The sequence below is a fragment of the Bradyrhizobium sp. SPXBL-02 genome (genome assembly GCF_051853065.1).
Taxonomy (GTDB): Bacteria; Pseudomonadota; Alphaproteobacteria; order Rhizobiales; family Xanthobacteraceae; genus Bradyrhizobium.
The window spans coordinates 7,820,278-7,932,172 of the sequence record NZ_CP182474.1 but is presented as its reverse complement, the minus strand read 5'-3'; the positions used below and the strand labels follow the sequence as shown (position 1 = coordinate 7,932,172).

Below are 111,895 nucleotides of genomic sequence, written 5' to 3'. Positions count from 1 at the left end.
GCACGCTGGCGACGCTGGCTGCGACGGGATCTGCGAAATATCTCGAGGGCTTCGGTCCGCCGATGGACGGCTTCGATCAGGTGCCGCACGGTGACCTCGACGCCGTGAAGAAGGCGATCGGCCCGCACACCGCCGGCATTCTCATCGAGCCGATCCAGGGCGAGGGTGGCGTTCGTGCTGCGCCTCCCGCCTTCCTGAAGGCGCTGCGCGAGCTCTGCAACGAGCGCGGCCTGTTGCTCGCCTTCGACGAGGTGCAGACCGGCATGGGCCGCACCGGCGAGCTCTTTGCCTACAAGCGCACCGGCGTCACACCGGACGTGATGTCGCTCGCCAAGGCGCTCGGCGGCGGCTTCCCGATCGGCGCGGTGCTGGCGACCGCGGATGCGGCCGCCGGCATGGGGCCCGGCTCGCACGGCTCCACCTTCGGCGGCAATCCGCTCGCGATCTCGGCTGCCAACGCCGTGCTCGACGTCATGCTCAAGCCCGGCTTCTTCGACCACGTGCAGAAGATGTCGCTGCTGCTCAAGCAGAAGCTCGCCTCCGTGATCGATCGTCATCCCGATGTCGTCAGCGAGGTGCGCGGCGAGGGCCTCCTGATCGGCATCAAGGCCGTGGTGCCCTCGGGCGATCTCGTCGCGGCGCTGCGCGCCGAAAAGCTGCTCACCGTCGGGGCCGGCGACAATGTCGTGCGCTTCCTGCCGCCCTTGATCGTCACCGAAGCGGAAATCGAGGACAGCGTCGGCCGGCTCGAACGCGCCTGCACGGCGATCTCCTCCAGTCAGACCAAGCGGGCGGCAAGCTGATGAGCACGACGCCCAACAAAGCTCCAAAGCACTTCCTGGACATCAACGAGCTGCCGCTGTCGGAGCTCAAGAGCATGCTCGCCGCCTCTTCCGCCATGAAGGCGAAGCAGAAGGCGCAGCAGCCGGTCAGGCCGCTCGAAGGCAAGACGCTGGCGATGATCTTCGAGCGTCCCTCCACCCGCACCCGCGTCTCGTTCGACGTCGGCATGCGCCAGCTCGGCGGCGAGGCGATCATGCTCACCGGCGCCGAGATGCAGCTCGGCCGCGGCGAGACCATCGCCGACACCGCGCGGGTGCTGTCGCGCTATGTCGACGCCATCATGATCCGCATCCTCAATCACGATGCGCTGCTGGAGCTTGCGGCCAACGCCACCGTGCCCGTCATCAACGGCCTGACCCGGCGTTCGCATCCCTGCCAGGTGATGGCCGACCTCATGACCTATGAGGAGCATCGCGGCCCGATCGAGGGCAAGACGGTGGCCTGGACCGGCGACGACAACAACGTGCTGGCGTCCTGGGCCCATGCCGCCGAGCGCTTCAAATTCCAGCTCAACGTCGCAACGCCGCCGGAGCTCGCACCGAAAAAGGTCATGCGGGACTGGATCAAGGCGACGGGCGCGCCGATCGTGCTCGGTACCGATCCCGAGGCCGCGGTGCGCGGCGCCGATTGCGTCGTCACCGACACCTGGGTGTCGATGGGCGACAAGGAGGGCGAGCACCGTCACAACGTGCTCAAGCCCTACCAGGTCAATGCCAAGCTGATGTCGCTGGCCAAGGCGGATGCATTGTTCATGCACTGCCTGCCGGCCCATCGCGGCGAGGAGGTCACGGATGAAGTGATCGACGGCCCGCAATCGGTCGTGTTCGATGAGGCCGAAAACCGCCTGCACGCGCAGAAGGGCATCTTGGCCTGGTGCTTCGACGCGGTGAAGTGACCTTTCTGTAGCCCCGGGTGGAGCGCAGCGAAATCCCGGGTTCTCAGCGTGCGGAACGATCTCCCCGGATTACGCTGCGCTCCATCCGGGCTGCGCGGCCCGTCGTTCTGAGGACGACGGAATGCGGGCGTTCCCCTTCCATTTCCGCCCACCGACCCCAGATAATGCGCCATGGTTTTCCAATCTCCTGACATGAATACCGGGCCTGAAGGCCCGGTTCGCGCGCCATCATCGGTTCCGGTCGATGACGCCGTGCTGCCTTACGAGGTCGACGCGCTCGACGTGCGCGGGCGTCTGGTGCGGCTTGGCCCTGCGCTCGACGACATCCTCACCAAGCACGATTATCCCGCGCCGGTCGGCAAGCTGCTCGGCGAGGCCATCGTGCTGACCACGCTGCTCGGCTCGGCGCTCAAATTCGAAGGCCGCTTCATTCTTCAGGCCCAGACCGATGGCCCGGTGTCGTTCCTGGTGGTCGACTACAAGGCCCCGGACCGTCTGCGCGCCTATGCGCGGTTTGATGCCTCGCGCCTGGGCACGGCAAAAGATTCCGGCACGCTGCTCGGTCGCGGCCATCTCGCCATGACCATCGACCAGGGCCCCGACATGAGCCGCTACCAGGGCCTGGTTGCGCTCGATGGCGGCAGCCTGGAAGATGCTGCTCATGAATATTTCCTGCGCTCCGAGCAGATCCCGACGCGTGTGCGACTCGCGGTCGGCGAGGAGTGGCGCTCGAGCGACGGCGGCAAGCATCGCTGGCGCGCCGGCGGCATGCTGATGCAGTTTCTGCCGAAGGCGCCGGAGCGCGCGCGGCAGGCGGACTTGCATCCCGGCGATGCCCCCGACGGCACCGAGGTGCACAGCGTCACCGAGGACGATGCCTGGGTCGAGGCGCGCTCGCTGATCGAAACCGTCGAAGACGTCGAGCTGATCGATCCCGAGCTCTCCGGCGAGCGGCTGCTCTACCGCCTCTTCCACGAGCGCGGCGTGCGCGTGTTCAATCCGCAGGTGCTCGAGGCGCGGTGCTCCTGCTCGCGCGATGCGGTCGCCGCGATGCTCAAGAGCTTCTCGCCCGACGACCGCGCCGCCATGGTCAAAAACGACAAGGTCGTCGTCACCTGCGAGTTCTGCTCGTCGGTGTACCAGTTCACGCCGCACGAGGCAGGCGCGGAGGACGCGTAGCGTCGCCTTCGTCATTGCGAGCGCAGCGAAGCAATCCAGAGTCTTTCCGCGGTGGCAGTCTGGATTGCTTCGCTGCGCTCGCAATGACGAGGCTGGAGAGGCTATTCGCCAAGCGCTCGGACATCGTAGGGTGGGTTAGCGTAGCGTAATCCACCTCTTCTGGTTCTGCGGATACAAACAATGGTGGGTTACGCCTTCGGCTAACCCACCCTACCGGCACCGAAGTCCGCCCCCTAGTTCAACACCCGCTTGTTGTCCGGGCTGTCGAGCGAAAACGTGGGCACGTCGATCTCGAAGCGCTCGCCGGTTTCGCTGACCATCTGGTAGCGGCCGGTCATGAAGCCGGAGGCGGTCGAGAGCGGCACGCCGGAGGTGTATTCGAAGCGCTCGCCGGGGGCGAGGATCGGCTGCTCGCCGACCACGCCCTCGCCCTTCACCTCCTGCTGGCGGCCGGAGGCATCGGTGATGATCCAGTGCCGCGTCTTGAGCTGCACGGTCTCCTCGCCCGAATTGGTGATGACGATGGTGTAGGACCAGAAGTAGCGCGAGCGGTCGGCCGACGATTGCTCCGGAACAAAGTTCGGCTCGACGGTCACTTCGATCTGGCGGGTCACGGCGCGGTACATGGCTGCCATCATACCGAAATCCGCCCCGGGAACCAAACCCCTACGGGCGGCCTTGGCGACATCGTCCCGCCAGAATTGGAGGAAAAGCACACGACCGAGGGAGACACCCTTATGTGATCCGGGCGCTTTGCGAGACGACAGCCGGACCATTACACTGCTTCAACGTCGCGATTTGCGGAACGGTTTCCAGGCCCCGATGACCATTGCCGACCGAGTGACGGGATCGACCATCGCAGGAACCGCGGGCGCCAAGCCGCGCGCCGCTGCGCCGGCCATCACGCTGCCTGCCATCGGCGAGCGCGAGCTCCGGCTCGATCTGTTCCGCGGACTCGCGCTATGGCTGATCTTCATCGACCATCTGCCGCCCAGTCTGCTGACCTGGTTCACGATCCGCAATTACGGCCTCAGCGACGCCACCGAGATCTTCATCTTCATCTCCGGCTACACCGCTGCCTTCGTCTATGGCCGGGCCATGCTCGAGAGCGGCGTTCTCATCGCCACCGCGCGCATCCTGCGCCGGGTCTGGCAAATCTACGTCGCCCACGTCTTCCTGTTCACGATCTTTCTCGCCGAGATCTCCTATGTGGCGACCAGGTTCGAGAACCCGCTCTACACCGAAGAGATGGGCATCATGGACTTCCTCAAGCAGCCCGACGTCACCATCGTGCAGGCGCTGCTGCTACGCTTCCGTCCCGTCAACATGGACGTGCTGCCGCTCTACATCGTGCTGATGCTGGCGCTGCCTCTGATCCTGTGGTCGATGAAATGGCGGCCGGACGTCACGCTCGGGCTTTCGGTCGTGCTCTACGCGGTGACCTGGGAGTACGACCTTTATCTCTCGGCTTATCCGAACGGCTTCTGGGCCTTCAATCCTTTCGCCTGGCAATTGCTGTTCGTGTTCGGTGCATGGTGCGCGCTCGGAGGTGCGCGTCGCATGTCGCGCATCCTGGCCTCGCCCGTGACGATGTGGATCTCGATCGCCTATCTCGTCGCGGCGTTCTACGTGACGCTGACCTGGTACGTGCCGCAGCTGTCCCAGTTCATGCCGAAGCGGATCGAGCAGTGGATGTATCCGATCGACAAGACCGACCTCGACGTGCTGCGCTTCACGCATTTCCTGGCGCTGGCTGCGCTCACCGTGCGCTTCCTGCCCCGGGATTGGCCGGGCTTGAAATCGCGCTGGCTGCGACCATTGATTCTATGTGGCCAGCATTCGCTCGAGATCTTCTGCCTCGGCGTCTTCCTGGCCTTTGCCGGCCATTTCGTCCTCGCCGAAGTCTCCGGCGGGCCGGCCATGCATGCGTTGATTAGCCTCTCCGGAATCCTGATCATGTGGGGGGTTGCCTGGGTCATTTCGTGGTACAAGCGTGTGGCTGACAAGAGCGGTGCGAAAACCAAAAACGCCGTCGGCAACGCCGATCTGGCGGGAGGGGGCTGATGAAGGCGAAGGTTCTCCTGAGCCTGATCCTGCTATGCGGTAGCCTCGCCGCGCCCACGGCGCGCGCGGGCGATGCCGCGTCTGCCGCGTCCCCTGTGCCTGCGGCCTGCGAATTGCCGTCCTATCTGCTGACCAGCGAAAGCCAGCTGCCCAAGGTCGCCGAGGCGGTCAAGGCCGGCAAGCCGCTCGATATCCTGGTCATCGGCAGCCGCTCGACCACGATTCCTTCGTCGGAGGGCAGCTCCTATCCGGCGCGCATGGAGGCGATCCTCAAGGAGAAGCTGCCGCCGTCCGAGGTCGTGCACGTCTCCGTAGAAATACAGAGCAAGAAAACGGCAGAGGAGACCGCGTCCAGCTTCGTTAAGCTGATGGAAGCAAAAACGCCTACTTTGGTCATCTGGCAGACCGGGACCGTGGATGCTATCCGATCCATCGATCCCGACGAATTTCGTGGCGCGGTGACCGACGGGGTTGTTGCGCTGCAAAAGGCAGGGGCTGACGTCGTCTTGATGAATTTGCAATACAGCCCGCGCACCGAGACCATGATCTCGGCGCAGCCTTTTCTCGACAATATGCGCGTCGTTGCGCAGGAGCACGACATTCCGCTGTTCGATCGTTTCGCGATCATGCGGCAGTGGAATGAGCAGGGCCAGTTCGACCTGTTCAGCCCGTCCCGCGGGCCTGAGCTGGCGAAGCAGGTCCATGATTGCCTGGGCCGGGCGTTGGCACAGTTCGTGATTGACGCTGCTCACCTGGAGCCGGCCCAGCAGCAAAATTGAGGTCTAGCGTTAATGAGTTCTCTCCGCCCTTTTTGCCTGACGTCATGGCTGGCCGTGCCCGCAGCAGCGGCGCTGTTATGGCTGACGCCCGCCTCGCATGCGCAGACGCCCGCGCAACCTGCCCCCGCACCCGCCCAGTCACCTGATCCCGCGCCCGCTGCGCCGTCCCAGACCACCGTCGCCGCGAGGTCGTCCGAGCCGCGCGGCGTCACCTCGCGCGCCATCGACAAGGTGAAGGAGGTCGCGAAGTCCGCCGCCGACATCTTCAGCCGCGTGCCTTGCCTGCCGCCGAAGGGCGGCTCCAAGGCGATGGGCTCGCTGCCGCATGTCGCGAGCAAGCTCGTCGCCGGACAGCCCGTCGTCATCGTCGCGTTCGGTTCGTCGTCGACCGCGGGCTTCGGCGCGAGCTCGCCGGAGTTCAACTACCCCAATCGCCTCGCCGCGCAGCTGCGGCGTCACTATCCGAGCGCCGACATCACGGTCGTCAATGCCGGCGTCGGCGGCGAGGATGCGCCCGAGATGATGAAGCGCCTGCAGACGCAGGTGATCGACGTGCATCCGGATCTCGTGATCTGGCAGGTCGGCACCAACGCCGTGCTGCGCAACCTCGATCCCGCCGATACGGCCAAGCTGGTCGAGGACGGCATCAGCCGCATTCAGGCCGCCGGCGGCACCGACATCGTGCTGGTCGACCCGCAATATTCGCCGGCCGTCAACCAGCGCAAGGAGAGCGCCGGCAAGATGATCAAGCTGCTCGGCAACGTCGCCGAGCTGCGCAAGGTCGGCATCTTCCCGCGCTTCGAGGTGATGCGCGACTGGCACGAGAACCAGTCGATCCCGGTCGAGAGCTTCGTCATCGCCGATGGCCTGCACATGAACGATTGGGGCTATGCCTGCTTCGCCCAGCTGCTCGGCGACGACATCATCCGCTCCGTCGGCCAGATCAAGCTCGGGGTGAACGTGCCGGCGGATGTGAGAACATATCGGCCGATGTGAGAGGTTATCGCCGTAGGGTGGGCAAAGGCGCGCAGCGCCGTGCCCACCATCTCGTCATTGTAGTCGAGAATGGTGGGCACGCTTCGCTTTGCCCACCCTACGAAGCTTTCCTCACGCCTTCTCCAGCGCCGCGGTGAGATCCTCGATCAGGTCATCGGCGTGCTCGAGCCCCGCCGAGAAGCGAATGAAACCCTCGCTGATGCCGAGCGCGGCGCGGTCTTCCGGCTTCAGGCGCTGATGCGTCGTGGTCGCCGGATGCGTGACGAGGCTCTTGGCGTCGCCGAGATTGTTCGAGATCTTGGCAAGCTTCAATTCGTTGAGCACGCGGAACGCCGCCGCCTTGCCGCCCTTCACCTCGAAGCCGACCAGCGTCGAGCCGCCGCGCATCTGCTTCTTCACCAGCGCCGCCTGCGGATGATCGGCGCGGCCGGGATAGACCAGCCGCGAGATCTTGGGATGGCTCGCCAGCACCTCGGCGATGCGCGCGGCCGTGTCGGTCTGCGCGCGCACGCGCACGCCGAGCGTCTCCAGGCCCTTGAGCAGGACCCAGGCATTGAACGGCGAGATCGACGGGCCGGTCTGGCGCATGAAATTGTGGATGTGCTCGGCGATGAAGGCTTCCGAGGACAGGATGATGCCGCCGAGACAGCGGCCCTGGCCGTCGATGTGCTTGGTCGCGGAGTAGACGACGACGTCGGCGCCGAGCGCGAGCGGGCTCTGCCAGATCGGCGTCGCAAACACGTTGTCGACGACGAGCCGCGCGCCACCCTTGTGCGCGATCTCGGCAATCGAGGGAATGTCGAGTACGTCCAGCGTCGGGTTGGTCGGGCTCTCCAGGAAGAACGTCTTGGTGTTGGGCCGGAGCGCGCGCTGCCATTCATCGAGATTGGCACCGTCGACCAGCGTGGTCTCGATGCCGTAGCGCGGCAACAGGTCCTGGACGACGTAGAGGCACGAGCCGAACAGCGCGCGGGAGGCGACGACGTGATCGCCGGCCTTGAGCGGTGCCAGGATCGCGGTCGTCACCGCCGCCATGCCGGTTGCCGCCGAGCGCGCGGCCTCGGCGCCTTCGAGCTCGATCATGCGGCGCTCGAACATCGCAATGGTCGGGTTGGAATAGCGCGAATAGATGAAGCCGGGATCCTCGCCCTTGAACCGCGCCTCGCACTCCTCCGCGCTGGCGTAGACATAGCCTTGCGTCAGGAACAGCGCCTCCGACGTCTCGCCATATTGCGAGCGAAGGGTGCCGGAATGGACCAGGCGGGTTTCGGGGCGGTAAGTGGCAGATGACTTCGACATAGGACCCTCTCCGACATGACCGTCGAGGCGAAAACGGTCACAAAAAAACCGGCCTGGATATCTCCACGGGCCGGGATCACAGAGGTCCCCGGCCTGTTTAGCGACTTATTTAACGTGGCTGCAAGCCGGCCGGCTCAAATCACCACGGGATAAGTGATGCTCATATTCCGCAATGCCCTTTCCGTCAAGGCGTCCATCGGATAGCCGTAAAAGACTTGTATTTCCGGCATGTCCGGATGCGTTTGACCCCTGATGAGGACCCCCGGTTGACGTTCACGGTCGCCGCCGACGCCAATGGTATCCTGCCCGACCGCATGATCGCGGCGATGGCGGAAGAAGGTCTCATCCTGCCCGCCTACGACTTCGTCGAGAGCCAGATCCAGCCGGCGAGCCTCGATCTGCGTCTTGGCGACATCGCCTATCGCGTCCGTGCCAGCTTCCTCCCCGGGCCCGGCGCCACGGTGGCCGAGCGCATCGACGAGTTGAAGCTGCACGAGTTCAGCCTCGCCGACGGCGCGGTGCTCGAGACCAATTGCGTCTACATCGTGCCGCTGCTCGAAAGCCTCGCGCTGCCGCCGGAGATCGTCGCTGCCGCCAATCCGAAGAGCTCGACCGGCCGGCTCGACGTCTTCACCCGCGTGATCGCCGACGGCACCCGCCGCTTCGACATGATCGGCGCCGGTTATCACGGCCCGCTCTATGCCGAGATCAGTCCGAAGACGTTTCCGGTCTTGGTGCGCGAGGGCTCGCGCCTCAGCCAGGTGCGCTTTCGCACCGGCGATGCCATCCTCAATCCCGACGAGCTCGATGCGCTGCATGCTAGCGAGCGCCTCGTCGACATCGACGATGCGGACCTGTCCGGCGGCGTTGCCGTCTCGGTCGATCTGTCGGGCGAGAAGGCGAGCGGCTTCGTCGGCTACCGCGCCAAGCGCCACACCGGCGTCGTCGACGTCGACCGCCGCGCCGGCTACGCGGTGGAGGATTTCTGGGAGCCGATCTCGGCGCGCCCCGACGGCAGCCTGATCCTCGACCCCGGCGAGTTCTACATCCTCGCCTCCAAGGAAGCGGTGCAGGTGCCGCCCGACTACGCCGCGGAGATGGTGCCGTTCGATCCCTTGGTCGGCGAATTCCGCGTGCACTATGCCGGCTTCTTCGATCCCGGCTTCGGCTATGCCGGCGCGGGCGGGCAGGGCGCCCGCGCGGTGCTCGAAGTGCGCTCGCGCGAGGTGCCGTTCATCCTCGAGCACGGCCAGATCGTCGGCCGCCTCGTCTACGAGAAGATGCTGGCCCGCCCCGACGCCATGTACGGCCAGCGCATCGGTTCCAATTACCAGGCGCAAGGCCTCAAACTATCGAAGCATTTTCGGGTGTAGCTGCACATTCTACTGTCATGCCCCGGCTTGCCGACTTCGCTGAAGCTTCGCCGGCCGAGCACCCTCTGGCCCGGCGTAGCCTAGCGGAGCCGGGACCGGGGCATCCAGTACGCCGCGGCCTATCGCTCTATGACGGACGCCTCTGGGATACTGGATCGCCCGATCAAGTCGGGCGATGACACCGAATGTGTGTCACGATGCGCAAGACCAGCTACATGCGAGGTGGCGACATGACCGATCAGTTCCAACTCGATGCAAGCATCATCAACGACGCCGCGGACGCGCTGATCTATTCCGATCGCTCCGGCACGATCACGCGCTGGAATCGCGCATCGACCGCGCTGTTCGGCTTCTCCGCCGACGAAGCGCTCGGCCAGAATCTCGATCTGATCATTCCCGAACATCTGCGCGCCGCGCACTGGAAAGCCTTCGACGCCGCGCTCGCCAGCGGCACCATGAAGCTTGCGGGCAGGCCGACGCTGACCCGCGCGCTGCACAAGAGCGGGCGCAAGCTCTACATCGAGATGACCTTCGCGCTGGTGCGGGACAGAGATGGTGCCGTGCAGGGATCGGTGGCGATGGCGCGCGACGTCACGGAGCGCGTCGAGCGCGAACGGGCGGCCAAGGCGGCGCAAAATTCGTGATGCGGAATTGACGGAACGCCGTGCAGGGAGGCCTGCACGCGCGTCATGTTGCCTGTCACTGGCCGCGGTGACACACTCGATCAAAACCATGATCGGGGAGCGAACATGACCGCCGCACCAGACCTCGCGCAGGAAGCGCAATGGAAGCGCTGGCGCGCAGTCGCAGATCTCTACCACGCCTATTTCACCGGCCTCATCCTCACCGTCGTCACGCGCCGCGGCACGGCGGATGCCGCCGAGTTCGTCTTCCGCGTGTTCCGTCGCCAGCAGCAGGAGCGCTTCCTGCCGGGGCTCAAAAAGCTCGGGATCGACCATCTGCCGCCGGCGGTCGCGGCTGCGCAATATCACTATCTCTCCAACTGGATCGGCGGCGTGCATGTCGAATACATGTATGAGAGCGACAGCAAGGCCTGGATCCGCTATCCGCCGCCGCGCTGGATCTGGAAGGGCACCGCGATCTGCGGCGTGCCGGGCGAAGTCTCCCGCGCAATGCTGCGCGGCTGGCACGCCAACAACGGCGTTGCGCTCGGCGATCTCAGGCTCGGCTTCGTCTGCACCAAGCAGAGCGTCGACGGCCAGGATGGGCTCGAAGGCTATTATCATCTCTACGACCATCCGCTCGAGCTCGACCAGCGCCTGGTGTTCGCGCGGCACCTGGAAGCGCCGCTGTTCGATGCGAAGACGGCGCCGGCATTGCCGATCGCGAGCTGGCCAAGACCGCGGTTGGAAAAGGCCTATCGCAATTACGCGATGGAATATGTCCGCACCGCCGCGCCCGTGATGGTGCAACTGTTCGGCCCCGAGGATGCCGGCTATCTGCTGCACCTCACCGGCAAGCTGATCGGCATGCAATATTTCGACGAGGTTGCCGCGGCGCTGGCGATGACCCGCGGCGGCGCGCGAGAGTTCGCATCCTTCCTGAGCGCGCTGCTCGCCACGCAGGATGATGCAGCCGAGATGACACGATCGGAAGGCACCTTTGAGATCCGGCAGCAAAGCTGGAAGCTGATGGACGACGTCGCCGACACTCACCGCGCCTGCGCCAAGGTGCTGGAAGGATTGTTCGAGGGTCTCGCTGCAGGCTGCGGCCGGCATATCGGCGTGCAGATGCGCGCCGCTGCAGGCGGCCGTCCGCCATTGGTCTGGACGATTGAGTGAGCGACAGTGTCGCCGCGCTTCGCCTCTCCCCGCGTGCGGGGAGAGGCCGGAGTTTGCGACAGCAAATTCCGGGTGAGGGGGAGTCTCCGCGAGTCCGGCTGTCACCGTTGTTGCGGAAGCGGCCCCTCACCCCAACCCTCTCAGCGCGAGCGAAGCTCGTCGCGGCCCCGTAAGAACGGGGAGAGGGAGAAGAGGAGAAGTGCCGTAATTCCACCGCTTGAAATGCGCTGCCGCAGGGCACGCCTGCATCAGGCGCAGGCGGAATCGGGGCTCGCCGTGCTAACAAGCCTCAGCCGCGCCTTTCGCGCGAACGAAGTCATTTGGCACACCAAGTAATTTGCCGCGCCGCAAACGGCGGCTGCGCCCGGGAGAGGACATGTCCGACATCGCCGAAATCCCGGTCGATGAGCAAGAGCGCCCGCTGCCGCCGCCTCCGCCGCCGATCAGAAGCGCGCTGACCGACGGGCCGATCCTGCGCACGCTGCTCTCGCTCGCCTGGCCGAACGTGATCGGCCTGTCGGCCGGCATCTGTGTCGTGATCGCCGAGACCTCCTATGTCGGCCGGCTCGGCGTCGAGGCGCTGGCGGCGATGGCGCTGGTGTTTCCGACGATCATTCTGACCATGACGATGTCCGGCGGCGCCATGGGCGGCGCGGTGGCGTCGGCCATCGCGCGTGCGCTCGGTGCCGGCAACCGCGAGCGCGCCGGTATCCTCGCCGTGCACGCGATGCTGATCGGCATCGGCTTCGGCCTCGTCTTCATGCTGGGCATGCTGGTCTTCGGGCCAAAACTGCTCGAGATGCTCGGCGGCCGCGGCGATGTGCTGACGCATGCGATCGCCTACACGCAGGTGTTCTTCGGCGGCGCCGTGCTGCCCTGGCTGCTCAACACCATGGCGGGGATCCTGCGCGGCACCGGCAACATGAAGCTGCCGTCGTTCCTGATCCTCAACTCCGCGGCCTGGCAGATCGTGCTCGGCGGCACGCTCGGCCTCGGGCTCGGGCCGGTGCCGCAGCTCGGCATGCGCGGCGTCGCCGCCGGCGCGCTGATCGCCTACACCATGAATATCGGCATCATGAGTTGGTACCTGTTCTCCGGCCGCGCGCGGATCACGTTGAAGCTGCGCGGCCTGCGCATCCAATGGGCGATGTTCTTCGACATCCTGAAGGTCGGCGCCATCGCCTGCTTCTCGCCGCTGCAATCAGTGCTGACGATCTCGATCTTCACCCACATGCTGGCGCAGTTCGGCACCGCGATCCTCGCCGGCTACGGCGTCGGCGCGCGGCTCGAATTCCTGCTGACCTCGATCGCGTTCTCGTTCGGCATTGCCTGCGTGCCGATGGTCGGGATGGCGATCGGCGCAGGCCGCATCGCGCGGGCCCGGCGCATCGCCTGGACCGCCAGTGTTGCCGCTTTCGTGGCGGTCGGCGCGCCGGCGTGCCTCGTTGCGATCTTTCCCGATCTCTGGGTCAACATGTTCACCGACAGCGCGGCCGTGCGCGCGGCGAGCCACCAATATCTCTCGACGGTCGGGCCGTTCTACGCTTTCTTCGGCCTTGCAACGACGATGTATTTCTCCTCGCAAGGCGCGGCCAAGGTGATCGGGCCGGTGCTGGCGCAGACGGCGCGGCTGATCTACATCGCAGGAATCGGCTGGTGGCTGTCGACGCACGGCGCCAGCGCGCAGAGCTTCTTCTGGCTCGCCGCAAGCTCGATGGTCGTGCTCGGCCTGCTGTCGTGCTCCAGCGTCGTGCTGACACGCTGGGGACCGCGCGAGACGAAGCCCGCGATCACGCCGGCGCTTTCGATTGGTGACTAGCGGCGTTTGTGGCGGCGATGGCCGCCGCCGCCGGTATTGGCGAGCCGCATCAATTGCGGGATCATCGCCATCATCTCGCCGCCGCCCATGCCGCCGATCCCGACCGGCATCGCGCCGCCGCCCATCGGCGTGTAGCCATAGTTCGGTGCACCGAATCCGCCGCCGAAACTGCCGCCGCCTATCATGCCGCCGAGCCCGCCGCCGCCGTTCTCCATCATGCGGCTCATCATCGGGCCCATGGTCTGCATCAGCATGGCGAAGCGGCGCTTGCCCATCTTCGCCTTCATCATCTCCAGCATCGGCGCCATCTGCGTCATCATGTCTTCGCCGCCGGCACCTCCGCCGCCGAGGAACTGCGCCCTTGCCGGCACGCTCGAGATCGAAAACAGCAGCAGCACCGCGGCTGCCTGACAGATCACCTTGTCCGCACCTCTCATGGCATGCTCCTCGCGTGCGTGGCGCCGCCGGGAGAGCAGAGCCGACCGGACGCACGCGGGCATGGTTACGGCCGGCGAGGATGCGCTTCTGTGAGAAAACTCACAGTGAAGGATCAGGCCGCCGCGGACGGAAACGCTTTGTGCATGGCGGTCACCGCCTCCTTGGTCTGCCCCTGAACGTAAGGCGCGAGCTCGTTCGGCAGCATGTCGATGATCCAGACGAGGCGACAGCTCGTCTCGCCCTCGGCAATGACCTGCACCGAGGCGCTGTAATGCTTCAGCCGCTCGTTGTTGATGCCATAGACGAGGCGCCGCCGCGCATCGTCGCAATCGACCAGCACTTCGCGCGCCACCGAGCCGTTGGCGAAGGTGACGATGCGCGTATCGCCGTCGAGCGTGCACGCCGTGACGAAGCCCGGCACCAGCCGCCGATGCAGCGCGCCGAAATCGCGCACCGCGTCCCAGACGTCGCGCGCGGAGGCGGGGAGGGAGATGTCGTTGTGGATGGAGGCCATGAACTCTCCTATCAGGTTGAATTCGTAGGGTGGGCAAAGGCGCGCTCTTCGCGCGCCGTGCCCACCATTCATCGGCGTTGTCGCGAGGAGTTGGTGGGCACGCTACGCTTTGCCCACCCTACGAGATCTCGTTTGTAGCTAACGCTCACCCGCAAACCGCCTCGACATTGTTGCCGTCGGGGTCGATCAGGAACGCCGCGTAATAGGTCGGGCTGTAATCCCGGCGCGGCCCCGCGCCGCCATTGTCGCGGCCGCCGCTTCGGAGGCCCTCGCTGTGAAACGCCTTGACCGCATCATGATCCCCGGCGCGGAAGGCGATGTGGACGCCGTCGGCCTTGCGGCCCCTGTTCAGGTGCAGCCACAGCGCCGGCTCGTCCTTCGGCCCGAAGCCGGCATAACCGTCGCCGCTCGAGCACAGGACGAAGCCGAGTGGCGCCAGCACCGCGGTGTAGAAGCGCGTGGCGGCGTCGAGGTCGGCAACGCGCAATCCGATGTGGTCGTACATGTTCGTCTCCATTGCGAAAAAGCGTGCCGCGAAGGGCACGCGCCGGAGACGACCCTAGTCAGTTGAGGGCAAGCTGCTCTTGGAGAATCTTGCGCTCCCCCTTCGAGGCCTGGCGGAACTTGGTCGGCGACATTCCGGCGGCGCGATGGAAGGTGCGGACGAAATTGGAGAGATCGCCGAAGCCGACGTCGTAGGCGATGTCGGTGACGGCGATGTCGTCCTCAGTAAGCCTGCGCGCGGCGTGGCGCAGCCGCGAGCGTACCAGATATTGATGCGGGGTGACGCCGAGCACGGCCGAGAACAGCCGCAGGAAATGGAACGGGCTGAGGCCCGCCTGCTTAGCTGCCTGCTCGAGGTCGAGCTCGGCATGCGAGTTGTCGTCGATCCACAGCGCGGCCTCCACCGCGCGGCGCCGATCGCGTGCGGTGGGGGTGGCCGGCTTGCGCGCCTTGCCCGAGACGGCGTCGACAAAACGGCCGGCCAGGATCTGGCCGATCTCGTCGAGGCCGAGATCGCTGTTGCCATCTGCTGCCGTCTGAGCCAGCTCGCCCAGCACCATCAGCTCGGGCAGCGGCGGCGTTGCGCCGATCTGCCAGATCTCGCGCCGCCCACCGAGGGCGTCGACGAGATCCGCGCTGAAGAAGAAGCCGAGGCAGACGTCGCCGAAGACGTGCTCATGCGTGCAGGTATATTCTTCTCCGGGGGCGCCGATCAGCATCGAGCCCGCCACCAGCTCGAAGAAGCCGGCGCGGCAATGACAGCCGAAGCTGCCGGAGCGCACATAGGCGATGGAATGGCCGGTGCGGCATTCCGCAAACGGCGTATCGTCCGGTCCCGCATCGCAGCGAAACTCGGAAACCGTGATCGAGGGCGTCGTCAGCAGCGTAGTGGCGTGCATGCCGCCTTATCTAGGTGGAGGGTCTCGGCGGGGCAACGGGCAGCAGCACTTCGAACAAGGTCTTGCTGGCGATGGGATGAGCGCCCTCCAGCGCCAGCAGCCGCCGCTTGGAGATCACGCCGCCATAGGGCGAGAGCCGGTCGGTGTAATTGCCGGCCTCCAGCACCCGGTGGCAGGGCACGATCAGCATGAAGGGATTCTTCGCAATCGCCTGCGCCACCGAATAGGCTGCGCCGGAGGCACCGAGCGCCCGGGCCACCTCGTGATAGGTGCGCGTCTCCCCCCGCGGGATGCTGCAGGCGTACTCGTAGACGCGCCGGTTGAAGCCGGGCACGTCGCCGGCGTCCAGGCTGACCTCGGAAAAATCGGGATCGTGACCTTGCAGCAGGCCCTTGATGCCCTCGATCGCAAGCTCGGCGTTCTCGGACGGGCGCTGCTCCCGCGCCTCGGGATGGACCTGAAAAATCCGGCGGCGGGTGTCGATCTCCCGCGCCTCCGGCAATTGCACGGCGATCACGCCGGTGCCGCTCCAGATGATGCCGCAACGGCCGATGGCCGTGTCGAATATCGCGTAAGCCTGCCCCACCATGCACACGCCCCACTCAGTGCACGTTTCTCCCCGGAGCAGCGATCATAACACCGCCACAATCCGGCGCACCTGGAATCTTATCAGGACGTTAACAAGCGCCCCGCCGGTCGCGCCAAACCGCTTGGCGGCAGGCGCCGTCTCGGCTAATCAGGAGGGGCGCGGAGCGCACTCTCGCGGGCGTAGTTCAATGGTAGAACGGCAGCTTCCCAAGCTGCATACGAGGGTTCGATTCCCTTCGCCCGCTCCAAGCTTCCATTCCCTATCCAATAAGCGACCGTAGGCCGCTCACCCGCCGCGCAAAGATTCCAATATATTGGTCTGTCGTTGCCGGCAGGTGCGCCTCGCCCGGCTTAAGGTTCGCTTCGCCGTGACGGGTCGGTCCTCATGTCGGGCAATGTTCGGATCAGGGATCATGGACCAACAAAAACTCGACCGCGCCATCGGTCGGCGCCTGAAGACGCTGCGGACACAGGCGGGCATGACGTTGAACGAGCTTGCGGCCCGCTCCGGCGTCAGCCGGGCCATGATTGGGCGGGTGGAGCGGGCGCAGAGCAGTGCGACGGCGGCGCTGCTGAACAAGCTCTGCGCGGCGCTCGATGTTACGCTCAGCGATGTCGTCGCGCTCACGGAGAAGCCGCCGGAGCGCCTGGTGCGGCTTGCGGACCAGCCGCTCTGGCGCGATCCCGACAGCGGCTATCGCCGGCGTCACGCCTCGCCGCCGGATGCGGCCAGCGGCATCGAGATCATCGTCGTCGACCTGCCGGCCGGCGCGCGCGTCTCCTACAGCCCGTGGGGCCGCAACGCCTTCACGCAGCAACTCCTGATGCTGGAGGGCGCGATCGCCGTGCATATCGATGCCAAGGCGGTGCGGCTGCGCGAGGGCGATTGTCTCGATTTCGACGTGATGCGCGCCGTGATCTTCGAGAACGAAACCAGGCAGGACGCGCGCTACGTCATCATCGTCAGGCGCGGCGCTTCCTACGGCAAGATGTGAGGACAAAGCGTGGAGACGAGCACGATGCAGATACGCACCGGCGACACCTATGATCCGCGCGTCGTCGCGCTGCTCGATCACCACGTCACGACAGCGCGGGCGCAGACGGCGCGGGGCAGCGACCATGCGCTTGATCTTGCGGGCCTGCGTGCGCCCGAGGTTGCGTTCTGGACCGGCTGGGACGGCGAGACGCTGGTCGTCACCGGCGCGCTGAAGGTGCTCTCCGCCGGCCATGGCGAGGTCAAGTCGATGCACACGCTGCAGACCACGCGGCGGCGCGGCTATGGCGGCCAGATGCTGCGCCACATCATTGCCGAGGCCCGCGCACGCGGCATGACGCGGCTCAGCCTCGAGACCGGCTCGTGGGACTATTTCAAGCCGGCGCACGCGCTCTACCTGGCGCACGGTTTCGTCGCCTGCCGCCCGTTCGAGGGTTATGTCGAGGATCCCAACAGCCTGTTCCTGACGCTCGAGCTGTCGGCGCCGGCGCACCGGTAGCTCACGAGCGATCTTGTCGAGCACGCGCTCGGGGGCGGGACGTCGTTCCTGGACCGGGACGCAAAAAGACCGATCCCCTCATCAAATGAGTTGCGTACCTCAAAACACCTCTGCTAGCCTTCAGCCATGGCCGAGACCCTCACCCCGACTGCGCTGACGCTGAAGGACATCGCCCGCGAGGCCGGTGTCAGCCTCGCCACGGTCGACCGCGTCCTGCACAACAGGCCGGGGGTCCGCCCGGACACGGTCCGGCGGGTCAAGGACGCCATCGCGCGCAATTCGTTCCAGCCGCATGTGGCCGCCGCCGAGCTCGCGCGCGGCCGCGCCCGCCGCTTCGCCTTCGTGATGCCGTCGGGGCCGAACCCGTTCATGCAGCAGATCGAGGCATATCTCGGCGAGATGGCGGCGTGGCTGTCGGCCCGCCGGCTCAATGTCGAGATGATCGCAGCCGACGTGTTCGAGCCCGCTGCGCTCGCAGCCTCGCTCGAGGCGCTGGCGGGCGACTATGACGGAGTCGCCGTGGTGGCGCTGGACCATCCGAGCGTCCGCGCCGCCATCAACGATCTCGTCGATGCCGGCGCCAAGGTCGTGACGCTGGTCTCGGACGTGCCGTCCTCGCGCCGCCACCATTATGTCGGCATCGACAACATCGCTGCGGGCCGCACCGCCGGCGCACTGGTCGGGCGGCTGGTCGGCCAGAGGTCCGGCAAGGTCGCGATCGTCGCGGGCTCGCAGGGCCTGCGCGACCATGCTGAGCGCATCTTCGGCTTCAACCAGGTGATGGCGAGCGAATTCCCCGATCTCAGCGTGCTGCCGGTGCTGGAAGGGCGCGACGAGGACGACCGTTCGGAGCAGCTGCTGGCGCGGCTGCTCGGCAAGCACGCCGACATCGTCGGCCTCTACAACGTAGGCGCCGGCACGCAGGGCGTCGCCAAAGCGCTGAACGACAAGGCGCAGAACGAGAAGGCCTCTGGCGCGGCCGGGCGCGACAAGCAGGTGGTGTTCGTCGGGCACGACGTCACGGCGCTGACGCGCCGGTTGCTGCTGCAGGGCGTGATGGATGCCGCGATCTCGCAGAACCCAGGACATGAAGCGCGCGCGGCCGTCCGCGTGCTGCTCGCGCTCGCCCGCGGCGAGCCGATCTTGAGCGAACAGGAGAAGATCCGGATCGACATCGTGATGCGGGACAATCTGCCCTAGCGGCAGGTGGATTTGGCAATAGGCGGCCAGGGGGAAAAGCGACGCAAGATCGCTCTCCCGCGGCAGGCGAAAGGGAGGACGATTTGTATCTCGGGATCGACATCGGCACGTCCGGTGTGAAAGCGGTGCTCGTGAGCGAAGCCGGCGCGGTGACCGCGACGGCGGCGCGCGAGCTTGCGCTGTCGCACCCCGCGCCGCTGTGGTCCGAGCAGGATCCCGATGCCTGGGTCGATGCGGCCGTCGGTGCCGTCGACGATCTCGCCGCGCGCCATCCGCGCGAGGTCGCGCAGGTCCGCGGCATCGGGCTGTCGGGTCAGATGCACGGCGCGACGCTGCTTGGCGAGGACGGCCGCCCGCTGCGTCCGGCCATCCTCTGGAACGACGGCCGCTCGCAGGCCGAATGCGCAGCGCTGGAGCGGCGCTGTCCCTCGTTGCACGCCATCGCCGGCAATCTCGCGATGCCCGGCTTCACCGCGCCGAAGCTGCTCTGGGTGGCAAGGCACGAGCCGAAGATCTTCGACCGCGTGGCAAAGGTGCTGCTGCCGAAGGCCTATGTCCGCTATCGCCTCACCGGCGAGATGGTCGAGGACATGTCGGACGCGGCCGGCACGCTGTGGCTCGACGTCGGTCTGCGCCGCTGGTCCGCGCTGCTGCTGCACGCCACCGGGCTCGATCTGCACCACATGCCGCGTCTCGTCGAGGGCAGTGCCGTGAGTGCGGTGCTCGCGCCGGAATACGCGCAGCGCTGGGGCATGGCGAAAAATGTCGTGGTCGCGGGCGGCGCCGGCGACAATGCGGCCAGCGCGATCGGGCTCGGCGCCATCGCACCTGGCGATGCCTTCCTGTCGCTGGGAACGTCGGGCGTGCTGTTCCGCGTCACCGATCGCTTCGCCCCCGCGCCGGCTTCGGCCGTGCATGCCTTCTGCCACGCGCTGCCCGGCCTCTGGCACCAGATGGGCGTGATGCTGTCGGCCGCGGCTTCGCTTGCCTGGCTTGCCGGCGTGATGGAGACGCCGGCCGCAGCGCTCCTCGCGCCGCTCGGCGAGCGCGTCGATGCACCAGGCCCGGTCCAGTTCCTGCCTTATCTCGACGGCGAGCGCACGCCGCACAACGATGCCGCCGCCAGCGGCGCCTTCGTCGGCCTGCGCGGCGCGACCGGGCGCTCGGAGATCGTGCAGGCCGTGCTCGAAGGCGTCGCCTTTGCCGCGCGCGACAATCTGGCGGCGCTGAGCGCAGCCAGCGGGCCGATCGCCGAGGTCGATCTCGTCGGCGGCGGCTCGCGCTCGCCGCTGTGGGCGCAGATCTGCGCCGACGTGCTCGGTCTGCCCGTCCATCGCGTCGAGGAAGGCGAGGTCGGCGCCGCACTCGGCGCTGCGCGGCTCGGCCGGCTTGCCGCGACAGGCGAGAACCCCGCGGACGTCTGCACGCGTCCGCGGCGGCTCGCGAGCTTCACACCCCGCCCGTCCGTCGCTGCGGCCTATGACGAGGCCTATCGGCGATGGCGCGCGCTTTATCCCGCATTGAAGGAGTCTTCTTAAGTGAACGCGCCAGCCAAATTCTTCGATGCAAGTGCACCCGTCGCCTTCGCCGGCAAGGAGGCCGAAGGCGCGCCCGCCTTCCGCTGGTACGACAAGGGCCGCCTCGTGCATGGCCGCCGGCTCGAGGATCACTTGCGCTTTGCGGTCTGCTATTGGCATTCGTTCTGCTGGCCCGGCGGCGATCCCTTCGGCGGCGAGACCTTCCTGCGGCCGTGGCACCACGGCACCGACGCGATGGCGATGGCGCGCGCCAAGGCCGATGTCGCCTTCGAGCTGTTCCGCCTGCTGGACGTGCCCTTCTTCACCTTCCACGACGTCGATGCGGCGCCGGAAGGGGCTTCGCTCGCCGAGTCCGTCGCCAACCTCAACGCCATCGCCGATCTGTTCGAGCAGAAGATGGCAACGAGCAAGGTTCGCCTGCTCTGGGGCACTGCGAACCTGTTCACGCACCGCCGCTACATGGCGGGCGCGGCGACCAATCCGGACCCCGAGATATTCACCTATGCCGCCGGCCAGGTCCGCGCCGCGCTGGAGGTGACGCACCGGCTCGGCGGCCAGAACTACGTGCTGTGGGGCGGACGCGAGGGCTACGAGACGCTGCTCAACACCGATCTCAAGCGCGAGCTCGACCAGCTCGGCCGCTTCGTCTCGCTCGTCGTCGAGCACAAGCACAAAATAGGCTTCAAGGGCCCGCTCCTGATCGAGCCGAAGCCCAAGGAGCCGACCAAGCATCAATATGATTTCGACGTCGCCACCTGCTACGGCTTCCTGGAGCGCTACGACCTGCTCAAGGACGTCAAGCTCAACATCGAGCAGAACCACGCCATCCTCGCCGGTCACTCCTTCCATCACGAGGTCGCGCTGGCCGAGGCGCTCGGCGTGTTCGGCTCGCTCGACATCAACCGCGGCGATGATCTGCTCGGCTGGGACACCGACCAGTTCGCGATGAACGTGCCGGAGCTGGCGCTGGTGTTCCACGAGATCCTGAACCGCGGCGGCTTCACCACGGGCGGGCTCAATTTCGATGCCAAGATCCGCCGCCAGTCGATCGACCCCGATGATCTCATCCATGCCCATGTCGGCTCGATGGATGCCTGCGCGCGCGCCTTCCTCGCCGCCGCCGACATGCTCGACGCCGGCGCGCTCAGCGCGCCGCTCGCACAACGCTACAATGGATGGGCCGGCCCAGAGGGCCGCGCCATTCTCGCCGGCCAGCGCTCGCTCGCCGATCTCGCCGACCGTGCGATGAGCCCCGGCTTCGATCCGCAGCCGCGCTCCGGCCGGCAGGAATATCTGGAATCCCTGGTGAACCGCTATGTCTGAGGAAACGCCGCTGATGACGAAGGCTGACGCGACACCGGTGCTCGAGCTCACCGGCATCGGCAAGGAGTTCGGCGCGATCCGCGCGCTGCATGACGTCGACATGCAGGTCTGGCCTGGCGAGGTGGTCGGCCTGATGGGCGACAACGGCGCCGGCAAGTCGACGCTGGTGAAGATCATCGCCGGCAATTTCCGCCCCACCCATGGCGAGATGCGCTTTGCCGGCAGCGCGGTGCATTTCAACCGTCCGGTCGATGCCCGCGCGGTCGGCATCGAGGTCGTCTACCAGGACCTCGCGCTCGCCGACAATCTGAGCGCCGCCGCCAACGTTTTTCTCGGCCGCGAGCTGAAGCGCAGGTTCGGACCGATTGCCTTGCTCGACCACAAGGCGATGGCATCGCGCGCGCTGGAGCTGTTCGGCGAGCTGCGCTCGGAGACACGCCCCGACGATCTCGTCAGGCAGATGTCGGGCGGTCAGCGCCAGGCGGTCGCGATCGCGCGGACCCGGCTTTCCAATGCGCGGCTGGTGATGATGGACGAGCCGACCGCCGCGATCTCGGTGCGCCAGGTCGAGCAGGTGCTCGGCCTGATCCACCGGCTGAAGGAGCAGGGCGTCGCCGTGATGCTGATCTCGCACCGCATGCCCGACGTGTTCGCCGTATGCGACCGCGTCGTCGTCATGCGGCGCGGCGAGAAGCGCGCCGACAAGTCGATTCACCAGACCTCCCCCGAGGAGGTCACCGCCCTCATCACCGGTGCGAAGGAGGCGGCGTGATGGCCATGCCCATGGAATCCCCGATCAGCTTCACCAATGTCGGCAAGATCAGATGGTGGCAGCGCGGCATCTTCGCCTCGCAGACCGGCTACGTTCTGCTCGCGCTGGCGGTGCTGCTGGTGATCATGCATTTCGCCAGCCCCTACTTCTTCACCCAGGGCAACATGCAGAACGTGGCGAAGAACTTTTCCTTCATCGCCATTGCGACGCTCGGGGTCACCTTCGTGATCATCACCGGCGGCATCGACCTGTCGGTGGGATCGATGATGTGCTTTTCCGCCATGATCACCTCGATGGTGATGACCGAGCTGTCGGCGCCCGGCTCGCCGCTGGTGCACATGGCGGCTGACGGCAAGACCGTGCTCGCCAATGTGCCCGGCCTGATCCTGCTTATCTCGATCCTCGCCGGTCTCGGCGTCGCGCTGATTGCCGGCCTATTCAACGGCTTCTGCATCGCCGTGCTCGGCCTGTCGCCCTTCGTCACCACGCTCGGCATGCTCTCGATCGTGCGCGGGCTCGGCTATGTCGTCTCCAACGGACGCGGCAGTTTCCCGGGCGGGCCGGACGCCGATTATTTCTATGCGCTCACGTCCGGTGACGTGCTCGGCGTGCCCGCGCCGTTCATCTATCTCGTGATCCTGGCGCTCACCATGGCCGTGGTGCTGCACCACACCTCGTTCGGCCGCCACGTCTTCGCGCTCGGCGGCAATGAGAAGGCGGCCGAGCTCACCGGCATTCCGGTGGTGCGGGTGAAGATCGAGGTCTACGTGATCTGCGCGCTCGCCGCGGGCCTGCAGGGCATCATCATCTCCGGCTGGCTCGGATCGGCGCCGGCCAACATGGCGACCTCCTACGAGCTCAACGTGATCGCGGCGGCCGTGATCGGCGGCGCCAATCTCGCCGGCGGCATCGGCGGCCCGCTCGGGGCCATCGTCGGCTGCGTGCTGCTGGAGGTGATCCGCAACGGGCTCGTGCTGGCCCAGGTCAGCTCGTACTGGCAGCAGACGCTGGTCGGCGTGATCATCATTCTGGCTGTGCTGGTCGACCGCATTCGCTCGCGGATGACCTGAAATGACGACATCTCGGGAAGGCAAGGAAAACGCCGCCTATCCGCTTCCCGGGGGCTTTCGAGGGGATAGGCACCAACAAGAGTGGAGGAGACCATGAGGAAACTGCTTCTTGCCGGTATCGCGGTCGCGATGATGGCGACGCCGGCATTTGCTGCGAATTACCGTTTCGTCATCGTGCCGAAGGCGATGAACAATCCGTTCTTCGACTTTTCGCGCGATGGCTGCCTGAAGCGCGCCAAGGAGCTCGGCAACATCGAGTGCATCTACAAGGGACCGGTCGAGCATGAACCTGCGACCCAGGCCCAGATCATCCAGGACTTCATCACGCAGAAGGTCGATGGTCTTGCCATCTCCGTCGCGGACGTCGCGGCCATGACCAAGTCGATCGAGGCGGCGACCGCTGCCGGCATTCCCGTCATCACCTTCGATGCGGACGCGCCGGGCTCCAAGCGCATCGCCTATATCGGCACCAACAACAAGGAGTTCGGTGTCGCGCTCGGCAAGGAGCTCCTGAAAATGCGTCCGGACGGCGGCAAATACGCGATGGTCTCCGGCGGCCCCGGCGCCAAGAACCTCGCCGAGCGCGTCGACGGCGTGCGCGAGGCGCTGAAGGGCTCGAAGTGGACCGAGGTCGCGGGCTCGCCGACCTTCTGCAACGACGATCCCGCGCTCGCGGTCCAGCAGATGACGGACATGCGCACCGCAACGCCGGACCTCGCCGCCATCGTTCCGATCGGCGGCTGGCCGATGTTTGCGCCCGAAGGCTTCAAGGCCTTCGCCAGCCGGAACAAGAAGGACATCGATTCCGGCAAGTTCACGCTGGTCGTTGCCGATACGCTGAAGATGCAGCTCGAGCTGCTGCGTGACGGCTACGCCAATGCGCTGGTCGGCCAGCGTCCGTTCGAGATGGGTGAGAAGGCGATGGACACGCTGCTCGCCATCAAGAAGGGCGAGAAGGTGCCGGAGATCGTCTACACCGGCCTCGATCTCGTCACCAAGGACAACGTCGCGCAGATGTTGAAGTAGGAGCGCTGCCAGCCCCGCGCTCCTGCATGCCTCTCCCGCTTGCGGTTTCCGCAAGCGGGAGAGATGATTTGGAATGGAAGACGACTGCTGGAAGGCGATGGAATGAAAAGGTCGCGGCTCGGCGCTCTCGATGTCACCTCGATCGGCCTCGGTTCCGCCCCGCTCGGCGGATTGTTCTCACCCGTCAGCGATGCCGATGCGCAAGCGACGCTTGAACGCGCCTGGTCGCTCGGCGTTCGATACTTCGATACCGCCCCGCTCTACGGTTTCGGCCTCGCGGAGCGGCGGTTGGGGGCCTTCCTGCGGCAACAGCAGCGCGATTCCTACGTCATCTCGACCAAGGTCGGCCGCCTGCTGCGCGCACCGGACGGTGCTGCCCCCGAGGACGAGCACTACAAGGGCACGCCGCGCGAGCGGCCGGTGTTCGATTTCAGCTATGACGGCGTGATGCGGTCGGTCGAGGAGAGCCTGCAGCGCCTCGGCCTCGACCGCGTCGACGTCCTGCTCGTGCATGATCCCGACGATCATTATGACGATGCCGTCAACGGCGCCTTCCGCGCGCTCCAGCACCTGCGCGAGGACGGCACGGTCAAGGCGATCGGCGCCGGCATGAACCAGTCGGAGATGCTGGCTCGCTTCGCCGAGGCCGTGCCGGTCGACTGTTTCCTGCTCGCCGGCCGCTACACGCTGCTCGACCAGGGCGCGCTGGATGCGCTGTTTCCGCTCTGCCAGGCGAGGGGCATCGGCATCCTGCTCGGCGGCATCTACAACAGCGGCATCCTGGCCAATCCGCGGACGAGCGCGAAATTCAACTATCAGGATGCCGATGCGGCGCTCGTGGCACGTGCGCTGGAGCTCGACGAGCTCTGCCGCAGGCACGGCACCGAGCTGAAGGCCGCCGCGCTGCAATTCTGCATGGCCCATCCGGCGGTGACGGTCGCCGTGATGGGTGCGCGCAATGCCGCCGAGGTCGCTGACAACATCGCCATGTCGGAAGCGGCGGTCCCGTTGGCGTTCTGGCAGGACTTGCGGGCGCGAAAGCTCGTGGATGTGCGCGCGCCACTTCCCGGCGGAGCGTAGGGCATGATCGTCGATTCCCATCAGCATTTCTGGGATCCGGCGCGCGCCGACTATCCCTGGATGGAAGCGCCCGAGCTGGCACCGATCCGCCGTGCCTTCGGGCCGGCCGATCTCGCGCCGCTATTGAAGGCGAACGGCATCGACGCCAGCATCGTGGTGCAATGCCGCTCCGCGCTGGAGGAGACCGAGGAGTTCCTGCGCATTGCGGCTGTGACGCCCTCTGTCGTCGGCGTGGTCGGCTGGGCCGATCTGACCGACGCTGCGCTTGACGAAACGCTCGACCGGCTGCGCGCTCTGCCTGGTGGAGCAAAGCTGGTCGGCATCCGTCACCAGGTCCACGACGAGCTTGATGCGGATTGGCTGCTGCGCGACGACGTCCAGCGCGGACTTACCGCGGTGTTCGCCCACGATCTCGCTTACGATTTCCTCGTCCGCAGCCGCGAGCTGCCTGCCGCGATCGCAACCGCGCAGGCCTTTCCGCACGCGCGTTTCGTGCTCGATCACGCCGCCAAGCCGCCGATTGCGGCCGGCGGGAGCGCGGAATGGGCCGACCGCATCGCAGCGCTGGCTGCCTGCGGCAACGTCTGGTGCAAGATCTCGGGATTGGCGACGGAAGCGGTCTGGAATGACTGGGATGCGGAACGGCTGTTTCCGTCCGTTGCGCACGCCGCAAGATGTTTTGGCGAGGACCGGTTGATCTTCGGATCGGACTGGCCCGTGTGCCTTCTTGCGGGAAGCTACAGCGAGATCAAGACCGCGCTGGAGGCCTGCCTGGCGAGGCTCGGCCCGCGTGTGCGGGACAAGGCGTTCGGCGTGAATGCCAAGGCTGTGTATCGCTTGGGTTAATTGTAGTGGATGCGCGCTCTTACCCTCTCCCCTTGCGGGAGAGGGTGGCTCGCCGCGGAGCGGCGAGACGGGTGAGGGGTCTTTCTCCGCGAGTCACCCTTCACATGTGAGCTTGCTGAAGCAACCCCTCATCCGGCGCTTCGCGCCACCTTCTCCCACAAGGGGAGAAGGGAAGAGGCCGTGGCGCCCGCCTCGCAGCAACCCTACTCCGACATCGGCTTGTCGGAGATGTCCCAGTCTTTTCCGGTGAAGGTGGAGATGAACAGCGTCTTCATCGGCGTGTAGTCCTCGGGCGTGTAGCTGTAGGTGACGCCGTCGAGGAAATACGGCGAGTGGAAGCCATTGAGGTTCGATGCCTGCTTCAGCACGTTGGCGCGGGTGAGCTCGTCGCCGCAGCGGCGCAGGATCTCGCCCATGGTCGCGGCCTGGCCGTAGCCGGCGAAGGCGATGGTGTTGTCGGGGTCGATCGCCGGCGTGTACTTCTTGCGCAGCTCCTCGAACGCCATGACGTCCGGGTCCTTCTCCCATTTGGGCAGGCCGACCTCCTTGTTGTAGCGGATCGCGACGATGCCGGTGGCGTTCTCGAGGCCCGCGGCATTGAGGATCGAGCGGCCGGTGGAGCCGGCAGACAGCAGCTGCAGCGGCTTCCAGCCGAGCTCGGCCACTTTCCGGATCGACTGTGACGAGGCCTTGCCGGTCGAGATGTTGTAGAAGACGTCGGCCCCCGACTTCGAGAGATTGACGAGCTGGGAATCGACGGTCGGCTCGGTCAAATCATAGGTCTGCTCCATGATCACCTGCGCAGTGCCGCCGGCATCCGCCAGCACTTTCTTGAAGGGTGCAAGGAAGTCGCGGCCGAAATCGTCGTTCTGGTAGAGGATGCCGATCTTGGCGTTCGGCTTCACGCTGACGACGTGTCGCGCCAGGATGCGCGCTTCGGTCGGATAGAGCGGCAGGCCCGCCATCGTCCATTTGAACTCTTTCGGATTATTCCATTTCGAGGCGCCGGTGTTGAGCAGCAGCTGCGGCACGCCCTTGGAGTTCAGGTATTTGTGCACGGCGGTCTGCGGCGCGGTGCCGAGCGAGCCGTACAGCGCGAGCACTTCCTCCTGCTCGACCAGGCGCCGCGTCGCCTCGACGCATTTCGGCGCGCTGTAGGCGTCGTCCATGGTGAGGAATTTGACCTTGCGTCCGTTGATGCCGCCCTTCTCGTTCAGCATCTGGAAATAGGCTTCGCCGATGCGGCCGAGCACGCCGTAGAGCGAGCCGGGGCCGGAATGCGGCACGGTCTGACCGATCTTGATCTCGGTGTCGCTGGCGCCCGCATCATATTTCTTCTCCGCAGCCCAGACGCAGGGCGCGGGCAAGGTGGATGCGGCGATGGTGGCGAGTGCGCCGGCGCTGAAATCGCGCCGCGATGGATTCTTGGTCATTGTTGTTTTCTCCCTGATGCGCGCATTGTGCTGACATCGCAGCTCGGCTCGCAAGTGGGAAGTCGCAGCTTTGCGACGCAATGACGCTCAAATCGTCAGGCGTTAGCGCCTAGACTCAAGTTTTCTCGGCGACGATGACAAGGCCGCGCACGGGCTCGTTGTTCTCGTTGCGCGGCGAGGCCGGCTCCAGGGTCAGCAGCTTCAACCCCGCCTTGGCGATGGCGCCGCGCACATATTCCGCCGAATGGGCATAACGCAGGCCGTCGCCGAGCACGATGCCGCTGCCGTCGTGCGTCTCCAGCGTGAAGGCAAGCACGCCGCCTGAGACGAGCACGCGCTTTGCCTCGGTGAGAACAGGGGCGAGATCGGAGAGATAGACGAACGCATCCGCGGCCACGATGAGGTTCGCGCTGGCATCCAGCTTGCCGCGCAGGCCCTCGAGCATGTCGGCGACTTCGAGCGCGGCATAGAGGTTCGTCGCCCGCGCCTCCTTGATCATGCCGGGCGACAGATCAATGCCGGTGAAATGGTCGACCTGCTTGGCGAACGCGGCTGCCGCAAGGCCGGTGCCGCAGCCGAGGTCGATGGCGTGCTTGAAGTAGGCCGGCTTCTTGGCGGCGACGCGCGCGGCCAGCACCGCCTTGAAGATCAGCGTGGGGGCGCGATAGCCGAGATCGTTGATCAGCGCGTGCTCGAACCGCGGAGCGTATTGATCGAACAGTGCCTGCACATAGGCCTTGGGCATCTCCGCCATCTCGGTATCGCCGAGCCGCATCAGGTGCAGGCCGGCGCCGTGCTGATCCTCGGGGTCGCATCGCCGCGCTTCACGAAAGGCCGCGATGGCCTTGTCGCGCTCGCCGAGCTGCTGACGGATCTCGCCGAGCGTGAACCAGGCCGAGGTGAAATCAGGTGCGAGCTCGATCGCCTGCTCCAGGAGGTCGGCGGCGGCCGGCAGGTCGCCCTTGAGCTGGAGGTCGCGCGCGAACTCGAAACGGCGGTCGGCCATGAGATCGCCGGAGGTCAGGAACAGGCGGAGCGGCATTGAGGAACCAGGAAACGAAACGGGTAATTGACTCGAAGATGTGATGGCTCGACTTATATAACAGGCATGCGCCCGCAAGACATCCTGCTGCCAAATGCTGCCGGCCTGTGCTGCAAGCCCGGCGGCTTCCATATCGACCCTGTCCGGCCCGTCGAGCGGGCCGTGATCACCCACGGCCATTCCGACCATGCCCGTGCCGGCCATGGCGCCGTGCTGGCGACGCAGGAAACGCTGGACATGATGCGGCTGCGCTATGGCGAGAACTTTGCCGGCTCGACGCAAGCCATCCGCTATGGCGAGGAGATCCGGCTCGGCGACGTCAAGGTCAAGTTTCACCCGGCCGGCCACGTGCTGGGCTCCGCACAGATCGCCGTCTCGTGCAAGGATACCTGCATCGTCGCCTCCGGCGACTACAAGGACGCGCCCGACCCGACCTGCACGCCGTTCGAGCTGGTGTCGTGCGACGTCTTCATCACCGAGGCGACGTTCGGGCTGCCGGTCTTCCGGCATGGCGATGCGAGCGACGAGGTCAAGAAGCTGCTGGCTTCGGTCGCGTTGTTTCCGGAGCGCGCGCATCTCGTCGGGGCCTACTCGCTCGGCAAGGCGCAGCGCGTGATCAAGCTGCTGCGGCAGGCCGGCTACGACGCGCTGATCTACCTGCATGGCGCGATGGAGACGATCACGCATTACTACCAGAGCCGCGGGATCGATCTTGGCGAGCTCAAGCCCGTGAAGGGCATGAAGAAGGCGGCGCTGGCCGGCACCATCACCTTGGCGCCGCCATCGGCCACATCCGATCTCTGGACGCGGCGCTTTCCCGATCCCGTCACCGCCTTCGCCTCGGGCTGGATGCGCGTGCGCGCCCGGGCGCGGCAGCGCGGCGTCGAGCTGCCGCTGGTGATCTCCGACCACGCCGACTGGGACGGCCTCACCGCGACCATCGCAGCGACCGGCGCCGGCGAGATCTGGGTCACCCACGGTCAGGAAGATGCGCTGGTGCATTGGTGCCGGAGCAAGGGCCTGAAGGCGCAGCCGCTCGATCTCGTCGGCTATGGCGACGAGGAGGAGAGCGAGACTCCCATTCAAGGCGAGGCCGAAGCATGAACCGCTTCGCCGAGCTGCTCGACCGCCTCGCCTATGAGCCCGGCCGCAACAACAAGCTGCGGCTGCTCACCGGCTATTTTCGCGAAGTCGGCGACCCCGACCGCGGCTATGCGCTGGCGGCGCTGACCGGCGCACTCAGCTTCAAGCACGCCAAGCCCGCGCTGATCCGCGATCTCATCGCGGCACGCACGGATGAGGTGCTGTTCGGGCTGAGCTACGACTATGTCGGCGATCTCTCGGAGACGGTGGCGCTGATGTGGCCGAAGGCCGCGCTCGCCGCCCACAACAACCCACCCCCGCCGAGCCTCACCGAAGTCGTCACCACGCTGCGCACGCTCGGCAAGACCGAGCTGCCGAAGCAGCTCGAACGTTGGCTCGACGAGCTCGACGAGACCGGCCGCTGGGCGCTGCTCAAGCTCGTCACCGGCGCGCTTCGCATCGGCATCTCGGCGCGGCTCGCCAAGACCGCCGCCGCTGCGCTCGGCGACAAGGATCCGCACGAGGTCGAGCTGATCTGGCCGGGCCTCGTCCCGCCCTATCTCGACCTGTTCGCCTGGCTGGAGGGCCGCGGCGACAAGCCCGTCAACCGCGATCCCGCGCCGTTCCGCCCGGTGATGCTGGCGCATGCGATCGAAGACGGCGATTTCGCCGCGCTCGATCCCGCCGACTACATCGCCGAATGGAAATGGGACGGCATCCGCGTGCAGGCGGTCGCCGGGCGCGACGAGCGCGGCCATATCACCGCGCGGCTCTATTCGCGCACCGGCGAGGACATCACGGGCAGCTTCCCGGATCTCGTGCCGTCGCTGCGCCTGCCGGGCGCGATCGACGGCGAGCTCTTGATCCTGCGCGAAGGCCGCGTGCAGAGCTTCAACGTTCTGCAGCAGCGGCTCAACCGCAAGGTGGTCTCGCCGAAGCTGATCAAGGAGTTTCCGATTCATCTGCGCGCCTACGATCTGCTCGGCGACGACGAGAACGATCTGCGCGAGCTGCCTTTTGCCGAGCGGCGCGAGCGGCTGGAGAGATTCATCGCGAAACTCGACGATCCCCGCATCGATCTCTCGCCTACCGTGCCCTTCGACAGCTGGGAGGCACTCACCGCCGCGCGCGCCGATCCCGCCAGCGCCGGCGCCGGCGAGGACGCGGACGCCGTCGAGGGCGTGATGCTGAAGCGGTGCGATGCGCCTTATCTGCCGGGGCGGCCGAAGGGCCAGTGGTGGAAGTGGAAGCGCGACCCGCACATCATCGACGCCGTCCTGATGTATGCGCAGCGCGGCCACGGCAAGCGCTCGTCCTATTATTCCGACTACACCTTTGGTGTCTGGACCGAGACCGAGAATGGTGAGGAGCTGGTGCCGGTCGGCAAAGCCTATTTCGGCTTCACCGACGAGGAGCTCCTGCAGATCGACCGCTTCGTTCGTCGCAACACCACGGAAAAATTCGGCCCCGTCCGCCATGTCGTGCACGAGGGCGACAAGGGGCTGGTGCTGGAGGTCGCTTTCGAGGGTTTGCAGCGCTCGCCCCGGCACAAATCCGGCGTCGCCATGCGTTTCCCCCGCATCAGCCGCCTGCGCTGGGACAAGCCGCCCCGGGAGGCCGACCGGCTGGAGACGCTGGAGAAGATGCTGAAGGCCGAGCCGGCGGAGATTGAGGTGTGATGCATCGATCGCGCCGCAAATGCGGTGCGCTCCCTCTCCCGCTTGCGGGAGAGGGCTGGGGAGAGGGCTGTCTCCGCAATGGGACACTCCCCCAGAGGAGAGAACCCTCACCCGCGCCTACGGCGCGGCCTCTCCCGCAAGCGGGAGAGGCTAGGGAGCCCGCGGCTTGCAGCGTGCCACAATCGAAGTTCTGGCTCTGCCCGAATTAAACTCCCGTAACCCGATTGACGCCCCCTTGCGGGTTCCCCATGTCCCCCGCCGTGCCCTATAATGGGGTCGAATCCGCTTCAGGAGTTTGCGATGGTCCAAGACGTCAGAGATTTGCCGGCCGGCCGCAGCGACGGCCTGCACCGCTTTCTCGGCGGCTCGCCGCTGACCGTCGCGTTCCGCCTGGTGCTGCTCTCGATCCTGGTCGGCGTCGTGCTGGCGACGATCGGCTTCGACCCCTGGAACATCATCCACAGCATTCGCCTCTTGTTCCAGCGTCTGTGGGATCTCGGCTTCGATGCGGTGAACTGGCTGTGGCGCTATTTCCTGCTCGGCGCGGTCATCGTGATCCCGATCTGGCTGCTGTCGCGCGTGTTCGGCGCGCCGCGCGGCCGGTAAGGATGTGATCGAGGGAGTGCGCAGCCGATGCAACTGCGTTTCGTCGGCTGCGGTGACGCCTTCGGCTCCGGCGGCAGGCTCAACACCTGCTTCCATGTCTCCGGGCGCGAAGCGAACTTCCTGATCGACTGCGGCGCGTCGGCGCTGCCGGCGCTGAAGCGGCTCGAGATCGATCGCCACGACATCGACCTGATCCTGATCACGCATTTCCACGGCGACCATTTTGCCGGCCTGCCGTTCTTTCTGCTCGACGCGCAATTCTCGCGGCGGATGCGGCCGCTGACGATCGCCGGCCCGCAAGGCATCGAGCGGCGGCTGCGTGAGGTGATGGAAGCGCTGTTCGAGCATTCCTCGAAGACCCTGCAGCGCTTCGAGCTGAACGTGGTCGAGCTCGCACCGGGGCAAAGCCGAAACTTCGGCACGGTGAATGTGACGCCTTATCCGGTCGTGCACGGCGAATCCGGCGGGCCGTTCCTCGCCTATCGCGTCGCGGCCGAGGGCCGCACGCTCGCCTACAGCGCCGATACCGAATGGACGGAGACGCTCATTCCGCTGGCGCATGGCGCGGACCTTTTCATCGCTGAAGCCTATATGTACGAGAAGGTGGTCAAGAATCATCTCAGCCTGAAGACCTTGGAACAGCATCTGCCCGACATCGGCGCCAAGCGGCTCGTCCTCACCCATATGAGCGACGACATGCTGTCGCGCCTGGGTGACGTCGAGCACCTCGCCGCCGAAGACGGCATGGTGCTCGTGTTCTGAAAGATGCACGCACCCGTTCATCACCGCGTCGGTAGCCGGCAGGTCTTCGCCATCGCAGGTCCCGCGATGGTCGCGAACCTCACGACGCCGCTGATCGGCGTGGTCTCGACCACCGCGATCGGCCGGCTCGACGATGCCGCGCTGCTCGGCGGTGTCGCGATGGCCTCCGTCATCTTCGACTGCCTGTTCTGGCTGTTCGGCTTCCTGCGCATGAGCACGCTGGCTTTCACCGCGCAGGCGCTCGGCGCGGGCGAGACGCGCGAGCAGACCGTGATCCTGGTGCGCGGCTTCATCGTCGCCGGCCTGATCGGCGCGGCGCTGATCGCACTGCAATTGCCGTTGGCTGGCGCGCTGTTCGACCTGATGGGCGGCAGCGAGGGCGTGACGCGCGCGGCAAAGACCTATTTCATGATCAGGATCTGGTCCTCGCCCTTCGCCTTCGCCAATTACGTCATCCTCGGCTGGCTGGTGGGGCAGGCCCGCGCCAATCCGGCCCTTGCGCTCCAGGTCGTCATCAACCTTGTCAACATGGTGGCGACGATCCTATTGGTGCTGGTCTACGACACCGGCATCGCCGGCGCGGCGATCGCCGCGCTGGCGTCCGAGGCGATCGGCTTCATGCTCGGCGTGATCGTGTGCAGGCGCTATGCACTCGGCGGTTTTGCCGTGCCGCGAGCGCATCGCTGTTCGATCGCGAAAAGCTGATGCGGCTCCTGGCGGTGAACACCGACATCCTGATCCGCACCGCCGCGCTGATCGCCGTGTTCCTGTTCTTCACCGCCAAGGGCGCGCGTGCCGGCGACGTCACGCTGGCCGCGAACTCCGTGCTCAACAATTTCCTCCTGATCAGCGCTTTCTTCCTCGACGGCCTTGCGAATGCGGCGCAGCAGCTCTGCGGCCGCAGCTTTGGCGCGCGCGACGCCAATGGATTTGCGGATTCGACCAGGCTGGTGCTGCGCTGGGGGCTCGGCTTCGCCATCGTCGTCGCCGTGCTGTTCGCAGGCTTCGGCCCTGATATCATCAATGTCATGACGGCGAGCGAGGACGTCCGCCGCGCCGCGCGCGAGTTTCTGCCCTTCATCGTGCTCGCGCCGATCCCCGGCGTGTTCGCCTTCGGCTTCGACGGCATCTATGTCGGCGCGACCTGGGCGCGGGAGATGCGCAATCTGATGCTGTTGTCGCTCGCGATCTTCTTCGCCGTCTGGCTGGCGCTGCAATCGTTCGGCAATGCCGGCCTGTGGAGCGCGCTGATCGCGTTCTACGTCGCGCGCGGCGGCTTGCAGGGCGCGAGGTATCCCGTGCTGTATCGGGCGACGTTCGCGAAGCCGTAGCTCTCGCGTCCCGGACGTGCGAAGCGCGAGCCGGGACCCAGCATGCGGCCACATGGGCCCCGGCTCTGCAGCGCACCACGCCGAAGCCGGCGCGCTGCCATAGCGCGTCGAAGACGCGCGTAAACGCGCTTATGGCGTCCGGGGCAGGACACCGAGCTACATCCCCGGCCAGTCTTCCGCCGTCAGCGTCGCCGCATCGGCGCCGACGATCTCGGCCAGCGAATCCCGCCCGGTTCGCAGCAGCGTCGAGGTCAAATCGCGCTTGATCTCGTCGACGAGGCCGAGACCCTTGTAGACCAGCGACGAATAAAGCTGGATCAGGCTGGCCCCGGCGCGGATCTTGGTCAGCGCGGCGCCGCCCGAATCCACGCCGCCGACGCCGATCAGCGGGAACGTGCCTTCGACGCGCACATAGGTTTCCGCGACCATGCGCGTCGACAGACGGAACAGCGGCCGGCCGGACAGGCCGCCTTGCTCCTTCGCCCGCATCTCCTCGCGCAACGTGCTCGGCCGCGCGATCGTGGTGTTCGACACGATCATGCCGTCGACCCGGCGCGAGCGCGCGACCTGCACGACGTCGTCGAGCTGGGCAAGGCTCAAATCCGGCGCGATCTTGAGCAGCACCGGCGTGTCGCCGGCCTTCTGCCTGACACGCTCGCGGGCGTCGATCACGCGCGCGAGGAGGTCGTCGAGCAGCGCGCCTTCCTGAAGGTTGCGCAGGCCCGGCGTGTTCGGCGAGGAGACGTTGACGGTGAAATAGCTCGCCACCGGCGCGAAGGTCTCGATCAGCTTGACGTAGTCGCCGACGCGGTCCGGCGAATCCTTGTTGGCGCCGACATTGACGCCGACGATGCCGCCGTGCTGCGCGCGCGCGGCAAGCCGGCGCAGCGCGACTTCGGCGCCGTCATTGTTGAAGCCCATGCGGTTGATGATTGCTTCGTCGCGCTCGAGCCGGAACAGCCGCGGCCGTGGATTGCCGGCTTGCGGCTTCGGCGTCACCGAGCCGATCTCGACGAAGCCGAAGCCGAGCCGCAGCAGCGCATCCGGCACTTCGGCGCTCTTGTCGAAGCCCGCGGCCATGCCGATCGGATTGGGAAAGTTCAGCCCGAAGGCGCGCACCGCGAGCTTGGGATCATCGGCACGCGGCTTGACCGGTGGCAGGAAGCGCAGGCCCTGGATCGCGAGACGATGGGCGTCCTCGGGATCGAGCCAGCGCAGCACCGGCAGCGAAAAGGCGTCGAACGCGCGGATCACGGCAACAGCTCCGGAACATCGTGACCGCCGTCGGAGCGCGTGTTGAGGTTCATCACCGCGATCACCGCGCCGAAATCGAGCTCGCCATAGAGATGGGGGAAGAGCTCGTCATTGCGCGAGCGTTCCCAGCGCAATTCGCTCCCCAGCGCATCGCCGTCGACCTCGACCAGGAACAGCGCGCGCTGCCCGAAATAGTGCTTGCGCAGGGTCTCGGGAACCTGGGCCGCGGTCGAGAAATGGATGAACCCGTCGCGCGCGTCGTCTGCGCTGCCCCGGTAGACACCCTGCCGTTCCGCCTCGCGCCAGGCCGAGGCCGGACAGATTTTGTAGATCTTGACCACCGCTACCGCAGCCTTGTTTGTTCTTTGAGTCTTTTGGGTTTTTTCGTCTTTTGCGGGTCCTCGCAACCCGGGCGCGACCGTAAAGGCCACCCCTTCCGAACTCAAGGCTTAGAGCCTTTTCCGCGCCGATGAAATCGGAACGGGGGCTCCAGATTCCCGTTTTGCGCGTTTTCCTGACGCGAACGGGTACCCGCTCCGTTACGAACGCCGTTCTCCCTCGCCTCTTGCGCGAAAAACGGAAAACCTGTTGATTTGAGGACAGTTTTCCTGAGTTGCGACGGGCTGGACCTTCCATGGTCAGACAGGCCAAAGCGCAGAGGATGCTGACTCACGACCAGATCTGGGCCGCACTGGACCGGCTGGCGGCGCGTGCCGGGCTGTCGCCGTCCGGCCTCGCCAAGCGTGCCGGACTCGACCCCACCACCTTCAACAGGTCCAAGCGCGTCACCGCCGACGGACGCGAGCGCTGGCCTTCGACCGAATCGATCGCAAAAGCGCTGGCCGCGGCCGACGCCTCGATCGACAGCTTTGCCAAATTGATCGACGACGACGGCGCGAGCGATGGCCGCTCGGTGCCGCTGCTCGGTTTCGCACAGGCGGGCACGAGCGGCGCTTTCGACGAGGCCGGTCTTCCATCCGGCAAGGGCTGGACCGACATCGCGCTGCCCGCCACCGAGGACAGCCACGCCTTTGCGCTGGAGATTTCCGGCGATGCGCTTGCGCCTGTTTATCGCGACGGCGACATCGTCCTGGTCTCGCCCGGCGCGCCGATCCGCAAAGGCGATCGCGTGGTGGTGCGGAGCAAGGCGGGCGAGATGACGGTCGCGACGCTGAAGCGCCGCACGGCCAAGGCGCTGGAGCTTGAGCCGCTCGATGCGACGCAGTCCGAATGGACGATGGCGGCGGGCGACGTGGCGTGGATCGCGCGGATCCTGTGGGCCAGCCAGTGATCGCGTGACCGGACCATGACGCAGTTCGCGTTGCGACCGCCATTGCGACTCACCACGCCTCTCGCATAGGTTGCGCACCTGTTGCCGACCAAGTTCATCTCGAGGGGGAATACGATGAATCGCCGCCACGCATTGAAGGCCCTGGCGGGTCTCGCACTTTGTCCGTTGTGCAAGCCGGGCTTCGCCGCCGAAGGCGCGCATTGGAGCTATGAGGGCGCCGGCGGCCCGGCCAAATGGGGCGATCTCGAGGCGGCCAACAAAGCCTGCGCGGTCGGCCTGCAGCAATCGCCGATCGACATCGAGGCGACGATCAAGTCGCAACTGCCGGTTCTGAAGCTGAGCTGGGGCAAGAGCGCCGACACCATCGTCAACAACGGGCACACCATCCAGCTCAACTTCGCCGAAGGCAGCACGCTGATGCTCGGCGACGTCAAGTACAAGCTGCTCCAGGTGCACTTCCACCGGCCCAGCGAGCACATGATCGGCGGCAAGAATTTTCCGATGGAGGCGCATTTCGTCCATCGCAACGACGCCGGCGGGCTCGCCGTGGTCGGCGTGCTCATGACCGAGGGCAGGCCGAACGCATCCTTCGCCAAGATCATCAAGACCATGCCGGCGGCGGAAGGGCCCGCGGTGAAGGCCGATGCGAGCATCGATCCGCTCGCCATGCTGCCGCCGAAGCTCAGCTATTACCGCTATCCCGGCTCGCTGACGACGCCGCCCTGCTCGGAAGTGGTCGAGTGGCTGTTGCTGACCACCCCGATCCAGGTGGCGGCGAGCGATGTCGCCGCGTTCGCAAAGCTCTACCCGATGAATGCGCGCCCGGTGCAGAAGGACAACCGCCGCTACGTGCTGCGATCGATTTGAGTGCGTCACACCGCGGCTTCGCTACGTAGTTCAAGGTCATTCCCCGCGTAGGCGGGGAATCCAGTAAGCCGCGGCTTCTCGATTCATCACATCTGCCGCGGCGTACTGGATCGCCCGGTCAAGCCGGGCGATGACAGTGGAGTGGGTCACGCGCTCCTCGCCAGCGCGCCGTCGATCATGTTCACCGCGTTCTGCACGCCGTAGACCGCGACGAAGGAGCCGAAGCGCGGGCCCTTCTCCTGGCCGAGCAGCACCTGGTAGAGCATGTTGAACCAGTCCAGCGTCACGCCGGGGCGGCCGTCCTTGCCCTTCTTGACCTGGTCGAGGAACGGCTCGCGGCGGCCGATCTCGTAGACGACGTTCTGGATCTCCTCGGCCGAGGCGTCCTGCGCCAGCTGCGAGAGCGCATCGCGCAGGTCCTGCAGCGCCCTGCGCTCGCTGTCATCAGGCACGCGGAACTGCTTCGTCGGCGCGACGAAGTCACGGTAGTAGTTGATGGCGTAGCCGACCATCGCATCCAGCTTCGGATGCGTCTGCGGGCTGACGCCCGGACGATAGCGCCCGATGAAGCCCCACAGCGTCTCGGCGTTCTCCGCGTTCGACGACGACACCAGCGTCAGGAGCAGCTGGAAGGTGACGGGCATGTCGCCCTGCGGCGGCCTGCCGTTGTGGATGTGCCAGACCGGATTGCCGAGCTGCTGCTTGCCGTCCTGCTTCGGAAAGCCGTCGAGGAATTGCTGGTAGTCGTCGACGTTGCGCGGGATGACGTCGAAATACAGCCGCTTGGCCGCCTTCGGCTCGCGATACATGAACAGCGACAGCGATTCCGGCGAGGCGTAGCGCAGCCATTCGTCGATGGTGAGGCCGTTGCCCTTCGACTTCGAGATCTTCTGGCCCTTCTCGTCGAGGAAGAGCTCGTAGTTGAAGCCTTCCGGCGGCGTGGCGCCGAGCGCTCTTGCGATCGCGCCGGACAGCTTCACGGAATCGATCAGGTCCTTGCCGGCCATCTCGTAGTCGACGCCGAGCGCGACCCAGCGCATCGCCCAGTCGGCCTTCCACTGACACTTGACGTTGCCGCCGGTGACGGGCGTCTCGACTTCCTGGTTGGTGTCGGGATCGACATAGGTCACCGTGCCAGCCGCGACGTCGCGGCGGATCATCGGCACCTGCAGCACGACGCCGGTGGTCTTGCTGATCGGCAGGAACGGCGAATAGGTCGCGCGGCGGTCCGGTCCCAGCGTCGGCAGGATAATCGCCATGATCTTGTCGTAGGCGGCCAGCATCTTCAGCAGCGTCGCGTCGAAGCGGCCGGACGTGTAATAGTCGGTCGAGCTCGCGAACTCGTAGTCGAAGCCGAAATGATCGAGGAAGGCGCGCAGCCGCGCATTGTTGTGGTGGCCGAACGACGGGTACTCGTTGGAGAACGGATCGGGCACCCGCGTCAGCGGCTTGCCGAGATGCTCCGCCAGCATCTCCTTGTTCGGAACGTTGTCGGGCACCTTGCGGAAGCCGTCCATGTCGTCGGAGAACGCCAAGAGGCGCGTCCTGATCTTGTCCTCGGTGAGCACGCGGAAGGCGTGGCGCACCATCGAGGTGCGCGCCACCTCGCCGAACGTGCCGATATGCGGCAGTCCGGACGGACCGTAGCCGGTCTCGAACAGAACCTCGTCCTTCGGGCTTTTCTTCAGCCGCGCGACAATGGCCTTCGCCTGCTCGAACGGCCAGGCGTTGGATTGTTCGGCGAGCGCACGCAACTCGCTCGGGTTTGCGGCTAGATCGATAACGGACATCAGGGGCCTCCGGGCCGCGGAAAATAGCGATTTCCCGGCAGAATGCAAAAGTTGCGAGCTGATACCCCCAGCCCTCTCCCGCTTACACGGGGCTAGCGCATATGGGAGTTCTTCTCCGCGGCCATCCTTCGAGACGCCCGCTTTCGCGGGCTCCTCAGGATGAGGGCGGAGTGCGCGGCAGCAGTTTCAACGGGCACAGACGCTGACTAGCCTCATCCTGAGGAGGCTGCGTCAGCGCCGTCTCGAAGGACGAGGCGTGCGCGCAGGCCGCCGCCACAAGTCATATGTGGTAGCCCAGCGCTTGCGGGGGAGGGTTGGAGGTGTCGCCGCGTCGGATCGAATGCGATGCGGCTCAATGCGCCGCTGATGCCGAGCGCTTGGTCGCGATTGGCTTCGGGGCCGGCTTGGCGCTGGCTTGCGGTGCGCTGTCCCAGCCGCCGTTCGGGGCCGCAACGTTGACGGCATCGTCGGGCTGCGGCTCGGCGCTGAAGGTCTGGATCGCGAGCTTGGCGGCGGCGAGCGATTGCGGGTCGAGGCGCTTGGCGACGTCGTCACGCTTGCCGGCGGCATCCGCATCGCCCTGGGCGGCAGCTAAGCTGAACCATTTGTAGGATTCGGCGAGGTTCTGCTCGACGCCGATGCCGCGGGCATAGAGGATGCCGAGGTTGAACTGGCTGTCGGCGACACCGCGATCGGCCGCTTTCCGGAACCACTGCGCCGCGCTCTTGTAATTGGCGCCGCGACCGCCGCCGTCGGCATCGAGCACGGCGAGATTGTGCATCGCCTTGGCGTTGCCGCGCTCGGCGGCCTGGGTGTAGTAGCGGCGCGCGATGTCGGCGTCCTTCTTCACCCCGAGGCCCTTTTCGTAGAGCGTGCCGAGACGGAAGGTTGCGGGGACGACCCCGGCCTGCGCCGCGCGGTCGTACCACTTCGCCGCTTCGTCGTAATTGGTGGCGACGCCCTTGCCTTCGGCAAAGCGCACGCCGATCTCGTAGGCCGCGGTCGCATCGCCCTTCATCGCGGCAGTGCGCAGGGCCGGGCCGCCGATGCCGTCAGGCAGCTTCTCGCTCGGCGGCACCTGAATCACGCCAAGCCTGGCGCGGCTGCTGCCCGACAGCGCGCCGGTGACGTCGCTGGAAGCCGGCGGCGGCACCGCCGCGGCAGGCGCTTGCGGGATTTCAACCGAGGCCGCGCTGCCGGAATGGGGAATGGGCGCCGGCGCGGCGTTGTTCTGCGACTGCCGTCCGAGCGGTGTCGGCGAGGTCATCGACGGGGTGATCTGTTCCGGCGCGGCCGGCTTGGTCTCGACCGGCGGTGGCGCGGGCTGCGGTGCCGGCTCGCTCGGAATGTTTTGCATCGCCTGCGGCGTCGGTGACAGGCTGCCGCCTTCGAGCAGGTTCATCGCCATCTTGAAGGTGCCGAGCACGATCACGACCACGCTCGCGCCGACCAGCAGCGAGCGGATCTTCGAGGTGATGGTCGAGCCACCTTCCTGGCCCTTCTCCTTGGCGCGGGCGATCGCGGCCTTGGCGCCACGGGCCGGCTTCTCGGGCGGCTGCGCGGCGGCGGCCTGCGCGGCGCGGCGGGCGGCGGCGATGAAGCTCGACGACGACACCGGCTCCTTCGGTGCGGCGGCAATTTCGCTGATCGCGCTCTCGGAGGCGGCGATGCGTTCCGACGGCGAGGCGAGGCGTCCGCCCGGCCGGGTGCCCGGCTCGAGCGGGTGATCCGGCGGCAGTTCCGGCGCGAGTGCAGCGCGCGCGGTGTGCGGCTCCAGGATCTCGCTGATCGCACGCGGCGGAACCGGCGGTGCCGCCGGCACGGGTGGTGGCGCGGCGGGGGTGGCGGCGTGGAATTCGCGCGGCGCGGCGACGAAGGCGGCCGGCGCTGGCTGCGCGGCAGCGGGATTGGGCAGCTCGGGCTTCGGATCGTATTTCGGCGGCTGTGCTTGCGGCTGCGGCCGCGGCTCGCGCGCCATCGGCGCCGGCTCCATCGGAGCCGCCATCGGCATCGGCATCGGCTGCGGGGCGGGGGGAGGCGGCGCGGTGCGCACCGCGCGCAGATCGCCCTCGATCATCGAGAGGCGATCGACGACGTGGCCGAGCGCGCTGTGGACGGCCTCGAGCGAGTCCTGGGTGTGCCGGTTGGTCTCGGCCTGGCTGAAGCGGATGTCGGAGAGCTCGCGCTTGACGAGATCGACCATGCCGGAATCGGGCGGGGCTGCGGAGCTGCGGCTCTCGGCCAGCGCGGCATAGGTCGCCTGCTGCCGTTCCAGGTGCCTGAGGATGTCGTGCAGCCCGTCCTCGACGCGGCTCAAATTGCCGTTGCGCGGATCGGCGGCGGCCTCGATCCGCTCCAGCAGATACGAGACCCGCTGCTCGAGATGGGCGAAGGTCGAGGCGGAATCGTTGCCGACCTGCATGCGGTCGAACCGGTCCGACAGCGCGCGGATCGCAGCTTCGAGATGCTCGGTGCTCTCGGACGGCTGCGGCCGCTCGCGCGTTTCCAGCGCGGCGGTGAGCGCCGCGATGCGCTGCTCCAGCACCGCAAAGCTGTCGCCGTGACCGGAGGCGCGGGTGATCTGGTCGACCTTGGACGACAGCAGCTGCACGTCTTCGGACAAACGCGCGAGCGCCTCGTTGGATGCGACGTTGGAGACGATGGCGCGCAGCGCCGAGATCGCGCCCTCGAGCTGCTGCACGGTCGAGGGATCGTCATTGGCGCGCAGGATCAGGTCGAGCTTGGCGCCGAGATTGCGGATCGCCTCGTCGTAGCCGGTGAGCTGCTCGGCCGGCGTCAGCGTGCGCAGCACCTGCTTGATGTCGGACAGTGCGCGCTCGATGCCGGCGAGAACCTGCCCGTCGGTGCCGTTGGAGCGGGTTTCGTCGATCCGGCGATGCAGCGAGCGGATCTCGTTCTCGATCGATTCGATCGCGCGCCGCGGCATCGCCTCGGTGATGGCGGCGCGGATTTCGGCCAGCTCGCTGCGGAAGGCATTGATGGCCTGCTCGGTATTGTCGGGCCGCTGCAGCGATTCGATCTGGCTCGTGATCTTGAGCAGATGGCGCTCGAGCGAGGAAAAATCCGGCGCCGGCTGCGGTGGCGGCGGCGCGTAGGCAGGGGCGGGTGGCGCCATCGGCGGCGCGTAAGCAGCCGTTGGCGCGAGCGACGGCGCGGCACGCGGCGGCATTTGCCTCGGCGTAAAGCCGTCGAGCTCGCTCTGGCGCGCCGTGATCTCGGCGACCGCGACGTCGAACGAAGCCGGGCTCAGAGGTGGTGAGCTGCGATAGACCTGCGCGGCTGCGCGCTCGACGGCATCGGCCTGGCGCTGGCGCGCCTCGGCCGGGGTGGGGCGCGGGGCTTGCGGCTGCGGCGGTTGCCGCTGCGGGCGGGAGATCTGCGACAGGCGCGCGTCGAGCCGCGAGATTGCGTCGTTGAGCTGGCGCGCGACGCCCTGCTCGCGCGAGACGTCTGGTCTTGAGGAGTCTTGGCGCGAGGAGTCTTGGCGCGGCGCGGGTTTTGAGATCCGCTCGATCTGCTGGGTGATCGCGTCGAGCCGCTGGTGGATGTCGGCGACTTCGCGGCTCTCCTGGCTTGGCATGTGCTGCGGACGCTGATCGTAAGGTCCGCGAAAATTGGGCGGGGCAGTTTCGCCGAGCGTGGAGTTCAGCCAATCGTTGAGCGACATGCCAGCACGACGCGCAGCGGCCTCGGCCCGCTCCCGGACGGATGGATCGATGCCGTCAACACTCCACGATACGCGCGAATTCATGACTCTGTCCGGTTCCGACTTCGGCACCCCACCCGGCGCCTCCAGCTTCCCCACGCGTGCCGGTTGTAAAGACAATCGAATTTGGCGCGGGTCGTCTGCCTCGAAAACCGACTTTTTCCTGTTACGGTAAATAACGGGTTAAGGAACGCGGCGCGGCTGTCTTAAAGTTGGGCGGCGGGAACTGGGGCTGCCGGGAGTGACGTCGCTGCACCTTTAGGCGGCGTGCTCTCGCCACACACTCCGCTGTCATCGCCCGCGAGAGCGGGCGATCCAGTACGCCGCGGCGGCTCGATTCCAGCCGCGCCGTCACGGAGTACGGGATGCCCCGCCTTCGCGGGGCATGACACCGGTGGATGTGGCGGCAGCACGCCGTAGCGTCGTTGGCCGCCGTCTCAGCCCTTCTCGCGCTTGCCATCCTCCAGCGGCACCACCGTGGCCTTGCCGCTCATCGGAGAGCGCACCTAGCGGCCCGGGGGATGCAGGCGCGTGTCCAGCGCAAACGGGTCCTGCGATTGCAGCTTATAGGCGCCGGCGGCATTTGCGGCGATGAAGATCAGGTTCCAGCTTGCCGTCGAGACCACACTCGGGATCACGACAAAGCTGTGTCTTGCAAGCAGCTCATCCCCGAATGCCTGCTGGCCGGCACTGGGTATGCCTGGTCTCAGCCAATTGGGATTTGGAACAGTGCCGGGCTCGACCACGAAGACGCCGGCCGGATCGATGGTCGCGGACGTCATCACATGGGAGACCATGTCCAACGCGCGAAATCCCTTATGGACGGCGACTTCCAAGATCGCCGTCGCGGGATCGATCGAACAATACACCGCGCGAACGCCTTTGCTGTTCCAGCGACCACCGACGAGAAACGCGCCCTCTCCGCCGTCCCAGGTCGCTGCATATTTGGATTGATCCAGACGCCAGGCCACCAGCTCGGAGCCTCCGAGCGCGGCCGGAAGCGGCGTCACGCGTAAACGCCGTATTCGAGCCGCGCCAGAAGCTCTTCGACGAGCTCGACGCCGGCGGGCGTCGCCAGCAGGTCGATCGGCTTGCGCTGATCGAGGCCGATCGCCGGGCGCTCCAGCCATTGCTCGGCCTCATCCTTCGATCCGAAAACCGCCGTCGCCTTGGCCAATATCTCAGCGAGCTTCCAGGCGCGGCCGCTCTGCTCGGGGCTGAGCTGTCTGATGTTTTCCGCAGTGTGGCGCTGATAGGTGCGGTGGCTCATTCCGATCGCCCTGGCGAAGGAATCGTCCCAGCGCAGAAACACGAGGTTGTCGACGAAATGCAGCAGCGCCTTGGACGGAAGTCCGTTCAAGAGGATTTCGTGAGCCTCCAGCGGGCTCCGCGGCATCTTCCGGAAGGTGGCGGTCCCTCCGAGAAGTCGGGCAACTGCTGCCAGCCGGGCAACGTCAGGAGATTGAGCGACTTGGTTCATGGGCGGTCTCGCCACTTGTCGTATTCAATATGACAAGTGTCGCAACAGCTTTCAAGTAGGCGGGACTGGATGTCCTGACCGAGGGGTCTCAGCCCTTCTCGCGCTTGCCATCCTCGATCGGCACCACCGTGGCCTTGCCGCTCATCGCCGACAGCGCCTCCAGCGCCTCCTCGCAGAAGTCCGCCACCATCTGCTCGTGGCGGGCGCCGAGCTGAAGCAGCAGCAGATTGCCGAGGTCGAGCCGGCCTTCCGCCGTGCCGTCGGGAAAGCGTTTCTTCAGGATGCGCTCATAATTGGCGTGGCGGTCGCGGTGGTGCTCCAGGCGGGCCATCAGGTCGGTGCGCATGGGCTCGATGTCGATGCTGTCGAGCGCATGCAGCCGCACCAGGAGGTCGTCCTTGATCGAGGGCGGCGTGCTTGGCCGCGCGGCCCAGTGCCGCAGTGCTGTTCGGCCCTCGGGAGTCAGCGTATAAATCAGCTTGTTGGGCTTGCCTGACTGCACCACCTCGCGGCCCTGGATGTAGCCGCGGTCGCGCAGCTTGGAGAGTTCGCGGTAGATCTGCTGATGGTCGGCCTTCCAGAAGAAGCCGATCGAGGAATCGAACGTCTTGGCGAGCTCGTAGCCCGTCATCGGGCGTTCCGTCAGGCATGCGAGGATTGCGTCGCCCAGTGCCATGACTGGCCTTCCTTCTGAGGTTTGACCAAGCTGCTTGACTTTATGCGCATCGGCGCATATGCGTCAATGTGCATATGAGGCAGCCTGCAGGCGGGCCAGAGGCCCGACTGAATAATCAAGCGAATTCAATCACATCTCTACTGTGCATGGGGTTGTTTTCGAGACTTTTGCCCTTAGCCTAGGGAGGCACCTGAGAATGACCGGCCTCGATTCCTGGTACGCCTACATGAAGTCGCACGACCGCGCCGCGCTCTGGGACCTCCTGCATCCCGACGCCGTGTTCGAAAGCCCCGTCGTGCACACGCCGCAAGCCGGCCGCGACATCACCTTCAAATACCTCTCCAGCGCCGAGAAGGTGCTCGGCGGTCCCGGCTTCACCTATGTCGGTGAATGGCGCAGCGACAATGGCGCCGTGCTCGAATTCAAGAATGTCATCGACGGCATCGAGATCAACGGCGTCGACATCATCAGCTTCGATGCCGAGGGCCGCATCACCCATTTCAAGGTGATGGTGCGACCGCTCAAGGCGATCAACATGCTGCACCGCCTGATGGCGGAGCAGCTTGCCGCCGCCCAATCATAAGCTCAACATCACCCCTAAAAGCCCTACGCCGGGAGACCCCCATGCCGATCTATAAAGCCCCCGTCGAAGACGTGAACTTCCTGCTCAACGACGTCTTCCAGATCGACCGCTACGACAACCTCGCCGGCTTCTCAGATGCGTCGAGCGACGTGCGCGAGGCCATTCTCGGCGAAGCCGCCAAGCTCGCCGAAGAGGTGCTGCAGCCGCTCAACCGCGTCGGCGATCTCGAAGGCTGCAAGCGCGGTGAAGACGGCAGCGTCACCACGCCGAAGGGTTTCAAGGAGGCCTTCAAGCAGGTCGTCGAGGGCGGCTGGCTCGGCCTGTCGGCGCCGACCGAATATGGCGGCCAGGGCCTGCCGGTGACGCTCTCGCAAGCCGTCAACGAATTCCAGATCTCCGCCAACATGGCGTTCTCGATGTATGGCGGCCTCACCATGGGCGCGACCGCGGCGCTTCTGGTGCACGGCTCGCCTGAGCAGAAGAAGACCTACGTGCCGAAGATGGTGGCCGGCGAATGGACCGGCACCATGAACCTCACCGAGCCGCATTGCGGCACCGATCTCGGCATGCTCCGCACCAAGGCCGTGCGCCAGGCCGACGGCAGCTTCAAGATCACGGGCACCAAGATCTTCATCTCGGCCGGTGAGCACGATCTCGCCGACAACATCATCCACCTCGTGCTCGCCCGCATCGAGGGCGCGCCGGCCGGTATCAAGGGCGTGTCGCTATTCGTGGTGCCGAAGTTCCTCGTCAACGCCGACGGTTCGGTCGGCGCCCGCAACGGCGTCGTCTGCGGCTCGATCGAGCACAAGATGGGCATCCACGGCAATTCGACCTGCGTGATGAACTACGACAACGCCACCGGCTGGCTGATCGGTGAAGAGAACAAGGGCATGCAGGGCATGTTCGTGATGATGAACGAGGCCCGGCTCGGCGTCGCCGTGCAGGGCCTCGCGCAGTCCGAGGTTGCCTATCAGAACGCGGTCGCCTATGCCCGCGAGCGCATCCAGGGCCGCGCGCTCACCGGCGCCAAGGCGCCGGACAAGCAGGCCGACCCGATCATCGTGCATCCGGACGTGCGCCGCACGCTGCTCTCGATCCGCGCCTTCAACGAGGCCGCGCGTGCCTTCGTGATGTGGACCGCGCTGAAGAGCGACGTCGCCCACCGCTCCGAGGATCCCAAGGACCGCCAGGCCGCCGACGACCACATGGGCCTGATGACGCCGGTGCTGAAGGGCTTCCTCACCGATTACGGCTTCGCCAACGCGGTGCAGGCGCAGCAGATGTACGGCGGCCACGGCTACATCGCCGAGCAGGGCATGGAGCAGTTCGTGCGCGATGCGCGCATCGCCATGATCTATGAAGGCGCCAACGGCATCCAGGCGCTCGACCTGGTCGGCCGCAAGCTGCCCCGTGACGGCGGCCGCGCCATCATGGCCTTCTTCGGCGAGGTCATGGCCTTCGCCAAGGAGAACGGCGGCGACGAGGCGCTGAAGCCCTTCATCACCCCGCTCTCCACCTCGCTCGGCCATCTGCAGCAGGCGACGACCTGGCTGATGCAGAACGCGATGGCCAAGCCTGACAATGCCGGTGCCGCCGCGACCGACTACCTGCATCTCTTCGGCTTCGTCGCGCTCGGCTACATGTGGGCGCGGATGGCCAAGGTGACGCTAGGGAAGATTGCCGAGAGCGGGGCGACGCCCTATCTCTCGACCAAGCTCGTCACCGGCCGTTTCTTCATGGAGCGGATGCTGCCGGAGACCGCGGCCAATCTGGCGCGCATCCAGGCCGGCTGCGCCACCATCATGGAATTGCCGGCGGAAGCGTTCTGAGCCTGCTTCCGCTGCCTGCTCCCAATCGTATCGAACATCACATCAGGAGGGCGTCATGCCTGAGGCATTCATCTACGACCACGTTCGCACCCCGCGCGGCCGCGGCAAGGCGGACGGCGCGCTGCACGAAGTCACTGCGCTCGCGCTCGCGACCGTGCCGCTGAAGGCGCTGAAGGACCGCAACAACCTTCCCGAGGATTCGGTCGATGACGTCGTGCTCGGCGTGGTCGATCCGGTCGGCGAAGCGGGCTCCGACATCGCGCGCTTCGCGGCGCTGAAGGCCGGTCTCGGCGAAGCCGTGCCGGGCGTGCAGATCAGTCGCTTCTGCGCCTCCGGCCTCGATGCCGTGAACTTCGCCGCGGCGCAGATCATGAGCGGCCAGCATGAGCTCGTGATCGGCGGCGGCGCCGAGTCGATGAGCCGCGTCGGCATCGGTGCATCCGGCGGAGCCTGGCCGATGGATCCCTCGATGGCGGTGCCGGCTTACTTCATGCCGCAGGGCGTCTCGGCCGACCTGATCGCCACCAAATACGGCTTCTCGCGCGACGACGTCGACGCCTACGCCGTGCAGAGCCAGCAGCGCGCCGGCAAAGCCTGGGACGAAGGCCGCTTCAACAAGTCCGTGGTGCCGGTGAAGGACATCAACGGACTCACCATCCTCGCCAAGGACGAGCATATGCGTCCCTCGACGACGATGCAGTCGCTGGCTCAGCTGCAGCCCTCGTTCACGATGATGGCGCAGATGGGCGGCTTCGACGGCGTTGCGATCCAGTCGCACCCGGAGATCGAGCGCGTCAATTACGTGCACCATGCCGGCAATTCCTCGGGCATCGTCGACGGCGCCGGCGCCGTGCTGCTGGGCAGCAAGGAGGCGGGTGCGAAGTACGGCCTGAAGCCGCGCGCAAAAATCCGTGCCTTCGCCAACATCGGCTCGGAGCCGGCGATGATGCTGACCGGTCCGGTCGACGTCACCGAGAAGCTGTTTGCGCGTTCCGGCATGAAGAAGTCGGACATCGACCTGTTCGAGCTCAACGAGGCCTTCGCCTCGGTCGTGCTGCGCTACATCCAGGCCTTCGACATCGACAATGCCAAGATCAACGTCAATGGCGGCGCGATCGCGCTCGGCCATCCCTTGGGGGCGACCGGCGCGATGATCCTCGGCACCGTGCTCGACGAGCTCGAGCGCACCAACAAGTCCACCGCCCTCGTCACGCTGTGCATCGGCGGCGGCATGGGCACCGCGACCATCATCGAGCGCGTGTAAGGGTAGGGAGCAACCAACATGTCGTACAAGAACTTCAAGGTTGAGACCGACGCAGACGGCATCGCGCTCGTCACCTGGGACATCCCGGGCCGTTCCATGAACGTGCTCGACGAGACCTCCACGAACGAGCTCGAGGCGATCGTCAAGGCGACCACGGCCGACGCCGCGGTGAAGGGCGTCGTCATCACCTCGGCCAAGGAAGCATTCTGCGCCGGCGCGGACCTGTCCATGCTCGAAGGCATGAACCAGGCCTATGCGAAGGTCTTCAAGGAGCAGGGCGAGACCGCGGCGAACCAGATGCTGTTCGACCAGAGCCGGCGCTTCTCGCAGGTGCTGCGCGGAATCGAAACCTCAGGCAAGCCGTGGGCGGCGGCGATCAACGGCCTCGCGCTCGGCGGCGGTTTCGAGATCACGCTGTGCTGCCACTACCGCGTCGCGGCCGAGAATCCCAAGACCCGCCTCGGCCTGCCCGAGGTCAAGGTCGGCCTCTTCCCCGGTGCCGGCGGCACGCAGCGGGTGCCGCGCCTGGTGCCGCCGCAGGACGCGATGACGATCCTGCTCAAGGGCGATCCTGTTACGGTCGACAAGGCCAAGGCGCTGAACCTGATCCACGCCATCGTTCCGGCCGCCGATCTCATCAAGGCGGCGAAGGACTGGATCAAGGGCGGCGGCAAGGCGATCGCGCCCTGGGACGAGAAGGGCTTCAAGCTCCCGGGCGGTCCGGTGTTCTCCAAGGCCGGCATGATGATGTTCCCGGCCGGCAACGCGATCTATCGCCGCGAAACCTACGACAATTACCCGGCCGCGCGGGCGATCATGAGCTGCGTCTATGAAGGCCTGCAGCTGCCGATCGACGCGGCGCTGCGCGTGGAGTCGCGCTACTTCACCTCGGTGCTGCGCTCGAAGGAAGCGGCCGCGATGATCCGCAGCCTGTTCCTGTCGATGCAGGAGCTCAACAAGGGCGCGCGCCGTCCGAAGGATGTTCCCGCAACCAAGGTGAAGAAGATCGCCGTGATCGGCGCCGGCTTCATGGGCGCCAGCGTCGGCTACGTCTCGGCGCGCGCCGGCCTCGACGTCGTCCTGATCGACCGCGACCAGGAGAGCGCCGACAAGGGCAAGGCGCATGCGCAGAAGGTGATCGAGGAGCAGATCAAGAAGGGCCGCGCCAAGCCTGCGGACGCCGAAGCGCTGCTCGCGCGCATCACGCCGACCGCGGACTATGCGGCGCTGAAGGACGTCGACCTCGTCATCGAGGCCGTGTTCGAGGACCGCAAGGTCAAGGCGGAGACCTTCGCCAAGGCGCAGCAATATCTGAAGCCCGACGTGGTCTTCGCCTCCAACACCTCGACATTGCCGATCACCTCGCTGGCCGAGAGCTTTAGGGATCAGGGCAAGTTCATCGGCATCCACTTCTTCTCGCCGGTCGAGAAGATGATGCTGGTCGAAATCATCCTCGGCAAGAACACCGGCGACGTCGCGCTCGCGACCGCGCTCGACTATGTCCGCCAGATCGGCAAGACGCCGATCGTGGTCAACGACTCCCGCGGCTTCTTCGCCAACCGCTGCGTCGGCCGTTACGTCGCCGAAGGCAACGAGATGTTCCTGGAGGGCGTGCCGCCCGCGATGATCGAGAACTGCGCCAAGATGGCCGGCATGCCGGTCGGCCCGCTCTCGCTCTCGGACGAGGTCGCACTCGACCTCGGCCTCAAGATCATGAAGGCGACTGAAGCCGACCTTGGCCCCAACGCCATCAATCCCGATCAGAAGAAGCTGATGGTGGAGATGGTCGAGAAGCAGGGCCGTCTCGGCCGCAAGAACAGCAAGGGCTTCTACGATTACCCCGAGAAGGGCAAGGGCCAGAAGAGCCTGTGGCCGGGTCTCTCCGCGCTGCAGCCGAAGCAACTCGACCCCGATACGCTTGACATCGAGGAGCTGAAGCAGCGCTTCCTGGTAGTGCAGGCGGTGGAGGCCGCGCGCACCGTCGAGGATCACGTCATCACCGATCCGCGCGAGGCCGATGTCGGCTCGATCCTCGGCTTCGGCTTCGCGCCGTTCACCGGCGGCACGCTGTCCTACATCGACTTCATGGGCACGAAGAAGTTCGTCGAGCTCTGCCACAAGCTGGAGGCGAAGTACGGCTCGCGCTTCACCCCGCCGAAGCTGCTCGAGGAGATGGCGGCGAAGGGCGAGACCTTCTACGGCCGCTTCGCGCCGAAGAAGGCGGCGGCCTGACGGAAGCGTCGGGGCTACGCAGGAACAAAGGGCCGGATCATCGATCCGGCCTTTTTATTTGCGCTCACCGAACGGCGAGAAGGCGCGGCCCGATACCGCATCGTCGGCGAGACTGGCCTTCCAGCTGCCTTCGTCGCCGCGGCCGATGCGCACCTCGAAGCGCCAGCCATTCTGGTTGGTGAAGGCGATGTCCGCGCCGCTCTTCGTTTTGGCGTAGCGACAGGGATATTCGGTCGGCCGGTCCGGAAAGACGATCCTGCCTTCCTTGCTCTCGAACACGGCCGAGGTGATCTGCGGATGGATCATGAAGATGCAATTGCGCTCCGGCGCCACCGGCGTCGAGAGCCCGAGCATCGCAAGCGGCGCGCCGGCGGCGGTCATGAGGACGATCATGTTCATGGAGGCAATTGTCTCCTGGGGATGTTCCTTCGACGTTGCCGTTGATCAAGTGGTTCACGATGAAGGGGCTGGATCATCGACTTGGCCGCTCTGCCTTGTGCCTTGTGACACGGCTTGATGCGCTTCCGTCAGATACCAGCACCCAATCTCCACCCCGGCCACGCTCGCTCCACCCTGGCACCGCTCTTGCTGATGAACGACCGGATGGCCCATCGACATTGAAGGTGTCCCGCAATGATTTCCACGGTGTCTCAAGACAGCGCAGCCGGCGTTGCGGTAAGATACGCCCCCTTGTTGCTGCCTGGTCGGCCGTGGCCGCGCCGCCGGCTCCTCCGGTGGCGCAGAAAAATTCCTTCGTGGGTCGGCCTGGTCCTACTCGTCCTCGTCTTTGATGTGGCGTTGGCCGTGCTTGCCTGGTTCGCCGTCGATCTCGTCCTGCACTGAAAGCTCACCTCTGTGCACGTAGAACGTCGCCGCCAAATAGGCGACCTGGCCGGCAATCAGGCAACCGACGACGATTGGAACGCCTGTCCAGAATCCAAAGCCCGAGGTCTGAAGAACCGTCGCGGCAAGGATCGCAGTCGCCGGCGAGACCAGCAATAGAGTCCAGACCCGAAAGAATAGCCCTGTCGCCAAGCCGGTGATTGCGCTCGCGAGCAGGAGGAGGAGTACAGTCGCCACGATAGTTTTTCCGGTCCGACGGTCAGCGTCCTGTCCCGCGCTGAAGCTGAGCCAAGAGCATTGCTCTCACAAGGATGGTGACGTCCTCGGAGCGCACAACGCGGAGTTATTGTTAACCCGGACAATGCTCGTAAAATCGGCGTCAGCGCATCGCGCATCTTCGGATTTAGCAAATGACGCAAGCAAAGGGCCGAATCATCGATCCGGCGCTTCGTCGTCCCGCCGGTCGTGCTTCGCGAACGGCGGACCAGACCTGATGGGCGATCATCTGGACAATCACTTGGCCTTCCGTCACGATCTCATTGCTGTCGAGGCCCAGCGGAGGGACCTGGCCCCAAGGGGCTCAGCTTCAGATAATCCTCACCATTTCGGGCTCTTGGCGCCGATACCGACCTCGACCAGGCCATAGGGCGGGCCGGCCTCCAGGAGCACGATGTGGGGAGACGGCGGGCACACACCGGGCAAACCGTCCGGTTTCGAGGAATTTCCTTCCCCTGACGCTTGGTTCGGCCGAAAGAACGACTACATGCACCTGCTTGAAATAGTCAAGATTGATGCAGGTGCATCGAATGGAGTAAGAGACGGGCGACGAGCTTGAGCGGGACCATGAAACGCAAACCATCGACCGAGGCAACCGCCGCCTGGATCCGCTTGATGCGGGTGCAGAGCCGCGTGCTCGATTGCGTCGAGCAGGACTTGAAGAAGGCCGGCTTCCCCCCGCTGGCCTGGTATGACGCGCTGCTCGAACTGTCGCGGGCGCCCTCGGGCGAGCTGCGGCCGGTCGAGCTCGAGCGGCAGATGCTGATCCCGCAATATTCGACCTCGCGGCTGATCGACCGCCTGGTCGACGAGGGCCTCGCCTCGCGGCGCGAATGCAAGATCGATAAGCGCGGCCAGTTCGTCGAGATCACCGAAGCCGGCCGCGAGCTGCAGAAGCGGATGTGGGGCGCCTATTCGGCCGCGATCGAGAAATATGTCGGTTCGAAGCTGTCGGACGCCGACGCCGTCAAGCTCAGCAATCTGCTCGACCGCCTGGGCTGCTCCTGCGGCGAGATGAAACTGCCGCCCGCCGCCGCCAACGAAAGCATGCCGTCGCGATGATCGCGCGGCAAATCCGCTCGCCCGTGCACCCCGGTGGGTTCGCGGGCCGTCCCTGTCACCCGCGCGCGTTCGGTCGAAGCGCTTTTGATTAGAGTTTGATATGGCGCGAGACCAGATCGACATGACGCCCCTGCAATCGCGCGACGAGCTCGTCGCGTGGTTCGAGGCCGGCTGCAAGGACCCGTCCGAATTCCGCATGGGCACCGAGCACGAGAAGACGCCGTTCACGCTCGAGGGCCATCGTCCGGTGCCTTACGAGGGCGCGCGCGGCATCGGCGCGCTGCTCGAAGGCATGAAGCTCCTGCTCGGCTGGGAGCCGATCATGGAGCAGGGCAACATCATCGGCCTCTACGACGTCACCGGCGGCGGCGCGATCTCGCTCGAGCCCGGCGGACAGTTCGAGCTCTCCGGCGCGCCGGTCGAGAACGTGCACCAGACCCAGAGCGAGCTGATGGCGCACTTGGCGCAGGTGCGCGAGATCGCAACGCCGCTCGGCATCGGCTTCCTCGGGCTCGGCATGACGCCGTCCTGGTCGCGCGCCGACATCCCGGTGATGCCCAAGGGCCGCTACAAGATCATGACCAATTACATGCCGAAGGTCGGTCAATACGGCCTCGACATGATGTATCGGACCTGCACGGTACAGACCAATCTCGATTTCTCCTCCGAAGCCGACATGGTCAAGAAGCTGCGCGTCTCGCTCGCGCTTCAACCGGTCGCAACCGCCTTGTTCGCCAATTCGCCGTTCACCGAGGGCAAGCCGAACGGCTTCCTCTCCTTCCGCTCCGAAATCTGGCGCGACACCGACAATGCCCGTTCGGGCATGATGCCGTGGGCGTTCGAAGACGGCATGGGGTTCGAGCGCTATGTCGATTACGCGCTGGACGTGCCCATGTATTTCGTCAAGCGCGGCGAGGAATATATCGACGTCTCGGGCTCCTCGTTCCGCGCTTTCTTCAACGGCCGCAACAACAATCTTCCCGGCGAGCGTCCGACCTTGTCGGACTGGGCCAACCACCTCTCGACGATCTTCCCCGAAGTGCGGCTCAAGCGTTATCTCGAGATGCGCGGCTCCGATGGCGGCCCGTGGGGCCGCTTGCCGGCACTGCCGGCGTTCTGGGTCGGGCTGCTCTACGACGATGCTTCGCTCGATGCCGCCTGGGACCTGGTGAAGCACTGGACCTCGCATGAACGCCAGGCCCTGCGCGACGACGTGCCGCGCATGGGCTTCAAGGCGCGGATCAAGGACCGCTACCTGTTCGAGATCGCCAAGGAGTGCCTGATTCTGGCCCATGCCGGCTTACGCCGGCGCGGCCGGATCGACCAGCTCGGCCGCGACGAAACGCGGCATCTCGAGCCGCTCGACCGCATTATCGATGCCGGCCGGACGCCGGCCGAGGAAATGCTGGATAAATTCAACGGACCCTGGAAGGGCTCGGTGGAACCAGCCTACGCGGAATACGCGTTCTAGACCTCTGAGACCCAGAGATCCTGGATTTCAGCCGTTCATCGCCCATACAGGTTTGCGGCGATCAAATGACCGGCTGAAAAAACCTGAGCGTCGTCAATAACTCGAAAGCTGTTCCGATGGGGAAGGGCCGCCTGTCCGGGGCCGTCATGGCCAGCGCCGCGGCATGTGTCATGCTGCTTTCGCTTGCATTTGCGAGCGTGCCGGCGCCTGCCCAGACCGCCTTCGATCGGCCCGGCGGCGACTATTTCAGTACGCCCGTCACCTCGGGCGATCCCGAGGATTGCGCGCTGCTGTGCGAGCGCGATCGCCGCTGCCGCTCCTGGAGCTTCAACTATCCCGACGTCGAAGGCGGCTCGGCGGTGTGCTGGCTGAAGAACACGGTGCCGACGCGCGTGCCGGGAAGTTGCTGTATCTCCGGGGTGCGCGGGGCCGGCGTGATCGAGCCGCGCGTCGAGGGCGTCGAGACGTCGATCGACCGGCCCGGCGGCGACTTGCGCAATTTCGAGATCAAGGACGGCGACGGCGTCGAGGCCTGCAAGGCCGCCTGCACCGCCGACAACAAATGCCGCGCCTTCACCTATGCCCGCCCCGGCTACACCGGCCGTGAGGCACGCTGTTTCCTGAAGAAGGAAATCAAGCCGCCGCGAAGGAAGGCGGGGTTCACGTCGGGCGTGGTGCGATAGGCGCAGCTCTCACCGCCGTCATTGCTGTCGTAGGGTGGGCAAAGGCGCGCAGCGCCGTGCCCACGATCGTTCAGCCATTGCACGAGGTGGTGGGCACGCTTCGCTTTGCCCACCCTACGAGATCTCACTCCGCTGCAACCACCGTGATCTCCGGCCACAGCGCCTTCCAGCGCGCGGCCTTCGCCGCATAGTTCGCCGCAGAGAAATTCGCACCCGGATTGGGACGCGTGATCAACCCCGCGACATCGTCGAAGCCGTGCGGCGCGTAGACCTCGTAGCCATCGCCCTTGCGTCTCATCCCGATTTGCGTGTTCTGCGTGAGGAAGCGGTCGATGCCTTCCCTCGAGCTGCTCAGCGGCGGATAGGGCAGGCCGTGCTTGGCGGGGTACCACACGTGCACGCGGGCCTGGTTGCGCACCTCGATCTTGGCACCGAGATGCGCGAGGCGCGCATGGAGGGTGCGGATCACCGCATCCTCGGCCTCCCACGATGTGTCGGGGTCGAAATAGAACACGTCGTAATCGGCGATGCCGTGATCGATCGGGCGGCCCGTGAGCACGTTCCACACCGTCTGCACCAGGCATCCCGACACCAGCCACGCATCCGCTAGCGCAAGCCGGTGCAGCTCGTCGAGGATCGCGGCGTTGACCGGATTGCGCAAGGCGAGCGCGAGGAATTCGTCGCGGGTCATCGGAAATCGTAGGGTGGGCAAAGGCGCGCTCTTCGCGCGTCGTGCCCACCATCTCTCCACGTTACGACAGATGTGGTGGGCACGCTTCCGCTTTGCCCACCCTACCGATCTACGTTACCGCTCAGTGCACGGCGGTGAAGAATCGCGCCAGCCTGAATCCGGACAGCCAGGTCCACACCGGCTGGCTACGCATGCCGAGATCCCAGGAGCCGACCACTGCGTCCGCACGGCCGATCAGATTGTCGATCGGCAACAGGCCGACGCCGCCGGAGCGCAGCGGCACGCGGCTGTCGGCCGAATTGTCGCGGTTGTCGCCGAGCACGAACAGATGCCCTGCCGGCACCGTCACCTCGGGCGTGTTGTCGAGCGGACCGCTGTCGCGCATCTTGAAGATCAGATGCGAGACGCCGTTCGGCAGCGTCTCGACATAACGATAGGCGGGCTCGCTGCCGCCATGGTCGTCCTCGGCGGCGCCGACGCCATCGGGCTTCAGCTCGGCCGGACGGTCATTGATGAAAAGCTGGCCCTGCCGCATCTGGATGCGGTCGCCGGGCAGACCCACGACGCGCTTGACCCAGGCCTGCGAGCGATCGCCGGGCCAGCGGAACACGACGACGTCGCCGAGCTTCGGCGTCTCCGCGAAGACGCGGCCGCTCTCGGGCAGGCTGATCTGAATCGGCAGCGACGAGGTGCCGTAGCCATAGGGGAATTTCGAGGCGAGCAGCGCATCGCCGATCAGAAGCGTCGGCTCCATCGAGCCCGACGGCACGTAGAACGGCTCGGCGAGCGCGCCCTTGGCGATGAACACGGCGGCGACGATGCCGGCGAGCTGCACGAGTTGGCCGCCCCAGCCGCTAGTCTTCCGCTTCGGGGTGACCGTTGCCTTTTCGATGCTCATGCGCCCGTTCCACCCACCGTGATGCGCTCCATCAGCAGCGACGGCTGGCCGACGCCGACAGGCACGCCCTGGCCGTTCTTGCCGCAGGTGCCGATGCCGGTATCTAGCGCGAGGTCGTTGCCGATCATGCGGATGCGATGCAAATCGGTCGGCCCGTTGCCGATCAGCATGGCGCCTTTGAGCGGCGCTCCGATCTTGCCGTTCTCGATCTTGTAGGCCTCGGTGCACTGGAACACGTACTTGCCCGAGGTGATGTCGACCTGACCGCCGCCGAAATTCGCGGCGAACACGCCGTTCTTCACCGAGGCGATGATCTCGGCCGGGTCGCGGTCGCCCGCGAGCATGTAGGTGTTGGTCATGCGCGGCATCGGCACATGGGCATAGCCCTGGCGGCGGCCGTTGCCGGTCGGCTTCATGTTCATCAGCCGCGCGTTCTGGCGGTCCTGCATGTAGCCGACCAGGATGCCGTCCTCGATCAGCACGGTGCGGTTGGTCGGCGTGCCCTCGTCATCGATCGAGAGCGAGCCGCGGCGCGAGGCAATGGTGCCGTCGTCGACCACGGTGACGCCCTTGGCCGCGACCTGCTGGCCCATCAGGCCGGCGAAGGCCGACGCCTTCTTGCGGTTGAAGTCGCCTTCGAGGCCATGGCCGACGGCTTCATGCAGCATCACGCCGGGCCAGCCGGCGCCCAGCACGACGTCCATCTCGCCGGCGGGAGCCGGAATCGATTCCAGATTGACCAGCGCCTCGCGCAGCGCGCCGTCGGCGGCCTCGCGCCAGTTCTTGCTCTCGATGAATTCGGCATAGCCGGCGCGGCCGCCATAGCCCTTGCTGCCGCTCTCCTGGCGATCGCCCTGGCCGGCGACGACCGAGATATTGACGCGCACCAGCGGACGGACGTCGCGATAGCTCTCGCCGTCGGGCCGCAGGATCTCGACGACCTGCCAGGTCGCGCCCAGGCTGACGCTGACCTGCCGTACCCGCGGATCCTTGTCGCGCAGGTAAGCGTCGATCTCGGCGAGCAGTTTTACTTTGGTCTCGAAGCCCGGCGCATCCAGCGGATTGTCGTCGCCATAGAGGCGGACATTGGTATGCGGGGGCGGCGCCGAGAAGCTGCCGGAGTAGCCGCCGCGCACGGCCGCAACCGCGTCGGCCGCGCGAATCAGCGCCGGCAGCGACACGTCCGAGGAATGCGCGTAACCGACCGCGTCATCCTTGACCGCGCGTAAGCCAAAACCCTGCGAGGTGTCGTAGGTCGCCTGCTTCAGCCGCCCATTGTCGAACATCAGCGCTTCGGTCTGGCTGTATTCCAGGAACAGTTCGCCGTCGTCAGCGCCCGAGAGCCCGCGCGCGACCTCGCTGCGAACCTGGTCGCGGTCGAGATTGGCGCGGTCGAGCAGGGAGGTCGTGGCAGGATTGGTCATGCGTCCGTCCATTATCGGAAGATGTGGGGCAAGATAATGGTTTTGGATCGGTTCCGCGAGGGGCGGGCCGTCACATTACGGAAACGATAGGTGAGACTTCCCCTTAAGCCGGCTTTCAGGCTTTCCAGGCTATGACGGGCGAACCCTGGGTCGGAGCCGCCGGCAGAGCATGTGGAATTCCCTGCTTTTGTTCTGGGATCAGTATCACGGCCTGATCATCGGCTTTGCCGCGCTGGCTCTGGTGCTGCTGTTCAATCAGTTCGCCTACCGTCGCCGGTGGACGTCATATCCCTCCCGCGAGGATTACCTTGCAGCCCACCCCGGATGCGCTACGGCGGAAGGCGTCGTCTGCGTGACGTGCCGGCGCAAGGCGTTGGTAGCGCCGGTGGCCGGCAGAGGCCGCATCTATCGCTGCGGCTGGTGTGACTCCGAACTCTATCGCGTCGACAAGGCGTGAGGTCGCGAATTGTTGGGCAGGTGGTTGCCCACGCTCCATCATTGCGAGCGCAGCGAAGCAATCCAGACTCTTTCCGCCGAGACAGTCTAGATTGCTTCGCCGCGCTCGCAATAACGATCGGGCAAAGGCGTGCGCCACACTCTCAGTCGTCATGGCCGGGCTTGTCCCGGGCATCCACGTCTGTCCTCGATCGCGGTGGCGCGTGGATGGCCGGGATAAGCCCGGCCATGACGGAGCCGATGGTGAAGGCGAATAGGTGGCTCGGGGCTGTGTGACGCGCTACGGCAGCTTGTCATAGCCCTCGCCGAGCCCGTTCAGGCTGAGCGGGAACCCGATGCCTTCTTCCGGGGTCTCGAAGATGATGAAGGTCGCGGTCTTGGCGCCGCGGAGCTGGCCGAGCAGCTTGTCCTCCAGGACGACCTCGGCGACGCAGCCGTTGGGCAGGCAGCGGACGAAGCCGGCGCGGCCGACGTCCTGGTTGTCGAGCTTGAGCCCGAGGCCGGAGGGCAACAGCACCCCGAGCGGGGCGACCACGCGCATCAGGCGGCTCTTCTGGTCGGCGGTCTTGAGCACGATCACGGTCAGGCCGGCATTGGAGCGGTCTTCGGCCACCACGCTCTGGATCAGGGCGCATTGCTCGGTCTGGGCGCCCGGCGGGGTGTCGCAGCGGATCTGCCAGTCGCCATGGACGGAGCGCACCGCGCCCTGCGCATGGGCGAGCCCCGGAAGCGCCAGCAGGACGATCGCAGCCAGGAGGGCGGCGAGCGCCGGGAGGCCGTTCGCCGGCCTTGCCATCGATCTCGAAAGCCCCATCGGGTCGGTCCCTCTGCTCGCCTGGGTTGCTCGCGCTTGGCGGACTGATCTGGCGGACTGATACGGAAATGACGGCGTCTTGAAGGCGATTCCCAAGCAAATTCCGCGCCGCCCACACCGCCATTGCCGGCACGAATCAGGTTCCTGCCTGGCTGTCTGCAAGTGCCTACCGCGGGCAATTCCGCTGTCAAGCCGCAGCGTCCCGGGAAACGGTATTTTTGTCTGATCTTGCTGGGAAATATCTTGCCGGTGATGCCTGGCAGACGGGGCTCAAGACTGCATTGCGATAGATCAAGAATTATGGTTTGAGAGGCTTGATTTCGCGCTCTAGCGATCTGGCCCCGATTCCTCTTAGAGGTATTCTTGCGTGGCGGTTTGTCGGACTGGCGGATCGAATAAGCGTTTCCCGGAAGCAGGGGAATGCACTTGGGGTGATTTCGGAAGGGGAGCGCGAACGACATGAGGATGTCGATGGGTCGGGTGGGCCGGCAATTGCTGGGATTGGCCACCATCGCCGTGGTGGCGGCTGGCGTCACGTTGGCGACGGGTGGTGCGGCATTGGCCGAGCTCGGGCAGCCGGCGCCGTGGGAGTGGACGCTCCAGCAGTCCGGTTCCCCGGTGATGGACAACATCGTCTGGTTCCACAACTTCCTCTTCGTGCTGATCACCCTGATCACGCTGTTCGTCCTCGCGCTGCTCGTGATCGTGGTCGTCAAGTTCAACGCGAAGGCCAATCCGGTGCCGTCGCGGACCACCCACAACACGCTGATCGAGGTGGCCTGGACCCTCGTTCCGGTGCTGATCCTGGTCGGCATCTCGGTGCCGTCGTTCCGGCTTCTGTTCCTGGAGCTCGACGTGCCGAAGGCGGATCTGACCATCAAGGCGACCGGCAAGCAGTGGTACTGGTCCTATGCCTATCCGGATAACGGCAAGTTCGAGTTCGACTCGCTGATGGCGCAGGACAAGCAGCCCCGCCTGCTCGGTGTCGACAACGAGATGGTGGTGCCGGTCAACAAGGTGATTCGTGTCCAGACCACTGGCGCCGACGTCATCCATGCATTCGCGGTGCCGGCTTTCGGCATCAAGATCGACGCCATCCCGGGCCGGCTGAACGAGACCTGGTTCAAGGCCACCAAGACCGGCATGTACTACGGTCAGTGCTCTGAACTCTGCGGCAAGGACCACGCTTTCATGCCGATCGCCGTGCGTGTGGTGAGCGACCAGGAATTCGCCTCCTGGGTCGAGACGGCGAAGAAGAAATATGCGAGCGGCGGCACCAGCACCTACGCCTCCGCGGCCGGCCCGACGCAGTAAGCGACGGGTGACGGCTTTCAGGGACTGAAAGCGATAAAAGGGCGGGACCTCCAAAGGTCCGAATGGGACGCAAGGCAGGATTTGAAAATGGCAACGAGCGCAGCGGCACACGGCGATCACGCGCAAGCCCACGGACATGACGAGCACGCCCATCCGACCGGGTGGCGGCGCTACGTCTATTCGACCAACCACAAGGACATCGGCACGATGTACCTGGTCTTCGCGGTCATCGCCGGCATCATCGGTGCCGCGATGTCGATCGCGATCCGGGCCGAGCTGATGTATCCGGGCGTGCAGGTCTTCCACGAGACCCACACCTACAATGTGTTCGTGACCTCGCATGGCCTGATCATGATCTTCTTCATGGTCATGCCGGCGATGATCGGCGGCTTCGGCAATTGGTTCGTGCCGCTGATGATCGGCGCGCCGGACATGGCGTTCCCGCGCATGAACAACATCTCGTTCTGGCTGCTGCCGGCGTCCTTCGCGCTGCTGCTGATGTCGACCTTCGTGGAGGGCGAGCCGGGCGCCAACGGCGTCGGCGCCGGCTGGACCATGTACGTGCCGCTGTCGAGCTCCGGCCATCCGGGGCCGGCCGTCGACTTCGCGATCCTGTCGCTGCATCTCGCCGGCGCCTCGTCGATCCTCGGCGCCATCAACTTCATCACCACGATCTTCAACATGCGCGCGCCGGGCATGACCCTGCACAAGATGCCGCTGTTCGTGTGGTCGATCCTGGTGACGGTGTTCCTGCTGCTGCTGTCGCTGCCGGTGCTCGCCGGCGCGATCACCATGCTGCTCACCGACCGCAATTTCGGCACGACCTTCTTCGCGCCCGACGGCGGCGGCGACCCCGTGCTGTTCCAGCATCTGTTCTGGTTCTTCGGCCACCCCGAGGTCTACATCCTGATCCTGCCCGCCTTCGGCATGATCAGCCAGATCGTCTCGACCTTCTCGCGCAAGCCCGTGTTCGGCTATCTCGGCATGGCCTACGCCATGGTCGCGATCGGCGGCATCGGCTTCGTGGTGTGGGCGCACCACATGTACACGGTCGGCATGTCCTCGGCGACGCAGGCCTATTTCGTCGCCGCGACCATGGTCATCGCGGTTCCGACCGGCGTGAAGATATTCTCATGGATCGCCACGATGTGGGGCGGCTCGATCGAGTTCCGGGCACCGATGATCTGGGCGGTGGGCTTCATCTTCCTGTTCACGATCGGCGGCGTGACCGGCGTCGTGCTGGCGAACGCCGGCGTCGACCGCGTGCTGCAGGAGACCTACTACGTCGTCGCGCACTTCCATTACGTGCTGTCGCTCGGCGCGGTGTTCGGAATCTTCGCCGGCTGGTACTACTGGTTCCCGAAGATGTCGGGCTACATGTACAATGAAGCGCTCGCGAAGGCGCACTTCTGGGTCACCTTCATCGGCGTCAACCTGGTGTTCTTCCCGCAGCACTTCCTCGGCCTGTCGGGCATGCCGCGCCGCTACGTCGACTATCCCGATGCCTTTGCGGGCTGGAACCTGGTCTCGTCGGTCGGCTCCTACATCTCCGGCTTCGGCGTGCTGATCTTCCTCTACTGCGTGCTCGACGCCTACATGAAGAAGGTGCCTGCGGGCGACAATCCGTGGGGTGCCGGCGCGACCACGCTGGAGTGGACGTTGTCCTCGCCGCCGCCGTTCCACCAGTTCGAAGTGCTGCCCCGCGTGCAGTGATCGATCTCCCGCGGCGCCCGTGACGGGCGCCGCGGCGCTATAACGAAGCGAGTTGAATTAAGTGTCTGTCCTCGACCACCACGCCGCCGACATCAATCCCCGCATCTCCGAAGCGGAGGTGGGCGACTACATCGCGTTGCTCAAGCCGCGGGTGATGTCGCTGGTGATCTTCACCGCGCTGGTCGGAATGGCGATGGCGCCGGGGCATTTCCATCCCGTGCTGGCAATCACCTCGCTGCTCTGCATCGCGGTCGGCGCCGGCGCCTCCGGGGCGCTCAACATGGCGCTCGAAGGCGACATCGATTCCAAGATGTCGCGGACGGCGAACCGGCCGATCCCGCGCGGCCGCATCACCCGCCCTGAAGCGATGGCGTTCGGCATGACGCTCGCCTTCTTCTCGGTGATGACGCTCGGCATCCTCGTCAACTGGGTCGCGGGCGCGCTGCTCGCCTTCACCATCTTCTTCTACGTCGTGATCTACACCATGTGGCTGAAGCGCTGGACCGCGCAGAACATCGTGATCGGCGGCGCCGCCGGCGCGCTGCCGCCGGTGGTGGCCTGGGCCGCGGTGACGGGCACGGTCGACGTCGAGCCGCTGCTGCTGTTCGCCATCATCTTCTTCTGGACCCCGCCGCATTTCTGGGCGCTGGCGCTGTTCCGCTCCGACGACTACGCGCGCGCCGGCATTCCGATGCTGCCCAACGTCGCCGGCCCCGACGCGACGCGCCTGCAGATCCTGCTCTACACCATCGTGCTGATCGCGGTCGCCGCCGCGCCCTGGGCGCTCGGCTATTTCGACGCCGTCTACGGCGTGGTCTCGCTGATCCTCGGTGCCGGCATGCTGGTGCTCGCCATCAACGTCTATCTGCGCCGTGAGCGCAGCCAGTCGCTGCGCGCGACGCGCAAGCTGTTTGCCTTCTCGATCCTGTATCTGTTCGCGCTGTTTGCGACCCTGCTGGCCGAGGTCGTGTTCCGCGCGCTGGCTCCGATGGTTGGGGGCGCATGATCACCGCGATGGCCGACAAACGCGAGCCAGAAGGAATCGTCCTCACCGAGGCGCAGCAGAAGAGCCGCCGTCATCGCTCCATCGCCATCGCTTTGGCGCTCGGCGTGCTGGTGGTGCTGTTCTTCGCCGTCACCATGGTCAAGGGGCCGGCAGTGCTCGTGCGGCCGATGTAGGAAACATGGATCACCAGCGGACCATATCGCAGGACGTCAGCGCCAAGCCGGGCCATCGCAAGCCGGGCAAGGCACGCGGGCTGGGCCGCGATGTGGTGGTTGCTTCGATCTGCGGCGGCGTGGTCGCGCTGATGGTCGGCGCCTCCTACGCGGCGGTGCCGTTCTACAACTGGTTCTGCCGCGCCACCGGCTTCAACGGCACGACGCAAGTGGCGACCTCCGCGCCGGCCACGGGCCCGATCGCGCGGAAGATCTCGGTGCGCTTCGATTCCAACGTCGCGCCCGGCCTGCCCTGGAAGTTCGAGCCGGAGCAGAGCGAGATCGAGGTCAATATCGGCCAGGTCGTGACGGTCTTCTATACCGTGACCAACCAGGCGGCGCGCGCCACTGCAGGCCAGGCCGCCTACAACGTCGCGCCGCTGACGGTCGGCGCCTATTTCCAGAAGATCAACTGCTTCTGCTTCACCGAGCAGACCATGGCGCCCGGTGAGAAGCGCGAGATGCCGGTCGTGTTCTACGTCGATCCGGCGATCGCCGACGACCGCGAGAACGACGGGCTGAACACGATCACGCTGTCCTACACGTTCTATCCGGTGCGCGATCCGGTGGTGAAGCCGCTGGCATCGGGCGAGGGCGACAAGCGCAAGGGAAATCTTTGACCGCAGGGCTCACGCTCAGGCGGTCGGACACAAGGGGATAAGTGCCTGACAGGCACGGGATTGAGGAGAGAGACGGAAATGGCCACGGCGCACACCAAGCATCACGACTATCATCTGGTCGATCCCTCTCCCTGGCCGGCGGTCGGCTCGCTCTCGGCTTTCATCATGGCGGTCGGCGCCATCGCCTGGATGCACCACATGTTCTCCGCGGCGCCGATCGTGTTCGGCGTCGGCACTGTGGGCGTGCTCTACACCATGGCGAGCTGGTGGGCCGACGTGATCAAGGAAGCCCAGTACAAGGGCGACCATACCCGCGTCGTGCAGCTGCATCACCGCTACGGCATGATCCTGTTCATCGCCTCCGAGGTGATGTTCTTCGTTGCCTGGTTCTGGGCTTACTTCAACGCGGCGCTGTTTCCGGCCGATGCCGTTCACGCCACCCGTGACGCCGTGTTCGGCTGCGGCCTCGGCACGCAGCCCGGCGCTTGCGCGGTCCCCGGCACCTGGCCGCCGAAGGGCATCGAGACCTTCGATCCCTGGCATCTGCCGCTGCTGAATACGCTGATCCTGCTCACCTCAGGCACCACCGTGACCTGGGCGCACCATGCGCTGCTCGAGAACGACCGGCAGGGCCTGAAATACGGCCTGATCCTCACCGTCGTGCTCGGCGCGCTCTTCACCTGCGTGCAGGCCTATGAATACAGCCACGCGGCGTTCTCCTTCGCCGGCAACGTCTACGGCGCGACGTTCTTCATGGCGACCGGCTTCCACGGCTTCCACGTGCTGGTCGGCACCGTCTTCCTGCTGGTCTGCCTGTTCCGCGCCTATGCCGGCCACTTCACGCCGAAGCAGCATCTCGGCTTCGAGTTCGCCGCCTGGTATTGGCACTTCGTCGACGTGGTCTGGCTGTTCCTGTTCCTCTGCATCTACGTCTGGGGACGCGGCGCCGAGACCATGGCCCACGCTGCGCACTGAGCCGTATCGAAGCGATCGGGAAGGGCGGCCGCAGGGCCGCCCTTTCGTTTTCCGGCCGCCGGAAGCTTCTCCGGAAACTGTGATAGAGTCCGTCCTCATGAACGACAGTGCCGGCACACCCCAGTCCGAAACCACGGTCCTGCAAAGCGCGCTGCGCGGGCTTGCCTGCAGATGCCCGCGCTGCGGCCAGGGCAAGCTCTACGCGGGCTTTCTGACGCTCGCGCCCGCTTGCGACCGTTGCGGGCTCGACTATGCCTTCATCGATTCCGGCGACGGTCCGGCGATCTTCATCATCATGCTGGCCGGCGGCATCGTCGTCGCCTGCGCACTCATCGTCGAAGTCAAATACCAGCCGCCATACTGGCTGCATGCCGTGCTCTGGCTGCCGCTGATCCTCGCCACCACGCTGTTGCCGCTGCGCTCGATGAAGTCGCTGCTGATCGCGCTGCAATTCCATCACAAGGCGGCGCCGGGCCGGTTGGTCGATCGCGCGAAATGACCGAGCCTGCGCGCAAGGCCCGCGTGACCGGCTTCGCGCTGTTCACGCTGTTCCTGACGGCCGTGTTCGTCGCCCTCGGTGTCTGGCAGCTGCAGCGCCGCACGGCCAAGCACGAGCTGATTGCGGCACTCACCGAGCGGATTGCGGCGGCGCCCGTCGCGCTGCCGCCGTCCGCGCAATGGGCCGCGCTCAATCCCGCCCGCGATGAATTCCGCCGCGTCAGCTTCACCGCGACTTACGCAGCCCTGCCCGATGCGATGGTCTATTCCTCCGGCTCGGCAGTGCGCAAGGACGCCTCCGGCCCGGGCACCTGGGCGTTCCTGCCGGCGCGGCTTCCCGGCGGCGAGATGCTCGTGATCGACGCCGGCTTCGTCGAGAATACGATGCAGGACCGCGGCGTCGAGGATCGCGCGGTGAAGAAGCTCGTCACGGGCGAACCGGTGTCGCTTACCGGCTATCTGCGCTTTCCCGAGGCGCCAAGCTGGCTGACACCGGCGGAGAATCGCGACAAGCGGCTCTGGTTCGTGCGCGATCATCTGGCAATCGCAAGCGCGCTGGGCTGGGGTGCGGTTGCGCCGTTCTATATCGATCTCGAGCAGCCCGCGCCGGCGAACGGCATTCCGCGCCCGGGGCCGCTCGTGGTGAATCTCAAGGACGATCACCTGCAATACGCGATCACCTGGTTCACGCTCGCGGGCGCGGTGTTGATCGCATTCGCGGTCTGGCTGCGAGGACGGCGGCAGAGTTCCGTCACTCCGTAGATTCCCTGATGTGGAACCCGGAATCGCCCGGACTTTATTATTCAGCGGACATTCACGAGTGTGGTCCTAAGCCGTCTTCAAGATTTCTCGCGGCAGACAGGATTTCGGCGTGAGCGATTTCGATCAGATGGGAATTGTCGTCGACTGGGTGGATGCCTGTCGGAGAGGCGATCTTGCGACGCTGCTCGACCTCTATGCCGACGATGCCGAGCTCGAATGCACGTGCAACGGCACGGAACGCTATCGCGGCCGCAGCGAGCTTGAAATCTATTGGCAGCCGCGGCTCAGCACCTTCTCGCTGGCTGGCTTCGGGCTGGAAGAGATCCATCCCGCGTCCCACGGCGTCGACCTCGAATATTCCGTCGCCGGCGCGCTGCGCATTCAGGCCTCGTTCCGCTTCAGCCCGGATGGCAAGATCCGCAGCACGCTGTGCGAGCCGGCGCGACAGAATGCGCATCACGGCTGCGCGTGCTGAACTAGCCTGGTGCTGGCGCGTCCCGCATCGTCTCCGCCGGAAGGCGACAGCGCACGTAAGTTCGCTCATCCACGCGCAACAGCGATAGCGATCCGCTGAGCGCGCGCACGCGCTCGTGCATGCCGGTCAGGCCGCGGCCGAAGACATTGCCCGCAGGAAAACCGCCGCCGTCGTCGGAAATCTCGACGACGAGCGTCTTGTCGGCGACCGTCGCCTGCACATGGGCGTTGCCGGCGTTGGCATGTCGCAGCACGTTGGTCAGTGCCTCCTGGATCACCCGATAGACGGTCTGCGCCAGCGGTCCGCCGATCCCGCTGAGATCGGGATCAATCGCGTCCGTCAGGACGATATGAGGTGCCTGCTTGCGAAAATTCCGCAGCAGCGTCTGTACGCTGCTCGAAAGGCCGAGTTCCTCGATATAGAGCGGTCGCAGCTGGTCGAGGATGCGGCGGTTGGTCTGCTGCAGTGCCTCGACCGATTGCAGCAGGTCCTGTGCCGAATTGCCGAGATGTCCCTGCGGCTGGGAGGCCTCGCTCAGCGCGATCGTGCCGGCGCGGATGCTGAACAGCAGGGGGCCGAGCTCGTCATGCAGCTCGCGGGCGAGATCGCGCCGCTCGTCATCCTGGAGCGACACCAGGCGGTGCATCAGATCGCGATTGTCCTGGCTCAAATGCGCCAGCGTTGCAGCCAGCGCATTCGCCTCCTCGCAGCTCTGCCGGATTTCCGGCGGGCCCCCGACCGGTATCGGTCTGGTGTAGTCGCCCCGTCGTATTCGCGTGAGACCTTCGCCGAGATCCTGCAGGGGGCGCAGCACCGATCCCGACAAGACATAGGCAATCGTGCCGATAAGAACCATGAGCGCGGCGAGCAGGCTGGCGAGCGCTAGAAGGCCAATCCATTTCTCGAACAGATCGGCCGACAGGTCCTGCAGAAATACGATGTCGCCAACGCGCTTACCGTTGATCATCACCGGAAATGCCGTGTCCATGTTGGGAACAGCGAGAAGGTCGATGAACCATTGCGGCACGCCATGCGGCTTGCGCAGGTCGTCCTTCGCCGGTGGCGCGGGACCTGCTCCCAGGCGGCGGAATTGGATATCGGAGGAGGTGTCCAAAGAATGGACAAAGGCGTCGAGGGTCTGCCGCGGATTGTCCGAAGCGCTCAAGGCGTTGTTGAGCGCGGCGGCGACCGCCTCCGTCGAACGCCGTCGCGGCTCGCTCTCCTCCGCCAACTGGCCGGTCGCGAAAACCTGGAGCAGCACGCCGCCCAGGACCAGCGCCGCGAGAAAACTGGCGCCGAGCGGGAGAAACAATTGTATCCGGAACGAAAGTCGGTGCCACATTAGGTCAATTCTAACGCGCATCGGCGGAATTTGCTCTTTCCATTTATTCCCGCCGGTCTAAGAGTCGAGAAAACAGAGAGTGCGCGATGCAAGATACCGCCAAGCTGGCGACAAGGGTCCTGATCGTCGACGACCATCCCGTGGTGTTGTCCGGCTGCCGCACCCTGTTCGCATCCGACCATTCAATCCGCATCGACGAGGCGACCGACGCCAAATCCGGGCATCGCGCCTATGTCAGCAAGCGGCCCGACGTCACCGTGATCGACATCAGCCTGCCCGACGTCTCCGGTTTCGAGCTAATGCGACGCATCCGCAAGGATGATCCCGACGCCAAGATCATCATGTTCAGCATGAACGACGATCCGGCCTTCGTGGTGCGGGCCGTCGAGCTCGGGGCGCAAGGCTATGTCTCCAAGGGCGACGACCCCAGGATCCTGCTGAAAGCGGTGCGCAAGGTGGTGGCGGGCGACAATTTCATCTCACCGCAGCTTGCGGAAGCCGTGACGTTTTCCGGCGCGGCGATCAAGGCCAACCCGGCTTCGCAGATGACGCCGCGGGAGCTCGAAATTCTCCGCTTGCTCGGACGCGGCGACAAGATCGTCGAGGTCGCCGAGGCGCTCGGCATCTCCTACAAGACCGTCGCCAACACCACGTCCCTGCTCAAGCAGAAGCTGGGCGCCAAGAACCATTCCGACCTGATCCGGATCGCAGTGGAAATCGGGTTGAACTGACCTTTGCCAGCGACCGAACCGGCTGCTTCAGGATGCAGCGGTTCGGCCGACGGATCGACGCCGCCGCTGGCCGGGCAATGCATGGACAACGGGCTGACACCCATCCGCCGACACAATGGGCCGAGGCTGTATTCGTTCCCATGGCTCATGCGGGAAAAAGCGGAATTCATTGCCGAGATTGGGCTGTGCCTGCGTCGGACGAGCCCTGAGCCGAGTCGGGAAGAATAGGAACATTTTCGAGACGTGCGGTTTTGGCCTTGACGATTTCGTGACAGGCGACGAAAGCTTGCCGGAACAGTTTTGAGGGGCGACGACGCCGACGAAGCAAACCGGTCTGCACACAACGACAGACCTTCCAAGAGAAGGGCTGCGGCAATGCCGCAGCCCTTTTTCATTGGGCGAGGGGAAGGCCGGAAGCGGTTTCCCGATGCCGCAAAACACTCTATGGTGGCTCAAAGCCTCTGGCTGTTGACAAGTAACTACGTAGAATCAAAGGCTTAAGGGTCGAGCTTCGGACCGGCCGGCCTTTGGAGGGCAGTTTGACTCGTTATATCTCGACCCGGGGCGAAGCCCCCGAACTCGGCTTTTGTGACGTGATGCTGACCGGCCTTGCCCGCGACGGTGGCCTGTATGTGCCGGCGGCGTGGCCGCAGCTCCCGAGCGAGACGATCGCCGGCTTCTTCGGCCGTCCCTATTGGGAAGTCGCGGTCGACGTGATTCGTCCCTTTGCCGGCGGCGAGATATCGGACGCCGAGCTCGGGCGCATGGCGAACGAGGCCTACGCCACCTTCCGCCATCCTGCGGTGGTGCCGCTGCGCCAGATGTCGCCGCACCAGTTCGTGCTGGAGCTGTTCCACGGTCCGACGCTCGCCTTCAAGGACGTGGCGATGCAGCTGATCTCGCGGCTGATGGACCACGTGCTCGAAAAGCGCGGCCAGCGCACCACGATCGTGGTCGCGACGTCAGGCGATACCGGCGGCGCCGCGGTCGAAGCCTTTGCCGGCCTCGAGAACGTCGATCTCATCGTGCTGTTTCCGCACGGCCGCATCTCAGAGGTGCAGCGGCGGATGATGACGACGACAGGCGCGGCCAACGTCCATGCGCTCGCCATCGAAGGCACCTTCGACGACTGCCAGGCGCTCGTGAAGGGGATGTTCAACAACCATCGCTTCCGCGATGCGACCTCGCTTTCCGGCGTCAATTCCATCAACTGGGCGCGCATCGTCGCCCAGGTGGTCTACTATTTCACCTCCGCCGTCGCGGTCGGTGCGCCGGCGCGCGCGGTCGATTTCGTCGTTCCCACCGGCAATTTCGGCGACATTTTTGCCGGCTACGTCGCCAAGCGCATGGGGCTGCCGGTGCGCACCCTGCGCATCGCCGCCAACGTCAACGACATCCTGGCGCGCACGCTGAAGACCGGCATCTACGAGGTGCGCGAGGTGCACGCGACGGCATCGCCGTCGATGGACATCCAGATCTCCTCGAACTTCGAACGGCTGCTGTTCGAGGCCGGCCGGCGCGATGCCGCCGGCGTGCGCCGCCTGATGGAACAGCTGAAGCAGTCCGGGCGCTTCGTGCTGCCCGATGCGACACTCGCCGCGATCCGCGAGGAGTTCGATGCCGGGCGCGCCGACGAGACCGAGACTGCGGCTGCGATTCGCGCTGCCTGGCGCGAAGCCGGCGAGCTGGTCGATCCCCATACCGCCGTGGCGCTCGCCGTCGCGGACCGTGACACCACCGATACGAGGGTGCCGAGCATCGTGCTCTCCACCGCGCATCCGGCCAAATTCCCCGACGCCGTCGAGGCGGCCTGCGGCCAGCGGCCGCAACTGCCGGCCTGGCTCGACGGCCTGATGACCAAATCCGAACACATGAGGGTGATGAAGAACGATCAGGCCGAGGTCGAGCGGTTCGTGCTGTCCGCCAGCCGCGCCGCAAAGCAGGGAGTTGCCGGATGAGCGTCGAGATGTCCAAGCTTGCCTCCGGCCTCACCGTCGTCACCGACGAGATGCCCCACCTCGAGACGGCGGCGCTCGGCGTCTGGGCCGGTGTCGGCGGACGCGACGAGAAGCCGAACGAGCACGGCATCTCGCATCTCTTGGAGCACATGGCGTTCAAGGGCACGACCAAGCGCTCCTCGCGCGAGATCGTCGAGGAGATCGAGGCGGTCGGCGGCGACCTCAATGCCGGCACCTCGACCGAGACCACGTCCTATTATGCGCGGGTGCTGAAGGCCGACGTGCCGCTCGCGCTCGACGTGCTCGCCGACATCCTCGCCAATCCCGCCTTCGAGCCCGACGAGCTGGAGCGCGAGAAGAACGTCATCGTGCAGGAGATCGGCGCCGCCCAGGACACGCCCGACGACGTCGTGTTCGAGCATCTGAACGAGCTCTGCTATCCCGACCAGCCGATGGGTCGCTCGCTGCTCGGCACCGCCAAGACGCTGCGCGCCTTCAACCGCGACATGCTGCGCGGCTATCTCTCGACGCATTATCGCGGGCCGGACATGGTGGTGGCGGCGGCCGGCGCGGTCAATCACGCCCAAGTCGTCGCCGAGGTCGAAAAGCGTTTTGCGAGCTTCGAGGGGACGCCGGGGCCGAAGCCGCAGGCCGCTCAATTCGGCCAGGGCGGCACCAAGGTGGTGCATCGCGAGCTCGAGCAGGCGCATCTGACGCTGGCGCTCGAGGGCGTGCCGCAGTCCGATCCGTCGCTGTTCTCGCTCCAGGTCTTCACCAACATCCTCGGCGGCGGAATGTCGTCACGCCTGTTCCAGGAGGTGCGCGAGAAGCGCGGCCTCTGCTACTCCATCTACACCTTCCACGCGCCCTACACCGACACCGGCTTCTTCGGCCTCTATACCGGCACCGATCCCGCCGACGCTCCGGAGATGATGGAGGTCGTGGTCGACATCATGAACGATTCGGTGGAGACGCTGACCGAGGCCGAGATCGCCCGGGCCAAGGCGCAGATGAAGGCGGGTCTGCTGATGGCCCTGGAGAGCTGCTCCTCCCGCGCCGAGCAGCTTGCCCGGCATGTGCTGGCCTATGGACGGCCGCAGACGGTGCAGGAACTGGTCGCCCGGATCGATGCCGTCAGCATCGAATCGGCGCGGGACGCGGCCCGTGCGCTGCTGTCGCGCAGCCGGCCAGCGGTTGTCGCTTTGGGCAGCGGCAGGGGTCTGGACACGGCGGTGTCTTTTGCGGAAGGATTGACCCGGGCGCGCGCCAAGGCGCGGCTGCATTAGGAGCCGCGCGCGGGCTGCCTCGCCCCGGGAAGCATCACCATGGCCCTCTTTCGCCTGCCATCCAGTGGACCCGCCGCCCTCGCGCCGCGCGGCAACGGGCTGCTCCTGCGTGCGCCGCAAATGTCCGACTTCCTGCAATGGGCGCATTTGCGCGAGACCAGCCGCGACTATCTCACGCCTTGGGAGCCGATCTGGCCGTCTGACGATCTCACCCGGTCCGGCTTCCGCCGCCGCCTGCGCCGCTATGCCGAGGACATCGCCGCGGACCGCTCCTATCCCTTTCTGATCTTCCGCGAGCTCGACGGTGCCCTGGTCGGCGGCATCACGCTCGCCAATGTCCGGCGAGGCATCGTGCAGGCCGGTACCATCGGCTATTGGGTCGGCCAGCCCTATGCCCATCGCGGCTACATGACGGCCGCACTGCGGGTGCTGCTGCCGACGCTGTTTGGCGAGCTCAACCTGCACCGGGTCGAGGCCGCCTGCATCCCCACCAACGCGCCGTCGATCCGGGTGCTGGAGAAGTGCGGCTTCTCGCGCGAGGGCCTGGCGCGCCGTTATCTCTGCATCAACGGGGTCTGGCAGGATCACCTGCTGTTCGGCCTGCTGCACGAGGATTTCCGCGGCTGAGCGGCCGTCTGGTGCGGCCGAGTCCCCCTTTTTGCTGCCTTGGGTTCGCCGATTTTGGCGATATAACCGCGTGCCGCGGCCGGCGATCGGCCGGGCAATTGTCATGGAGTACGGGCGTCGATGGTGCAGGAGCTTCGGTCATCGCGGAATGCGTTGCGACTGGGAACGGGGATCGCACTGGCGTTGTCGGTTGCGCTGGCGTCTGTCTCGCCTGCGGCGGCGCAGTCATTGAGCGACCGCTTCAAGAGCCTGTTCGGCGGCAAGTCCGACGAGCCGGCCGAGCCGAAGCCGGCGCCTGCGCCCGGGCAGCCGGCCGAAGACGACCTCGATTGCCCGCAGGTCACGGTGCGCGCGGGGGCCTCGACCTACGCGGTCGGCGCCAGTGGCAAGCCGGCCGTCGGCAATGACATCCGCTTCCAGGCCTCGATCACCAAGATGGCGCGCGAATGCTCCCGCAGCAGCGCTGGCATCACGGCCCGGATCGGCATCCAGGGCCGCGTCATCGCCGGCCCCGCCGGTGCGCCTGCCTCCGTCGAGGTGCCGCTGCGCATCGCCGTCGTGCAGGGCGGCGTCGGCGAGAAGGTGATCGCCTCGAAAGCCTACCGGACCACGGTCGCGATGTCGGAAGGCGGCAGCGTGCCCTTCACCTTTGTCGCCGAGGATCTAGCCTATCCGACACCGGCGCCCGCCGTCGCCGATAACTACATCTTCTATGTCGGTTTCGACCCGCAGGCGCTCTCGCCCGAACCGAAGGCGCGGAAGAAGAAGTAACCTGAGGTCTTGCGGCAATCTCAGCTGTCATTGCCCGCGAAGGCGGGCAATCCAGTATTCCAGAGGCCGCGGTGCTTGAACCGAGAAACCTCGGCGTACTGGATCACCCGCCTCCGCGGGTGATGACACCGCGATTGTGGATGCTGTTACCCGACAAACAAAAAAAGCCGGCGCTCATCGCGCCGGCTTTTTGATTGGGTGAGGCAAATTCCTCAGTTCAGCTTCTGCCGGACTTCGTTGATGCCCTTGGCGAGCAGGTCGTCGGCAACTTGGCCCTTGACCGATTGCGACAGGATGGTCGAGGCAGCCTGGACGGCGGCTTCCGCGGCTGCCGCGCGGACGTCGGCCAGTGCCTGGGCTTCGGCCAGCGCGATCTTGCTCTCGGCGGTCTTGGTGCGGCGGGCGACGAAGTCTTCCATCTTCGCCTTGGCGTCGGCAGCGATGCGCTCGGCTTCGGCCTTGGCGTTGGCGATGATGTCGGCAGCCTCGCGCTCGGCCGTGGCACTGCGCGCCTTGTAGTCGGCGAGCACCTTGGCCGCCTCCTGCTTCAGGCGTGCGGCGTCGTCGAGCTCGGCCTTGATGCGGGCGGCGCGATGATCGAGCGCGGTCATCGCCGACTTGAAGACGCCGAGATAGCCGAACACGATCATCAGGATCACGAAGGCGACGGCGACCCAGGTTTCAGGATCGAAGAACATCTCGACTAACCCTTCAAGGACGCGTCAACGGCGGCATTGACCGAGGCGGCATCCGGAATGACCCCGGTGAGCTGTTGCACGATCTGGCCTGCCGCGTCGGCCGCGATGCCGCGGACGTTGCTCATGGCGGCCGTGCGAGTCGAGGCGATGGTCTTCTCCGCCTCGGCGAGCTTGGCCGTCAGCTGCTCTTCCAATGCCTTGCGTTCGGCGTCCGCCTGCGCATTCGCCTTGTCGCGGGATTCGTTGCCGATCGCCTGCGCCCGCGAACGCGCCGAGGCGAGCTCGCTTTCATAGGCCTTCAGCGCAGCTTCGGACTGGTCCTTCAGCTTCTGCGCCTCGCCGAGGTCGCCCTCGATCTTGTTCTGGCGTGCTTCGATCGCACCGCCGACCTTCGGCAGCGCGAGCTTGGACACGATCACGTAAAGCAGGACGAAGAAGATCGCGAGCGACACCAGCTGTGAAGCAAAGGTGCTGCTCTCGAACGGCGGAAAGCCGCCGCTGTGATGACCGCCATCGGCTTCAGTGTGGGCACCTGCCGCCGGTCCTTTTGCCCCGCCATGACTCTCGGCCATGGAGTACTCCTGTTGCTGTCACGCGCCGCTTCGGATGAAGCGGCGCGGAAGAAGTCGTTCCTTTAGAAAACGAACAGCAGAAGCAGCGCGATCAGCAGCGAGAAGATGCCGAGCGCTTCGGTCACGGCGAAGCCGAAGATCAGGTTGCCGAACTGGCCCTGAGCGGCCGAGGGGTTGCGAACGGCCGCTGCGAGGTAGTTGCCGAAGATCACGCCCACGCCGACGCCCGCACCGCCCATGCCGATGCACGCGATGCCCGCGCCGATAAGTTTTGCTGCTGCCGGATCCATTTTAGACTCCTTGGAAGAAAGATTGGGTTGTGGGTGGAAATTCCCCGGACCGCTCAGTGTCCCGGATGAATGGCGTCGTTGAGGTAGATGCAGGTCAGGATCGCGAACACGTAAGCCTGCAGGAACGCGACCAGGATCTCGAGCGCGTACAGCGCGACCGTGAGCGCCAGCGGCAGCACGCCGCCGACCCAGCCGATGGCGCCGAGCGAGAAGCCCAGCATGGCGACGAAGCCCGCGAACACCTTCAGCGCGATGTGGCCGGCCAGCATATTGGCGAACAGACGAATGCTGTGCGAGACCGGCCGCAGGAAGAACGACAGGACCTCGATGAACATGACCAGCGGCAGGACGTAGCCGGGGACGCCGTGGGGAACGAAAATCTTGAAGAACTTCATGCCGTTCTTGGCGACGCCGTAGATCAGCACGGTGAAGAAGACCAGCAGCGCCAGTCCGGCGGTGACGATCAGGTGGCTCGAGACCGTGAAGGTGTAGGGGATGATGCCGACCAGGTTCGAGACGCAGATGAACATGAACAGCGAGAAGATCAGCGGGAAGAACTTCATGCCTTCCGCGCCGGCCGTCGAACGGATGGTCGAGGCCACGAACTCGTAGGAGATCTCGGCGACCGACTGCAGGCGCCCGGGAACCAGCTGCGAGCCGCTGGCGAGCATCAGGATCGAGATGATCGCAACCGCGACCAGCATGTAGAGCGACGAATTGGTGAAGGCGATCGTGTGATTGCCGATATGGCCCAGGGTGAAGAGAGGCTCGATGTTGAACTGGTGGATCGGATCGATTTTCATCGGCGCGGCATCTCTTGGTCTGCCGGACATGCCGGCGGGTCTCGGTCTGCCGGCCGGGCCGGCCCGTACCGGCGAGGCCGGCACGATCATTCCTCTCCTGGTGGGACCAGCTTACGAACCACCGCGCCTGTTTTGACCCGCGCCTGCCGATCTCACCACATTCACCACGCCGGCGACGAAGCCCAGCAGCAGGAACACGATGAATCCGAAAGGCGACGTCGACAGCAAACGGTCGAACCCCCAGCCAATCCCCGCTCCGACAGCGACACCGGCGACCAACTCGGAGGATAACCGAAAACCAAGCGCCATCGCCGAGGCTCTGGCCGCTTTGTCTCCATCGTCACCTGCGGGTTGCTCGGTCTTGGCCCTTCGGTCGCGAAATTCGGACAACCGCTGATCAAGATTTCCGAGCCGATCGGAAAGCGCGGCTTCCTCGGACGATTTATCGCGATCTCCATCTTCGCCGTGTCCCGTGCCCTGTGTCATGCAACGAAGACCCGAAACGCTGAATGGAAATTACGCCCGTCACCCTCAAAAGCCGCGCGGACCATACTGATGGCCCATAATCAAGTCAAGCCAAGTCACGATTGCGTCGCTTTCAATTATGTCTTTGATTTTCTTGACGATATTGACGCGCGCAGCAGCGCTGCACACAGCGTGACGCCGCACCGCAGCAGGTCTGCTCATGATCTGCGAATGCAGCCGTGCTTTCGCCGCGCTGGTGGGATCAAAGAAGCCGTCGCGTTCGTTGATTTCAGGGGCGGGTTTTTTGGCGGCGGATTGCCGGCTCAAGGGTGTAGACTTGCACAGCAGCCCAAGCACCGCCGGGGCGGAGACAATGAAGAGACCTGCGACGTCATCCACGACATCATGGCTCGCGGCGGCGGCCGCGGGGATGGTCGTCAGCGGCGGCCTCGTGGCCGCGCAATCGGCGCCCGACGGCGAAAATGGCCGCTACAGCATGACGCCCATTCCCGAGGGCGTGCTGCGGCTCGACACGCGCACCGGCACGGTATCGACCTGCACCAAGAACGGCGCCGGCTGGGCCTGCTACGCAGTGCCTGACGAGCGGACGGCACTCGATGCCGAGATCGGCAGGCTCCAGGCCGAGGTCGAGAAGCTGAAGGGACAGCTCGCGGCGGGACCGCCGGTGTCGGGCAAGATCGACGAGGCGCTGCCGAAATCCGATCAGCTCAAGAAAGCCGAGCCCAAGGTCGCCGAGGGCGAGCGCAAGATCGAGATCCCGCTGCCGAGCGACAAGGACGTCGACCGCGTGATGTCGTTCCTGGAAAAGGCCTGGCGGCGGCTGATCGACATGGCCAACCGCGTGCAGAAGGACGTGTCAGGGAAGATTTGACGCGTGACGAGCTGCCGTAGGGTGGGCAAAGGCGCAAAGCGCCGTGCCCACCACCTTGACATCGTCACGCGGAATGGTGGGCACGCTTCCGCCTTCGCTCTTCGAGCTACTGCGGACAAGCCGCTTTGCCCACCCTACGGCAGCTTCCCGAGTTGAGAGACCCGCCATGACATCAGCCAGATCCGTCAGACGCTCCGCACCGTCGTCGGTGCAGGCTACCACCGTCACATCGTCGCTGCTCACCGTGCAGACGCCCGGCCGCGGCTTCACCGATCTGACCAGCGAGGCCGCGAAATTCATCGCCGAGGCGCACGCAGGTGAGGGCGCGTTGACGCTGTTCATCCGCCACACCTCGGCCTCGCTGACGATCCAGGAGAACGCCGACCCTTCCGTGCTCGTCGATCTCACCACGGCCCTGTCACGGCTCGCACCGGAGAACGCCGGGTGGACCCATGACACCGAGGGACCCGACGACATGCCGGCCCACATCAAGACCATGCTGACGCAGACGTCGCTCCAGGTCCCGGTCCTGGACGGCAGGCTCGCGCTCGGCACCTGGCAGGCGATCTATCTGATCGAGCATCGCAGCCGCCCGCATCGCCGTGAGATCGTGCTGCAATTCATTGGCAGCAACCGCTAACCAGACAAAGCAAAACCGGCCGCGGAGACCGCGGCCGGTTTCGTGTCGTCGATCTCTGCTTCGGATCAGGTCGCCTTGATGTCGACGTCCTTGGTCTCCGGCAGGAACAGGAAGCCGATCACCACGGTAATCGAGGCGAAGATGATCGGGTACCAGAGGCCGGCATAGATGTCGCCGGTCGAGGCCACGATGGCGAAGGCGGTGGCGGGCAGGAGGCCGCCGAACCAGCCGTTGCCGATGTGGTAGGGCAGCGACATCGAGGTGTAGCGGATGCGGGTCGGGAACAATTCGACCAGCATCGCGGCGATCGGGCCGTACACCATGGTGACGAACAGGACCAGGATGAACAGCAGGCCGATGATGGCCGCCACCTGCGGACGGAAGATGTCGAGCGGGTGTGACATCTTCACGATGCCGGCGTCACCCGCCTTGGGATAGCCAGCCGCCTGCACCGCGGCGAGAACCGCCGGGTTGCTGTCCTTGGCGTTGGCGTAGGGCACGTCCTTGCCGTTGACCACGACCTTCACGCCCGAGCCGGCCGGACCCGGCGTCGTCGCATACTTGACCGACGATTGCGACAGGTAGGCGCGCGCGGTGTCGCAAGGCGCGGTGAAGACGCGGGTGCCGACCGGGTTGAACAGATCGCCGCAGCCGGCGGGATCGGCCACCACCTCGACCTTGACCGACTCGATCGCCTTCTCCAGCGCCGGATTGGCGTTGGTGGTGATCATCTTGAAGATCGGGAAGAAGGTCAGCGCCGCGATCAGACAGCCGCCGAGGATGATCGGCTTGCGGCCGATCTTGTCGGACAGCATGCCGAACACGATGAAGAAGCCGGTGCCGAGCAGCAGCGACCAGGCGATCAGCAGGTTGGCGGTATAGCCGTCGACCTTCAGGATCGATTGCAGGAAGAACAGCGCGTAGAACTGGCCGGTGTACCAGACCACGCCCTGGCCCATCACGCCGCCGAGCAGGGCGAGCAGCACGAGCTTGCCGTTCTGCCAGTTGCCGAAGGCCTCCGTCAGCGGCGCCTTCGAGCCCTTCCCTTCCTCCTTCATCTTCTGGAAGATCGGCGATTCGTTCAGGCGAAGCCGGATCCAGACCGAGATGCCGAGCAGCAGCACCGACACCAGGAACGGAATGCGCCAGCCCCACGCTGCGAAGTCGGCCTCGCCGAGCGCGGTGCGGGTGAACAGGATCACCAGCAGCGACAGGAACAGGCCGAGCGTCGCCGTGGTCTGGATGAAGGAGGTGTAGAAGCCGCGCTTGCCGTTCGGCGCATGCTCCGCGACGTAGGTCGCTGCACCGCCATATTCGCCGCCGAGCGCCAGGCCCTGGGCGAGGCGCAGCGCGATCAGGATGATCGGAGCCGCGATGCCGATGGTGGCCGCGTTGGGCAGCAGGCCGACGATGAAGGTCGACAGGCCCATGATCAGGATGGTGACGAGGAAGGTGTATTTGCGGCCGACAATGTCGCCGACGCGGCCGAACACGATGGCGCCGAACGGACGCACCAGAAAGCCCGCGGCAAACGCCAGCAGCGCGAAGATATCGCGGGTTGCCGGCGGATAGGCCGAGAAGAACTGCGCGCCGATGATCGAGGCGAGCGAACCGTAGAGATAGAAGTCGTACCACTCGAACACGGTACCGAGCGAGGAGGCGAGAATGACGAACCGTTCGTCCTTCGTCATCCCTCCCGCGCCTGCTTGAGACACAGCCATTGTCGACATGTTGAGTCGCTCCCCGAAATACGTTTCCTCGCGCCCCCAGAATGTCCGGACGTGCCGGATCAGCCCAGGTCTTGACCACAAGGTAACATCGGCGTGAAACCCGCCCCAATACGACTTTCGGCCTTGCGCACTGGCGCTGTGGTATCCGGGGCCGGTGCGCAAGCGCCGAGACCAGGGATTAACCCCTTTGCAGCAAAGGGATAATGTGCACTTGCATGCCACGGCCGCTCGGGGAAGAATTGACCCGCCCGGGATCTGTTCGCCGACCCGGCGCGAACGACAGCAAGAGAACGATGAACGCTCCTTCTAGCCACCTCGTCATCGCCGATGATCATCCCCTGTTCCGCGATGCGCTGCGGCAGGCGGTGGCGGGCGTCCTCCCCTCGGCCCGGATCGACGAGGCCGGATCCTTCGAGGACCTGACCAAGCTCCTGGAACAAAACTCCGAGGTCGACCTCGTCCTGCTCGACCTCTCCATGCCCGGGATCTCCGGCTTTTCCGGCCTGATCTATCTGCGCGCGCAATATCCGGCGATTCCGGTCGTCATCGTCTCGGCTTCCGACGACAGCGCCACGATCCGCCGCTCGCTCGATTTCGGCGCGTCCGGCTTCATCCCCAAGCGGTTCGGGGTCGAGACCCTGCGTGACGCCATCCTCAAGGTGATGGAAGGCGACATCTGGGTTCCCGCCGATACCGACCTCTCCGCCGCCGCCGACCCCGACATGACGCGCCTGCGCGACCGCCTGGTGACGCTGACGCCGCAGCAGGTTCGCGTCCTCATGATGCTGTCGGAAGGTCTCCTCAACAAGCAGATCGCCTACGAGCTCGGCGTCTCCGAGGCCACCATCAAGGCCCATGTCTCGGCGATCCTGCAAAAGCTCGGCGTCGAGAGTCGGACGCAAGCGGTGATTGCCGCCGCGAAGATCGCCGGCGGCCAATGGAAGCAGGGCACGCCGACGGGGTGAGCCGCTACAGCGTGGTCAGAAGCAGGTTGGCCGCTCTGATATCCGCCGTCTCGGAGCCCTCGGCAAAGCCCTCGAGCGCCGATTGGAGCCATCGCTTCGCCTCGTCGCGCTGCCCGCGTTCGGCAAACAGCCCGGCGAGATCGATCGCGGCGCGCAGCTCCCACGCTGTGGCGCCTTGGCGGCGACACAGATCCAGCGCTTGCATCAAGTAGACCTCTGGTTGCTCGGCTCTCGGCTCTGGCAGGTGCAACAGGACCTTGGCCTTCATCCGCAGCAACTCGGACATGTAAAGATGATCGCCGCTCTGAGCGACGAGGCGGATCGCATCGTCGATCAGGCGCGCGCTCTGCTCGATCTGTCCAAGCGCCAGCAAGCCATGAACCAGCGCGATGTTGAAGGTGGTGGTGAGCAATTCGTAGCCGGCCTCGTGGAGCTCGCATAGGCAAGCCTTGATCGTCTCGACGCCATGTGCGGCGTCTCCCCGCCGGATCGCCAGTTCGCCTTTCACGCCGCGGCCCACCACGAGATAGGGACCCATCGATCGAGATTCGGCATGCGCGATGAACTGGTCGATGCGCTGTTCCGCGCCGTCGAGATCACCGTCCCAGAGCGACATCGAGACCGCCCAGATCAGCGCGATGCAGAGCGTGATCGGATGCTCCATCTGCGCGGCTTCAGCCACCGTCTGTTGCGCCAGCTGCCGCGCGTCCGCGGGCCGGCCCTGCAACCAGAGTTCGCGCGCCAGCGTGATGCCGGCCCGGTTGCGATGGTCGAAGCCATGGATGGTGCTGATTCGTTCCGCGCCCGGCCCTTGCCATGCGACCTCCAGCATCTTCAGCGCGTCGCGGTGCTTGCCGGCCAGATGAAGCGAGACCCCGAACAGCGAATGGGCGAGGACGATCGAGCCGGGATCGCCGAGCGGCTGCGCGACCGCAAGGCTCTGCTGCGCATAACCAAGCGCAGCGTCGAACTGCCCCATCCGTTCGTGGAAGATATGCATGCGGCCGAGCAGCTGGAGCTGGTTCGGCGCGTCGCCGCGCGCCTCGGCGATCGCAAGGCTCCGGCTCAAGGCCACGCGCGCCGCCTCGCTGCCGCCGCGCGTGAACATCAGGGTCAGTCCGAGGGCGGCCTGGATGTGCATTTCGGCGGCGCTGCCGCGCGCGGACGGGGTCATCGCAAGCAGTGCCCGTTCCGACCAGCGCCGGCATTCGACCAAGAGCGACATCGCGAGGAAGATCGGCGCTGCCGCGGCGGCGAGCGCAATGCCGTCGTTGGCGTCGCCGCCCGCGCCAAAGCACCAGTCCAGCGCGGCACGCACGTTGTGGAGCGCGGAGAAGTGGATCGCCCGTTCGTCGGCGTTCGGTGTTGCCGCCCATGTGCTGCCGGCCTGCTCCAGCCATCGCCGGTAGTAGGTCGCGTGGCGGGCGGCGAGCGCGGCGTCGTTCGGCTCGATCTCGAGCAGATAGGCGCGCGTGGTATCGAGCAGACGGTAGCGCATCATGGCGCCGATCGGCCGTGGCGCAACCATCGATTTGGCGACGAGACTGTCTATGGCAGCGAACAAGCGGGAGCGGTCGGCACGTTCATCTGGGACGACCTCGAGGGCCGCGTCGATGGTGAAGTGACCCACGAAGACCGCGAGCCTCCGCAGCACGAGGCGCTCAATGTCGGACAGCAGCCCATAGCTCCAGTCCAGCGTCGCCCGCAACGTCTTCTGCCGCGGCGGCGCGGTGCGCTGGCCCTGCCAGAGCAGATTGAGACGCTCGTCGAGCAGCGCGGCCGTCTGCTCCAGGCCGTAAGCTTCGACGCGGCCGGCGGCGAGCTCGATCGCCAGGGCCATGCCATCGAGATTGCGGCAAATCCTCGCGATAGTCGCGGCGTTGGTATCGTCGAGCGTGATCTGCGCGCCGCCGGCCGTGGCACGTTCGAGGAAGAGCTGAAGCGCGGAATAGGTCTGCGCAGCCGCCGCGGTCAGCCCGGCACTGTCAGGCGGAACGGCGAGCGGCGCCAATCGATAGACCTGCTCGCCCTCGACGCGCAGGGCTTCGCGGCTGGTGGCGAGAATGTGGACATCCGGCGCAGCGTGGAAGATCGCCGAAGCCAGCGGTGCCGCCGCGGCGATGACATGCTCGCAATTGTCGAGGATGAGCAGCATCCGCTTGTCCCGGAGATGCGCGAGCAGCGCGGGCAGGGGATCGTCGGTCTCGGCCGGCAAGCCGAGCATCAGCAGGATCGAGGTGATCACGAGATCGGGATCGCTGAGCGCGGCAAGGTCGACGAAATGCGCGGCGTCGGAGAACGCCGCGAGCAGGTCGTGGGCGATCGCGACCGCGACGGCAGTCTTGCCAACGCCGCCCGGACCGACGATCGTGACGAAGCGGGAGGTGAGAAGCTTGTCGGAGATGGCGGCGACCGCCTGGTCGCGTCCGACCATCCGCTGCAGCCGGTTCGGCAGCTTGACCGGCGGCAATTCCATGGACGGGGGCGAGCGCCGCGCTGCCGGAAGCTCCGTCTGGGAGATCGGCGCCACGAAGCAATAGCCGCGCCCGGAAAGCGTGGCGATGTATCGCGCGCCGTCCTTGCCGTCGCCGAGCGCCTTGCGCAGAGCGGCGATGTGAAAGCGCAGACTGGCCTCTTCGACGGTGATGCCGGGCCACACCAGGGCCATCAGATCCCATTTGCTGACGACCTCGTTCGGCCGCGACATCAGCGCGATCAGCGCGTCGAAGGCCTTCGCGCCCAGCGGCACCGCGACGCCGTCGCGCGTCACGAGCCTTTCATGTGGCGCTACGGTGAATGGTCCGAACGAGAGCCTTGGCCCGGCCGGCGTGGTCATCGCGAAATCTTGCTCATTTGCGAACCGGATAGCCAGAGGGCAGCCATCCGGCAAGGCCTGCGTTGCATCGGCATCAGACCACGTTTGCAGGCCTCGCAACAGCTTCTGCGCCGGCCTCACAATTTCTCACAAGTCCAAACGGGTTTCCGGAGCACGTCGCTGCTAGTCAGGTGCGCGACGGCAAGGAGCTCTCCATGACAGAAACGGCAAAACTGCTCTACACGGCCCGGACGCACACCAACGGCGGCCGCCACGACGGCATGTCGCGCAGTTCCGACGGTCGCCTCGACGTCAAGCTGTCGCCGCCGGGCGGGGCCGGCATCGGCACCAATCCCGAGCAGTTGTTTGCGGCCGGCTGGTCGGCCTGCTTCGAAGGCGCGATGGAACTCGCCGCGCGCAAGCGGAAGGTGATGCTTCCCAGGAAAAGCGCGATCGATGCGGAGATCGATCTCGTGCTCGACGAGGGCGCCTACTCGCTGAGGGCGCGCCTCAATGTCAGCCTGCCGGGGCTCGACCCCGAGATCGCACGCGGCATCATCGATGAAGCGCATCAAACGTGCCCCTACTCCAAAGCCGTCCGCGGCAACATCGACGTCACGATCGCGCTGATCTGACGCACCATCATCAACCACGACGAGGTCACACCATCATGAAGCAGATCATCGATCAGCACCGCCGCCAGTTTCTCGGCATTGCAACGGGAGCCGCCGCCGTCGGTCTCGGCATGGTCGCGTTCGCTCGTGCCGAGACGGAACCGCAGCGAACCTCCGCATCGAATACATCCTTCGGCGCGATTAGGCAGATCGATGCCGGCGTTCTCAACGTCGGCTATGCGGAGGTGGGGCCCTCGAACGGTCCGGTGGCGATCCTGCTGCACGGCTGGCCCTACGACATTCACGCCTTCATCGACGTCGCGCCGCTCCTGGCGAAGGCCGGCTATCGCGTGATCATCCCATACTTGCGCGGCTACGGCACGACGCACTTCCTCTCCAGCGAAACGCCGCGCAACGGCGAGCCTGTGGCCATGGCCGCGGACATCATCGCGCTGATGGACAAGCTCGAGATCAAGAAGGCCGTGGTCGCCGGCTTCGACTGGGGTGCGCGCACCGCCGACATCATCGCCGCGCTGTGGCCGGAGCGTTGTCGGGCGCTGGTATCGGTCAGCGGTTATCTGATCTCCAGCCAGGCTGCCGGCAGCGTGTCGTTGCCGCCGCAGGCGGAGCTGCAATGGTGGTACCAGTTCTACTTCGCGACCGAGCGCGGCCGCGCCGGATACGAGAAGTACACGCACGATTTCGCCAAGCTGATCTGGAAGCTCGCCTCGCCGCAGTGGAAGTTCGACGACGCCACCTTCAACAGGAGCGCGGCGGCGCTCGACAACGGGGATCATGTCGCGATCACCATCCACAATTACCGCTGGCGGCTCGGGCTTGCCCAGGGCGAGGCGAAATACGAGCACCTCGAAAAGAAGCTGGCTGCAGCTCCGCAGATCGAGGTGCCGACGATCACGATGGAGGGCGATGCCAACGGCGCGCCCCATCCCGACCCCAGCGCCTATGCCAGGAAGTTCTCGGGCCGATACGAGTTTCGCCTGATCACCGGCGGCGTCGGCCACAATCTGCCGCAGGAAGCGCCACAAGCCTTCGCCAAAGCCGTCATCGACGCCGACGGCGCCTGATCGTTCATGCAATGCCTCGGTCCAGCTTGGCTGGACCGGGGATGTGCCGCGATCCAACTAGAAGAAACCTCATGCCATCTATCGAAGCTGAAAAGAAAGAGCACTCCTACGTCACGGCGATCACGCTGGCCGTGCTCCTCCTGGTCGTTCTCCTGACTTGCGTGCCGTATCTGGTCTCGATTGCTCTTGCCGAGGGGCCTCCGCAAAATACCGCGGACGCCTCGCCGATCTTCGGCGTCACCATTCCGCCCGGCTACAAGCAATGGGAGCTGATCGCTCCGGCCGAGGAGGCCGCCCCGCTCGACGAACTTCGCGCTGTCGTGGGCAACCAGACCGCCATCGACGCCTATCAAGCCGGCAAGCTCCCATTCCCGGACGGCACCATCCTGGTCAAGCGCGCCTGGAAGCGCAAACAGTCGCCGGAGTTTGCGTCCGCGACCATTCCCGGGGCCGCCACAACGGTCCAGGTGATGGTCAAGGATTCCAAGAAATATGCCGCAACGGGCGGCTGGGGCTTTGGCCGCTTCATCGACGGCAAACCGGTCGACGAGGCCCAGCACCGCACGTGCTGGGGCTGTCACGAAGCCCGCGCGAGGAGCCGCGACTACGTCTTCACGCGGCTTGCGCCCTGAGCGCAGCTTGGCCGCGCAATCATTCCGCCCCCACCGTCTTGTGCCATCATCCACTCTCTTCCTTGCTCGGTTCGGGCTCGAAGCCCATGCAACTGTTCGGGTTGAGGAAGACACCGGATCTGTCCCACGCTCCCGGACAGGCTCTCAAGGCCTTTGAGCACGGTCGGGCTCAGATCCAGCGACGGGCGGTTGGTCAGAACCGCCCGTTCGCGTTTTTTGGCATAATTTGCAGACACAAGAGCACGGCATAAGCCGTCCGACCATCGCGCAGGAAGGCCGTGTGTTCGGCTTCACCTGTATGCTGCTGTGCGGTTCTTCCTGCGTGTGCATTTCGCGCAGCGAACCGCGGGTGCCAGCCAGCACCCGGCCTTCCCTGCGCCCTTTCTCCAAGAGGGCGCGACGAGAAGCGCAAAACTCGGGCGAAACGCGCCGCGAGAAGGCGAAGCCATGTCTGCGAGTCGAGATGCTGGTTTGAGGACGACAACGGCTGCTCCGTCATTGCGAGCGCAGCGAAGCAATCCAGACTGTCTCCGCGGAGGGGTTCTGGATTGCTTCGCTGCGCTCGCAATGACGATCTCGAGAGAGCAGTGCGTCTCACTCCGCCGCCACCATCTGCTGCGTGCGCCACTGCCCAAGGAGAGCACGCAGCGAAGCCGGCTTCACCGGCTTGTTGAGCACCGCGATCTTCTCGTCGCGCGCGGCGACCTGCACGGCGGGGCTGCGATCGGCGGTGATCAGGATCGCGGGGATGCCGTCGCCGAAGCGGCGGCGGATCTCGCGGATGGCGGCGATGCCGTTGCCGCGATCGAGGTGATAGTCGACCAGGAGGCCGGTGACGCGCCGTCCGGCGGTTTCGATGGCGGCGATCGCCCCTTCGGGATCGGCGACCGCGATCACCTCGGCGTCCCAGGCCTTGAGCAGCGTGCGCATGCCGTCGAGGATCGCCGCATCGTTCTCGATGCAGACGATCAGCGCGCCCGAGATCGGCGTGCGCGCCAGCGGCGTCGCGCTGGTCACGGCCGCGGTGTGGGTCACCGCCTTCGCCGTCGGCACCGTCACGGAGAACACCGAGCCGCCGCCGGCATTGGCCTCGATGGCGATGCCGTGATTGAGCACGCGTGCCAACCGTTCCACGATCGAGAGCCCGAGGCCGAGACCGCGCGCGATCCGCGCACCCTGCTCCAGGCGATGGAATTCCTTGAAAATCTCGCCGCGCTTGACCGGGGGGATGCCGACGCCGGTGTCGTAGACGCAGATCTTGAGCGAGGCGCCGCGGCGGCGGCAGCCGACCAGCACGCGGCCGCGCGGGGTGTATTTGATCGCGTTCGAGATCAGGTTCTGCAGCAGCCGCCGCAGCAGCAGGCGGTCCGACTGCACCGGCAGCGAGCAGGGCACGAAGGCGAGTTCCAGGCCCTTGGCGCGCGCGATCGGCGCGAACTCGATTTCCAGCGAGCGCATCAGATCGGCCATCTTGAAGCTCGAGATCGAGGTCGTCATCGCGCCGGCATCGAGCCTGGAGATGTCGAGCAGCGCGCCGAGGATTTCCTCGATCGCCTGCAGCGATTCGTCGATGTTCTCGACCAGCCGCGTCTCTTCGCCATTGTGCTGGCGTTCGACGAGGCTCGTGACGTAGAGCCGCGCCGCGTTCAGCGGCTGCAGGATGTCGTGGCTGGCGGCGGCGAGGAAACGCGTCTTGGAGATGCTGGCGTCCTCCGCCGCGCTCTTGGCGAGGGCCAGCTCGGAGTTCAGCCGCGTCAGCTCTTCGGTGCGGTCGCGCACGCGCTTTTCCAGCGTCGCATTGGCGCGCTCCAGCGCTTCCGCGGCTTCGAAGGTGGGCGTGACGTCGGTGAAGGTGATGACGAAGCCGCCGCCGGGCATGCGGTTGGTGAGCACTTCGATCACCATGTGGCGCTCCGGCAGGCGCTCGAGATAAGGCTCGCTGTCGGTGGTGTAGGCGGCAAGGCGCCGCTTCAGCAGGGCCTCGCGCTCGAGCGGATCGTTCGGATCGCCGAGGCCGATGAACTCCAGGATCTCGTGCAAGGGCGTGCCGAACTGGATCAGATGCAGTGGCACATTGAGGAGATCGCCGAACTGCCGGTTGGAGCAGATCAGTTGCAGATCGGCGTCGAACACCGCGATGCCCTGGCGCACATGGTTGAGCGCGGTCTGCAGGATCTCGCGGTTGAAATGCAGCGCCGCGTGGGAATCGTCGAGCAGCTTCAGTGCGGCCTTGGCGGAGACCGTTCGCTTGCGCAACAGCAGCGACATCACGAGGCGGGAGGAGGCCGCGCCGATCGAGGAGGCAATCAGGTGCTCGGCGTGTTGCAGCAGCTCGAAATCGGCGGGCGCACCGGGCTCCAGCCGCACGTTGCGCCGGGCCGAGAAGGCCTCGAAGGATTGCCGCGCGCGGTCGGGCCCGAGATATTGCGCCACCGTGGTCTGGATGTCCTGCACGGTGACCGTGGTGCGCCAGCGCCGGAAGCTCGGCGAGATCGGTGCGAGCGTATTGGGCACGAACAGATCGGCCTGCAGCAGCTCGATGGAGGACGGCCGGCGCGCCAGCGACAGCAGCACATAGGTCAGGATGTTGAGCGACAGCGACCAGATCACGCCGTGCATGAGGGGCGGCAGGTCGGCGCCGAACAGTGCCTGCGGCCGCAGCGCCTCGATCCCGAACGGGCCGTGCTGCAGCAGCAGGATGCCTGATGTCGAGGAATCCATGAAGCTCGGCATGAACAGCGTGTAGAGCCACACCGCAAAGCCGACCAGCATGCCGCCGATCGCCCCGCGCGCGGTCGCGCGCCGCCAGAGCAGCCCGCCGAAGAAGCTCGGGGCAAGCTGGGCAATGGCGGCAAAGGAGAGCAGGCCGATCGCCGCGAGCTGGGTGTTGCCGAGCGCGCGATAGTAGAAATAGGCCATCACCATGATGGCGAAGATCGCGAGCCGGCGCGAGCGCAGCAGGAAGTTGCTGAAATCGGCTCCGCCGGCGCGCCCCTCCGGCCGACGTTTCAGCACCAGGGGCACCACGAGGTCGTTCGAGACCATGATGGAGAGCGCAACGCATTCGACGATCACCATGGCGGTCGCCGCCGACAGTCCGCCGACGAAGACGGCGACGCTGAGCAGGTCCGCGTCGCCCTCGATCGGCAGGGCAAGCACGTACATGTCAGGGTCGGCCGCGCCGAACGGGAAGGTCACGAGGCCGGCGAGCGCGATCGGGATCACGAACAGGTTGATGGCAACGAGGTAGAGCGGGAACAGCCAGCGCGCGCGGCCGACCTCGGCATCGCTGGAATTCTCCACCACGCTGACGTGAAACTGGCGCGGCAGCAGCATGATCGCGCACAACGACAGCAACGTCATGGTCAGGAAGTTGCCGATCGACGGGGAATAGTTGATGGCGCGCACCGCTTCCGGCGTCCTCATCGCACGCTCGATCAGTTCATGCGGCGAGAACATCCAGAAGGTGACGAAAATGCCGGCGGCGAGAAAGGCGACCAGCTTGACGATGGATTCGGTCGCCACCGCCAGCATCAGGCCGTGCTGGTGCTCGGTCGCGTCGGTCTGCCGCGTGCCGAACAGCACCGCGAAGGCCGCCATCGCCAGCGTCACCATCAGCGCCATGTCGCCGAGGATCGGGATGTGCGAGAAAGCCTGGTCTTCGCTCAGGATCGTGCCCAGCGAGGAGGCCACCGCCTTGAGCTGGAGCGCGATGTAGGGCACCGAGCCGATGATCGCGATTGCGGCGACGGTCGCCGCCACCGCCTGGCTCTTGCCGTAGCGGGCACCGATGAAGTCGGCGATCGAGGTGATGTTGTGGGCCTTGGCGAGCTGGATGACGCGGCGGAGCACGCCGGCCCCTAGCCCGATCATCAGGATCGGACCGACATAGATCGCGAGGAAGTCGGTCGAGGTGCGGGTGGCGAAGCCGACCGAGCCGAAGAAGGTCCAGGACGTGCAGTAGATCGCCAGCGACAGCGGATAGATCAGCCCGGAGGCGCGGCCGCGCCCCGCCGGCGAGCGGCGGTCGCCATGGCTCGCCACCAGGAACAGGAAGCCGATATAGCCGAAGGCGGCGGCGATCACGCCCCAATCGTGCAGCATGGGTCGGGGGGCTTTCTCCCTGGGCGCCGGCGGCGCGCGAGCTCATTTTCCCCGTAAATCTAGCGCGTTGAGCGGACGCAAGCGACAGCGAAATGCCCGGCGCGCGCGGGAACTGCGGGCGTCGTTAAGCGGTGGAGCGAGCTGTCCGCTCTCTTACCCTCCCCTGGAGGGGGAGGGTCGATCGCGCGCAGCGCGAGCGGGGTGGGGTGATCTCTCCGCTCGGGCAGTTTCGGATGTGGAGAGACCGTCACCCCACCCCGTCTCACATTTCGCTCCGCTCCATGTGAGCCGACCCTCCCCCTCCAGGGGAGGGTAAGAAGTAGCCCTATTCCGCTGCCAGCGACTTGGCGCGCAGCGGCAGGCCGAGGCGGTCCCACACTTGCAACAGCGCTTCGGCGAGCTGATCGATCAGGCCGTCGTCATGATAGGGCGAGGGCGTGATGCGCAGGCGCTCGGTGCCCTTGGCGACGGTCGGATAGTTGATCGGCTGGATGTAGATCCCGTGCTCTTCCAGCAGCAGGTCGGAGGCCTGCTTGCACTTCTCGGGATCGCCGACGAACAGCGGTACGATGTGGGTGTCGCTCGACATCACCGGCAGGCCGGCGGCATTGAGGATCGCCTTGACGCGGGCGGCGCGGTCCTGGTGACGCTCGCGCTCCCAGCTCGACGTCTTCAGGTGCTTGATCGCGGCGGTCGCGGCCGAGCAGACTGCCGGCGGCAGCGCGGTGGTGAAGATGAAGCCCGGCGCATAGGAGCGCACGGCGTCGATGATCTGGCCGTTGGCGGCGATGTAGCCGCCGAGACAGCCGAACGCCTTGGCCAGCGTGCCCTCGAGAATGTCGATGCGATGCATCACGCCGTCGCGCTCGGCGATGCCGCCGCCGCGCGGGCCGTACATGCCGACGGCGTGGACTTCGTCGACATAGGTCATCGCGCCATATTTCTCGGCGAGATCGCAGATCCTGGCGAGCGGCGCGACATCGCCGTCCATGGAATAGAGGCTCTCGCAGACGATCAGCTTCGGCCGATCGGGACCGGCCGCTTTCAACAGCTCTTCGAGATGCGCAACGTCGTTGTGGCGGAACACGATCCGCTCGCAGCCGGACTGGCGGATGCCCTCGATCATCGAATTGTGGTTGAGCTCGTCCGACAGGATGAGGCAGTTCGGAATGAGCTTTGCGATGGTCGGGATGCCGGTCTGGTTCGAGACATAGCCCGAGGTGAACAGCAGCGCGGCTTCCTTGCCGTGGAGATCGGCGAGCTCGGCTTCGAGCTGCACCAGCGGATGATGCGTGCCGGCGATGTTGCGGGTGCCGCCGGCGCCGGTGCCCACGCGCGTGGCGGTCTCGACCATGGCGCCGACCACCTTCGGGTGCTGGCCCATGCCGAGATAATCGTTGGAGCACCAGATCACGACGTCGCGCTTGCCCTTGGGCGAGTGCCAGACCGCGTGCGGGAACCGGCCGGCCGTGCGTTCGAGGTCGGCGAACACGCGATAACGCCGCTCGGTGTGGAGACGATCGAGGGCGGAATCGAAGAATTGGGCGTAATCCATCGGCAAAACCTGCAACGGAACCTGACCAAGGGGACGCATCTACTTAGAGCTTTTCCAGCTCTAATGTCTATGCGCTATCCCACATTTGGATCTGTGGAGCATTTGGGCAAAATGCCCTATCCGGCGCGTCGCAGTTTGATCCCGATCAACCCTGCGCGACATATAATGCTGCTCTGCACCATCTGCCGGGCGAGGATCCGGCCCCTCGGCCTCTCGTCTTCCGTCGCGGCCCGGCACGCGCTTTCCTTGCTCAACCAGGTCTTCGAAAGGGCCCTTCCATGAAGCGCGTGATGATCCTCAACGGTCCCAACCTCAACATGCTCGGTATCCGCGAGCCGCACATCTACGGCACCACGACGCTCGCGGAGGTCAACGCGAGCTGCGAGGAAGCGGCTGCCAAGCTCGGCCTCAAGCTTGCCTTCCACCAGTCCAACCATGAAGGCGTGCTGGTCGATCTGATCCAGTCGGCGCGGCAGGACGCCGATGCCATCGTCATCAATCCGGCCGGCCTGTCCTTCACCTCGGTCTCGATCATGGACGCGATCAAGACGTTCGAGGGCCCGGTGCTGGAGGTCCACATCTCCAACATCCACGCCCGTGACGAATATCACCGGCACTCCAAGATCTCGTTCGTGGCGACCGGCGTGATCTGCGGGCTCGGGCCGTTCGGCTACGTCGCGGCGCTGCACGCGATCGCGAATATGAAGTGAGGTGATTGCCGCGGGGGTGGTCTACTCCCTCGCCCCGCTTGCGGGGAGAGGGTTGGGGTGAGGGGGACTCTCCGCGGGGACGGTGAGAGTTGGACTCGCAGACCCCCTCACCCGGTCGCTTCGCGACCGACCTCTCCCCGCAAGCGGGGCGAGGTGAAGAAAGAACTCACGTCGTCCGAAACTGCAGCACGCCGTCCTGCATCTCGGCCGTGAGGCGGCCCTCGACGATCATGTAGTTGACGTGGGCGACGAGCTCGCCGGCGGCAAAGCCCATCTGGTGCTCGTCGAGCACGTGCTTGTTGAACACGACAGGCACCAGGGCGCGCGAGGTTTGCGGCACCTCGCGGCAGGCTTCCGCGATCAGGCGGCAGCGCTCCTCGTGGTGGTCGGCGAGCTGCTTGATGCGGGTCTTCAATCCGTAGAACGGCACGCCGTGGCCGGGCAGCACCAGCACGTCATAGGGCAGCGTCGTGGTGAGGCTGGCGAGCGAGGCCAGATATTCGCCGAGCGAGTTCTGGTCGGGCTCGACCGCCCAGACGCTGACATTCGGCGAGATCTTGCTCAGCACCTGGTCGGCGGAGAGGAACAGCTTGTCGTCGGCGCAATACAGCATCACCTGGTCGAGCGCGTGGCCGCCGCCGGTGATGACCTTGAAGCGGCGCGTGCCGATCACGACGTCGTCGCCATGCGAGATGCGGCGGTAGGACGGCGGCAGCACCGAGACGCGCTTGAGATAGTCCTGGCCGCGGCCGAGCAGCTTTTCCGTGAGCGACTCGTCCATGCCATGGCGGCGGAAGAACAGCCGCTGCGCCTCGCGCCGCTCCTCGGTGCCGCGGTTCTGGTGATAGACCGATTGCAGATATTCGACCTGCGACATCACCAGCGGGCAGTTGAAGCGCTCCACGATCCATCCGGCGAGACCGACATGGTCGGGGTGCGAGTGGGTGACGATCAGGCGCGTGATGGTGACGCCCTTCAGCGGGCCGTCGAACAGCTTGGTCCAGGCCTCGATCGTCTCCTCGTTGCCGAAGCCGGCATCGATCATCGCATAGCCGTCGCCATCGGCGAGCAGGTAGATGTTCACGTGGTTGAGGCGAAACGGCAGCTTCAGCCGCGCCCACAACACGCCGGGCCTGACCTCGACCACCTGTTCGGGGCCGGGATGCTGTTCCCAGGGGTAGCGCAGGGCCTCGGCCGAGGACGGCGCGGTATCGGTTTTTGAGCTCATGCTACCGGCTTAAACCCAGCGCGCGCGGGGCGCCAGCCGAAAAAGGATGCTGGGCGGCGACCGCATGGCGGTCATACCGAGGAGGGTTTTTCCGTGATGTGGGACGGTCGTGCCCAATACTCGCTGCACCTCTCCCGCTTGCGGGGGAGGTCGGCGCGTAGCGCCGGGTGGGGGCTCTCTCCCCACGGGGATAATTCTCGGGATGCCGCGAGTATCCCCTTGTGGAGGCACCCTCACCCCAACCCTCTCCCGCAAGCAAGCGGGAGAGGGAGCGCAGCCTCAATGCCGCGTGCCTACGCCGCCCGCATGTCGTTGAGGAAGGCGTCGATCTCCCCGCGCAGCATATCGGCCTCGCGCCGCAGCGCGTCTGAGGCGCCCAGCACTTCGGTGGCCGCAGCGCCGGCTTCGGCGGACGCGGTGGAGACGCCGACGATGTTGCTGGAGACCTCGCTGGTGCCGCCGGCGGCATGCTGGATGTTGCGGGCGATTTCGCGCGTGGCGGCGCCTTGCTCCTCGACCGCGGCTGCGATCGTCGTGGTGACGTCGTTGATCTCGCCGATGATCCGGCCGATGCCCTGGATGGCGCCGACCGCGGAGGTCGTGACCTCCTGCATGCTGGCGATCTGGGTGCGGATCTCGTCCGTCGCCTTGGCGGTCTGGCTCGCCAGGCTCTTCACCTCGGAGGCGACCACCGCGAAGCCGCGGCCGGCCTCGCCCGCGCGCGCCGCCTCGATGGTGGCATTGAGTGCGAGCAGATTGGTTTGCGAGGCGATGGTCTGGATCAGGTCGACGACGACGCTGATGCGGCTTGCGCTGTCGGCAAGGCTCTGCACCGTGGCGTCGGTCGCTCCCGCTTCGTCGACCGCCTTCTTGGCGATGCCGGCGGAAGTCACGACCTGGCGGCTGATCTCCTGGATCGAGGAGGACAGCTGCTCGGTGCCGGCCGACACGGTCTGCACGTTGACCGACGTCTCTTCCGCGGCGGAGGCGACCGCGTTGACCAGCGCGTTGGACTGGTCGGCGGTGTTCGACATGCTCTGCGCCGTCGATTGCATCGAATTGGCCGATTGCGCCAGATTGTCGAGCGCGGAGCGCACCGTGCTTTCGAACTGGGCGATCTTCGCTTCCATGCGCGCGGCACGCTCGGCCTTGGCGATACGGTCCTTGTCCTGCTCGCTCGTCAGCGCGCGGGTCTCGATCATGCTCTCCCGGAACACCTGCAGCGTGTTCGCCATGACGGAGATTTCGTCGTTGTGATTCTTCGAGCGGTAGATCTCGGTTTCGAGATCGCCGTTGGCGAGCAGCTGCATCGACTGTTGCAGGGCGCCGATCCGGCGCAGGATGTTGCGGCCGACATAGAGCCAGACGAACAGCGCCGAGCCGACCAGCATCAGCGCGCCCAGCGCCAGCATGACTGAGGTCGCGAGCGAAATCTCCTGCCGCGCCTGGAAGGTCGAGGTGTTGGTCTCCTTCTGCACGCCTTCGACCAGCTGCTGCACGCTGATGCCGAGGCCGACATTGAGCTTGCGGGTCTCGTCCAGGATGGTCTGGCCGTAGTCGATGGAATCGAGCTCCTTTTCGCGCAGATTGAACACGCCGGACTTGCCGGTGCCGAGCGCGAGCAGCTTTTCCGCGGTGTCGCGCAGCATCTTGTTGCCCTGGTTGTCCGGCAACAGATCGAGGTTCGACCGCAGGCGGCCCTGCGCCGTCTTGAATTCCTTCTGGATGTCATCGAGCTTGTCGCTGGTGCTCGCCGAAAGCGCCGCGCTCATGTTGGCGGCCGCGAGATTGCCGCTGGCGACGACGTTGCCGAGCTGACCGACGGTCTGCGCGGCGTCGTTCGCATCTGCGGCGGACAGGTCGGCTGAACCGAGAATGGCATTGACGCGGGTCTGCGCGTCCAGCATCGCCGGGCTCGCTGCGCCGACGAAGGCGCCCTGCGCGTTGCGAAGCGCGTCATATTGCTTCTCGTGCAGGGCCGCGACGTCGAGCCGTTCGCGGGCGGCCTTGGTCAGGCTCTGAGCCGCCTCGTTGATGCTCTTCATCGTGTCGCTGAGTCCGGAGACGACGCTCTTGTCGCCGCCGAGCTCGATGATCTCGTTGAGCTTCTGCTGCGTCTGCTCCTGCAATTCCCTGAGCTTCTTGGTGCGTTCGTTCAGGGCGTCTTCGCTTTGTGCCGCAAGCAGGGCCGGTCCCTGTGCCGCGAGGCTCGCACTCAGCGCCGACAATTGCAGGCTGGCGGAAAGGCGCGGAATGTCCCGTCCGCTCAGTTCAGAAATGCGTCCGCCGAGATTCTGTAGCGCAAGGCCTGCGCCGGCCGCGATCACGAGGCCCATGCCTGCGATGACCGCGAAGGCCGCGAACAGGCTGCCGCGCACGCCCCATTTCGGCATTTTAATACGCGGCTTGAAACGGCCGAGACTGAAACGGATCGCCATCGAAATTCCCCCACGCCCTTGCTTATGTTTTGTGGCGGGGAGTATCGGGCGGGGCGGTTAAAAAATCGCAATTGCTGCAATCGCTTGTGCGCGTTCCGCAGAGCGAAAAAAGAGGGGCCGGCAACGTTGCCGGCCCCTCATTACGATAATGTTTTGCTAACGATCAGTAGCGCGCCACAGCCGGGCTTGCCCAGTTGAAGCGGTAGTTGACGCCCGCCTTGAAGGTATGATCGTCGGTGGTGAAGCTGCCGGTGCCCGCGAGCGGACCGCCGGTGAAGCTCGCCTCGCCGAAATTGTAGTACTGGTACTCGGCCTTGGCCGACCAGTTCGGGGCGAACATGTATTCGAGGCCGGCGCCGACGGTGTAGCCGTTGCGGTGATCGCCCGTGATGACGAAGGCGGTCGGCACGCCGCCGACGGTCACCTTCTCGTTGTTGTCCGAATAGGCGTAGCCGCCCTTCACATAGACCAGGCCGGGCCCCCAGGTGTAGCCGACGCGGCCGGTGATCGAGCCGAGGCCGCGCTGGTCGTTGGTGTAGGCGATGCCGCCCGGGAACACCGCGCCGACGCTGCCGGATAGCCAGGAATACTGACCTTCGACGCCGACCACGAAGTTCGGGTTGAACTGCCAGTCCGCACCGACCTGCACGCCGCCGAGGAAGCGGCCGTTGCCGTTGTTGCCGGTGGAGAGGCCGTTGAAATTGTTGTCGCTGGAGAACGCGCCGCCGACATGGGCGCCGAGATAGAAGCCCGTCCAATTGTAGATCGGCGCGGCGTAGGCCGGCGCGGGCGTCTTGTAATAATTGCGATTGCCGAGATCGGCGCCGATGGCCGGCGCAGCCGCGCCCAGCACGAGCAGCGCAACGGTCGCAAACAGAATCTTCTTCATGGTCTTGAACTCCAACACGTAAGGTCCCGGCAGGCGCGTTCTCTGCGCCGCATTGGTTTTGCAGATAGCTCGCTTTTGACGAAAATGCTGTCACATCCGTGGCACAGCGAGACCCAACGTAACTTGTTGGGGTGCAAATGATTTTCGTGCTTAATGGCGACTTAAGAAGCGGTGAAGGAAGGCTTAACGGCGCGCTCTGTCGGTAACTTGCGCGCGTCTTGTGTTAACCAAGGCGCCGCCGCGCCTCATCGCGCATCTGCGCGCGAAAGGCGGCGCGCTTCGCCGGCCTGTCCTCCTCACGCACGTCGTGCCGATCGAAGATGTCGAACTTCTCCAGGATCGGATACCGCTCGCTCGCCATCGCGAGCACGCGCAAGATCCTGGTCGCCTCCGGCGTCGGGCCGCTGACCTCCCAGCGCCGGATGGTGTCGGCGCCGCTCGTTCCCGGCAAACCGCAAAGCTTGGCCATGTCGGCCGCGCTGAGCTTGCGCTCGAGGGCATCGGAGAGGTCGTTGCGAAGCTGCTTCAGTTCGGCGCCGGTCATGCTTGCGTCCAGGGAAGTCACTGAAAGCAATGCACTAGCGCTGATTCGGGTCCATCCGAAGGCGGCCGAGTGCGCCGCGCCGCGGCACCTCCGTCCGCTCGCGGAGTTATGAAGGCAGACCCATGGAAATTTCCCGATCCATGAACACTTGGCATATCGGGGTGCGTAGCGTGCGAAAGGATCAGCCATGAAGACAGTCAGACTTGCCATCGCCGCGCTCATCACTACCGGACTTCTTGCCGCGCCTTTCGCGGCTGAAGCAAAAAAGGTCCGGTCGAGCCGACATTACAGCACTGGCGTGATGGCGCCGACCAATAGCGGAGCCGGAGCGCCGGCCGCACAGCCGGGGGCGTCGTATGGATCGTCCGGACAGACGGTCGGCACCGTCACCGCGCCGTCGGTCGGATCATACAATTGGCCCTCGGTCGGCGTGACCAACTCGGTTCCGACCTGGAGCAATACCACGAGATAGAAAGGGCTCCGGGTAAGGCGCAAGCCACTGGCGGATCAACGTAGGCCGCTCGCCGATCCCGAGAGCAGGTAAAGCGCGATCAGCAATGTTGCGACCGACAGCATCGTCGTGATCGACACCGTGGCGGCAACCAGCTTTTCCTCGACCTTGTGCTCATGCGCGAGGACGTAGACGGTTTTCGCCGTCGGCACGGCCGCGCAGATGACGGCCGCAACCGTGTAGAGAGGGGTAAGGCCGATCATGACGGAAAGTCCGTAGACGATGAGCGGCATGACCACGAGTTTCACCGCCGCGAGCGCAAACGACGCTTTCAGGTTGGACCTCAGGCCCTCCACGGAGAGACCGAGCCCGATGGCAAACAGCGCGCACGGCGTGAGCGCGGCAGCGATCATGTTGAGGTAGGCCGCGACCGGTGCCGGAATCGGCAGTCCCGTCACCGCCCAGGTGAGGCCGATGAGCGTCGACAGCACCATGGGATTGAGTAGGATTTGCCTTGCCAGTCCCGTGGAGTGCACGGAGGCTCCGCGTGCATCGTGCTTTTCCAGCAGGACCACCGTGATCGGAAACATCACCGCGGCAACGAACACCGTCGCGACAGCCGCGGGCAGCACGGCGGGTTGACCGTAGATCGCATGCAGGATCGGTAGCGCCACGAATCCGGTGTTGGTCATCGCCGCTGCCATCCCATGGATGGTGCTGCTGGCAATATCGTGTGTACCGCCTGCGCGGACCGGCAGGAACACGAGAGCGAAGCAGATCAGCGAGCCGCCGCCGAATGCGAGCAGAAAGCGCCATTCCAGGAGATTGCGCGCCGGCTCCTGGGCGATCGTGACGATCAACAGCGCCGGCATCGCCACGTTGTAGGCAAAGTGGACCAGGGCATCGGCAAGCGAGCGGGAGAGATAGCCAAGCTCGCCTGCGAGCCAGCCGGTGACGATGATCGCGAAGACCGGAAGAACGAGACTGGCGACTTCCATCCGGCGTCCCCCTTGCTGCGAACGGCCGCAACGAGAGGTTACTCCGGGGATGGAGTGCCGTCACTGCCCAACGTTCAGCGAGGCGCAGGCTTGGTGCCGTGTCCCGGACGCGCGAAGGTGAGCCGGGACCCATCGCGAACGGCTTACTCCGCCGAATCGAGACGTCCGGGCCTAGATCCCCCGGCCGGTCTGTTGACCAATCACGCAGCGCCATGCCGCTAGGCGCTCGGCCGGATGTTGGTTCATCCATTCGGCGAGCTGCGGCGCGCCCATCAGGCACGACTGCACCGAGACTTGCGCGAAGTCCGACGTGGTGACGATCTGTTCGTGACAATTGGAGGGAGAGGCGAGGCTGCAAAGCACGGCGATGATCTTGATCACGATACGTTACCCCCGTCGCGGCCGATGAACGGGCGGCCGATCGCCGGCTTTCCCTGGCCCTCGTTGGCCGGATCGGCCGGCGGGAAGATGCTGTCGTAGATCGCGCGTGCCTCCTCGATGAGGCGTGCTCGCTCGCGCTCGGATTTTGAGACAAATCGAATAACTTCGCCCATGTTGGCTCCGAATACAGTGTGAGTCCGTCATGAGATGACGTTGATCATTTCAATCGTCATCTATGGTGCCGCCTTCGGCTTTGAAGCGGCAGGCCCGGTCACGACCGGATAAAAAGCGCGTGACTGCGCTGTGCGATTCCCAGCATCCCGGTGTGTCTCATTTGCTGGGTTGTGAAGCTGCCCACCACGTCACGTTCGTTGTACGGCGGCAGCCGCGACGACCGAGTATTGGCGTCAACTCACCCCTTGCCGACATGAGCAAGGATGGTCTCACAAAAGCAAATGCTGCTGGATCGAATAGGTTTCTCCCGCTCAGCGTGCAAGTTTTTGGAACCATCACGGAGATCGATGAATGAAGACGAGCCGTCTCAGGCCGCCGGCGCGTGCTCCTTCCGTCCGGGCACGGCTGCGAGCAACTCGCGCGTATAGGCATGCTCGGGCGCGGCGAACAGTTGTGCAGTCGGCTTCAGCTCGACGATGGCGCCGCGCTGCATCACCGCGATGCGGTCGCAGATCTGGGCCGCGACCCGCAGATCGTGGGTGATGAACAGCATCGACAGGCCGAGGCGCGCCTTGAGGTCTTCCAGCAGCTTCAACACTTGCGCCTGCACGGAGACGTCGAGCGCGGAGACGGCCTCATCCGCGACGACGATCTCCGGCTCGAGCGCGAGCGCACGGGCAATGCCGATGCGCTGGCGCTGGCCGCCGGAGAATTCGTGCGGATAGCGTTCGAGCGCGCCGGCATCGAGGCCCACCATCTTGAGGAGATCGCGGGCGCGGTCGAACGCAACTTTCGGATCGAGGCCGGCTGCAATCGGGCCGTCGGCGATGATGTGGACGATCTTGCGCCGCGGATTGAGCGAGGCGAACGGATCCTGGAAGATCATCTGGATGCGATGGCGCTCGGCACGCAGCGCCTTGCCGGACAGAGACGTGAGGTCGGTCTCGCCGATCCGCACCGTGCCGCGGTCGGCTTCGATCAGCCGCATCACCAGGCGCGCCACCGACGATTTGCCCGAGCCGGATTCGCCGACCAGGCCGAGCGTCTCGCCCTTGAGGATGTTGAAATTGACCGCACGCGCCGCATCGACGCGGCGATCCTCGCGGAACCAACCGCCGGACGTGACATAGGTCTTGTCCAGCCCGATCACATCGACGGCCCTGGCCCGATCGTCGAGTGGCTCTCGCGGCGGCGGATCCATCGAGGGCACGGCGGCAAGCAATGCCTTGGTGTAGTCGTGCTGCGGCGCGTTGAAGACGACTGTGGCCGGTCCTTCCTCGACGACCTTGCCATGGCGGAGCACCACGACCTGGTCGGCGATATCGGCAACCACGCCGAAATCATGGGTGATGAACATCACCGCCATGTTGCGGCTCTGCTGGAGATTGCGGATCAGCTTCAGGATCTGGGCCTGCGTGGTGACGTCGAGCGCGGTGGTCGGCTCGTCGGCGACCAGCACCGCCGGCTCGAGCGCGAGCGCCATCGCGATCATGGCGCGCTGGCGCTGGCCGCCGGAGAGCTGGTGCGGATAGGCGCGGACGATGCGCTCGGGGTCGGGCAGGCCGACCTCGCGTGCCAGCGACAACGCCTTGGCGCGCCGCTCCTTCGGCGTGAGCAGGCCGTGGGCCTCGAACATCTCCGCCATCTGGTCGCCGATCCGCATCAACGGATTGAGCGCGGTCATCGGCTCCTGGAAGATCATCGCGAGCCGTCGGCCGCGCAGATCGCGCCAGCCGTCGTCATCGAGCTTGAGCAGGTCGCTTCCCTCGAACTGGATCTCGCCCGAGGCGACCGACACCGTGTCCGGCAACAGGCCCATCAGCGCATGCGCGCACATCGACTTGCCGGAGCCGGACTCGCCGACGACGCAGACGATCTTGCCGGGCTGCAGATCGAGCGAGACGCCGTCGACCGCGAAGGGGCGCTCGGCGCCCTTGGGCAACGCGATCCGCAAGTTCTTGATGGAGACGGCGGGCGAGGCGGTCATCGTCAGCGGCCCTCCCGCGACAGGCGCGGATTGAGCGCATCGTTGAGGCCTTCGCCGATCAGGTTCAGCCCGAGCACCGAGATCAGGATGGCGACGCCCGGAAACACGGTGATCCACCAGGCCTGCCGGATCACGGTGCGGCCGGCGCCGACCATGTAGCCCCAGGAGATCAGATTGGGATCGCCGAGGCCGAGGAAGGACAGCGAGGATTCCAGCAGGATCGCGGTCGCCACCATCAGCGAGGCCAGCACGATCACGGGCGACAACGCGTTGGGGAGGATTTCGCGCAGGATGATCCAGCTGTTGCTCTGGCCGGTGACTACGGCGGCCTGGACATATTCGCGCGTCCGCAGCGACAGCACCTCGCCGCGCACGAGGCGGGCGACCGGCGGCCAACTTACCACTGCGATCGAGGCCACAATCGAATAGATCGAGGGCTGCAGGATCGCGACCAGCACGATCGCGAGCGCGAAGCTCGGAATGGTCTGGAAGAACTCGGTGAAGCGCATCAGGGCGTCATCGACCTTGCCGCCGAAATAACCGGCCATGGCGCCGATCGGCACGCCGACGATCAGCGCCACCAGCGTGGAGACGAGGCCGACCAGAAGCGAGACGCGGGCGCCGAAGATCATGCCGGCGAAGATGTCGCGGCCGAGCGCGTCGGTGCCGAGCGGCACGGTCGAGAGCGTGAACGGCGGCAGGAACGGCCGCTGCACCATGCGCCAGGGCGAGTTCGGGAACAGCATCGGCCCGAACACCGCGACGGAGACTGCGACCAGGAGGATGACGAGCCCGATGACGCCGCTCGGGCTCCTCAGCATCGATTTCCAGAACTGTTTCATGAGGCGTATTCGATGCGCGGATCGACCAGGCGATAGACGAGGTCGGTGACAAGGTTGAAGATCAGGACCATGGCGGAGCAGATCACGAACACGCCGAGCAGCAGATTGTAGTCGCGCTGCAGCAGGGCGTCGTACATCAGCCGCCCGATCCCGGGCCAGGCGAACACGGTCTCGGTGATGACGGCGCCGCCGATCAGCGTGCCGGAATGCACGCCGGCGAGCGTCACCACCGGCAGCAGCGCATTGCGCAGCACGTGGCGGCGCTGGATCACGGCGTCGCTAAGGCCCTTGGCGCGCGCCGTCTTGACGAAGTCGAGCCGTTTCACCTCGAGCATCGAGGCGCGCGTCATGCGGGTGTAGGTCGCCATGAAGAACAGGCCGAGCGTCATCGCCGGCATGATCAGGTGCTTTGCGACATCGACCGCATGGGCAAGGCCGGTGAGGTTGGCGCCGACCGTCTCGTAGCCGAAGCTCGGCAGCCAGTCGAAGGTGACCGAGAACAAGAGGATGCCCATCAGCGCCACCCAGAAGATCGGCATGGCGTAGAAGATCAGCGCGAACACGGTGATGCCGGTGTCGAGAAAGGTTCCGGCAAAGCGCGCGGCGAACGTGCCGCAGAGGATGCCGAGCATCAGCGAGATCGCGAATGCCGTCAGGGTCAGGAGCAGCGTCGCCGGCAGCCGCTCGCCGATCAGCTTCGCAACCGGTGCCTGCTGGCGGAAGGAAAAGCCGAGGTCGAGGCCGACGACGCCCTTGACGTAGATGAAGAGCTGCTCGGGCAGCGGCTTGTCGAGGCCGAACTTCTCCCGGAGCTGCTTGACGAAGACCTGGTCGCTGGCCCCGGCTTCGCCCGCCATCACGATCGCGGGATCGCCGGGCGCCAGGCGGATCAGGAAGAAATTGAGGACGACGATCGCGAGCAGGACGATCACGCCCTTCAGAATACGCTGAGCGACGAAGGAGAGCATGATCAAACGGCGATGATATCGGGGTGGCCGCAACCGCAGCGGCGGTGCGCTCCCTCTCCCGCTTGCGGGGGAGGGCAGGGGAGGGGGTGCTTCCGCAAAGGGATTGCCAAGAGGAGAGAGCCCTCACCCGCTACGCTCTTCGAGCGTAGCGACCTCTCCCGCAAGCGGGAGAGGTAAGGGGAGTTCGGAGCGCCTGCCGTCACTTGTCGAGCCATGCGTCCTTGAAGCCATCGTTGACCCCGATCCCCGTGGTGATCAGGTTCTTGACCTTGCAGCGCATGATGGTCGGGAATTGCAGCTCGAGCATCCAGGCCACCGGCACGTCCTCGACCAGGATCTTCTGCGCCTTCTCGTAGATCTCCTTGCGCTTGGAGTCGGGCGTCGCCACCGCGCCGTCGGCGAACAGCTTGTCGATCTCAGGGTTGGAATAGCCCTCGACGTTGTTGAAGACCTGGCCCTTGGCGATGTTGCTGGAGATGTAGTTGCGCCCCACCCCCAGCGCGGGATCGCCGTACTGGTAGAGATAGGTGAAGGCGATGTCGTAATCCCAGTCGCTGATCTTCTGGTTGCCGCCGGCAACGTCGGTGGCGATCGTCTCGATGGTCATGCCGACGTCCTGGAGATTCTGCTTCACGGCTTCACCCCAGCGCTGCCAGGTCTCGCCATAGGCCAGCGGCAAAAGGCGGATCTTCTCGCCCTTGTAGCCGGCTTCCTTCAGCAGCGCCTTGGCCTTGGCCGGATCGTAGGGATACTTCTTCACGTCGTCGGTGTAATACTTGATGGTCGAGGCCGACGGGCCGGTGGCGACCTTGCCGAGCCCGTTCCAGATCACGTCCTTGGCGAAGTCGCGATCGACCGCATACATGATCGCCTGCCGCACCCGCTTGTCGGCGAGCGGACCCTGGCGGTTGTTGAGCCATAGCCAGGCCAGCGGCGAGAAGAATTCCCAGCCGGCGCCGGTGACGCAGGTGTCCTTCAGCTTGGACAGGCGCGGCACGTCGAAATTCTCGACCGAGCCGCCGGGCAGCACGTCGACCTTGCCGGTCTCGTACGCCACCGAGCGCGCGGCGGCGTCGGGAATGATCTGCCAGTAGATCTCGTCGAGGTAGGGCTTGCCCTTCTCGTGGTAGTTCGGATTCTTGACCAGGCGGATGAACGAGCCCTTCTGCCATTCCTTGAACATGAAGGGCCCGGTGCCGATGGGCGCGTTGTTGTAGGGATTGGTCTTCCAGTCGGTGCCGTCGTAGAGATGCTTCGGCACCATCGGCATCGAGCCGACCTCGAAGATGCCGAGGAACGGGCCGAACGGCTGCTTCAGCGTGAACACCACCGTGTAATCGTCCGGCGTCTCGATCTTGTCGACCTGCGCCAGGTTGGTGCGGGCGCGCGCATGGGTCTGCTTCAGCATCTCGATCGAGAACAGCACGTCGGCGGCGGTGAAGGGCTTGCCGTCATGCCAGGTCACGCCCTTCTTCAGCTTGAAGGCGTAGGTCTTGGCGTCCTCGCTGACGCTCCAGCTCTCGGCAAGCTCCGGCAGCGGGTCGAGCTTGGGGCTGTAGCGCAAGAGGCCTTCGAAGATGTTGCCCGAGACCATCTGGACCGGGCCGTTCTGGACCATCGCAAGCATCAGGCCCGGCGGCTCGGGTTGGATCACGGCATTGATCACACCGCCCGTCTTCGGTTCTTGTGCCAGCGCAGGGGCCGCAAGGCCGCAAGCCAGGAGGAGACCAAGCAACACTCGTTTTGGCATGTCGTATCTTTCTCAAGCGAGACCGGCCGCAAGCGCTTCGCAGGCGCCCTGGCGCGCAAAGCGACGGTCGGTCCATCCCAGTCCCCATCCGCCATCGAGGCTCACACAGTCCCGTTCGGCGCGGCAAGATGAAAGTCGCGACAGTGCACGCACAAAAAATGTACAGCGCGTCCTGTTTTGATGAGTTGGGCTTGTATTGCTGGGCGTCCGTCACGTTCGTCGTGCGTCGACATGACGGCTGCGAATAGCGACACAGCGTCGCGGCATGGCGGCGGCGAGAGCGCCCTCGCGCTTACCCGCCAGGGCAAGACGTCTCACCGCAACCCGGCGCGGCGGAATCCCTCCAGATAGTGGTCGCGATCTCGCTCGTTGGCCCACGGCAGCTGCGTCGCGATCCAGTGCAGCGAGATGCCCGGTTGGGTGCGGCGGAGCTCTCCGAGTGCCATGTCCGCAAGCGCGCCATCGCCGGACATGCCGGCGGAGACGGCGAGCACGCGGTAGGCGCCGGTGAGGTCGCCGCGGTGCCGGATCGCCTCGCGAGCGAGCGCGATGGCCTCGTCATAGCGCCGCTCGGTGAAGCGCGCATAGGCGGCGATGCCGTGATAGATCGCCAGTGACGGATCGCGCGGTGACAGCCGGATCGCCTTTTGCGCGGCCTCGAACGAGTCGTTCGAGCGTCCGGCATAGGACAGCGCCAGCGCGTAATAGCCCTGCGCCAGCGAGAAGTTCGGATTGAGCGCGAGCGCCTGCTCGAATTCGGACAGCGCGTCTGTGAGCCTGCGGGTCGAGAAGCAGACGCTGCCGAGCGCGGCATGCGCCCAGGAATCCTCATGGTCGCAGCGCACCGCTTTGAGCGCGGCGGCTTCCGCGGCCGGCGCAACCGCGGCGAGCTCGATCCAGCCGAGATGCACGCCGAACATGTCGTTCACGGCCAGCAGCGACAGCGCCTGGCCGTAATTCGGATCGATCGCGATCGCGCGCGCGAGCAGCGCCTTCGCGGCCTCGTGATCCTGGCGCGTCACGCGCCAATAATGCGACAGCGCGCGCATCAAGAGGTCCCAGGCGTCGAGGCTCGCCGGCGGCTTGCGATGGCTGCGGAAATTCTCGGCCGCGTGGATCTGCGGCTCGATCGCCGCGGCGATCGCGTTGGTGATCTCGTCCTGCACGGCGAAGACATCGACGAGCTCGCGGTCATAGCGCTCGGCCCAGAGATGGCTGCCCGAGACGGCGTCGTTGAGCTGTGCGGTGATGCGCACGCGGTTGTTTGCCTTGCGCACGCTGCCTTCGACGATGTAGCGGACACCGAGCTCCTCGGCGATCTGCCTGATATGGACCGCACGCCCCTTGTAGGTGAAGGAGGAGTTGCGGGCGATCACCATGAACCAGCGCTGCCTCGACAGCGCGGTGAGGATGTCCTCGCTGATCCCGTCGCCGAAATAGTCCTGGGCGGGATCGCCGCTCATGTTCTCGAAGGCGAGTACGGCGATCGCCGGGCGGTCCGCCGCGCGCGGGGGAGCGGGCTTGGCTTCCGTCCGCGCAGGCGACGCCGCCACCTCTTCCCGGACCTCGCCGACGAAACGAAAGCCCTTGCGCGGAATGGTCTTGATCAGGCGCTGGGTCGCACCGTCATCGCCCAGCGCCTTGCGCGCGGCGTTGATCCGGCTGTTCAGCGCGGAATCCGACACGATCCGGTCGTTCCAGATCTGGCTGATCAGGTCATCCTTGCTGACCACTCGCGCCCGTTGCGCGACCAGATAAAGCAGCAGATCGAACACTTGCGGCTGCAACGGAACGATCGTTCCCTCGCATGTGAGCTCCCGAAGGTCACCGTCCAGCACGTTGTTTTCAAAGCGAAATCGCACGTTTTCGTCGTCTCAAGCAAAAATCAAAGTCGTCTCAGGCGAAAATCAATCATCTGCAAAAGCCGCGGGACGTCCGATCCGGCACGGTGCGAAGACCAAACCGTGTCGATGCCTCGGCACAACGGAGCGTTCTATGACCCAACTCGATCACCAGGTTCATTCCATCAGCCCGGAGATTACGGGCTCTCGCATTTTCAGGTTCATTGCCTTTCTGTACGGAATTGCGGCGTATCTCGTGTTTTTCGTCACCATTCTCTATGCGATCGGCTTCGTCATGGGGGTGATGGTGCCCAAGACCATCGACACCGGAGCCGAAGCGCCCGTCGTCCGCGCGCTCCTCATCAATCTGCTGCTGATGTCGCTGTTCGCGGTTCAACACAGCGTGATGGCGCGCCAGCAATTCAAGGATTGGTGGACGCAGTTCGTCCCCAAGCCGGTCGAGCGAAGCACCTACGTGCTGTTCGCGAGCCTGTCACTGCTCCTCCTGTTCTGGCAGTGGCGTCCGCTGCCGTCGGTCATATGGAGCGTGGAGAACCCCGATCTTGCCGTGACACTGGTCACGTTGTCCTTCGCCGGCTGGGTGCTGGTGTTCACCTCGACCTTCATCATCAACCATTTCGAATTGTTCGGCCTGCATCAGGTGACCAATCATCTCGTCGGCAAGGAGATGGAGCCGCCGCGCTTCAAGACGCCGCTGCTCTACAAGTTCGTCCGCCATCCGATCTATCTCGGCTTCATCGTCGCGTTCTGGGCGGCGCCGGTCATGACCGCGGGTCATCTTTTGTTCGCGGCCGTGACCACGCTCTACATCTTCGTCGGCATCGCGCTGGAGGAGAGCGACCTCATAGATCTCTTCGGCGACGAGTACCGGCAGTACAAACAACGCGTCTCGATGCTTATTCCCTGGCGCCGATCGGTATAGTCTCGGCCAAGCCACGCGCGTCCAATCGAAAGAAGGGCGCGCGGGGCGCCGATGCGCAATAACAATCCTTCAGAAAAACGGAGAGGTTCCAGATGAAACATGTCGGAAACTGCTTCTGCGGCGCGGTCACGGTCGAGGTCACGGGCGAGCCGGAGGCGATGGGCTATTGCCATTGCCGCTCCTGCCGCTCGTGGTCGGGCGGTCCGGTCAACGCCTTCAGCCTGTGGAAGCCGGAGGCCGTGCGCATCACCGAAGGCGCTCAGAATGTCGAGACCTTCGCCAAGACGCCGCTCAGCCAGCGCAAATTCTGCAAGCAGTGTGGCGGCCATCTCATGACCAACCATCCGCCGCTCGGTCTGGTCGACGTCTTCACCGCCACCATCCCCACGCTCGCGTTCACGCCCGGAGTTCACGTCAATTATGTCGAGACCGTGCTACCGATGCGCGACGGCCTGCCCAAGCTGAAGGATTTTCCGGCCGAGTTCGGCGGCAGCGGCGAGATGATGCAGGAATAGCGGCGCGCCTTCGGCATTTATCGAGAGGGCGGCAGAGCGCCGCCCTCTCTGTCTTCTCCCAAGAGAGGGGCGAACGACTAGCCGCCGCGCGATTCAACCACCTTGCGGCAGGAGTCCGAGAGCTTCGACTTGTTCTCGCGCAGGCAGGCATTCATCTGCGGCGGCTTGCCGATATGCTCGGCGCAGAATTTGCTGGCGTCGCCGCGGCAGGCCATTTGCTCCTGGACGGATGGACCGGACTGCGCCGCAGCGGGCAGGGCGGCAGCTGCGAGCAGCAGCGCGGCAAGAACCGAAATTTTCATGAAGCACCTCTTTGCAATCGTCGTTGGTCCCGACCGGGATCAATCGGGCCGGACCATCTCGCAAGGCCCGGCCGCGGGTCCATGCCATGTTCATGGCACCGGCCAGTCCTCCCGCCCGCGGTACCCCCATCTTCATGGCATGTATCGGTGCGCCCACTTTTGTCATTCAGGCTGCACCTCGGCTGCGAAACCCGGTGATTGCATCGGGACGCCGAACGGGAAGCAGGAGAGCAAGAATGTCGAAGAGAGCTGGAGCGCTGGGCGCAAGGCTGACGGTCATGGCGCTGACGGTCATGGCGCTGGCGGGCGCGGCGATGGTGTCGCTGGGCACGAGCCCGGCTCAGGCTGTGGTCTATTGCAAGACCGTCGGCGTGCCGAAGGGCTGCGTGGTGCGGCCGACTGGCGCCGTGGTGGTGGGAGCGCCGGTCGCGGCGGCGGCGGTCGCAACGCCCGGCGTCGGCGCGCCTGGCGTCGGCGTGCGCGCGGGAACGCCGATGAATCGCGGCGGCCCGGTCAATCGCGTCGGCGTGCGCTGATATTTTCTGTTCGATTGAATTGATTGGATCGCTTCGGGCCAACGGGGCCTGCGGACGAACACCCCCCGTCCTCCGCAGGAAATTTTAACCTGGCCCGTCCCCTCTCTCCGTGCGCCCCACACGTTCGGGGAGGGGGCCTTTCAGCCCGCGGCCATGTCGCCATCGGGAAAGCGCTGCGGCAATTTCAGCCGCACGCGCGTGCCGGAGGAATCAGACGTCAGGTCGAGCACTGCGCCGCAGCGCGCGGCGCGGCTTTTCATGTTGCGCAGGCCGCGCGCGGTCTGGCCGGTGCCCGCGGCCTCGCCATTGCCTGTCAGCGCAAAGCCGCTTCCGTCGTCCGTCACGCTGATCACGCCGTACGGCCCCTGGCCTGCGTCGAACGTGTCGATGGTGACTGCGATGCGGCGGGCCTGCGCGTGCTTGACCGCATTGGTCACGGCCTCGTCGAGGATGCGCACGATCTGGATGACGTGCCATGGCCTCAGCTCGGGATGCAGCGGCAGGCCCTGCTGCGTCGCCACGCGCCACTCGAGTGCGATGTCGTGCGGCCGCAATTGGGCCGTCGCGCGCTCGCGCCAGGAGCCGAGCGCGAGCATCAGGTCGCCGCCAATGTCGTCCATGGAATCGATGACGAGGCGCAGATCCTTCAACGCAGCGCGCGCGGCGTCCGTGATGGTCGCGCCGGCGCTGCCACGCTCGGACAGCGCGACGATGCTCACGAGCTGGCCGCCGAGACCGTCGTGCAGGTCTCGCATCAGGCGCGTGCGCTCGTTGGCGAGCGCGGCGGCGCGGGCGCGCTCCTCCTCACGGGCAAAGCTCGCCTTCAGGCGCTCCTCGGCTTCGCGCACGCGCGTCACCAGCTGGCCGGCAAAGCTGTCGACCTGGTTCAAGGCGCGGGCAAAGCGCCAGGTCAGCCCGGCGCCGATCGCGACCAGCATCGCCGAATAGGACAGGCGCGAGACGAAGATGCGATCATTGCTCGCGATCTCGAGCACCGTGAGCATGTCCTGGGCCCAGCAGACCAGCACGATGGTCACCGCGCAGCCGATCGTGAAGCTCGCCGCGTCCTGCCGCCGCACCACCGCCGTGGCCGTGACGCAGGCCATCAGGAACAGGCAAATGCCGACGGTGGGAATGCCGAGGACCAGGAACAGGATGCGCGGCAGCGGCGGGCCTCCGATCAGCCCGACCACGAACACGACGATTCCAGGCACGAACAGCAGCGTGGCGTAACGCGGCCAGCGCCAGCCGAAGAACAGCACGCCGAACGCGACGACCAGCGCGCTCTCGATCGGTGCGGAGGCCAGCAGCACCGCAGCCAGCCGCGAGACCGTGGCCGGCGGCACCGGCGGCGGCGCGAATGCCTGCGCCACGCCGAGCACCATCGCCGCGGCAAGCACGCCGTAGACCGGTTCGTGGCGCCGCATCAGCCACATGATCGCAAGGATGACGGCCAGGATCGCCTGCCAGGCGGAGAACACCACCGGCAGCGTGACGAACAGCAGCGTGCGCGTCTCATAGGCCGGGCGCAAGGCGGCATCCGGCCCGAGATAGACGGTATCGAGGAAGCCCTTGAGCGGTCCCCACACGAAAAGCCGCACCGTGATCTCGTTGGCGCCGTCGCGCAGCAGCGAGGCGGGGATGGCTGCGATCTGCGGCGTGTTGCGGTCGGGCCGGTTGGCGTTGGCATCGCGCCGGGAGTCGAGCACGGGGACGCCGTTAACGGCGACCTCCACGGCATTGCTGAAGCGCGGCAGGTACACCGACCAGCCCGAGGCCGCATCGCCGCTCCGGAATGTGAAGGTGCCGGTGTAGAATGGCGGGTCGGCCAGCGAGTCGCGCGACGAGGTGAAATGCGGCAGCGTCACGGGGCGCGTCAGACCGTCCTCCCGCGCCGAAAAATCGCTCACCGCGTAGTCTTCGGGATCGCTCGGCTGCAGCAGCCGAAGCCCCAGGATCGTGACGATGACGATCAACGCCTGCAGCAGCAGATATGGCACGAGACGCGACGCGAGCAGGCGGCGCCGCGGGCGTGTCGGTGCCTTCGCAGGTGCCTTCGTGGGTGCTTTGGCCGCGATCTCGCTCACAGCTTGATCAGGCCCTGCTGCACCGCCTCGAACACCGCCTCGCTGCGCGTGTGCACCTCGAGCTTGCGATAGATGTTCTTGATATGGCCGGGCACGGTCTGCTTGGACAGACCGAGATGGCTGGCGATCTCGGCATAGCTGAAGCCTTTGGCGATGCCCCAGAGAATGTCGATCTCGCGCGGGGTCAGCCTCGCCGTGTTTAGCGCGGGGCCGGGCGGCGGCTCCGTTGAACTCTGCGCGGCACCTTGCGTCCGGCGCACGATGAAGCGGG

107 protein-coding genes, 1 tRNA gene, 2 pseudogenes and 1 riboswitch (2 of these 111 running past the window's edge) are annotated in these 111,895 nt (G+C 65.6%); of the genes and pseudogenes, 61 read left to right on the top strand and 49 right to left on the bottom strand.

Translation table 11 applies throughout. From position 1 onward, the window contains the following. The 3 genes from ACNJYD_RS36870 to ACNJYD_RS36860 form a co-directional block, all read left to right on the top strand. Window positions 1-803, top strand: the 3' portion of a protein-coding gene (locus tag ACNJYD_RS36870; protein ID WP_212256064.1) for an aspartate aminotransferase family protein. It extends 406 nt beyond the left edge of the window; the window shows 803 of its 1,209 coding nt (coding positions 407-1,209); the start codon falls outside the window, past its left edge; it ends in the stop codon at window positions 801-803. Then, window positions 803-1,738 carry an ornithine carbamoyltransferase gene (gene argF, locus ACNJYD_RS36865; protein ID WP_172786118.1) on the top strand — a complete coding sequence of 312 codons (936 nt, stop codon included), beginning with the start codon at window positions 803-805 and terminating at the stop codon, window positions 1,736-1,738. The genes ACNJYD_RS36870 and argF overlap by 1 nt, the downstream gene beginning before the upstream one ends. Window positions 1,739-1,909: 171 nt before the next feature. Next, on the top strand, window positions 1,910-2,917 hold the full coding sequence (locus ACNJYD_RS36860) for an Hsp33 family molecular chaperone (protein WP_439364851.1): 1,008 nt from the start codon (window positions 1,910-1,912) through the stop codon (window positions 2,915-2,917). Between the two features lie 233 nt (window positions 2,918-3,150). Here ACNJYD_RS36860 and apaG read toward each other — a convergent pair whose 3' ends face one another. After that, on the bottom strand, window positions 3,151-3,543 hold the full coding sequence (gene apaG / locus ACNJYD_RS36855; RefSeq protein ID WP_024337101.1) for a Co2+/Mg2+ efflux protein ApaG: 393 nt from the start codon (window positions 3,541-3,543) through the stop codon (window positions 3,151-3,153). A 196-nt stretch (window positions 3,544-3,739) separates the two neighbouring features. Between apaG and ACNJYD_RS36850 the strand changes: the two genes are divergently transcribed. Genes ACNJYD_RS36850 through ACNJYD_RS36840 form a run of 3 tightly spaced genes read left to right on the top strand, consistent with a single transcriptional unit; the run spans window position 3,740 to window position 6,756 of the window. After that, complete coding sequence (locus tag ACNJYD_RS36850; protein WP_172786116.1) at window positions 3,740-4,981, top strand: OpgC domain-containing protein; 1,242 nt, start codon at window positions 3,740-3,742, stop codon at window positions 4,979-4,981. Next, window positions 4,981-5,760: an SGNH/GDSL hydrolase family protein gene (locus tag ACNJYD_RS36845; protein WP_172786115.1), complete on the top strand. Its 780-nt coding sequence runs from the start codon at window positions 4,981-4,983 to the stop codon at window positions 5,758-5,760. Before ACNJYD_RS36850 ends, ACNJYD_RS36845 begins: the two co-directional genes overlap by 1 nt. Window positions 5,761-5,772: 12 nt before the next feature. Next, a complete protein-coding gene (locus ACNJYD_RS36840) occupies window positions 5,773-6,756 on the top strand; it encodes an SGNH/GDSL hydrolase family protein (protein ID WP_172786114.1) in 984 nt (327 codons plus the stop codon). A 111-nt stretch (window positions 6,757-6,867) separates the two neighbouring features. Here ACNJYD_RS36840 and ACNJYD_RS36835 read toward each other — a convergent pair whose 3' ends face one another. Beyond that, entirely contained in the window at window positions 6,868-8,055 is a 1,188-nt protein-coding gene (locus ACNJYD_RS36835; RefSeq protein WP_172786113.1) for an O-succinylhomoserine sulfhydrylase, read from the bottom strand. Window positions 8,056-8,131: 76 nt separating this feature from the next. Beyond that, window positions 8,132-8,211: riboswitch (SAM riboswitch) on the bottom strand. An 80-nt stretch (window positions 8,212-8,291) separates the two neighbouring features. On the opposite strand from ACNJYD_RS36835, the gene ACNJYD_RS36830 reads away from it, so the two are divergent. The 4 genes from ACNJYD_RS36830 (at window position 8,292) to ACNJYD_RS36815 (ending at window position 13,049) form a co-directional block, all read left to right on the top strand. Then, window positions 8,292-9,428: a 2'-deoxycytidine 5'-triphosphate deaminase gene (locus tag ACNJYD_RS36830; protein WP_373569513.1), complete on the top strand. Its 1,137-nt coding sequence runs from the start codon at window positions 8,292-8,294 to the stop codon at window positions 9,426-9,428. A gap of 230 nt (window positions 9,429-9,658) precedes the next feature. Continuing rightward, window positions 9,659-10,072 carry a PAS domain-containing protein gene (locus ACNJYD_RS36825; RefSeq protein ID WP_212256071.1) on the top strand — a complete coding sequence of 138 codons (414 nt, stop codon included), beginning with the start codon at window positions 9,659-9,661 and terminating at the stop codon, window positions 10,070-10,072. 105 nt (window positions 10,073-10,177) lie between these two features. Beyond that, complete coding sequence (locus tag ACNJYD_RS36820; protein ID WP_439364850.1) at window positions 10,178-11,230, top strand: hypothetical protein; 1,053 nt, start codon at window positions 10,178-10,180, stop codon at window positions 11,228-11,230. A 376-nt stretch (window positions 11,231-11,606) separates the two neighbouring features. After that, window positions 11,607-13,049, top strand: a complete 1,443-nt coding sequence (locus ACNJYD_RS36815; RefSeq protein ID WP_439364849.1) for an MATE family efflux transporter — start codon at window positions 11,607-11,609, stop codon at window positions 13,047-13,049. Here ACNJYD_RS36815 and ACNJYD_RS36810 read toward each other — a convergent pair. From ACNJYD_RS36810 to ACNJYD_RS36790, 5 genes are all read right to left on the bottom strand, one after another. Beyond that, window positions 13,046-13,486, bottom strand: coding sequence for a hypothetical protein (locus ACNJYD_RS36810; RefSeq protein ID WP_439364848.1), 441 nt, complete (start codon window positions 13,484-13,486; stop codon window positions 13,046-13,048). The two genes, ACNJYD_RS36815 and ACNJYD_RS36810, sit on opposite strands and share 4 nt — an antisense overlap. 113 nt (window positions 13,487-13,599) lie before the next feature. Continuing rightward, complete coding sequence (locus tag ACNJYD_RS36805; RefSeq protein ID WP_439364847.1) at window positions 13,600-14,001, bottom strand: SRPBCC family protein; 402 nt, start codon at window positions 13,999-14,001, stop codon at window positions 13,600-13,602. A gap of 145 nt (window positions 14,002-14,146) precedes the next feature. Continuing rightward, window positions 14,147-14,506 (bottom strand): VOC family protein, encoded by a 360-nt coding sequence (locus tag ACNJYD_RS36800; RefSeq protein ID WP_439364846.1) that lies wholly within the window; start codon window positions 14,504-14,506, stop codon window positions 14,147-14,149. 58 nt (window positions 14,507-14,564) lie between these two features. Continuing rightward, window positions 14,565-15,404, bottom strand: coding sequence for a helix-turn-helix transcriptional regulator (locus ACNJYD_RS36795; protein WP_439364845.1), 840 nt, complete (start codon window positions 15,402-15,404; stop codon window positions 14,565-14,567). A 10-nt stretch (window positions 15,405-15,414) separates the two neighbouring features. Further along, the gene (locus ACNJYD_RS36790; RefSeq protein WP_212256091.1) at window positions 15,415-15,993 is read right to left on the bottom strand and encodes a methylated-DNA--[protein]-cysteine S-methyltransferase; all 579 of its coding nucleotides are present in this window, start codon (window positions 15,991-15,993) and stop codon (window positions 15,415-15,417) included. 173 nt (window positions 15,994-16,166) lie between these two features. Here ACNJYD_RS36790 and ACNJYD_RS36785 point away from each other — a divergent pair. From ACNJYD_RS36785 to ACNJYD_RS36735, 11 genes are all read left to right on the top strand, one after another. Then, window positions 16,167-16,240, top strand: a tRNA-Gly gene (locus tag ACNJYD_RS36785). Window positions 16,241-16,405: 165 nt separating this feature from the next. Continuing rightward, window positions 16,406-16,987, top strand: coding sequence for a helix-turn-helix domain-containing protein (locus ACNJYD_RS36780; RefSeq protein ID WP_172786103.1), 582 nt, complete (start codon window positions 16,406-16,408; stop codon window positions 16,985-16,987). A 24-nt stretch (window positions 16,988-17,011) separates the two neighbouring features. Next, entirely contained in the window at window positions 17,012-17,485 is a 474-nt protein-coding gene (locus tag ACNJYD_RS36775; protein ID WP_439364844.1) for a GNAT family N-acetyltransferase, read from the top strand. A gap of 126 nt (window positions 17,486-17,611) precedes the next feature. Next, a complete protein-coding gene (locus ACNJYD_RS36770; RefSeq protein WP_439364843.1) occupies window positions 17,612-18,685 on the top strand; it encodes a LacI family DNA-binding transcriptional regulator in 1,074 nt (357 codons plus the stop codon). Between the two features lie 83 nt (window positions 18,686-18,768). After that, window positions 18,769-20,223: a xylulokinase gene (gene xylB, locus ACNJYD_RS36765; RefSeq protein ID WP_439364842.1), complete on the top strand. Its 1,455-nt coding sequence runs from the start codon at window positions 18,769-18,771 to the stop codon at window positions 20,221-20,223. After that, window positions 20,224-21,546 carry a xylose isomerase gene (xylA, locus tag ACNJYD_RS36760; RefSeq protein WP_439364841.1) on the top strand — a complete coding sequence of 441 codons (1,323 nt, stop codon included), beginning with the start codon at window positions 20,224-20,226 and terminating at the stop codon, window positions 21,544-21,546. Between the two features lie 13 nt (window positions 21,547-21,559). Continuing rightward, window positions 21,560-22,318 (top strand): ATP-binding cassette domain-containing protein, encoded by a 759-nt coding sequence (locus ACNJYD_RS36755; RefSeq protein ID WP_172786098.1) that lies wholly within the window; start codon window positions 21,560-21,562, stop codon window positions 22,316-22,318. Continuing rightward, window positions 22,318-23,388: an ABC transporter permease gene (locus tag ACNJYD_RS36750; protein ID WP_212256098.1), complete on the top strand. Its 1,071-nt coding sequence runs from the start codon at window positions 22,318-22,320 to the stop codon at window positions 23,386-23,388. Before ACNJYD_RS36755 ends, ACNJYD_RS36750 begins: the two co-directional genes overlap by 1 nt. A 93-nt stretch (window positions 23,389-23,481) precedes the next feature. Beyond that, window positions 23,482-24,414, top strand: coding sequence for a sugar-binding protein (locus ACNJYD_RS36745; RefSeq protein WP_172786096.1), 933 nt, complete (start codon window positions 23,482-23,484; stop codon window positions 24,412-24,414). Window positions 24,415-24,516: 102 nt separating this feature from the next. Further along, window positions 24,517-25,494 (top strand): aldo/keto reductase, encoded by a 978-nt coding sequence (locus tag ACNJYD_RS36740; RefSeq protein WP_212256099.1) that lies wholly within the window; start codon window positions 24,517-24,519, stop codon window positions 25,492-25,494. A 3-nt stretch (window positions 25,495-25,497) separates the two neighbouring features. Next, complete coding sequence (locus tag ACNJYD_RS36735) at window positions 25,498-26,340, top strand: amidohydrolase family protein (protein WP_212256100.1); 843 nt, start codon at window positions 25,498-25,500, stop codon at window positions 26,338-26,340. Window positions 26,341-26,543: 203 nt separating this feature from the next. Here ACNJYD_RS36735 and ACNJYD_RS36730 read toward each other — a convergent pair whose 3' ends face one another. After that, the gene (locus tag ACNJYD_RS36730) at window positions 26,544-27,773 is read right to left on the bottom strand and encodes an ABC transporter substrate-binding protein (RefSeq protein WP_212256102.1); all 1,230 of its coding nucleotides are present in this window, start codon (window positions 27,771-27,773) and stop codon (window positions 26,544-26,546) included. Window positions 27,774-27,888: 115 nt separating this feature from the next. Next, entirely contained in the window at window positions 27,889-28,815 is a 927-nt protein-coding gene (locus ACNJYD_RS36725; protein WP_172786092.1) for a class I SAM-dependent DNA methyltransferase, read from the bottom strand. A 66-nt stretch (window positions 28,816-28,881) separates the two neighbouring features. On the opposite strand from ACNJYD_RS36725, the gene ACNJYD_RS36720 reads away from it, so the two are divergent. The 5 genes and pseudogenes from ACNJYD_RS36720 (at window position 28,882) to ACNJYD_RS36700 (ending at window position 34,276) form a co-directional block, all read left to right on the top strand. Further along, window positions 28,882-29,919, top strand: coding sequence for a ligase-associated DNA damage response exonuclease (locus tag ACNJYD_RS36720; RefSeq protein WP_212256103.1), 1,038 nt, complete (start codon window positions 28,882-28,884; stop codon window positions 29,917-29,919). Further along, window positions 29,916-31,577 (top strand): ATP-dependent DNA ligase, encoded by a 1,662-nt coding sequence (locus ACNJYD_RS36715; RefSeq protein ID WP_212256105.1) that lies wholly within the window; start codon window positions 29,916-29,918, stop codon window positions 31,575-31,577. The genes ACNJYD_RS36720 and ACNJYD_RS36715 overlap by 4 nt, the downstream gene beginning before the upstream one ends. Before the next feature lie 300 nt (window positions 31,578-31,877). Next, complete coding sequence (locus ACNJYD_RS36710) at window positions 31,878-32,183, top strand: DUF6460 domain-containing protein (protein WP_172786089.1); 306 nt, start codon at window positions 31,878-31,880, stop codon at window positions 32,181-32,183. Between the two features lie 27 nt (window positions 32,184-32,210). Next, window positions 32,211-32,945 (top strand): MBL fold metallo-hydrolase, encoded by a 735-nt coding sequence (locus ACNJYD_RS36705; RefSeq protein ID WP_212256107.1) that lies wholly within the window; start codon window positions 32,211-32,213, stop codon window positions 32,943-32,945. Window positions 32,946-32,948: 3 nt separating this feature from the next. Further along, a pseudogene (locus ACNJYD_RS36700) lies at window positions 32,949-34,276 on the top strand (MATE family efflux transporter). Between the two features lie 156 nt (window positions 34,277-34,432). On the opposite strand, the gene ACNJYD_RS36695 reads toward ACNJYD_RS36700, so the two are convergent. Together ACNJYD_RS36695 and ACNJYD_RS36690 are read right to left on the bottom strand one after the other, a co-directional pair. Further along, window positions 34,433-35,530 (bottom strand): quinone-dependent dihydroorotate dehydrogenase, encoded by a 1,098-nt coding sequence (locus ACNJYD_RS36695; protein WP_212256116.1) that lies wholly within the window; start codon window positions 35,528-35,530, stop codon window positions 34,433-34,435. Then, entirely contained in the window at window positions 35,527-35,871 is a 345-nt protein-coding gene (locus ACNJYD_RS36690) for a DUF952 domain-containing protein (RefSeq protein WP_172786228.1), read from the bottom strand. Before ACNJYD_RS36690 ends, ACNJYD_RS36695 begins: the two co-directional genes overlap by 4 nt. 293 nt (window positions 35,872-36,164) lie before the next feature. On the opposite strand from ACNJYD_RS36690, the gene ACNJYD_RS36685 reads away from it, so the two are divergent. Both ACNJYD_RS36685 and ACNJYD_RS36680 read left to right on the top strand, forming a co-directional pair. Then, window positions 36,165-36,821 carry a S24 family peptidase gene (locus ACNJYD_RS36685; protein WP_439364840.1) on the top strand — a complete coding sequence of 219 codons (657 nt, stop codon included), beginning with the start codon at window positions 36,165-36,167 and terminating at the stop codon, window positions 36,819-36,821. A gap of 114 nt (window positions 36,822-36,935) precedes the next feature. Further along, window positions 36,936-37,688, top strand: a complete 753-nt coding sequence (locus ACNJYD_RS36680) for a carbonic anhydrase (protein WP_439364839.1) — start codon at window positions 36,936-36,938, stop codon at window positions 37,686-37,688. Window positions 37,689-37,834: 146 nt separating this feature from the next. Here ACNJYD_RS36680 and ACNJYD_RS36675 read toward each other — a convergent pair whose 3' ends face one another. From ACNJYD_RS36675 to ACNJYD_RS36655, 5 genes are all read right to left on the bottom strand, one after another. Continuing rightward, window positions 37,835-39,478 (bottom strand): lysine--tRNA ligase, encoded by a 1,644-nt coding sequence (locus ACNJYD_RS36675; RefSeq protein WP_439364838.1) that lies wholly within the window; start codon window positions 39,476-39,478, stop codon window positions 37,835-37,837. A 352-nt stretch (window positions 39,479-39,830) separates the two neighbouring features. Next, window positions 39,831-43,250, bottom strand: coding sequence for a hypothetical protein (locus ACNJYD_RS36670; protein ID WP_439364837.1), 3,420 nt, complete (start codon window positions 43,248-43,250; stop codon window positions 39,831-39,833). A 461-nt stretch (window positions 43,251-43,711) separates the two neighbouring features. After that, window positions 43,712-44,215, bottom strand: coding sequence for an RES family NAD+ phosphorylase (locus ACNJYD_RS36665; RefSeq protein WP_439364836.1), 504 nt, complete (start codon window positions 44,213-44,215; stop codon window positions 43,712-43,714). Beyond that, window positions 44,212-44,685 (bottom strand): type II RES/Xre toxin-antitoxin system antitoxin, encoded by a 474-nt coding sequence (gene parS, locus ACNJYD_RS36660; protein WP_212256129.1) that lies wholly within the window; start codon window positions 44,683-44,685, stop codon window positions 44,212-44,214. Before parS ends, ACNJYD_RS36665 begins: the two co-directional genes overlap by 4 nt. Window positions 44,686-44,773: 88 nt before the next feature. Further along, window positions 44,774-45,361: a PadR family transcriptional regulator gene (locus ACNJYD_RS36655; RefSeq protein WP_036020538.1), complete on the bottom strand. Its 588-nt coding sequence runs from the start codon at window positions 45,359-45,361 to the stop codon at window positions 44,774-44,776. A 196-nt stretch (window positions 45,362-45,557) separates the two neighbouring features. On the opposite strand from ACNJYD_RS36655, the gene ACNJYD_RS36650 reads away from it, so the two are divergent. From ACNJYD_RS36650 to ACNJYD_RS36635, 4 genes are read left to right on the top strand one after another with little or no spacing between them, the layout of a single operon-like run. After that, a complete protein-coding gene (locus ACNJYD_RS36650) occupies window positions 45,558-45,944 on the top strand; it encodes a nuclear transport factor 2 family protein (protein WP_212256130.1) in 387 nt (128 codons plus the stop codon). A 41-nt stretch (window positions 45,945-45,985) separates the two neighbouring features. After that, window positions 45,986-47,776, top strand: coding sequence for an acyl-CoA dehydrogenase C-terminal domain-containing protein (locus tag ACNJYD_RS36645; RefSeq protein WP_212256132.1), 1,791 nt, complete (start codon window positions 45,986-45,988; stop codon window positions 47,774-47,776). Between the two features lie 55 nt (window positions 47,777-47,831). Further along, window positions 47,832-49,040: an acetyl-CoA C-acetyltransferase gene (locus ACNJYD_RS36640; RefSeq protein ID WP_172786079.1), complete on the top strand. Its 1,209-nt coding sequence runs from the start codon at window positions 47,832-47,834 to the stop codon at window positions 49,038-49,040. 18 nt (window positions 49,041-49,058) lie between these two features. Next, a complete protein-coding gene (locus ACNJYD_RS36635) occupies window positions 49,059-51,272 on the top strand; it encodes an FAD-dependent oxidoreductase (protein ID WP_439364835.1) in 2,214 nt (737 codons plus the stop codon). Between the two features lie 54 nt (window positions 51,273-51,326). On the opposite strand, the gene ACNJYD_RS36630 is transcribed toward ACNJYD_RS36635, so the two are convergent. The 3 genes and pseudogenes from ACNJYD_RS36630 to ACNJYD_RS36620 all read right to left on the bottom strand — a co-directional run. After that, complete coding sequence (locus tag ACNJYD_RS36630; protein ID WP_212256136.1) at window positions 51,327-51,671, bottom strand: hypothetical protein; 345 nt, start codon at window positions 51,669-51,671, stop codon at window positions 51,327-51,329. Window positions 51,672-52,043: 372 nt separating this feature from the next. After that, window positions 52,044-52,352, bottom strand: coding sequence for a hypothetical protein (locus tag ACNJYD_RS36625; protein WP_257187553.1), 309 nt, complete (start codon window positions 52,350-52,352; stop codon window positions 52,044-52,046). A gap of 244 nt (window positions 52,353-52,596) precedes the next feature. Continuing rightward, window positions 52,597-52,817 (bottom strand): annotated as a pseudogene (locus ACNJYD_RS36620) (glutathione S-transferase N-terminal domain-containing protein); the annotation flags it as partial. Between the two features lie 141 nt (window positions 52,818-52,958). Between ACNJYD_RS36620 and ACNJYD_RS36615 the strand changes: the two are divergent. From ACNJYD_RS36615 to ACNJYD_RS36605, 3 genes are all read left to right on the top strand, one after another. Then, window positions 52,959-53,453 carry a MarR family winged helix-turn-helix transcriptional regulator gene (locus ACNJYD_RS36615; RefSeq protein WP_172786076.1) on the top strand — a complete coding sequence of 165 codons (495 nt, stop codon included), beginning with the start codon at window positions 52,959-52,961 and terminating at the stop codon, window positions 53,451-53,453. Window positions 53,454-53,553: 100 nt separating this feature from the next. Next, window positions 53,554-54,924: a glutamate--cysteine ligase gene (locus ACNJYD_RS36610; protein WP_172786075.1), complete on the top strand. Its 1,371-nt coding sequence runs from the start codon at window positions 53,554-53,556 to the stop codon at window positions 54,922-54,924. Between the two features lie 116 nt (window positions 54,925-55,040). Further along, on the top strand, window positions 55,041-55,607 hold the full coding sequence (locus ACNJYD_RS36605) for a PAN domain-containing protein (protein WP_439364834.1): 567 nt from the start codon (window positions 55,041-55,043) through the stop codon (window positions 55,605-55,607). A 124-nt stretch (window positions 55,608-55,731) separates the two neighbouring features. Here the strand turns inward: ACNJYD_RS36605 and ACNJYD_RS36600 are convergent, their stop codons facing one another. The 3 genes from ACNJYD_RS36600 to tldD all read right to left on the bottom strand — a co-directional run bounded on the left by ACNJYD_RS36600 (window position 55,732) and on the right by tldD (window position 58,620). Beyond that, window positions 55,732-56,298, bottom strand: a complete 567-nt coding sequence (locus tag ACNJYD_RS36600; protein ID WP_439364833.1) for a nucleotidyltransferase family protein — start codon at window positions 56,296-56,298, stop codon at window positions 55,732-55,734. A 121-nt stretch (window positions 56,299-56,419) separates the two neighbouring features. Continuing rightward, window positions 56,420-57,196 carry a signal peptidase I gene (gene lepB, locus ACNJYD_RS36595; RefSeq protein ID WP_172786072.1) on the bottom strand — a complete coding sequence of 259 codons (777 nt, stop codon included), beginning with the start codon at window positions 57,194-57,196 and terminating at the stop codon, window positions 56,420-56,422. Beyond that, window positions 57,193-58,620: a metalloprotease TldD gene (tldD, locus tag ACNJYD_RS36590; protein WP_439364832.1), complete on the bottom strand. Its 1,428-nt coding sequence runs from the start codon at window positions 58,618-58,620 to the stop codon at window positions 57,193-57,195. Before tldD ends, lepB begins: the two co-directional genes overlap by 4 nt. A gap of 169 nt (window positions 58,621-58,789) precedes the next feature. On the opposite strand from tldD, the gene ACNJYD_RS36585 reads away from it, so the two are divergent. After that, window positions 58,790-59,077, top strand: a complete 288-nt coding sequence (locus tag ACNJYD_RS36585; RefSeq protein ID WP_439364831.1) for a hypothetical protein — start codon at window positions 58,790-58,792, stop codon at window positions 59,075-59,077. 279 nt (window positions 59,078-59,356) lie between these two features. On the opposite strand, the gene ACNJYD_RS36580 is transcribed toward ACNJYD_RS36585, so the two are convergent. Beyond that, window positions 59,357-59,890 (bottom strand): invasion associated locus B family protein, encoded by a 534-nt coding sequence (locus ACNJYD_RS36580; protein ID WP_172786070.1) that lies wholly within the window; start codon window positions 59,888-59,890, stop codon window positions 59,357-59,359. Between the two features lie 459 nt (window positions 59,891-60,349). On the opposite strand from ACNJYD_RS36580, the gene coxB reads away from it, so the two are divergent. The 9 genes from coxB to ACNJYD_RS36535 all read left to right on the top strand — a co-directional run bounded on the left by coxB (window position 60,350) and on the right by ACNJYD_RS36535 (window position 67,465). Then, window positions 60,350-61,204, top strand: coding sequence for a cytochrome c oxidase subunit II (gene coxB / locus ACNJYD_RS36575; RefSeq protein ID WP_172786069.1), 855 nt, complete (start codon window positions 60,350-60,352; stop codon window positions 61,202-61,204). An 87-nt stretch (window positions 61,205-61,291) separates the two neighbouring features. Next, window positions 61,292-62,917: a cytochrome c oxidase subunit I gene (ctaD, locus tag ACNJYD_RS36570; protein WP_172786068.1), complete on the top strand. Its 1,626-nt coding sequence runs from the start codon at window positions 61,292-61,294 to the stop codon at window positions 62,915-62,917. Window positions 62,918-62,978: 61 nt separating this feature from the next. After that, window positions 62,979-63,923, top strand: coding sequence for a heme o synthase (locus ACNJYD_RS36565; RefSeq protein WP_172786067.1), 945 nt, complete (start codon window positions 62,979-62,981; stop codon window positions 63,921-63,923). Further along, the gene (locus ACNJYD_RS36560; protein ID WP_212256145.1) at window positions 63,920-64,096 is read left to right on the top strand and encodes a CoxF protein; all 177 of its coding nucleotides are present in this window, start codon (window positions 63,920-63,922) and stop codon (window positions 64,094-64,096) included. Before ACNJYD_RS36565 ends, ACNJYD_RS36560 begins: the two co-directional genes overlap by 4 nt. Before the next feature lie 5 nt (window positions 64,097-64,101). After that, window positions 64,102-64,755, top strand: a complete 654-nt coding sequence (locus ACNJYD_RS36555; protein WP_439364830.1) for a cytochrome c oxidase assembly protein — start codon at window positions 64,102-64,104, stop codon at window positions 64,753-64,755. Window positions 64,756-64,833: 78 nt separating this feature from the next. Further along, on the top strand, window positions 64,834-65,730 hold the full coding sequence (locus tag ACNJYD_RS36550; protein ID WP_172786065.1) for a cytochrome c oxidase subunit 3: 897 nt from the start codon (window positions 64,834-64,836) through the stop codon (window positions 65,728-65,730). Window positions 65,731-65,827: 97 nt separating this feature from the next. Continuing rightward, the gene (locus ACNJYD_RS36545) at window positions 65,828-66,229 is read left to right on the top strand and encodes a DUF983 domain-containing protein (RefSeq protein WP_172786064.1); all 402 of its coding nucleotides are present in this window, start codon (window positions 65,828-65,830) and stop codon (window positions 66,227-66,229) included. Further along, window positions 66,226-66,990, top strand: coding sequence for an SURF1 family protein (locus ACNJYD_RS36540; RefSeq protein ID WP_212256147.1), 765 nt, complete (start codon window positions 66,226-66,228; stop codon window positions 66,988-66,990). Before ACNJYD_RS36545 ends, ACNJYD_RS36540 begins: the two co-directional genes overlap by 4 nt. Before the next feature lie 109 nt (window positions 66,991-67,099). Then, complete coding sequence (locus ACNJYD_RS36535) at window positions 67,100-67,465, top strand: nuclear transport factor 2 family protein (RefSeq protein WP_172786062.1); 366 nt, start codon at window positions 67,100-67,102, stop codon at window positions 67,463-67,465. Window position 67,466: 1 nt separating this feature from the next. Here ACNJYD_RS36535 and ACNJYD_RS36530 read toward each other — a convergent pair whose 3' ends face one another. Continuing rightward, window positions 67,467-68,807 (bottom strand): histidine kinase, encoded by a 1,341-nt coding sequence (locus ACNJYD_RS36530; protein ID WP_439364829.1) that lies wholly within the window; start codon window positions 68,805-68,807, stop codon window positions 67,467-67,469. Between the two features lie 86 nt (window positions 68,808-68,893). Here ACNJYD_RS36530 and ACNJYD_RS36525 point away from each other — a divergent pair, with 86 nt between their 5' ends. From ACNJYD_RS36525 to ACNJYD_RS36505, 5 genes are all read left to right on the top strand, one after another. Next, a complete protein-coding gene (locus ACNJYD_RS36525; RefSeq protein ID WP_172786060.1) occupies window positions 68,894-69,538 on the top strand; it encodes a response regulator transcription factor in 645 nt (214 codons plus the stop codon). 539 nt (window positions 69,539-70,077) lie between these two features. Continuing rightward, window positions 70,078-71,496, top strand: a complete 1,419-nt coding sequence (thrC, locus tag ACNJYD_RS36520) for a threonine synthase (RefSeq protein ID WP_212256149.1) — start codon at window positions 70,078-70,080, stop codon at window positions 71,494-71,496. Continuing rightward, a complete protein-coding gene (locus ACNJYD_RS36515) occupies window positions 71,493-72,782 on the top strand; it encodes a M16 family metallopeptidase (protein WP_172786058.1) in 1,290 nt (429 codons plus the stop codon). Before thrC ends, ACNJYD_RS36515 begins: the two co-directional genes overlap by 4 nt. Before the next feature lie 39 nt (window positions 72,783-72,821). Then, window positions 72,822-73,409, top strand: a complete 588-nt coding sequence (locus tag ACNJYD_RS36510) for a GNAT family N-acetyltransferase (protein ID WP_035996611.1) — start codon at window positions 72,822-72,824, stop codon at window positions 73,407-73,409. Window positions 73,410-73,529: 120 nt separating this feature from the next. Continuing rightward, window positions 73,530-74,180 (top strand): hypothetical protein, encoded by a 651-nt coding sequence (locus tag ACNJYD_RS36505; RefSeq protein ID WP_439364828.1) that lies wholly within the window; start codon window positions 73,530-73,532, stop codon window positions 74,178-74,180. Between the two features lie 212 nt (window positions 74,181-74,392). Here ACNJYD_RS36505 and gspM read toward each other — a convergent pair whose 3' ends face one another. The 6 genes from gspM to ACNJYD_RS36475 all read right to left on the bottom strand — a co-directional run bounded on the left by gspM (window position 74,393) and on the right by ACNJYD_RS36475 (window position 77,407). Continuing rightward, complete coding sequence (gene gspM, locus ACNJYD_RS36500; protein WP_172786056.1) at window positions 74,393-74,878, bottom strand: type II secretion system protein GspM; 486 nt, start codon at window positions 74,876-74,878, stop codon at window positions 74,393-74,395. Between the two features lie 5 nt (window positions 74,879-74,883). Then, window positions 74,884-75,450 (bottom strand): F0F1 ATP synthase subunit B, encoded by a 567-nt coding sequence (locus ACNJYD_RS36495; protein WP_172786055.1) that lies wholly within the window; start codon window positions 75,448-75,450, stop codon window positions 74,884-74,886. A 62-nt stretch (window positions 75,451-75,512) separates the two neighbouring features. Beyond that, window positions 75,513-75,740, bottom strand: a complete 228-nt coding sequence (locus ACNJYD_RS36490; RefSeq protein ID WP_018643436.1) for a F0F1 ATP synthase subunit C — start codon at window positions 75,738-75,740, stop codon at window positions 75,513-75,515. Between the two features lie 53 nt (window positions 75,741-75,793). Further along, window positions 75,794-76,543, bottom strand: coding sequence for a F0F1 ATP synthase subunit A (locus tag ACNJYD_RS36485; protein ID WP_439364827.1), 750 nt, complete (start codon window positions 76,541-76,543; stop codon window positions 75,794-75,796). A gap of 111 nt (window positions 76,544-76,654) precedes the next feature. After that, a complete protein-coding gene (locus tag ACNJYD_RS36480; protein WP_439364826.1) occupies window positions 76,655-77,029 on the bottom strand; it encodes an AtpZ/AtpI family protein in 375 nt (124 codons plus the stop codon). 45 nt (window positions 77,030-77,074) lie between these two features. Further along, a complete protein-coding gene (locus tag ACNJYD_RS36475; RefSeq protein WP_439364825.1) occupies window positions 77,075-77,407 on the bottom strand; it encodes a hypothetical protein in 333 nt (110 codons plus the stop codon). On the opposite strand from ACNJYD_RS36475, the gene ACNJYD_RS36470 reads away from it, so the two are divergent. After that, the gene (locus tag ACNJYD_RS36470; RefSeq protein ID WP_439364824.1) at window positions 77,382-77,900 is read left to right on the top strand and encodes a hypothetical protein; all 519 of its coding nucleotides are present in this window, start codon (window positions 77,382-77,384) and stop codon (window positions 77,898-77,900) included. The two genes, ACNJYD_RS36475 and ACNJYD_RS36470, sit on opposite strands and share 26 nt — an antisense overlap. A gap of 166 nt (window positions 77,901-78,066) precedes the next feature. Beyond that, on the top strand, window positions 78,067-78,540 hold the full coding sequence (locus ACNJYD_RS36465; protein WP_439364823.1) for a secondary thiamine-phosphate synthase enzyme YjbQ: 474 nt from the start codon (window positions 78,067-78,069) through the stop codon (window positions 78,538-78,540). A 65-nt stretch (window positions 78,541-78,605) separates the two neighbouring features. On the opposite strand, the gene ACNJYD_RS36460 is transcribed toward ACNJYD_RS36465, so the two are convergent. Further along, the gene (locus ACNJYD_RS36460; protein ID WP_172786051.1) at window positions 78,606-80,231 is read right to left on the bottom strand and encodes an MFS transporter; all 1,626 of its coding nucleotides are present in this window, start codon (window positions 80,229-80,231) and stop codon (window positions 78,606-78,608) included. Between the two features lie 332 nt (window positions 80,232-80,563). Between ACNJYD_RS36460 and ACNJYD_RS36455 the strand changes: the two genes are divergently transcribed. Further along, window positions 80,564-81,235: a response regulator transcription factor gene (locus ACNJYD_RS36455; RefSeq protein WP_439364822.1), complete on the top strand. Its 672-nt coding sequence runs from the start codon at window positions 80,564-80,566 to the stop codon at window positions 81,233-81,235. A 4-nt stretch (window positions 81,236-81,239) separates the two neighbouring features. On the opposite strand, the gene ACNJYD_RS36450 is transcribed toward ACNJYD_RS36455, so the two are convergent. Next, the gene (locus ACNJYD_RS36450; RefSeq protein WP_439364821.1) at window positions 81,240-84,071 is read right to left on the bottom strand and encodes an ATP-binding protein; all 2,832 of its coding nucleotides are present in this window, start codon (window positions 84,069-84,071) and stop codon (window positions 81,240-81,242) included. Between the two features lie 194 nt (window positions 84,072-84,265). Between ACNJYD_RS36450 and ACNJYD_RS36445 the strand changes: the two genes are divergently transcribed. The 3 genes from ACNJYD_RS36445 (at window position 84,266) to ACNJYD_RS36435 (ending at window position 86,381) form a co-directional block, all read left to right on the top strand. After that, the gene (locus ACNJYD_RS36445) at window positions 84,266-84,685 is read left to right on the top strand and encodes an organic hydroperoxide resistance protein (protein WP_212256167.1); all 420 of its coding nucleotides are present in this window, start codon (window positions 84,266-84,268) and stop codon (window positions 84,683-84,685) included. A gap of 35 nt (window positions 84,686-84,720) precedes the next feature. Beyond that, window positions 84,721-85,749, top strand: coding sequence for an alpha/beta fold hydrolase (locus ACNJYD_RS36440; RefSeq protein ID WP_212256169.1), 1,029 nt, complete (start codon window positions 84,721-84,723; stop codon window positions 85,747-85,749). 71 nt (window positions 85,750-85,820) lie between these two features. Further along, window positions 85,821-86,381, top strand: coding sequence for a cytochrome P460 family protein (locus tag ACNJYD_RS36435; RefSeq protein ID WP_212256171.1), 561 nt, complete (start codon window positions 85,821-85,823; stop codon window positions 86,379-86,381). A 594-nt stretch (window positions 86,382-86,975) separates the two neighbouring features. Here ACNJYD_RS36435 and ACNJYD_RS36430 read toward each other — a convergent pair. Together ACNJYD_RS36430 and hemA are read right to left on the bottom strand one after the other, a co-directional pair. Further along, window positions 86,976-90,485 carry a PAS domain-containing hybrid sensor histidine kinase/response regulator gene (locus tag ACNJYD_RS36430; protein ID WP_212256173.1) on the bottom strand — a complete coding sequence of 1,170 codons (3,510 nt, stop codon included), beginning with the start codon at window positions 90,483-90,485 and terminating at the stop codon, window positions 86,976-86,978. 325 nt (window positions 90,486-90,810) lie between these two features. Next, window positions 90,811-92,040 carry a 5-aminolevulinate synthase gene (gene hemA, locus ACNJYD_RS36425; protein ID WP_212256174.1) on the bottom strand — a complete coding sequence of 410 codons (1,230 nt, stop codon included), beginning with the start codon at window positions 92,038-92,040 and terminating at the stop codon, window positions 90,811-90,813. Window positions 92,041-92,318: 278 nt separating this feature from the next. Between hemA and aroQ the strand changes: the two genes are divergently transcribed. Then, window positions 92,319-92,750 carry a type II 3-dehydroquinate dehydratase gene (gene aroQ, locus ACNJYD_RS36420; RefSeq protein ID WP_212256176.1) on the top strand — a complete coding sequence of 144 codons (432 nt, stop codon included), beginning with the start codon at window positions 92,319-92,321 and terminating at the stop codon, window positions 92,748-92,750. A 166-nt stretch (window positions 92,751-92,916) separates the two neighbouring features. On the opposite strand, the gene ACNJYD_RS36415 is transcribed toward aroQ, so the two are convergent. The 4 genes from ACNJYD_RS36415 to ACNJYD_RS36400 form a co-directional block, all read right to left on the bottom strand. Further along, window positions 92,917-93,978 carry an MBL fold metallo-hydrolase gene (locus ACNJYD_RS36415; protein WP_172786042.1) on the bottom strand — a complete coding sequence of 354 codons (1,062 nt, stop codon included), beginning with the start codon at window positions 93,976-93,978 and terminating at the stop codon, window positions 92,917-92,919. A gap of 293 nt (window positions 93,979-94,271) precedes the next feature. Next, window positions 94,272-96,416: a methyl-accepting chemotaxis protein gene (locus ACNJYD_RS36410; protein WP_439364820.1), complete on the bottom strand. Its 2,145-nt coding sequence runs from the start codon at window positions 96,414-96,416 to the stop codon at window positions 94,272-94,274. Window positions 96,417-96,579: 163 nt separating this feature from the next. Then, window positions 96,580-97,305, bottom strand: coding sequence for an outer membrane protein (locus ACNJYD_RS36405; protein ID WP_439364819.1), 726 nt, complete (start codon window positions 97,303-97,305; stop codon window positions 96,580-96,582). A gap of 223 nt (window positions 97,306-97,528) precedes the next feature. Further along, entirely contained in the window at window positions 97,529-97,849 is a 321-nt protein-coding gene (locus ACNJYD_RS36400; protein ID WP_260381177.1) for a hypothetical protein, read from the bottom strand. A 187-nt stretch (window positions 97,850-98,036) separates the two neighbouring features. On the opposite strand from ACNJYD_RS36400, the gene ACNJYD_RS36395 reads away from it, so the two are divergent. After that, window positions 98,037-98,321 carry a hypothetical protein gene (locus ACNJYD_RS36395; RefSeq protein WP_246708859.1) on the top strand — a complete coding sequence of 95 codons (285 nt, stop codon included), beginning with the start codon at window positions 98,037-98,039 and terminating at the stop codon, window positions 98,319-98,321. Window positions 98,322-98,356: 35 nt separating this feature from the next. Here ACNJYD_RS36395 and ACNJYD_RS36390 read toward each other — a convergent pair whose 3' ends face one another. From ACNJYD_RS36390 to ACNJYD_RS36355, 8 genes are all read right to left on the bottom strand, one after another. Beyond that, complete coding sequence (locus tag ACNJYD_RS36390; RefSeq protein WP_439364818.1) at window positions 98,357-99,298, bottom strand: AEC family transporter; 942 nt, start codon at window positions 99,296-99,298, stop codon at window positions 98,357-98,359. 171 nt (window positions 99,299-99,469) lie between these two features. Then, window positions 99,470-99,679: a hypothetical protein gene (locus ACNJYD_RS36385; RefSeq protein WP_080133401.1), complete on the bottom strand. Its 210-nt coding sequence runs from the start codon at window positions 99,677-99,679 to the stop codon at window positions 99,470-99,472. Further along, window positions 99,676-99,852 (bottom strand): hypothetical protein, encoded by a 177-nt coding sequence (locus ACNJYD_RS36380; protein ID WP_172786036.1) that lies wholly within the window; start codon window positions 99,850-99,852, stop codon window positions 99,676-99,678. Before ACNJYD_RS36380 ends, ACNJYD_RS36385 begins: the two co-directional genes overlap by 4 nt. A 368-nt stretch (window positions 99,853-100,220) precedes the next feature. Then, complete coding sequence (locus ACNJYD_RS36375; RefSeq protein ID WP_439364817.1) at window positions 100,221-101,840, bottom strand: ABC transporter ATP-binding protein; 1,620 nt, start codon at window positions 101,838-101,840, stop codon at window positions 100,221-100,223. Window positions 101,841-101,842: 2 nt separating this feature from the next. Next, complete coding sequence (locus ACNJYD_RS36370; RefSeq protein ID WP_260372967.1) at window positions 101,843-102,682, bottom strand: ABC transporter permease; 840 nt, start codon at window positions 102,680-102,682, stop codon at window positions 101,843-101,845. Then, entirely contained in the window at window positions 102,679-103,650 is a 972-nt protein-coding gene (locus tag ACNJYD_RS36365) for an ABC transporter permease (RefSeq protein ID WP_172786033.1), read from the bottom strand. The genes ACNJYD_RS36370 and ACNJYD_RS36365 overlap by 4 nt, the downstream gene beginning before the upstream one ends. A 199-nt stretch (window positions 103,651-103,849) precedes the next feature. Next, window positions 103,850-105,400 carry an ABC transporter substrate-binding protein gene (locus ACNJYD_RS36360; protein WP_439364816.1) on the bottom strand — a complete coding sequence of 517 codons (1,551 nt, stop codon included), beginning with the start codon at window positions 105,398-105,400 and terminating at the stop codon, window positions 103,850-103,852. 314 nt (window positions 105,401-105,714) lie between these two features. Beyond that, window positions 105,715-107,262, bottom strand: coding sequence for a winged helix-turn-helix domain-containing protein (locus ACNJYD_RS36355; protein WP_439364815.1), 1,548 nt, complete (start codon window positions 107,260-107,262; stop codon window positions 105,715-105,717). A 133-nt stretch (window positions 107,263-107,395) separates the two neighbouring features. Between ACNJYD_RS36355 and mddA the strand changes: the two genes are divergently transcribed. Both mddA and ACNJYD_RS36345 read left to right on the top strand, forming a co-directional pair. After that, on the top strand, window positions 107,396-108,184 hold the full coding sequence (gene mddA, locus ACNJYD_RS36350) for a methanethiol S-methyltransferase (protein WP_439364814.1): 789 nt from the start codon (window positions 107,396-107,398) through the stop codon (window positions 108,182-108,184). A 92-nt stretch (window positions 108,185-108,276) separates the two neighbouring features. Then, complete coding sequence (locus tag ACNJYD_RS36345) at window positions 108,277-108,699, top strand: GFA family protein (RefSeq protein ID WP_439364813.1); 423 nt, start codon at window positions 108,277-108,279, stop codon at window positions 108,697-108,699. A gap of 77 nt (window positions 108,700-108,776) precedes the next feature. On the opposite strand, the gene ACNJYD_RS36340 is transcribed toward ACNJYD_RS36345, so the two are convergent. Then, window positions 108,777-109,001, bottom strand: coding sequence for a hypothetical protein (locus ACNJYD_RS36340; protein WP_036020653.1), 225 nt, complete (start codon window positions 108,999-109,001; stop codon window positions 108,777-108,779). A 236-nt stretch (window positions 109,002-109,237) separates the two neighbouring features. Between ACNJYD_RS36340 and ACNJYD_RS36335 the strand changes: the two genes are divergently transcribed. Then, entirely contained in the window at window positions 109,238-109,537 is a 300-nt protein-coding gene (locus tag ACNJYD_RS36335; RefSeq protein WP_439364812.1) for a hypothetical protein, read from the top strand. Between the two features lie 140 nt (window positions 109,538-109,677). Here the strand turns inward: ACNJYD_RS36335 and ACNJYD_RS36330 are convergent, their stop codons facing one another. Then, entirely contained in the window at window positions 109,678-111,624 is a 1,947-nt protein-coding gene (locus ACNJYD_RS36330; protein WP_439364811.1) for a sensor histidine kinase, read from the bottom strand. Beyond that, window positions 111,621-111,895, bottom strand: partial view of a response regulator gene (locus ACNJYD_RS36325; RefSeq protein WP_212256203.1) — the 3' end only. Its footprint extends 409 nt past the window's final position; the window shows 275 of its 684 coding nt (coding positions 410-684); its start codon lies off the right edge, out of view; it ends in the stop codon at window positions 111,621-111,623. The genes ACNJYD_RS36330 and ACNJYD_RS36325 overlap by 4 nt, the downstream gene beginning before the upstream one ends.

Coding starts and splice junctions, on each gene's coding strand:
- argF (WP_172786118.1), top strand. CDS start 803: ATGAGCACGACGCCCAACAAAGCTCCAAAGCACTTCCTGGACATCAAC.
- ACNJYD_RS36860 (WP_439364851.1), top strand. CDS start 1,910: ATGGTTTTCCAATCTCCTGACATGAATACCGGGCCTGAAGGCCCGGTT.
- apaG (WP_024337101.1), bottom strand. CDS start 3,543: ATGTACCGCGCCGTGACCCGCCAGATCGAAGTGACCGTCGAGCCGAAC.
- ACNJYD_RS36850 (WP_172786116.1), top strand. CDS start 3,740: ATGACCATTGCCGACCGAGTGACGGGATCGACCATCGCAGGAACCGCG.
- ACNJYD_RS36845 (WP_172786115.1), top strand. CDS start 4,981: ATGAAGGCGAAGGTTCTCCTGAGCCTGATCCTGCTATGCGGTAGCCTC.
- ACNJYD_RS36840 (WP_172786114.1), top strand. CDS start 5,773: ATGAGTTCTCTCCGCCCTTTTTGCCTGACGTCATGGCTGGCCGTGCCC.
- ACNJYD_RS36835 (WP_172786113.1), bottom strand. CDS start 8,055: ATGTCGAAGTCATCTGCCACTTACCGCCCCGAAACCCGCCTGGTCCAT.
- ACNJYD_RS36830 (WP_373569513.1), top strand. CDS start 8,292: ATGCGTTTGACCCCTGATGAGGACCCCCGGTTGACGTTCACGGTCGCC.
- ACNJYD_RS36825 (WP_212256071.1), top strand. CDS start 9,659: ATGACCGATCAGTTCCAACTCGATGCAAGCATCATCAACGACGCCGCG.
- ACNJYD_RS36820 (WP_439364850.1), top strand. CDS start 10,178: ATGACCGCCGCACCAGACCTCGCGCAGGAAGCGCAATGGAAGCGCTGG.
- ACNJYD_RS36815 (WP_439364849.1), top strand. CDS start 11,607: ATGTCCGACATCGCCGAAATCCCGGTCGATGAGCAAGAGCGCCCGCTG.
- ACNJYD_RS36810 (WP_439364848.1), bottom strand. CDS start 13,486: ATGAGAGGTGCGGACAAGGTGATCTGTCAGGCAGCCGCGGTGCTGCTG.
- ACNJYD_RS36805 (WP_439364847.1), bottom strand. CDS start 14,001: ATGGCCTCCATCCACAACGACATCTCCCTCCCCGCCTCCGCGCGCGAC.
- ACNJYD_RS36800 (WP_439364846.1), bottom strand. CDS start 14,506: ATGTACGACCACATCGGATTGCGCGTTGCCGACCTCGACGCCGCCACG.
- ACNJYD_RS36795 (WP_439364845.1), bottom strand. CDS start 15,404: ATGCACGCCACTACGCTGCTGACGACGCCCTCGATCACGGTTTCCGAG.
- ACNJYD_RS36790 (WP_212256091.1), bottom strand. CDS start 15,993: ATGGTGGGGCAGGCTTACGCGATATTCGACACGGCCATCGGCCGTTGC.
- ACNJYD_RS36780 (WP_172786103.1), top strand. CDS start 16,406: ATGGACCAACAAAAACTCGACCGCGCCATCGGTCGGCGCCTGAAGACG.
- ACNJYD_RS36775 (WP_439364844.1), top strand. CDS start 17,012: ATGCAGATACGCACCGGCGACACCTATGATCCGCGCGTCGTCGCGCTG.
- ACNJYD_RS36770 (WP_439364843.1), top strand. CDS start 17,612: ATGGCCGAGACCCTCACCCCGACTGCGCTGACGCTGAAGGACATCGCC.
- ACNJYD_RS36755 (WP_172786098.1), top strand. CDS start 21,560: ATGACGAAGGCTGACGCGACACCGGTGCTCGAGCTCACCGGCATCGGC.
- ACNJYD_RS36750 (WP_212256098.1), top strand. CDS start 22,318: ATGGCCATGCCCATGGAATCCCCGATCAGCTTCACCAATGTCGGCAAG.
- ACNJYD_RS36745 (WP_172786096.1), top strand. CDS start 23,482: ATGAGGAAACTGCTTCTTGCCGGTATCGCGGTCGCGATGATGGCGACG.
- ACNJYD_RS36740 (WP_212256099.1), top strand. CDS start 24,517: ATGAAAAGGTCGCGGCTCGGCGCTCTCGATGTCACCTCGATCGGCCTC.
- ACNJYD_RS36735 (WP_212256100.1), top strand. CDS start 25,498: ATGATCGTCGATTCCCATCAGCATTTCTGGGATCCGGCGCGCGCCGAC.
- ACNJYD_RS36730 (WP_212256102.1), bottom strand. CDS start 27,773: ATGACCAAGAATCCATCGCGGCGCGATTTCAGCGCCGGCGCACTCGCC.
- ACNJYD_RS36725 (WP_172786092.1), bottom strand. CDS start 28,815: ATGCCGCTCCGCCTGTTCCTGACCTCCGGCGATCTCATGGCCGACCGC.
- ACNJYD_RS36720 (WP_212256103.1), top strand. CDS start 28,882: ATGCGCCCGCAAGACATCCTGCTGCCAAATGCTGCCGGCCTGTGCTGC.
- ACNJYD_RS36715 (WP_212256105.1), top strand. CDS start 29,916: ATGAACCGCTTCGCCGAGCTGCTCGACCGCCTCGCCTATGAGCCCGGC.
- ACNJYD_RS36710 (WP_172786089.1), top strand. CDS start 31,878: ATGGTCCAAGACGTCAGAGATTTGCCGGCCGGCCGCAGCGACGGCCTG.
- ACNJYD_RS36705 (WP_212256107.1), top strand. CDS start 32,211: ATGCAACTGCGTTTCGTCGGCTGCGGTGACGCCTTCGGCTCCGGCGGC.
- ACNJYD_RS36685 (WP_439364840.1), top strand. CDS start 36,165: ATGGTCAGACAGGCCAAAGCGCAGAGGATGCTGACTCACGACCAGATC.
- ACNJYD_RS36680 (WP_439364839.1), top strand. CDS start 36,936: ATGAATCGCCGCCACGCATTGAAGGCCCTGGCGGGTCTCGCACTTTGT.
- ACNJYD_RS36675 (WP_439364838.1), bottom strand. CDS start 39,478: ATGTCCGTTATCGATCTAGCCGCAAACCCGAGCGAGTTGCGTGCGCTC.
- ACNJYD_RS36670 (WP_439364837.1), bottom strand. CDS start 43,250: ATGAATTCGCGCGTATCGTGGAGTGTTGACGGCATCGATCCATCCGTC.
- parS (WP_212256129.1), bottom strand. CDS start 44,685: ATGAACCAAGTCGCTCAATCTCCTGACGTTGCCCGGCTGGCAGCAGTT.
- ACNJYD_RS36655 (WP_036020538.1), bottom strand. CDS start 45,361: ATGGCACTGGGCGACGCAATCCTCGCATGCCTGACGGAACGCCCGATG.
- ACNJYD_RS36650 (WP_212256130.1), top strand. CDS start 45,558: ATGACCGGCCTCGATTCCTGGTACGCCTACATGAAGTCGCACGACCGC.
- ACNJYD_RS36645 (WP_212256132.1), top strand. CDS start 45,986: ATGCCGATCTATAAAGCCCCCGTCGAAGACGTGAACTTCCTGCTCAAC.
- ACNJYD_RS36640 (WP_172786079.1), top strand. CDS start 47,832: ATGCCTGAGGCATTCATCTACGACCACGTTCGCACCCCGCGCGGCCGC.
- ACNJYD_RS36635 (WP_439364835.1), top strand. CDS start 49,059: ATGTCGTACAAGAACTTCAAGGTTGAGACCGACGCAGACGGCATCGCG.
- ACNJYD_RS36630 (WP_212256136.1), bottom strand. CDS start 51,671: ATGAACATGATCGTCCTCATGACCGCCGCCGGCGCGCCGCTTGCGATG.
- ACNJYD_RS36615 (WP_172786076.1), top strand. CDS start 52,959: ATGAAACGCAAACCATCGACCGAGGCAACCGCCGCCTGGATCCGCTTG.
- ACNJYD_RS36610 (WP_172786075.1), top strand. CDS start 53,554: ATGGCGCGAGACCAGATCGACATGACGCCCCTGCAATCGCGCGACGAG.
- ACNJYD_RS36605 (WP_439364834.1), top strand. CDS start 55,041: ATGGGGAAGGGCCGCCTGTCCGGGGCCGTCATGGCCAGCGCCGCGGCA.
- ACNJYD_RS36600 (WP_439364833.1), bottom strand. CDS start 56,298: ATGACCCGCGACGAATTCCTCGCGCTCGCCTTGCGCAATCCGGTCAAC.
- lepB (WP_172786072.1), bottom strand. CDS start 57,196: ATGAGCATCGAAAAGGCAACGGTCACCCCGAAGCGGAAGACTAGCGGC.
- tldD (WP_439364832.1), bottom strand. CDS start 58,620: ATGACCAATCCTGCCACGACCTCCCTGCTCGACCGCGCCAATCTCGAC.
- ACNJYD_RS36585 (WP_439364831.1), top strand. CDS start 58,790: ATGTGGAATTCCCTGCTTTTGTTCTGGGATCAGTATCACGGCCTGATC.
- ACNJYD_RS36580 (WP_172786070.1), bottom strand. CDS start 59,890: ATGGGGCTTTCGAGATCGATGGCAAGGCCGGCGAACGGCCTCCCGGCG.
- coxB (WP_172786069.1), top strand. CDS start 60,350: ATGAGGATGTCGATGGGTCGGGTGGGCCGGCAATTGCTGGGATTGGCC.
- ctaD (WP_172786068.1), top strand. CDS start 61,292: ATGGCAACGAGCGCAGCGGCACACGGCGATCACGCGCAAGCCCACGGA.
- ACNJYD_RS36560 (WP_212256145.1), top strand. CDS start 63,920: ATGATCACCGCGATGGCCGACAAACGCGAGCCAGAAGGAATCGTCCTC.
- ACNJYD_RS36555 (WP_439364830.1), top strand. CDS start 64,102: ATGGATCACCAGCGGACCATATCGCAGGACGTCAGCGCCAAGCCGGGC.
- ACNJYD_RS36550 (WP_172786065.1), top strand. CDS start 64,834: ATGGCCACGGCGCACACCAAGCATCACGACTATCATCTGGTCGATCCC.
- ACNJYD_RS36545 (WP_172786064.1), top strand. CDS start 65,828: ATGAACGACAGTGCCGGCACACCCCAGTCCGAAACCACGGTCCTGCAA.
- ACNJYD_RS36540 (WP_212256147.1), top strand. CDS start 66,226: ATGACCGAGCCTGCGCGCAAGGCCCGCGTGACCGGCTTCGCGCTGTTC.
- ACNJYD_RS36530 (WP_439364829.1), bottom strand. CDS start 68,807: ATGTGGCACCGACTTTCGTTCCGGATACAATTGTTTCTCCCGCTCGGC.
- ACNJYD_RS36525 (WP_172786060.1), top strand. CDS start 68,894: ATGCAAGATACCGCCAAGCTGGCGACAAGGGTCCTGATCGTCGACGAC.
- ACNJYD_RS36515 (WP_172786058.1), top strand. CDS start 71,493: ATGAGCGTCGAGATGTCCAAGCTTGCCTCCGGCCTCACCGTCGTCACC.
- ACNJYD_RS36510 (WP_035996611.1), top strand. CDS start 72,822: ATGGCCCTCTTTCGCCTGCCATCCAGTGGACCCGCCGCCCTCGCGCCG.
- ACNJYD_RS36505 (WP_439364828.1), top strand. CDS start 73,530: ATGGTGCAGGAGCTTCGGTCATCGCGGAATGCGTTGCGACTGGGAACG.
- gspM (WP_172786056.1), bottom strand. CDS start 74,878: ATGTTCTTCGATCCTGAAACCTGGGTCGCCGTCGCCTTCGTGATCCTG.
- ACNJYD_RS36495 (WP_172786055.1), bottom strand. CDS start 75,450: ATGGCCGAGAGTCATGGCGGGGCAAAAGGACCGGCGGCAGGTGCCCAC.
- ACNJYD_RS36490 (WP_018643436.1), bottom strand. CDS start 75,740: ATGGATCCGGCAGCAGCAAAACTTATCGGCGCGGGCATCGCGTGCATC.
- ACNJYD_RS36485 (WP_439364827.1), bottom strand. CDS start 76,543: ATGAAAATCGATCCGATCCACCAGTTCAACATCGAGCCTCTCTTCACC.
- ACNJYD_RS36480 (WP_439364826.1), bottom strand. CDS start 77,029: ATGACACAGGGCACGGGACACGGCGAAGATGGAGATCGCGATAAATCG.
- ACNJYD_RS36470 (WP_439364824.1), top strand. CDS start 77,382: ATGAAGAGACCTGCGACGTCATCCACGACATCATGGCTCGCGGCGGCG.
- ACNJYD_RS36465 (WP_439364823.1), top strand. CDS start 78,067: ATGACATCAGCCAGATCCGTCAGACGCTCCGCACCGTCGTCGGTGCAG.
- ACNJYD_RS36460 (WP_172786051.1), bottom strand. CDS start 80,231: ATGACGAAGGACGAACGGTTCGTCATTCTCGCCTCCTCGCTCGGTACC.
- ACNJYD_RS36455 (WP_439364822.1), top strand. CDS start 80,564: ATGAACGCTCCTTCTAGCCACCTCGTCATCGCCGATGATCATCCCCTG.
- ACNJYD_RS36450 (WP_439364821.1), bottom strand. CDS start 84,071: ATGACCACGCCGGCCGGGCCAAGGCTCTCGTTCGGACCATTCACCGTA.
- ACNJYD_RS36445 (WP_212256167.1), top strand. CDS start 84,266: ATGACAGAAACGGCAAAACTGCTCTACACGGCCCGGACGCACACCAAC.
- ACNJYD_RS36440 (WP_212256169.1), top strand. CDS start 84,721: ATGAAGCAGATCATCGATCAGCACCGCCGCCAGTTTCTCGGCATTGCA.
- ACNJYD_RS36435 (WP_212256171.1), top strand. CDS start 85,821: ATGCCATCTATCGAAGCTGAAAAGAAAGAGCACTCCTACGTCACGGCG.
- ACNJYD_RS36430 (WP_212256173.1), bottom strand. CDS start 90,485: ATGCTGCACGATTGGGGCGTGATCGCCGCCGCCTTCGGCTATATCGGC.
- hemA (WP_212256174.1), bottom strand. CDS start 92,040: ATGGATTACGCCCAATTCTTCGATTCCGCCCTCGATCGTCTCCACACC.
- aroQ (WP_212256176.1), top strand. CDS start 92,319: ATGAAGCGCGTGATGATCCTCAACGGTCCCAACCTCAACATGCTCGGT.
- ACNJYD_RS36415 (WP_172786042.1), bottom strand. CDS start 93,978: ATGAGCTCAAAAACCGATACCGCGCCGTCCTCGGCCGAGGCCCTGCGC.
- ACNJYD_RS36410 (WP_439364820.1), bottom strand. CDS start 96,416: ATGGCGATCCGTTTCAGTCTCGGCCGTTTCAAGCCGCGTATTAAAATG.
- ACNJYD_RS36405 (WP_439364819.1), bottom strand. CDS start 97,305: ATGAAGAAGATTCTGTTTGCGACCGTTGCGCTGCTCGTGCTGGGCGCG.
- ACNJYD_RS36400 (WP_260381177.1), bottom strand. CDS start 97,849: ATGACCGGCGCCGAACTGAAGCAGCTTCGCAACGACCTCTCCGATGCC.
- ACNJYD_RS36395 (WP_246708859.1), top strand. CDS start 98,037: ATGAAGACAGTCAGACTTGCCATCGCCGCGCTCATCACTACCGGACTT.
- ACNJYD_RS36390 (WP_439364818.1), bottom strand. CDS start 99,298: ATGGAAGTCGCCAGTCTCGTTCTTCCGGTCTTCGCGATCATCGTCACC.
- ACNJYD_RS36380 (WP_172786036.1), bottom strand. CDS start 99,852: ATGGGCGAAGTTATTCGATTTGTCTCAAAATCCGAGCGCGAGCGAGCA.
- ACNJYD_RS36375 (WP_439364817.1), bottom strand. CDS start 101,840: ATGACCGCCTCGCCCGCCGTCTCCATCAAGAACTTGCGGATCGCGTTG.
- ACNJYD_RS36370 (WP_260372967.1), bottom strand. CDS start 102,682: ATGAAACAGTTCTGGAAATCGATGCTGAGGAGCCCGAGCGGCGTCATC.
- ACNJYD_RS36365 (WP_172786033.1), bottom strand. CDS start 103,650: ATGCTCTCCTTCGTCGCTCAGCGTATTCTGAAGGGCGTGATCGTCCTG.
- ACNJYD_RS36360 (WP_439364816.1), bottom strand. CDS start 105,400: ATGCCAAAACGAGTGTTGCTTGGTCTCCTCCTGGCTTGCGGCCTTGCG.
- mddA (WP_439364814.1), top strand. CDS start 107,396: ATGACCCAACTCGATCACCAGGTTCATTCCATCAGCCCGGAGATTACG.
- ACNJYD_RS36345 (WP_439364813.1), top strand. CDS start 108,277: ATGAAACATGTCGGAAACTGCTTCTGCGGCGCGGTCACGGTCGAGGTC.
- ACNJYD_RS36340 (WP_036020653.1), bottom strand. CDS start 109,001: ATGAAAATTTCGGTTCTTGCCGCGCTGCTGCTCGCAGCTGCCGCCCTG.
- ACNJYD_RS36335 (WP_439364812.1), top strand. CDS start 109,238: ATGTCGAAGAGAGCTGGAGCGCTGGGCGCAAGGCTGACGGTCATGGCG.